General features: G+C 72.1%; 100 protein-coding genes and 3 pseudogenes (1 of these 103 running past the window's edge). 56 read left to right on the top strand and 47 right to left on the bottom strand.

Translation table 11 applies throughout. The annotated features are described in order from the left end of the window. From ACIRG9_RS17050 to ACIRG9_RS17030, 5 genes are all read right to left on the bottom strand, one after another. Positions 1 to 1,007 carry the 5' portion of a sugar ABC transporter permease gene (locus tag ACIRG9_RS17050; RefSeq protein ID WP_402856365.1) on the bottom strand. 253 nt of this gene lie to the left of the window's left edge, so only the first 1,007 of its 1,260 coding nucleotides appear in the window; the start codon lies at positions 1,005 to 1,007; its stop codon lies off the left edge, out of view. Continuing rightward, positions 1,004 to 1,828: an ATP-binding cassette domain-containing protein gene (locus ACIRG9_RS17045; RefSeq protein WP_402856362.1), complete on the bottom strand. Its 825-nt coding sequence runs from the start codon at positions 1,826 to 1,828 to the stop codon at positions 1,004 to 1,006. The genes ACIRG9_RS17050 and ACIRG9_RS17045 overlap by 4 nt, the downstream gene beginning before the upstream one ends. Before the next feature lie 108 nt (positions 1,829 to 1,936). Next, a complete protein-coding gene (locus tag ACIRG9_RS17040; RefSeq protein ID WP_402856359.1) occupies positions 1,937 to 3,037 on the bottom strand; it encodes a sugar ABC transporter substrate-binding protein in 1,101 nt (366 codons plus the stop codon). Positions 3,038 to 3,255: 218 nt separating this feature from the next. Next, a complete protein-coding gene (gene ybaK / locus ACIRG9_RS17035; protein WP_402856356.1) occupies positions 3,256 to 3,735 on the bottom strand; it encodes a Cys-tRNA(Pro) deacylase in 480 nt (159 codons plus the stop codon). Positions 3,736 to 3,825: 90 nt separating this feature from the next. Beyond that, positions 3,826 to 5,049, bottom strand: coding sequence for a methyltransferase domain-containing protein (locus ACIRG9_RS17030; protein ID WP_402856353.1), 1,224 nt, complete (start codon positions 5,047 to 5,049; stop codon positions 3,826 to 3,828). Positions 5,050 to 5,372: 323 nt separating this feature from the next. On the opposite strand from ACIRG9_RS17030, the gene groES reads away from it, so the two are divergent. The 3 genes from groES to ACIRG9_RS17015 all read left to right on the top strand — a co-directional run bounded on the left by groES (position 5,373) and on the right by ACIRG9_RS17015 (position 9,094). Beyond that, a complete protein-coding gene (gene groES, locus ACIRG9_RS17025) occupies positions 5,373 to 5,687 on the top strand; it encodes a co-chaperone GroES (RefSeq protein WP_089005269.1) in 315 nt (104 codons plus the stop codon). Positions 5,688 to 5,757: 70 nt separating this feature from the next. Further along, the gene (groL, locus tag ACIRG9_RS17020; RefSeq protein ID WP_402856349.1) at positions 5,758 to 7,398 is read left to right on the top strand and encodes a chaperonin GroEL; all 1,641 of its coding nucleotides are present in this window, start codon (positions 5,758 to 5,760) and stop codon (positions 7,396 to 7,398) included. A gap of 127 nt (positions 7,399 to 7,525) precedes the next feature. After that, the gene (locus tag ACIRG9_RS17015) at positions 7,526 to 9,094 is read left to right on the top strand and encodes a sulfite oxidase (RefSeq protein ID WP_402856346.1); all 1,569 of its coding nucleotides are present in this window, start codon (positions 7,526 to 7,528) and stop codon (positions 9,092 to 9,094) included. Positions 9,095 to 9,180: 86 nt separating this feature from the next. On the opposite strand, the gene ACIRG9_RS17010 is transcribed toward ACIRG9_RS17015, so the two are convergent. Next, positions 9,181 to 9,564: a WhiB family transcriptional regulator gene (locus ACIRG9_RS17010; RefSeq protein WP_402856343.1), complete on the bottom strand. Its 384-nt coding sequence runs from the start codon at positions 9,562 to 9,564 to the stop codon at positions 9,181 to 9,183. A gap of 215 nt (positions 9,565 to 9,779) precedes the next feature. Here ACIRG9_RS17010 and ACIRG9_RS17005 point away from each other — a divergent pair, with 215 nt between their 5' ends. Further along, positions 9,780 to 10,586 carry a LuxR C-terminal-related transcriptional regulator gene (locus ACIRG9_RS17005; RefSeq protein ID WP_402856340.1) on the top strand — a complete coding sequence of 269 codons (807 nt, stop codon included), beginning with the start codon at positions 9,780 to 9,782 and terminating at the stop codon, positions 10,584 to 10,586. Positions 10,587 to 10,595: 9 nt separating this feature from the next. On the opposite strand, the gene ACIRG9_RS17000 is transcribed toward ACIRG9_RS17005, so the two are convergent. Next, entirely contained in the window at positions 10,596 to 11,006 is a 411-nt protein-coding gene (locus ACIRG9_RS17000; RefSeq protein WP_402856337.1) for a DUF5319 domain-containing protein, read from the bottom strand. 199 nt (positions 11,007 to 11,205) lie between these two features. Here ACIRG9_RS17000 and guaB point away from each other — a divergent pair, with 199 nt between their 5' ends. From guaB to ACIRG9_RS16980, 4 genes are all read left to right on the top strand, one after another. Then, the gene (gene guaB, locus ACIRG9_RS16995; RefSeq protein ID WP_402856334.1) at positions 11,206 to 12,768 is read left to right on the top strand and encodes an IMP dehydrogenase; all 1,563 of its coding nucleotides are present in this window, start codon (positions 11,206 to 11,208) and stop codon (positions 12,766 to 12,768) included. Positions 12,769 to 12,796: 28 nt separating this feature from the next. Next, positions 12,797 to 13,915, top strand: a complete 1,119-nt coding sequence (locus ACIRG9_RS16990; protein WP_402856331.1) for a GuaB3 family IMP dehydrogenase-related protein — start codon at positions 12,797 to 12,799, stop codon at positions 13,913 to 13,915. Between the two features lie 210 nt (positions 13,916 to 14,125). Beyond that, entirely contained in the window at positions 14,126 to 15,490 is a 1,365-nt protein-coding gene (locus tag ACIRG9_RS16985) for a M1 family metallopeptidase (RefSeq protein ID WP_402856329.1), read from the top strand. A gap of 88 nt (positions 15,491 to 15,578) precedes the next feature. After that, positions 15,579 to 17,033 carry a M1 family metallopeptidase gene (locus ACIRG9_RS16980; protein ID WP_402856326.1) on the top strand — a complete coding sequence of 485 codons (1,455 nt, stop codon included), beginning with the start codon at positions 15,579 to 15,581 and terminating at the stop codon, positions 17,031 to 17,033. A 1-nt stretch (position 17,034) separates the two neighbouring features. On the opposite strand, the gene ACIRG9_RS16975 is transcribed toward ACIRG9_RS16980, so the two are convergent. Next, entirely contained in the window at positions 17,035 to 18,153 is a 1,119-nt protein-coding gene (locus ACIRG9_RS16975; protein WP_402856323.1) for an LCP family protein, read from the bottom strand. A gap of 147 nt (positions 18,154 to 18,300) precedes the next feature. Here ACIRG9_RS16975 and ACIRG9_RS16970 point away from each other — a divergent pair, with 147 nt between their 5' ends. Then, positions 18,301 to 19,995 carry an FAD-dependent oxidoreductase gene (locus ACIRG9_RS16970; protein WP_402856321.1) on the top strand — a complete coding sequence of 565 codons (1,695 nt, stop codon included), beginning with the start codon at positions 18,301 to 18,303 and terminating at the stop codon, positions 19,993 to 19,995. Between the two features lie 116 nt (positions 19,996 to 20,111). Beyond that, positions 20,112 to 21,665, top strand: coding sequence for a glutamine-hydrolyzing GMP synthase (guaA, locus tag ACIRG9_RS16965; RefSeq protein WP_402856318.1), 1,554 nt, complete (start codon positions 20,112 to 20,114; stop codon positions 21,663 to 21,665). A 166-nt stretch (positions 21,666 to 21,831) separates the two neighbouring features. Here guaA and ACIRG9_RS16960 read toward each other — a convergent pair. Beyond that, positions 21,832 to 22,182 (bottom strand): annotated as a pseudogene (locus ACIRG9_RS16960) (PspC domain-containing protein); the annotation flags it as partial. 144 nt (positions 22,183 to 22,326) lie between these two features. Here ACIRG9_RS16960 and ACIRG9_RS16955 point away from each other — a divergent pair. The 3 genes from ACIRG9_RS16955 (at position 22,327) to ACIRG9_RS16945 (ending at position 25,545) form a co-directional block, all read left to right on the top strand. Further along, positions 22,327 to 23,274 carry an NUDIX domain-containing protein gene (locus ACIRG9_RS16955; RefSeq protein ID WP_402856315.1) on the top strand — a complete coding sequence of 316 codons (948 nt, stop codon included), beginning with the start codon at positions 22,327 to 22,329 and terminating at the stop codon, positions 23,272 to 23,274. A gap of 98 nt (positions 23,275 to 23,372) precedes the next feature. Beyond that, entirely contained in the window at positions 23,373 to 24,284 is a 912-nt protein-coding gene (locus ACIRG9_RS16950) for an NUDIX hydrolase (protein ID WP_402856313.1), read from the top strand. Positions 24,285 to 24,633: 349 nt separating this feature from the next. Beyond that, entirely contained in the window at positions 24,634 to 25,545 is a 912-nt protein-coding gene (locus ACIRG9_RS16945) for a CDP-alcohol phosphatidyltransferase family protein (RefSeq protein WP_402856310.1), read from the top strand. Positions 25,546 to 25,603: 58 nt separating this feature from the next. Here the strand turns inward: ACIRG9_RS16945 and ACIRG9_RS16940 are convergent, their stop codons facing one another. The 3 genes and pseudogenes from ACIRG9_RS16940 to ACIRG9_RS16930 all read right to left on the bottom strand — a co-directional run bounded on the left by ACIRG9_RS16940 (position 25,604) and on the right by ACIRG9_RS16930 (position 29,602). Beyond that, positions 25,604 to 26,848, bottom strand: coding sequence for a phosphatidylserine decarboxylase (locus ACIRG9_RS16940; protein ID WP_402856307.1), 1,245 nt, complete (start codon positions 26,846 to 26,848; stop codon positions 25,604 to 25,606). Positions 26,849 to 27,434: 586 nt separating this feature from the next. Continuing rightward, positions 27,435 to 27,725, bottom strand: a pseudogene (locus tag ACIRG9_RS16935) (hypothetical protein); the annotation flags it as partial. Further along, on the bottom strand, positions 27,722 to 29,602 hold the full coding sequence (locus ACIRG9_RS16930; protein ID WP_402856304.1) for a PspC domain-containing protein: 1,881 nt from the start codon (positions 29,600 to 29,602) through the stop codon (positions 27,722 to 27,724). The gene ACIRG9_RS16930 and the pseudogene ACIRG9_RS16935, both read right to left, overlap by 4 nt. A gap of 203 nt (positions 29,603 to 29,805) precedes the next feature. Between ACIRG9_RS16930 and ACIRG9_RS16925 the strand changes: the two genes are divergently transcribed. After that, the gene (locus ACIRG9_RS16925) at positions 29,806 to 31,047 is read left to right on the top strand and encodes a PspC domain-containing protein (RefSeq protein WP_402856301.1); all 1,242 of its coding nucleotides are present in this window, start codon (positions 29,806 to 29,808) and stop codon (positions 31,045 to 31,047) included. 2 nt (positions 31,048 to 31,049) lie between these two features. Beyond that, a complete protein-coding gene (locus ACIRG9_RS16920; RefSeq protein ID WP_402856298.1) occupies positions 31,050 to 31,730 on the top strand; it encodes a response regulator in 681 nt (226 codons plus the stop codon). Between the two features lie 41 nt (positions 31,731 to 31,771). Here the strand turns inward: ACIRG9_RS16920 and ACIRG9_RS16915 are convergent, their stop codons facing one another. After that, positions 31,772 to 32,506 (bottom strand): PIG-L deacetylase family protein, encoded by a 735-nt coding sequence (locus ACIRG9_RS16915; protein ID WP_402856295.1) that lies wholly within the window; start codon positions 32,504 to 32,506, stop codon positions 31,772 to 31,774. A gap of 431 nt (positions 32,507 to 32,937) precedes the next feature. On the opposite strand from ACIRG9_RS16915, the gene ACIRG9_RS16910 reads away from it, so the two are divergent. The 5 genes from ACIRG9_RS16910 (at position 32,938) to ACIRG9_RS16890 (ending at position 38,659) form a co-directional block, all read left to right on the top strand. Further along, positions 32,938 to 34,572: an ABC transporter substrate-binding protein gene (locus tag ACIRG9_RS16910; protein WP_402856292.1), complete on the top strand. Its 1,635-nt coding sequence runs from the start codon at positions 32,938 to 32,940 to the stop codon at positions 34,570 to 34,572. Positions 34,573 to 34,726: 154 nt separating this feature from the next. Further along, positions 34,727 to 35,653 (top strand): ABC transporter permease, encoded by a 927-nt coding sequence (locus ACIRG9_RS16905; RefSeq protein WP_402856290.1) that lies wholly within the window; start codon positions 34,727 to 34,729, stop codon positions 35,651 to 35,653. Beyond that, entirely contained in the window at positions 35,646 to 36,605 is a 960-nt protein-coding gene (locus ACIRG9_RS16900) for an ABC transporter permease (protein WP_402856287.1), read from the top strand. The genes ACIRG9_RS16905 and ACIRG9_RS16900 overlap by 8 nt, the downstream gene beginning before the upstream one ends. 10 nt (positions 36,606 to 36,615) lie before the next feature. Continuing rightward, entirely contained in the window at positions 36,616 to 37,653 is a 1,038-nt protein-coding gene (locus ACIRG9_RS16895; protein ID WP_402856284.1) for an ABC transporter ATP-binding protein, read from the top strand. Then, a complete protein-coding gene (locus tag ACIRG9_RS16890; protein ID WP_402856281.1) occupies positions 37,646 to 38,659 on the top strand; it encodes an ABC transporter ATP-binding protein in 1,014 nt (337 codons plus the stop codon). Before ACIRG9_RS16895 ends, ACIRG9_RS16890 begins: the two co-directional genes overlap by 8 nt. Positions 38,660 to 38,766: 107 nt before the next feature. On the opposite strand, the gene ACIRG9_RS16885 is transcribed toward ACIRG9_RS16890, so the two are convergent. Next, positions 38,767 to 39,120, bottom strand: a complete 354-nt coding sequence (locus ACIRG9_RS16885) for a chorismate mutase (protein ID WP_402856279.1) — start codon at positions 39,118 to 39,120, stop codon at positions 38,767 to 38,769. Positions 39,121 to 39,422: 302 nt separating this feature from the next. Here ACIRG9_RS16885 and pcrA point away from each other — a divergent pair, with 302 nt between their 5' ends. Then, a complete protein-coding gene (gene pcrA, locus ACIRG9_RS16880; protein ID WP_402856276.1) occupies positions 39,423 to 41,912 on the top strand; it encodes a DNA helicase PcrA in 2,490 nt (829 codons plus the stop codon). Positions 41,913 to 41,982: 70 nt separating this feature from the next. On the opposite strand, the gene ACIRG9_RS16875 is transcribed toward pcrA, so the two are convergent. Further along, a complete protein-coding gene (locus ACIRG9_RS16875; RefSeq protein WP_402856273.1) occupies positions 41,983 to 42,822 on the bottom strand; it encodes a M23 family metallopeptidase in 840 nt (279 codons plus the stop codon). 249 nt (positions 42,823 to 43,071) lie between these two features. Beyond that, a complete protein-coding gene (locus ACIRG9_RS16870; protein WP_402856270.1) occupies positions 43,072 to 43,785 on the bottom strand; it encodes a M23 family metallopeptidase in 714 nt (237 codons plus the stop codon). 437 nt (positions 43,786 to 44,222) lie between these two features. On the opposite strand from ACIRG9_RS16870, the gene ACIRG9_RS16865 reads away from it, so the two are divergent. From ACIRG9_RS16865 to sucD, 4 genes are all read left to right on the top strand, one after another. Then, complete coding sequence (locus ACIRG9_RS16865) at positions 44,223 to 44,627, top strand: cobalamin B12-binding domain-containing protein (RefSeq protein ID WP_402856267.1); 405 nt, start codon at positions 44,223 to 44,225, stop codon at positions 44,625 to 44,627. Positions 44,628 to 45,128: 501 nt separating this feature from the next. Continuing rightward, entirely contained in the window at positions 45,129 to 46,004 is an 876-nt protein-coding gene (locus ACIRG9_RS16860; protein ID WP_402856264.1) for a hypothetical protein, read from the top strand. 180 nt (positions 46,005 to 46,184) lie between these two features. Further along, positions 46,185 to 47,363: an ADP-forming succinate--CoA ligase subunit beta gene (gene sucC, locus ACIRG9_RS16855; protein ID WP_402856261.1), complete on the top strand. Its 1,179-nt coding sequence runs from the start codon at positions 46,185 to 46,187 to the stop codon at positions 47,361 to 47,363. A gap of 2 nt (positions 47,364 to 47,365) precedes the next feature. Next, positions 47,366 to 48,253 (top strand): succinate--CoA ligase subunit alpha, encoded by an 888-nt coding sequence (gene sucD / locus ACIRG9_RS16850; protein ID WP_091124868.1) that lies wholly within the window; start codon positions 47,366 to 47,368, stop codon positions 48,251 to 48,253. Positions 48,254 to 48,310: 57 nt separating this feature from the next. Here sucD and ACIRG9_RS16845 read toward each other — a convergent pair whose 3' ends face one another. Further along, complete coding sequence (locus tag ACIRG9_RS16845; RefSeq protein WP_402856258.1) at positions 48,311 to 48,577, bottom strand: DUF4190 domain-containing protein; 267 nt, start codon at positions 48,575 to 48,577, stop codon at positions 48,311 to 48,313. Positions 48,578 to 48,734: 157 nt separating this feature from the next. On the opposite strand from ACIRG9_RS16845, the gene ACIRG9_RS16840 reads away from it, so the two are divergent. After that, complete coding sequence (locus ACIRG9_RS16840; protein WP_402856257.1) at positions 48,735 to 50,081, top strand: DUF6350 family protein; 1,347 nt, start codon at positions 48,735 to 48,737, stop codon at positions 50,079 to 50,081. A 13-nt stretch (positions 50,082 to 50,094) separates the two neighbouring features. Here the strand turns inward: ACIRG9_RS16840 and ACIRG9_RS16835 are convergent, their stop codons facing one another. Then, entirely contained in the window at positions 50,095 to 50,649 is a 555-nt protein-coding gene (locus ACIRG9_RS16835) for a hypothetical protein (protein WP_402856254.1), read from the bottom strand. Between the two features lie 234 nt (positions 50,650 to 50,883). On the opposite strand from ACIRG9_RS16835, the gene purN reads away from it, so the two are divergent. From purN to ACIRG9_RS16815, 4 genes are all read left to right on the top strand, one after another. After that, a complete protein-coding gene (purN, locus tag ACIRG9_RS16830; RefSeq protein ID WP_402856251.1) occupies positions 50,884 to 51,504 on the top strand; it encodes a phosphoribosylglycinamide formyltransferase in 621 nt (206 codons plus the stop codon). Beyond that, positions 51,501 to 53,072 (top strand): bifunctional phosphoribosylaminoimidazolecarboxamide formyltransferase/IMP cyclohydrolase, encoded by a 1,572-nt coding sequence (gene purH / locus ACIRG9_RS16825; protein ID WP_402856249.1) that lies wholly within the window; start codon positions 51,501 to 51,503, stop codon positions 53,070 to 53,072. Before purN ends, purH begins: the two co-directional genes overlap by 4 nt. A 251-nt stretch (positions 53,073 to 53,323) precedes the next feature. Next, entirely contained in the window at positions 53,324 to 53,761 is a 438-nt protein-coding gene (locus ACIRG9_RS16820) for a hypothetical protein (RefSeq protein ID WP_402856246.1), read from the top strand. 414 nt (positions 53,762 to 54,175) lie between these two features. Further along, positions 54,176 to 54,883: a hypothetical protein gene (locus ACIRG9_RS16815; RefSeq protein ID WP_402856243.1), complete on the top strand. Its 708-nt coding sequence runs from the start codon at positions 54,176 to 54,178 to the stop codon at positions 54,881 to 54,883. Positions 54,884 to 54,939: 56 nt separating this feature from the next. Here the strand turns inward: ACIRG9_RS16815 and ACIRG9_RS16810 are convergent, their stop codons facing one another. From ACIRG9_RS16810 to ACIRG9_RS16790, 5 genes are all read right to left on the bottom strand, one after another. Continuing rightward, positions 54,940 to 55,968 (bottom strand): ABC transporter ATP-binding protein, encoded by a 1,029-nt coding sequence (locus ACIRG9_RS16810; protein ID WP_402856240.1) that lies wholly within the window; start codon positions 55,966 to 55,968, stop codon positions 54,940 to 54,942. Beyond that, positions 55,952 to 56,989 carry an ABC transporter ATP-binding protein gene (locus ACIRG9_RS16805; RefSeq protein ID WP_402856237.1) on the bottom strand — a complete coding sequence of 346 codons (1,038 nt, stop codon included), beginning with the start codon at positions 56,987 to 56,989 and terminating at the stop codon, positions 55,952 to 55,954. Before ACIRG9_RS16805 ends, ACIRG9_RS16810 begins: the two co-directional genes overlap by 17 nt. Positions 56,990 to 56,993: 4 nt before the next feature. Beyond that, on the bottom strand, positions 56,994 to 57,887 hold the full coding sequence (locus ACIRG9_RS16800) for an ABC transporter permease (protein WP_402856234.1): 894 nt from the start codon (positions 57,885 to 57,887) through the stop codon (positions 56,994 to 56,996). Beyond that, positions 57,880 to 58,818 (bottom strand): ABC transporter permease, encoded by a 939-nt coding sequence (locus tag ACIRG9_RS16795; protein WP_402856231.1) that lies wholly within the window; start codon positions 58,816 to 58,818, stop codon positions 57,880 to 57,882. The genes ACIRG9_RS16800 and ACIRG9_RS16795 overlap by 8 nt, the downstream gene beginning before the upstream one ends. Positions 58,819 to 58,905: 87 nt before the next feature. Then, positions 58,906 to 60,507, bottom strand: a complete 1,602-nt coding sequence (locus ACIRG9_RS16790) for an ABC transporter substrate-binding protein (protein WP_402856228.1) — start codon at positions 60,505 to 60,507, stop codon at positions 58,906 to 58,908. A 417-nt stretch (positions 60,508 to 60,924) separates the two neighbouring features. Between ACIRG9_RS16790 and ACIRG9_RS16785 the strand changes: the two genes are divergently transcribed. Next, complete coding sequence (locus tag ACIRG9_RS16785) at positions 60,925 to 61,788, top strand: bifunctional methylenetetrahydrofolate dehydrogenase/methenyltetrahydrofolate cyclohydrolase (protein WP_402856225.1); 864 nt, start codon at positions 60,925 to 60,927, stop codon at positions 61,786 to 61,788. A gap of 103 nt (positions 61,789 to 61,891) precedes the next feature. Further along, the gene (gene mdh / locus ACIRG9_RS16780) at positions 61,892 to 62,842 is read left to right on the top strand and encodes a malate dehydrogenase (protein WP_402856222.1); all 951 of its coding nucleotides are present in this window, start codon (positions 61,892 to 61,894) and stop codon (positions 62,840 to 62,842) included. Positions 62,843 to 62,906: 64 nt separating this feature from the next. Here mdh and ACIRG9_RS16775 read toward each other — a convergent pair whose 3' ends face one another. Next, complete coding sequence (locus ACIRG9_RS16775) at positions 62,907 to 63,704, bottom strand: TetR/AcrR family transcriptional regulator (RefSeq protein ID WP_402856219.1); 798 nt, start codon at positions 63,702 to 63,704, stop codon at positions 62,907 to 62,909. 83 nt (positions 63,705 to 63,787) lie between these two features. Here ACIRG9_RS16775 and ACIRG9_RS16770 point away from each other — a divergent pair, with 83 nt between their 5' ends. Further along, the gene (locus tag ACIRG9_RS16770; protein ID WP_402856216.1) at positions 63,788 to 64,186 is read left to right on the top strand and encodes a VOC family protein; all 399 of its coding nucleotides are present in this window, start codon (positions 63,788 to 63,790) and stop codon (positions 64,184 to 64,186) included. Between the two features lie 140 nt (positions 64,187 to 64,326). After that, positions 64,327 to 65,544, top strand: coding sequence for an NADP-dependent isocitrate dehydrogenase (locus tag ACIRG9_RS16765; protein ID WP_402856214.1), 1,218 nt, complete (start codon positions 64,327 to 64,329; stop codon positions 65,542 to 65,544). A gap of 311 nt (positions 65,545 to 65,855) precedes the next feature. Here ACIRG9_RS16765 and galT read toward each other — a convergent pair whose 3' ends face one another. The 3 genes from galT to cysC form a co-directional block, all read right to left on the bottom strand. Further along, positions 65,856 to 66,929: a galactose-1-phosphate uridylyltransferase gene (galT, locus tag ACIRG9_RS16760; RefSeq protein WP_402856212.1), complete on the bottom strand. Its 1,074-nt coding sequence runs from the start codon at positions 66,927 to 66,929 to the stop codon at positions 65,856 to 65,858. After that, positions 66,926 to 67,714 carry a DeoR/GlpR family DNA-binding transcription regulator gene (locus ACIRG9_RS16755; protein WP_402856210.1) on the bottom strand — a complete coding sequence of 263 codons (789 nt, stop codon included), beginning with the start codon at positions 67,712 to 67,714 and terminating at the stop codon, positions 66,926 to 66,928. The genes galT and ACIRG9_RS16755 overlap by 4 nt, the downstream gene beginning before the upstream one ends. Before the next feature lie 183 nt (positions 67,715 to 67,897). Then, positions 67,898 to 69,427 (bottom strand): adenylyl-sulfate kinase, encoded by a 1,530-nt coding sequence (gene cysC, locus ACIRG9_RS16750; protein WP_402856208.1) that lies wholly within the window; start codon positions 69,425 to 69,427, stop codon positions 67,898 to 67,900. Between the two features lie 446 nt (positions 69,428 to 69,873). Between cysC and ACIRG9_RS16745 the strand changes: the two genes are divergently transcribed. The 5 genes from ACIRG9_RS16745 (at position 69,874) to ACIRG9_RS16725 (ending at position 73,944) form a co-directional block, all read left to right on the top strand. Further along, complete coding sequence (locus ACIRG9_RS16745; protein WP_402856206.1) at positions 69,874 to 70,788, top strand: ABC transporter ATP-binding protein; 915 nt, start codon at positions 69,874 to 69,876, stop codon at positions 70,786 to 70,788. Beyond that, on the top strand, positions 70,781 to 71,656 hold the full coding sequence (locus ACIRG9_RS16740) for an ABC transporter permease (RefSeq protein WP_402856203.1): 876 nt from the start codon (positions 70,781 to 70,783) through the stop codon (positions 71,654 to 71,656). The genes ACIRG9_RS16745 and ACIRG9_RS16740 overlap by 8 nt, the downstream gene beginning before the upstream one ends. Beyond that, on the top strand, positions 71,653 to 72,612 hold the full coding sequence (locus ACIRG9_RS16735; protein WP_402856200.1) for an ABC transporter ATP-binding protein: 960 nt from the start codon (positions 71,653 to 71,655) through the stop codon (positions 72,610 to 72,612). Before ACIRG9_RS16740 ends, ACIRG9_RS16735 begins: the two co-directional genes overlap by 4 nt. 1 nt (position 72,613) lies before the next feature. Further along, positions 72,614 to 73,324 (top strand): ABC transporter permease, encoded by a 711-nt coding sequence (locus ACIRG9_RS16730; RefSeq protein ID WP_402856197.1) that lies wholly within the window; start codon positions 72,614 to 72,616, stop codon positions 73,322 to 73,324. Positions 73,325 to 73,461: 137 nt separating this feature from the next. Next, positions 73,462 to 73,944 carry a hypothetical protein gene (locus tag ACIRG9_RS16725; protein WP_402856194.1) on the top strand — a complete coding sequence of 161 codons (483 nt, stop codon included), beginning with the start codon at positions 73,462 to 73,464 and terminating at the stop codon, positions 73,942 to 73,944. Between the two features lie 83 nt (positions 73,945 to 74,027). Here ACIRG9_RS16725 and valS read toward each other — a convergent pair whose 3' ends face one another. The 5 genes from valS to ACIRG9_RS16700 form a co-directional block, all read right to left on the bottom strand. Then, positions 74,028 to 76,592: a valine--tRNA ligase gene (gene valS, locus ACIRG9_RS16720; RefSeq protein WP_402856191.1), complete on the bottom strand. Its 2,565-nt coding sequence runs from the start codon at positions 76,590 to 76,592 to the stop codon at positions 74,028 to 74,030. A 92-nt stretch (positions 76,593 to 76,684) separates the two neighbouring features. Then, positions 76,685 to 78,793, bottom strand: coding sequence for an ABC transporter ATP-binding protein (locus tag ACIRG9_RS16715; protein WP_402856188.1), 2,109 nt, complete (start codon positions 78,791 to 78,793; stop codon positions 76,685 to 76,687). Beyond that, complete coding sequence (locus ACIRG9_RS16710; protein ID WP_402856185.1) at positions 78,790 to 80,637, bottom strand: ABC transporter ATP-binding protein; 1,848 nt, start codon at positions 80,635 to 80,637, stop codon at positions 78,790 to 78,792. The genes ACIRG9_RS16715 and ACIRG9_RS16710 overlap by 4 nt, the downstream gene beginning before the upstream one ends. 37 nt (positions 80,638 to 80,674) lie before the next feature. After that, positions 80,675 to 81,187, bottom strand: coding sequence for a methylated-DNA--[protein]-cysteine S-methyltransferase (locus ACIRG9_RS16705; protein ID WP_402856182.1), 513 nt, complete (start codon positions 81,185 to 81,187; stop codon positions 80,675 to 80,677). Further along, positions 81,184 to 82,689 (bottom strand): DNA-3-methyladenine glycosylase 2 family protein, encoded by a 1,506-nt coding sequence (locus tag ACIRG9_RS16700; RefSeq protein WP_402856179.1) that lies wholly within the window; start codon positions 82,687 to 82,689, stop codon positions 81,184 to 81,186. The genes ACIRG9_RS16705 and ACIRG9_RS16700 overlap by 4 nt, the downstream gene beginning before the upstream one ends. A 363-nt stretch (positions 82,690 to 83,052) precedes the next feature. Here ACIRG9_RS16700 and ACIRG9_RS16695 point away from each other — a divergent pair, with 363 nt between their 5' ends. After that, on the top strand, positions 83,053 to 83,508 hold the full coding sequence (locus ACIRG9_RS16695; RefSeq protein ID WP_402856176.1) for a hypothetical protein: 456 nt from the start codon (positions 83,053 to 83,055) through the stop codon (positions 83,506 to 83,508). On the opposite strand, the gene ACIRG9_RS16690 is transcribed toward ACIRG9_RS16695, so the two are convergent. Continuing rightward, on the bottom strand, positions 83,411 to 84,532 hold the full coding sequence (locus tag ACIRG9_RS16690) for an EamA family transporter (protein ID WP_402856173.1): 1,122 nt from the start codon (positions 84,530 to 84,532) through the stop codon (positions 83,411 to 83,413). The genes ACIRG9_RS16695 and ACIRG9_RS16690 overlap by 98 nt on opposite strands. Positions 84,533 to 84,624: 92 nt before the next feature. Here ACIRG9_RS16690 and ACIRG9_RS16685 point away from each other — a divergent pair, with 92 nt between their 5' ends. Both ACIRG9_RS16685 and ACIRG9_RS16680 read left to right on the top strand, forming a co-directional pair. Continuing rightward, on the top strand, positions 84,625 to 85,137 hold the full coding sequence (locus ACIRG9_RS16685; RefSeq protein WP_402856170.1) for a MarR family winged helix-turn-helix transcriptional regulator: 513 nt from the start codon (positions 84,625 to 84,627) through the stop codon (positions 85,135 to 85,137). A 28-nt stretch (positions 85,138 to 85,165) separates the two neighbouring features. Next, positions 85,166 to 85,912, top strand: coding sequence for a Type 1 glutamine amidotransferase-like domain-containing protein (locus tag ACIRG9_RS16680; protein ID WP_402856167.1), 747 nt, complete (start codon positions 85,166 to 85,168; stop codon positions 85,910 to 85,912). On the opposite strand, the gene ACIRG9_RS16675 is transcribed toward ACIRG9_RS16680, so the two are convergent. Then, positions 85,900 to 86,460: an exonuclease gene (locus ACIRG9_RS16675; protein WP_402856164.1), complete on the bottom strand. Its 561-nt coding sequence runs from the start codon at positions 86,458 to 86,460 to the stop codon at positions 85,900 to 85,902. The two genes, ACIRG9_RS16680 and ACIRG9_RS16675, sit on opposite strands and share 13 nt — an antisense overlap. Before the next feature lie 105 nt (positions 86,461 to 86,565). On the opposite strand from ACIRG9_RS16675, the gene ychF reads away from it, so the two are divergent. From ychF to ACIRG9_RS16660, 3 genes are all read left to right on the top strand, one after another. Next, complete coding sequence (gene ychF / locus ACIRG9_RS16670; RefSeq protein WP_402856161.1) at positions 86,566 to 87,651, top strand: redox-regulated ATPase YchF; 1,086 nt, start codon at positions 86,566 to 86,568, stop codon at positions 87,649 to 87,651. A 92-nt stretch (positions 87,652 to 87,743) separates the two neighbouring features. Beyond that, positions 87,744 to 88,427: an HAD family hydrolase gene (locus ACIRG9_RS16665; RefSeq protein WP_402856158.1), complete on the top strand. Its 684-nt coding sequence runs from the start codon at positions 87,744 to 87,746 to the stop codon at positions 88,425 to 88,427. Between the two features lie 169 nt (positions 88,428 to 88,596). Next, entirely contained in the window at positions 88,597 to 89,091 is a 495-nt protein-coding gene (locus tag ACIRG9_RS16660; protein WP_402856155.1) for a GNAT family N-acetyltransferase, read from the top strand. Positions 89,092 to 89,326: 235 nt separating this feature from the next. Here ACIRG9_RS16660 and ACIRG9_RS16655 read toward each other — a convergent pair whose 3' ends face one another. The 6 genes and pseudogenes from ACIRG9_RS16655 to ACIRG9_RS16630 all read right to left on the bottom strand — a co-directional run bounded on the left by ACIRG9_RS16655 (position 89,327) and on the right by ACIRG9_RS16630 (position 92,124). After that, a complete protein-coding gene (locus ACIRG9_RS16655) occupies positions 89,327 to 89,833 on the bottom strand; it encodes a hypothetical protein (protein WP_402856152.1) in 507 nt (168 codons plus the stop codon). Between the two features lie 12 nt (positions 89,834 to 89,845). Next, positions 89,846 to 90,148: a hypothetical protein gene (locus ACIRG9_RS16650; RefSeq protein ID WP_402857140.1), complete on the bottom strand. Its 303-nt coding sequence runs from the start codon at positions 90,146 to 90,148 to the stop codon at positions 89,846 to 89,848. A gap of 93 nt (positions 90,149 to 90,241) precedes the next feature. Continuing rightward, positions 90,242 to 90,319 (bottom strand): annotated as a pseudogene (locus ACIRG9_RS16645) (heat-shock protein HtpX); the annotation flags it as partial. Between the two features lie 98 nt (positions 90,320 to 90,417). After that, positions 90,418 to 91,116, bottom strand: coding sequence for a vancomycin high temperature exclusion protein (locus ACIRG9_RS16640; protein WP_402856149.1), 699 nt, complete (start codon positions 91,114 to 91,116; stop codon positions 90,418 to 90,420). Between the two features lie 301 nt (positions 91,117 to 91,417). Continuing rightward, positions 91,418 to 91,780, bottom strand: a complete 363-nt coding sequence (locus ACIRG9_RS16635) for a PH domain-containing protein (protein WP_402856146.1) — start codon at positions 91,778 to 91,780, stop codon at positions 91,418 to 91,420. Positions 91,781 to 91,812: 32 nt separating this feature from the next. Continuing rightward, entirely contained in the window at positions 91,813 to 92,124 is a 312-nt protein-coding gene (locus ACIRG9_RS16630) for a 4a-hydroxytetrahydrobiopterin dehydratase (protein WP_402856143.1), read from the bottom strand. Between the two features lie 181 nt (positions 92,125 to 92,305). On the opposite strand from ACIRG9_RS16630, the gene ACIRG9_RS16625 reads away from it, so the two are divergent. Next, entirely contained in the window at positions 92,306 to 92,746 is a 441-nt protein-coding gene (locus ACIRG9_RS16625) for a (deoxy)nucleoside triphosphate pyrophosphohydrolase (protein WP_402856141.1), read from the top strand. A 107-nt stretch (positions 92,747 to 92,853) separates the two neighbouring features. Here the strand turns inward: ACIRG9_RS16625 and ACIRG9_RS16620 are convergent, their stop codons facing one another. From ACIRG9_RS16620 to ACIRG9_RS16600, 5 genes are all read right to left on the bottom strand, one after another. Beyond that, positions 92,854 to 93,921 (bottom strand): succinate dehydrogenase/fumarate reductase iron-sulfur subunit, encoded by a 1,068-nt coding sequence (locus ACIRG9_RS16620; RefSeq protein WP_402856138.1) that lies wholly within the window; start codon positions 93,919 to 93,921, stop codon positions 92,854 to 92,856. Further along, positions 93,921 to 95,834 carry a fumarate reductase/succinate dehydrogenase flavoprotein subunit gene (locus ACIRG9_RS16615; protein WP_402856135.1) on the bottom strand — a complete coding sequence of 638 codons (1,914 nt, stop codon included), beginning with the start codon at positions 95,832 to 95,834 and terminating at the stop codon, positions 93,921 to 93,923. The genes ACIRG9_RS16620 and ACIRG9_RS16615 overlap by 1 nt, the downstream gene beginning before the upstream one ends. 11 nt (positions 95,835 to 95,845) lie before the next feature. After that, entirely contained in the window at positions 95,846 to 96,652 is an 807-nt protein-coding gene (locus ACIRG9_RS16610; RefSeq protein WP_402856132.1) for a hypothetical protein, read from the bottom strand. Between the two features lie 260 nt (positions 96,653 to 96,912). Next, on the bottom strand, positions 96,913 to 98,406 hold the full coding sequence (locus ACIRG9_RS16605) for a TldD/PmbA family protein (protein WP_402856129.1): 1,494 nt from the start codon (positions 98,404 to 98,406) through the stop codon (positions 96,913 to 96,915). Further along, complete coding sequence (locus tag ACIRG9_RS16600) at positions 98,403 to 99,833, bottom strand: TldD/PmbA family protein (RefSeq protein ID WP_402856126.1); 1,431 nt, start codon at positions 99,831 to 99,833, stop codon at positions 98,403 to 98,405. The genes ACIRG9_RS16605 and ACIRG9_RS16600 overlap by 4 nt, the downstream gene beginning before the upstream one ends. A gap of 281 nt (positions 99,834 to 100,114) precedes the next feature. On the opposite strand from ACIRG9_RS16600, the gene ACIRG9_RS16595 reads away from it, so the two are divergent. The 5 genes from ACIRG9_RS16595 (at position 100,115) to ACIRG9_RS16575 (ending at position 106,099) form a co-directional block, all read left to right on the top strand. Then, positions 100,115 to 101,218 (top strand): ABC transporter ATP-binding protein, encoded by a 1,104-nt coding sequence (locus ACIRG9_RS16595; RefSeq protein ID WP_402856123.1) that lies wholly within the window; start codon positions 100,115 to 100,117, stop codon positions 101,216 to 101,218. After that, positions 101,215 to 102,228: an ABC transporter ATP-binding protein gene (locus ACIRG9_RS16590; protein WP_402856120.1), complete on the top strand. Its 1,014-nt coding sequence runs from the start codon at positions 101,215 to 101,217 to the stop codon at positions 102,226 to 102,228. Before ACIRG9_RS16595 ends, ACIRG9_RS16590 begins: the two co-directional genes overlap by 4 nt. Beyond that, entirely contained in the window at positions 102,225 to 103,232 is a 1,008-nt protein-coding gene (locus ACIRG9_RS16585) for an ABC transporter permease (RefSeq protein WP_402856117.1), read from the top strand. The genes ACIRG9_RS16590 and ACIRG9_RS16585 overlap by 4 nt, the downstream gene beginning before the upstream one ends. Positions 103,233 to 103,241: 9 nt before the next feature. Next, entirely contained in the window at positions 103,242 to 104,228 is a 987-nt protein-coding gene (locus tag ACIRG9_RS16580) for an ABC transporter permease (RefSeq protein WP_402856114.1), read from the top strand. 134 nt (positions 104,229 to 104,362) lie between these two features. Further along, a complete protein-coding gene (locus tag ACIRG9_RS16575) occupies positions 104,363 to 106,099 on the top strand; it encodes an ABC transporter substrate-binding protein (protein WP_402856111.1) in 1,737 nt (578 codons plus the stop codon). A gap of 82 nt (positions 106,100 to 106,181) precedes the next feature. On the opposite strand, the gene ACIRG9_RS16570 is transcribed toward ACIRG9_RS16575, so the two are convergent. After that, positions 106,182 to 108,326, bottom strand: coding sequence for a prolyl oligopeptidase family serine peptidase (locus ACIRG9_RS16570; RefSeq protein WP_402856108.1), 2,145 nt, complete (start codon positions 108,324 to 108,326; stop codon positions 106,182 to 106,184). An 87-nt stretch (positions 108,327 to 108,413) separates the two neighbouring features. Here ACIRG9_RS16570 and mshB point away from each other — a divergent pair, with 87 nt between their 5' ends. From mshB to ACIRG9_RS16555, 3 genes are all read left to right on the top strand, one after another. Next, positions 108,414 to 109,337 (top strand): N-acetyl-1-D-myo-inositol-2-amino-2-deoxy-alpha-D-glucopyranoside deacetylase, encoded by a 924-nt coding sequence (gene mshB / locus ACIRG9_RS16565; RefSeq protein ID WP_402856105.1) that lies wholly within the window; start codon positions 108,414 to 108,416, stop codon positions 109,335 to 109,337. Between the two features lie 17 nt (positions 109,338 to 109,354). Further along, complete coding sequence (locus ACIRG9_RS16560; RefSeq protein ID WP_402857103.1) at positions 109,355 to 109,825, top strand: hypothetical protein; 471 nt, start codon at positions 109,355 to 109,357, stop codon at positions 109,823 to 109,825. Between the two features lie 86 nt (positions 109,826 to 109,911). Then, positions 109,912 to 110,376, top strand: a complete 465-nt coding sequence (locus ACIRG9_RS16555) for a hypothetical protein (RefSeq protein ID WP_402856102.1) — start codon at positions 109,912 to 109,914, stop codon at positions 110,374 to 110,376. 7 nt (positions 110,377 to 110,383) lie between these two features. Here ACIRG9_RS16555 and ACIRG9_RS16550 read toward each other — a convergent pair whose 3' ends face one another. Next, a complete protein-coding gene (locus ACIRG9_RS16550; RefSeq protein ID WP_402856099.1) occupies positions 110,384 to 111,343 on the bottom strand; it encodes a GNAT family N-acetyltransferase in 960 nt (319 codons plus the stop codon). A gap of 79 nt (positions 111,344 to 111,422) precedes the next feature. Between ACIRG9_RS16550 and fdxA the strand changes: the two genes are divergently transcribed. Further along, positions 111,423 to 111,749, top strand: coding sequence for a ferredoxin (fdxA, locus tag ACIRG9_RS16545; RefSeq protein WP_089005361.1), 327 nt, complete (start codon positions 111,423 to 111,425; stop codon positions 111,747 to 111,749). Beyond that, entirely contained in the window at positions 111,746 to 112,855 is a 1,110-nt protein-coding gene (gene dapC, locus ACIRG9_RS16540; protein ID WP_402857101.1) for a succinyldiaminopimelate transaminase, read from the top strand. The genes fdxA and dapC overlap by 4 nt, the downstream gene beginning before the upstream one ends. Positions 112,856 to 113,045 lie beyond the last annotated feature (190 nt).

Below are 113,045 nucleotides of genomic sequence, written 5' to 3'. Positions count from 1 at the left end.
TTGGGGTCGACCGAGTTGGCCCGGCTGGCCGCCACGATGCCGCCGATGGCTGCCATGCCGGAGCAGATCACGAAGACCGAGATCCGGATCCGGTCGACGTTGATGCCGGCGCGGCGGGCCGCCTCCCGGTTGCCGCCGACGGCGTAGATGTGCCGGCCGTAGCTGGTGCGCTGGAGCACGAAGGTCCAGACGATCAGCAGCACCGCGATGATCGGCACCACGATCGGCACGCCCTTGAGCGAGGTGATCAGGACGTTACGGCTGCGCTCCAGGTTGAGGATGAGGACCGCGACACCCAGGATCAGCGCCAGCGCGCCGATCCGGGTGAGGACCACCGCGATCGGGTCGGTCAGCAGGCCGCGGGCGGAGCGCTGCCAGTGCCGGCGCAGCTGCGTCGCCGCGTAGCCGGCGACCGCCACCGCGGCCAGCACCCAGCCGAGGGCGGGGGGAAGGTTCCGGTTGGCGATGGCCAGCAGCACGTCGTCCCGCACCGAGATGTTCGCGCCCTCCTTCATGAGCATCAGCGCGATGCCCTGGAAGGCGAGGAAGCCGGCGAGGGTCACCACGAAGGAGGGGATGCCGATCTTCGCCACCAGGAAGCCGAGGAGCGTGCCGATGACCAGGCCGGTGGCGACCGCGGCGAGCACCGCGACGTACCAGGGGTAGCCGAACACGGTCACCACGTTGGCCAGCACGGCGGCGCAGACCCCGCTGGCGAAGCCGGCGGAGAGGTCGATCTCGCCGAGCAGCAGGACGAAGACCAGCCCCATCGCGATCAGGGTGATCGCCGCGCCCTGGGTGAAGAGGTTGGCGAAGTTGCCGGCGGTGAGGAAGGACGGGCGCGCGATCGCGAAGCCGACGCAGAGCACGGCGAGCATGCCGACGGCGGGGAGCGCGCCGATGTCGCCACCGCGTACCCGGGCCCAGTAGTTGTGGAGGTGGCTGCCGACGGTGGGCGCCGGTGCGACCGCGGCGGGCCCTTCCTTCTTGACGGCGGTGGTGGTCATCGGACGGCTCCTGGGGTGGGGTCGGCGGGCTCGGCGCCGTTGCCGTTGCTGCCCGGGGCCGGGTCGGCGGGGAGGCCGAGGCTGCCGGAGCGGCCGGCGGTGATCAGCTCGACCACCTGCGAGTGGGTGATGTCGGTGGTCTTCACCTGGGCGACCATCTGGCCGAGGTAGAGCGCGGCGATCCGGTCGGAGACGGCGAAGACGTCGTTCATGTTGTGCGAGATCAGCACCACCGCCAGGCCGTTGTCGGCCAGCCGGCGGACCAGCTCCAGCACCTGGGCGGTCTGCGCGACGCCGAGCGCGGCGGTCGGCTCGTCCAGGATGACCAGCTTGCTGTTCCAGAGCACCGCCTTGGCGATGGCCACGGTCTGGCGCTGGCCGCCGGAGAGGCTGGAGACGTGCTGGCGCAGCGACTTCACCGTACGCACGCTGAGCCCGGCGAGCGTCTCCGCGGCCAGCTGCTCCATGGTCGGCTCGTCGAGCACGATCCCGGTGCGCTTCTCCCGGCCGAGGAACATGTTCTGCACGATGTCGAGGTTGTCGCAGAGCGCGAGGTCCTGGTAGACGACCTCGATGCCGAGCCCGGCGGCGTCGCGGGGGCCGTGGATGCTCACCGGCCGGCCGTCGAAGAGGAACTCACCGGCATCCGTGGGGTAGATGCCGCTGATGCACTTGACCAGGGTCGACTTGCCGGCACCGTTGTCGCCGACCAGCGCGGTCACCTCGCCCGCGTGGGCGGTGAAGGCGACGTCGCGCAGCACCTGGACGGGACCGAAGCTCTTGTCGATCCCGCGTAGTTCCAGCAGGGGGGTTGCGGACACGGGGGTCTCCTTCGGACGGAGGGGAGATCTCGGATCCCGTCCGGCGACGCGCCGCCCGGCACGGATGTCCCGTGCCGGGCGGCGCCGCCTGATGCGGGTACGGAAGGGTCAGCTGATGCCGGCGTCGGTGCAGAGCTTGGCGAACGCGTCCTTGCAGAGCTCGTCCTTGGTCACGTAGCCGTCGTCGACGACGTCCTTGACGTTCTCCTTGTAGATCGCCTTCGGCTCCAGCAGCACGGCCGGCACGTCCCGGCCGCCCTCCGGGTCCTTGACCGTCTGGCCGGTGTCCTTCTTCTCCCCCTTGGCGAGCCCGATGGCCAGCTCGGCGGCGGCGTCCGCCTCCTTCTTGACCGCCTTGTAGACGGTCATGCACTGGTCGCCGGCGAGGATGTTCTGCAGGCCCTCGGCGGTGGCGTCCTGGCCGGTCACCGGGACCTTGCCGTTGAGCTTGTTCTTCTTCAGCACCGAGATGGCCGCGTTGCCGAGGCCGTCGTTGGCGGAGAGCACCCCGTCGATCTTGCCGCCGGCCTTGGTGAGCTGCTGCTCGAAGATCGTGGCGGCCTGGGCGTTGTCCCAGTCCGGCACGGAGTCGTCGGCGGCCTTGGTGTACTCCTTCGAGTCGAACTTCGGCTTGAGCACCGAGTCGTACCCGTTCTTGAACAGGGTGGCGTTGTTGTCGGTCGGCGAGCCGTTGAGGTAGGCGATCGCCGGGTTCTTGACGCCCTTGTCGGTCAGGCACTTGACCAGGCCCTCGCCCTGGAGCTTGCCGACCGCCTCGTTGTCGAAGCTGACGTAGTACTGGGCGGAGCCGCCCAGCGTCAGCCGGTCGTAGTCGATGGTGGCCACACCCTGGGACTTCGCCTTGTCCAGCACGGCCTTGCCGGTGCCGGAGTCCAGGTTGACGATCATCAGAACGGTCACGCCGTTGGTGATCATCTGATCGGCGATGGTCTGGAACGCGTTCTTGTCGTTCTGGGCGTTCTGGATGTCGTAGTCGACGCTGGCGGCCTTGAACGCCTCCTCCAGGTACTTGCGGTCCGCGGTCTCCCAGCGGGCCGAGGACTTGCTGTCCGGGAGGATCACGCCGATCTTCGGCTTCTTGTCGGTCGAGCCACCGGCCTGGTCGGAGCCGCCGTTGTCACCACAGGCGGCCATGCTGCCGGTGGCCAGGAGGCCGACGGCGGCGAAGGTGAGGAAGCCCTTGCGCATCTGCACGGGTCCTTTCCGAGGGTGGGAGTAGTGGTCGGTGCTTTTGTTGTGTCCGGCAACGTATTCCTCCTCTTGTCGGACACGCAAGAGTGCCGAGGTCGGAAGTTTGTTGGTGGCAGTAACAATTCAGCAACGCCACTGTCACCCGGCGCGCACCTCACGGCGTGCGCTCCCGCCGTGAGGTGCGGGAACGCCGGACGGCGATGGTCTGAAGTGGATCAGTCGGCCGCGATCGGCGCGGTGACGGCGTCGGTCAGGGCGACCAGATCCGTCGGGGCGAGCTGCAGCTGCAGGCCGCGGCGGCCCGCCGAGACGTAGACGGTCGGGTGGTCCAGCGCCGACGCGTCGACCACCGTGGGCAGCCGTTTGCGCTGGCCGAGCGGGCTGATCCCGCCACGGACGTAGCCGGTGGCCCGTTCGGCCACGCTCCGGTCCGCCATGGTGGCCCGCTTGCCGCCGACCGCGGCGGCGAGCGCCTTGAGGTCCAGTTCCCCGGTGACCGGGACGACCGCCACGGTGAGCCCGCCGTCGACCTCGGTGACCAGCGACTTGAATACCCGGTCCGGCGGCACGCCAAGGGCCGCCGCGACCAGCGCGCCGTAGTTCGGCGCGTCCGGCGAGACGTCGTACGGGTGGGTGCTGTGCATGATCTTGCGCTTCGCCAGCAGCGCCGTCGCCGGAGTGCCCTGTCCCGCCATGCCCGACAAGCTAGTCCGGCACGGCGTGACGGGCGAGCGGAAAACCGTCGGGAGCCCGGCGCGGGAGGCCGCTCCGTCGCCGGAAACCGGTCAGCCGGCGGGCAGCGGCCGGCAGAGCAGCACGGTCGGCGCGCCGGCCACCCGGGTCAGCACCAGGCTGGCCGCCTCGTCGCCGGCCAGTCTCAGGTCCCGGCGCAGCCGTTCCGGCTCCAGCGCCGAGCCGCGCTTGAGGATCTCCACCCGGCCCACCCGGCGTTCCCGGAGCAGGGCGCGCAGCCGCTTCAGCGAGAACGGCAGCACGTCGGTGACCTCCAGGCAGCGGGCGTACGGCGTGGCCACGGGGGTGTCGGCGTAGAGGTACGCGATGCTCGGGTCGGCCAGGGTCGCGCCCAGTTCCACGGCCAGTTCGGCGATCAGGTGCGCGCGGACCACGGCCGGGTCCGGGTCGTACACGTACCGCCGGACCGGCCCCACCGGTGCCTCGACCTCGCCGCTGCCGGTGAGTTGATTGCAGGGGGCCCCTGCTCTACCGGAGGCGTTGACAGGGGGCCCTTCCTTCAGCACGGTGGCGCGGCGGGGGACCTCGGCCAACTCGCCGCACCAGAGGGCGGCCTCGACCAGGTCGCCGGACACGCTGACCCACTCCGCCTCGGCACCGGCCGGGATCAGCGCGTGGTCCAGCCCGGGGGCCACCTTGACCACCGTGCGCGGCACCCGTTCGGCCAGCCCGGTGACGAAGTCCCAGGGCGGCGAGTAGGCGTTCGGGTCGAAGATCCGCCGGCCGGTGCCGGCCACCCGGCGGGCCGGGTCGCAGAAGACCGCCTCCACCCGGGTGACGTCGAACGCCGTCGCGTCCCCGCACTCCACGGTGAACATCTCGGCCAGCCCGGCCGCCTCGGCGTTCGCGGCGGCCATCGCGGCGGTCGCCGGGTCGGCCTCCACCCCATACACCCGGATGCCGGCGCGGGCGGCGGCGAGCGCGTCCGCGCCGAGGCCGCAGCCCAGGTCGGCCAGGGTGCGCACCCCGGCGGCGCGCAGCCGTGCGGCCCGGCGGTCGGCGACCACCCGGCGGGTGGCCTGCTCCAGCCCGGGGCGGGTGAGGAACATGCCGGCGGCCTCCGGCCCGAACTTGCCGGCGGCCCGGCGGCGCAGCTCGGCCTGGGTGAGCGCGGCGGCGGCCAGCCCGGCCGGGTATCCCGCCGAGCGGAGCCGGGCCGCCGCGGTCAGCGGATCGCCGCCGGCGACCTCGGCGGCCGCCGCGAGCGCGGCCGACCCCTCGGGGGTACGCAGGGCGGCGAGCTGGTCCAGATCCACCCGGCCATTGTCCCGGCCGCTTGATCGAGTCGGTTTGCGGCATCCGGCGGTCTTCACGGCTGGAGGAGGCCACAGCTGCCGCACCCGGAGTGGATCATCGTGTCCGGCGCGACACGTTGGCACTCTCCTTGACGGAGTGCTAGCCGAGGCATAACCTGCGATTAGCACTCTCACCCTGAGGGTGCCAACGCCCGGGCCCAGGTGTCCGGGGGTTGAACGCCAGGCGGACCGGCACCCGCGACGACGGCCCCGCCCGGTGGCATGTGGCAGATTGACGCTGGTCGGCATGTCGACCAGCAACGAAACCAGTACCCCAGGAGGGTATGCCCGTGACTACCGCGACCAAGGTTGCGATCAAGCCGCTCGAGGACCGGATCGTGGTCCAGGCGAACGAGGCTGAGACCACCACGGCGTCGGGCATCGTGATCCCCGACACCGCCAAGGAGAAGCCGCAGGAGGGCACCGTCCTCGCTGTCGGCCCGGGCCGGATCGATGACAAGGGTAACCGCGTGCCGCTCGACGTGAAGGTCGGCGACACCGTTCTGTACTCGAAGTACGGCGGCACCGAGGTCAAGTACGCCGGCGAGGAGTACCTGGTGCTCTCCGCCCGCGACGTCCTCGCGGTCATCGAGAAGTAAGCAACCGATCAGTGTCGTTGCCCCGGTCCGGCTCGCCGGGCCGGGGCAACGTCGCTTCGAAGGGATACTGATGGCGAAGATCCTCAGCTTCTCGGACGACGCCCGGCACCTGCTGGAGCACGGCGTCAACGCCCTCGCCGACGCGGTCAAGGTCACCCTCGGCCCGCGCGGGCGCAACGTCGTCCTGGACAAGAAGTTCGGTGCGCCCACGATCACCAACGACGGCGTGACCATCGCCAAGGAGATCGAGCTCACCAACCCGTACGAGAACCTCGGCGCGCAGCTGGTCAAGGAGGTGGCGACCAAGACCAACGACGTCGCCGGCGACGGGACCACCACCGCGACCGTGCTGGCCCAGGCGATGGTCCGCGAGGGCCTGCGCAACGTGGCCGCCGGGGCCAACCCGACCGGCCTCAAGCGGGGCGTTGACGCGGCGGCCCGCAAGGTCTCCGAGGCGCTGCTCGACAAGGCTGTCGAGGTGGCCAGCAAGGAGTCGATCGCGCACGTCGCGACGATCTCCGCGCAGGACGCCACCATCGGCGAGCTGATCGCCGAGGCGATGGAGAAGGTCGGCCGCGACGGCGTCATCACCGTCGAGGAGGGCTCCGCGCTCGTCACCGAGCTGGACGTGACCGAGGGCCTCCAGTTCGACAAGGGCTTCATCTCGCCGAACTTCGTCACCGACGTGGAGGGGCAGGAGGCGGTCCTGGAGGACCCGTACATCCTGATCACCACGCAGAAGATCTCGGCGATCGAGGAGCTGCTGCCGCTGCTGGAGAAGGTCCTCCAGAACAACAAGCCGCTGCTGATCATCGCCGAGGACGTCGAGGGCCAGGCGCTCTCGACGCTGGTGGTCAACGCACTCCGCAAGACCCTCAAGGTCTGCGCGGTCAAGGCCCCCGGCTTCGGTGACCGCCGCAAGGCGATGCTCCAGGACATCGCGATCCTGACCGGCGCCGAGCTGGTCGCCCCGGAGCTGGGCTACAAGCTCGACCAGGTCGGCCTGGAGGTGCTCGGCACCGCCCGCCGGGTGGTGGTCGACAAGGAGAACACCACCGTCGTCGACGGCGCCGGCCAGGCCAGCGAGGTCGCCGACCGGGTCGCCCAGATCCGCAAGGAGATCGAGGCCTCGGACTCCGAGTGGGACCGGGAGAAGCTGGCCGAGCGGCTGGCGAAGCTCTCCGGCGGCATCGCCGTGATCAAGGTCGGCGCGGCCACCGAGGTCGAGATGAAGGAGCGCAAGCACCGCATCGAGGACGCCATCGCCGCGACCAAGGCCGCGGTCGAGGAGGGTACGGTCCCGGGTGGCGGCGCCGCCCTGGCCCAGATCCTGCCGGTGCTCGACGACGACCTGGGCCTGACCGGTGACGAGAAGGTCGGCGTCTCGATCGTGCGCAAGGCGCTGGTCGAGCCGCTGCGCTGGATCGCCCAGAACGCCGGCCACGACGGCTACGTGGTGGTGCAGAAGGTCGCCGCCCAGGAGTGGGGCAACGGCCTCGACGCCGCCGTCGGCGAGTACGTCGACCTGGTCAAGTCCGGCATCCTCGACCCGGTGAAGGTGACCCGCAACGCGGTCACCAACGCCGCATCGATCGCCGGCCTGCTGCTCACCACCGAGAGCCTGGTGGTGGAGAAGCCGGAGAAGGCCGAGCCGGCCGCCGCCGGTGGTCACGGCCACGGGCACGGCCACCAGCACGGCCCGGGCTTCTGATCCCAGGGGCGTAACGGCAGTCGATCAGGGCACACCGCCTCCCGGGGCGGTGTGCCCTGATCCGTATTGCTTACGGAACGCTGACGTGGATGGCGGAAGGCCCGTCCGATCGACAACACTGGTCGGCGTGAGCAGCCCCTCCCGTGGCCAGGCCGCGCTGGCCGGGATCACCGCCGCGGCCGTGGCGATCGGTGCCGCCGAACCGGTGGCCGTCCTCACCGGTCCCCGCTCGGCACCGCTGATCGCGGTCGGCGGGCTCGTCGTCGACCTGGTGCCCGAGCCGCTCAAGCAGTTCGCCATCGCGCTCTTCGGCACGTACGACAAGATCGCCCTGCTGGTCGGGACGGCGGTGCTGCTGGCCGCGTTCGCCGCGCTGGTCGGCGTGCTGGCGGCCCGGCGCCTGGCGATCGGCCTGGCCGGCATCGCCGTGTTCGCCGCCCTCGGGGTGGCCGCCGCGCTGACCCGGGCCGGCGCGGGCGCCTTCGCCGCGCTGCCCTCGCTGGTCGGGGCCGGGCTGGGCGCGCTGACACTCTGGCTGCTGCTGGCCGGCCCGCTCTCGCCTGACCTGTGGGCCTGGGCGTCGCCCTCCGCACACGACCGGGGCGACGGTGCCGAGCCGGAGGTCGACCCGGACGGCCGGCGGCGGTTCCTGCGCGGCGTGGGGGCGCTGGCCGGTGCGGCGGCGGTGGCCGGGGTGGGCGGGCACTGGCTGGCCAGCCGGCGGGGCGTGTCGGAGGCCCGCCGGGCGGTCGTCCTGCCCGCGCCGTCCGCCCCCGCCCCGGCGGTGCCGGCCGGCGCGGACCTGTCGCTGGCCCAGCTCGCCCGCTACGTCACCCCGAACAGCGGCTTCTACCGGATCGACACCGCCCTGGTGGTGCCTCAGGTGGACCCGGCGACCTGGCGGCTGCGCATCCACGGCCGGGTGCGGCACCCGATCGAGCTGAGCTTCGCCGACCTGCTCGCCCGGCCGATGGTCGAGCGGTACGTCACCCTGGCCTGCGTCTCCAACGAGGTGGGCGGGGACCTGATCGGCAACGCGCGCTGGCTGGGCGTACCGATCAAGGAACTGCTGGACGAGGCGGGCCCGGAGGAGGGCGCGGACCAGGTGGTCGGGCGCTCGGTCGACGGCTGGACCTGTGGCACCCCGACGGCGGTGCTGCGCGACGGGCGGGACGCGTTGCTCGCGGTCGGGATGAACGGCGAGCCGCTCCCCGTCGAGCACGGCTTCCCGGTACGGATGGTCGTCCCCGGGCTCTACGGCTACGTCTCGGCGTGCAAGTGGGTGACCGAGCTGGAGCTGACCAGCTTTGCCGACTTCGACGCGTACTGGGTGCCGCGCGGGTGGGCGGCACAGGGGCCGATCAAGACCCAGTCCCGGATCGACACGCCCCGCCCACGGAACCGGCTCACCGCCGGGCCGGTCGTGGTCGCCGGGGTGGCCTGGGCCCAGCACCGGGGCATCCAGAAGGTCGAGGTACGCGTCGACGGCGGCCCCTGGCAGGAGGCGACGCTCGCCCCGACGGTCTCGGTGGACACCTGGGTGCAGTGGTCGTGGCGGTGGGACGCCGGCCCGGGCGAGCACACCCTCCAGGTGCGGGCCACCGACGCCGACGGCGCGACGCAGCCGGAGGAGCCCCGCCCGGTCGCGCCGGACGGGGCCACCGGCTGGCACACGGTCCGGGTCACGGTGGGCTGAGCCGGGCGGGCGGGAATCGGCCACCACCGCCGGCGCGGGGCCGAGGAGGGCGGACCGCCGGCCGCCGGTGGCCGATGACCCCCCGGTCAGGCGATCCGGCGCTGCTGCGGCACGGTGGACCTGTGCGGCGCGCCGAGGCGGGCCTCCAGCCGGGCCACGTCGACCCGGGTCTGCCGGCGGTCGGCCAGGTCCTCCCAGCCGAGGGCGAGCACCCGGAGCCGCTCCGACTCGCTGAAGCCGCCCCACACGCCGTACGGCTCGCGGACCGAGAGGGCGTGCGCGGCGCACTCGGCCCGCACCGGGCAGGCCCGGCAGACGGCTTTGGCGCCGGACTCGCGGCGCAGGCGCGACGAGCCGCGTTCACCCTCCGGGTGGAAGAACTGCGCGCTGTCCCGTCCGCGGCAGGCGCCGAGGCGCTGCCAGTCCCAGAGGTCGATGATGGGTCCAGGCAGTCTGCGTACGTTCGACATCAGCACCCCTCCTCCCGCGCGTCGGTCCGCGCGGGCCACCGTTCCGGCCTGGCCCCCTCGGTACCCGGAGGGTCCCGCGCTCACACCTCTGTGATCGAAACCTCGGGCAACTCGCGTCATATGCCCCATCTGCCGGAAAAGTTCGGATGATTGCCCGGAACCTCCTCCCTGGCCGACCCCGTCGTGGTCTGCTCTGAGGCGGAGAGGAGACCACAGTGCGTAGCGTTCTCGTGTGCGTTCGGACACCACTCGCGGCCCAGCACCTGACCTCCGCGGCGGCGCGGCTCGGGCTGGCCGGTGCCGTCCGGACGGCGGTCTCCGATCCCGAGGTGATGCTGCGGCTCGCCGAGCGCCCGGTCGACGTGGTGCTCGCCGACACCGCCCTCACCCGGCCGGACAGCGCGGGCTTCGTCCGCCGGGTGCTCGCCCGCGCGCCGCAGGCCGCGGTGCTGCTGCTCGGCGCCGAGGAGTCGGAGGCGGCGGCGGCCACCATCAGCGCCGGCGCGCGAGGGCTCATCCAGGGTGCCGACCACGATCTGACCAGCGCGGTCGCGAAGGCGTTGCTGCTGCTCGCCGCCCCGGGGCGACCGGCCCGGCACCGGGTGACCGACCCGGCCCGGGACGCCGCCGCGGTCGGTGGGGCGGCCCGACCGGCCACACCGGGGCGTACCCAGGGCGGGCCGGCGCCGGCCTGGTCGGCGGGCCCCGCGGAGGGGGCGCCCACGATGGTCCCGGCGCAGCGCGGCGACGACCCGGCCGACCCGGCCGGTGGCGAGCCGGAGACGGCCCCGGCAAACGGCGCGCAGCGCGCCGGCGCACGTAACGCCGTCGGGCTGACCGAGCGGGAACTCCAGGTGCTGCTCGGCATGGCCGAGGGCAAGAGCAACGCGGAGATCGGGCGGGAGCTGTTCGTCTCCGAGGACACCGTCAAGACGCACGCGCGCCGGCTCTTCCGCAAGCTGGGCGCCCGCGACCGGGCGCACGCCGTGGCGGCGGGCTTCCGTGCCGGCCTGGTCGCCTGAGCCGGCTGGTCACTCCTCGGCGGAGGCCTCGTCCTCGGTGCCCTCGGTCAGGGTGTCGTGCACGCCGTCCGCGTAACCCCGGGCATAGTCCCAGCTCACGTAGTGGTCCGGGTCCGGGTCGTAGGCCGGCTCATGGACCCGGGGGCGGCCGGAGTCGAGCAGGTGGCGCAGGTTGCCCCGGAGCAGGTCCCAGTCGAAGTAGTGCGGCTCGCGGCAGTCCTCGCACTCGATGACCAGCCCGCGTACCCCGATCGGCTGGAGCAGGGCCTGATAGATCTCCAGGTCGGCCAGATCCTCCAGGACGTCCTGTCGCTCGACCTCGGTCAGCGGGTCGAGCGGGTCGTCCTCGCGCGGGTCGTGCAGGCCGGCAGCCGGATCGGCCGGGTCGCCGTTGAACGGGTCGATGGGCTCGTCGTGCACCCCCTCACCGTAGACCCCGGCACACCGGAAAGTCCGCCCCTGGGGCACCTGTGGCGGGGCCTACGCCCCGGCCCGCCGCTGCCCAGGCCGGCACAGCACAGTGGGTACGATGAAGCGACGCGCCGTCACGCGGCGTCCGCCGGTGCCCGCGCGCGCCGCCTCGCGCCGAAACCCGTCCGACCAGCTCAGGGGAGCAATCGTGGAGAATTCGCCCAGCACCGACCTTCCCGCCGGCGTCGACGGCGGCGAGCTGGCCGGTCACCTGCCCGAGCTGCCGGCCGGCTCGGCACGGGTGGTGCCACTCGGGCTGACCTTCGACGACGTGCTGCTCCAGCCCGGCGAGTCGGACGTCGTGCCCAGCCGGGTCAACACCCGCACCAGACTCAGCCGCAACATCGAGCTGAACGTCCCGCTGCTGTCCAGCGCGATGGACACCGTCACCGAGGGGCGGATGGCGATCGCCATGGCCCGCCAGGGCGGCATCGGCGTGCTGCACCGCAACCTCTCGGCGGAGGACCAGGCCCTCCAGGTCGACCTGGTGAAGCGCTCCGAGTCGGGCATGATCACCAACCCGGTGACCGCCAGCCCGGACGACACCCTCCGCGACGTCGACGCGCTCTGCGGGCGCTACCGCATCTCCGGCGTGCCGGTGGTCGACGGCCAGGGGCAGCTCGTCGGCATCGTGACCAACCGCGACATGCGCTTCGTCTCCGACCCGGCCACCCCGGTCCGCGAGATCATGACCCGGACCCCGCTGGTCACCGCCCCGGTCGGGGTGAGCAAGGACGACGCGCTCGACCTGCTGCGCCAGCACAAGGTGGAGAAGCTGCCGATCGTCGACGACGCGGGCAAGCTGCGCGGGCTGATCACCGTCAAGGACTTCACCAAGAGCGAGCAGTACCCGAACGCCACCAAGGACTCCGCCGGCCGGCTCCGGGTCGCCGCCGCGATCGGCGTGGGCGAGGACTCGTACAAGCGGGCCCGCACCCTCGTCGACGCGGGCGTCGACGTGCTGATCGTGGACACCGCCCACGGCCACCAGCGCGCCGTGCTGGAGATGGTCGCCCGGCTCAAGAAGGACGTGGCGATCGACATCGTCGGCGGCAACATCGCCACGTACGCCGGCGCGAAGGCGCTCGTGGACGCGGGCGCGGACGGCGTCAAGGTGGGGGTCGGCCCGGGGGCCATCTGCACCACCCGGATCGTGGCCGGGGTGGGCGTGCCGCAGGTCACGGCGATCATGGAGGCCGCGCGGGCGGCCCGCCCGGCCGGCGTGCCGGTGATCGGCGACGGTGGCATCCAGTACTCCGGCGACATCGCCAAGGCCCTGGTGGCCGGCGCCGACACGGTGATGCTCGGCAGCCTGCTGGCCGGCTGCGAGGAGAGCCCCGGCGAGCTGATCTTCATCAACGGCAAGCAGTACAAGGCGTACCGGGGGATGGGCTCGCTCGGTGCGATGCAGTCCCGTGGCCAGGCCAAGTCGTACTCCAAGGACCGCTACTTCCAGCAGGACGTGACCAGCGACGAGAAGCTGGTCCCGGAGGGCGTCGAGGGGCAGGTGCCCTACCGGGGCCCGCTGGCCCAGGTGGCCCACCAGCTCGTCGGCGGGCTGCGGCTCGCGATGGGGTACGCCGGTGCCGAGAGCATCCCCGAGCTGCACCGGCGTGGCCAGCTCATCCGGATCACCGCGGCCGGGCTCAAGGAGAGCCACCCGCACGACATCCAGATGACCGTCGAGGCGCCCAACTACCACACTCGCTGACCAACACCCCCAACCACCTGGAGTCTCCATGCGTGACGTGGTCGAGATCGGGCTGGGCAAGACCGCGCAGCGCGGCTACCACCTGGACGACATCGCCATCGTGCCGAGCCGCCGTACCCGCGACGTCGACGACGTCTCCACCGCGTGGCAGCTCGACGCGTACCAGTTCGGCATCCCCTGCGTCGGGCACCCGTCCGACGCGACGATGAGTCCCGCCTCGGCGGTGCGGCTCGGCCAGCTCGGCGGCCTCGGCGTGCTCAACGTCGAGGGCCTCTGGACCCGGTACGAGAACCCGACCAAGGTGCTGGAGGAGCTGGCCGGCCTGGACGAGGACGCCCGGGCCACCCGGCGGCTCCAGGAGGTCTACGCCGAGGCGATCCGCCCCGACCTGATCGCCGAGCGGGTCCGCGAGCTGCGGGCCGGCGGCGGCACGGTGGCCGTGCGGGTCTCCCCGCAGCACACCCTCGCGCTCGCCCCGGTGATCCTCGACGCGGGTGTGGACATCCTGGTCATCCAGGGCACCATCGTCTCCGCCGAGCACGTCTCCACCACCGACGAGCCGCTGAACCTCAAGGAGTTCATCGCCGACCTCGACCTGCCGGTCATCGTCGGCGGCTGCACCGACTACAAGACCGCGCTGCACCTGATGCGCACCGGCGCGGCCGGCGTGATCGTCGGCATCGGCGGCGACGGCTGGTCGACGACCGAGTCGGTGCTCGGCATCCGGGTGCCGATGGCCACCGCCATCGCCGACGCCGCCGCGGCCCGCCGCGACTACCTGGACGAGACCGGCGGCCGGTACGTGCACCTGATCGCCGACGGCGACATCCAGACCTCCGGGGACATCGCCAAGGCCCTCGGCTGCGGCGCCGACGCGGTGATGCTCGGCGAGCCGCTCTCGCTTTGCGAGGAGGCCCCGGCCGGCGGCGCCTGGTGGCACTCGGCGGCCAGCCACCCGTCCCTGCCCCGGGGCGCGTTCGAGGTGGCCGGCCAGCCGCTCGGCTCGATGGAGAAGCTGCTCTTCGGCCCGGCCGACGAGCCGGACGGCCAGCTCAACCTCTTCGGCGGCCTGCGCCGGGCGATGGCCAAGTGCGGCTACCGCGACCTGAAGGAATTCCAAAAAGTAAACCTCCTCCTAGACCGCTAACCCCACCCCCACCCCCCACCCCCCCACCCCCACCCCCCGCCCCCCCCCCCCCCACCCTGTTGCCGATCATGGAGTTGTGGTTCCTGGGATGTCCCGGATCTCCGGTTCGTCATCTGCCACAACTCCATGATCGACGGGGCGGGGTCGGCTTAGGCTCGGCCCGTGAGGCGGGGATGGCGGGGGTGGCGGGGATGGCGGGGGTATGCGGCGGTGGTGGGGGTTGTCGCGGCGTTGGGGGGCGGGTGCAGCGGGGACGACGGTGGGGCGTTTCGGGGCGGGGCGGCTGACGTCGGGGATCCGTACGTGCCGGGGGCCGGCAACGGCGGCTACGACGTCGACCACTACACGCTGAAGGTCCGCTACGACCCGGCCGGCAAGCGGCTCACCGGCCAGGCCACCGTCACCGCCACCGCCATCACCGGCCTGTCCCGGTTCCACCTCGACCTCGCCGGCCTCACCGTCGACCGGGTACGCGTCGACGACGCCCCGGCGAAACACCGGCGCGACGGCAACGAGCTGGTGGTGACCCCGGCGCACGGCCTGCCGGCGGGGAAACGGTTCACCGTCGAGGTGGCGTACGGCGGCGTGCCGCGACCGCTTTCCAGCGAACTCGGCGACGGCGGCTTCCAGGCCACCGGGGACGGGGCGATCGCGCTCGGCCAGCCCGAGTCGGCGAGCACCTGGTTCCCGGTCAACGACCACCCCTCCGACAAGGCCACCTACGACCTCGCCGTGACCGTCCCGGACGGGCTCGCCGCGCTCAGCAACGGGGTGCCCGGGGGACAGTCCAGCCAGGACGGCTGGACCACCTGGCACTGGTCCGAGGGCTCCCCGATGGCCAGCTACCTGGCCACCCTGGTGATCGGCGACTACCGGGTGTCGACCGGCACGCACGCCGGGAAGCCGCTGGTCACCGCGGTGGCCGCCGGGCTGCCGGCGGACGGGCCGGCCGCCGCCGCGCTGGCGCGTACCGGCGAGATCGCCGACTTCCTGGCCGACCGCTTCGGGCCGTACCCGTTCGACGCGTACGGCGGGATCGCGGTCGCCGACCCGCGCATCTCGTACGCGCTGGAGACCCAGACCCGACCCGTCTACGGGCCGGGCTTCTTCCGGGGCGGCCGGCCGAACACCGAGGTGGTCGCGCACGAGCTGGCCCACCAGTGGTTCGGCGACAGCGTCTCGCTGTCCCGGTGGAGCGACATCTGGCTCAACGAGGGCTTCGCGACGTACGCGGAATGGCTCTGGAACGAGCACGACGGCGTCCGCAGCGTGGCGCGGGCCTTCGCCGACCGGTACGCGGTGACCGACTGGACCAAGCCGTCGGTGGACCCGGGTCGGGCGGCGATGTTCGGCGACGCGGTATACCAGCGCGGCGCGCTGACTGTGCACGCGCTGCGCCGCGCGGTCGGTGACGAGACCTTCTTCCGTATCCTGCGCGGTTGGCTGGCCGAACGGCGGGACGGCACCGCCACCACCGCGGACTTCGTCGGGTACGCCGAGCGGGTCGCCGGCCGCCCGTTGCGCCCGCTCTTCGACGCCTGGCTGGTCGGCGCCACCGCACCCGCCCTGCCGTGACGCGCGCGTGATCGTTGCTGGGTAGGCTGCCGCGGGCGGAGCGGCCGGCCGGGGCCGCGACGGTCGTGCCCGAGGAGGGGTCGAGGCGATGGCGCTGCGTGGTGGACGACGACGGCTGGGCTTGCTGGTTTCCGGCACGCTGCTGCTCGCCGGCTGCGGCTCGACCGGCGCGGACCGGGCGGAGCCGGCGGCGCGGCCCGCGCAGAGCGGCCCGCGGAGCTTCGCGCCCGGCGCGGCCGGGGCCGGCGACCCCTACTTCCCGAGCTACGGCAACGGCGGCTACGACGTCGCCCACTACACCGTCCGGGTCCGCTACGACCCGGCGAAGAACCGGCTCACCGGCACCACCACGCTGCGGGCCACCGCGACCGGGGACCTCTCCGCGTTCAACCTCGACCTGGCCGGGCTGACCGTGCGGTCGGTCACCGTGAACGGGGACAAGGCCGGCCACGCGCGCACCGACGACGAACTGGTCGTCACCCCGGCCACCGGCCTCACCGCCGGCAACGGCTTCGTCGCCGAGATCCGGTACGACGGCGAGCCGGCGGCGCTGGCCAACGAGGCGCTCGGCGGGGGCGGCTGGCTGCACACCTCGGACGGCGCGATCGCGGTCGGCCAGCCCGAGTCGGCGAGCACCTGGTTCCCGGTCAACGACCACCCCTCCGACAAGGCCACCTACGACTTCGAGATCACCGTGCCGAAGGGGCTCACCGCGATCAGCAACGGAGTCCCGAAGGGCCGGACCACCAAGGGCGACTGGACCACCTGGACCTGGTCGGAGGACGCGCCGATGGCCAGCTATCTGACCGCCGTGGCGATCGGCAAGTTCCGGGTGACCACCGGGGAGCACAACGGACGGCCGGTGTACAGCGCGGTCAGCACGAAGGTGGCCGAGGGCGCCCCGGACCGGTCGATCGCCCGGACCACAGAGGTCGCCGACTACCTGGAGAGCGTCTTCGGGCCGTACCCGTTCGACGCGTACGGCGGCGTGGTGGTCGCCGACGACCGGATCCGGTACGCGCTGGAGGCGCAGACCCGTCCGGTCTACGCGGCCAGCTTCTTCAAGCAGGGCGACAACACCGGGGTGGTCGCGCACGAGCTGGCCCACCAGTGGTTCGGCAACAGCGTGTCGCTGCAGAAATGGCAGGACATCTGGCTCAACGAGGGCCTGGCCACGTACGCCGAGTGGCTGTGGGCCGAGCACAGCGGGCAGTCCACCGTCCAGCACACCTTCGAGCAGCGGTACGCCACCGCGCCGGGGCAGGTCTGGCGTACGCCGCCGGGGAAGCCGGGGGTGGCGAACCTGTTCGGCCGGTCGGTGTACGACCGGGGCGGGATGACCGTGCATGCGCTGCGGGTGGCCGTCGGGGACAGCGACTTCTTCACCATCCTGCGCACCTGGGCGGCGGAGAAGAAGAACGGCAACGCCACCACCGCGGAGTTCGTGGCCCTCGCCGAGCGGGTCTCACACAAGAAGCTCGGCAAGCTCTTCGACGCCTGGCTCTACGGCACCGACCGCCCACCCGCCCCGAAGCCGCTGTGACTCAGGTCTTGACCCGCAGGGTGGGGTGCGCCTCCAGGAAACGGTCGGTGGTGCCGTCGCGTAGGGCGGCGAGGAACTGCCGGCCCACCGGCAGGAGTTGCTCGCCCCGGTAGGAGCCGCCGCTGCTGACCGCGTCGCCCGGGAGCCCGACCAGGACGAAGGCGTCCGCGGAGAGCCCACCCAGGGCGTACGCGAAATCGATCAGCCGGCGCCCGCCACCGACGTACACCAGGGTGTCGCCGAGGGCGTCCGCCACCTGTTCGACCTGGTCCGGGTTCCGGGCCAGCCCCTGGTCGAGGATCTTCCGGGCCAGCGCCCGGATCAGTTGCTGCTGGTGGCGCTGCCGGGTGTAGTCGCCGCCGGCCGTGTAGCGCTGCCGGGCGTAGTCCAGCGCCTGCCAGCCGGTCAGGTGCTGGTTGCCCTTCTCGTAGACCATCTGCGGCCCGGTGTAGGTGCTGCCGCTCAGGTTCCGCAGCCGCCCGTCGGGCCGGCGGTGGATCGACGTGACCCGCTGGTCGACGTAGAGGTCCACGCCGCCGAGGGTGTCGACCAGCTTGTCGAACCCGCCGAAGGTGATCACCGCGCCCGCGTCGATGCGCAGGCCGGTGTACTTGCTGACCGTGGTGCGCAGCAGTTCGTACCCCTGGGCGGCGCTGGGGTGGCCCTTGTCGCCGGGCACCCGGCTGCCGTAGCTCATCGCGTGAGTCAGCTTGGTGCGACCGCCCGGGTAGCCGGACTTCGGGTAGGCCGGGATGTCCACCACCAGGTCGCGGGGCAGGGAGAAGAGGTACGCGCGGTTCAGCCCGGCCGGCACGTGCAGCACCAGCACCGCGTCGCCGTGCGGCTCCCACCCCGGCACGGTGACCCGGGTGTCCACCCCGACCAGCAGCAGGTTCAGCGGGCCGGTGAGGTCGGCGCCCGGCGGCGGGGTGGGGCTGGCCGGGGTCGGCGTGGGTGAAACGCTGGGCGAGGTGGGGGCGGCGACCGGACCCGGCGATCCGCCGGGGGACGGGCGGGAGGCCAGCCGGGTGACCACCGCCGCGCCGGCGGCGACCAGCAGTACGGCCACCAGGGCGGCCAGCCCCAGCAGCCACCGTCGTCTCGGCTTCGCGCCGGTCATCGTGAACCCCTTCCCCCGTTTGTCGCTCGGCCACGTCACGGGGGTGCCGGCGGTCGTACGCCCGGCTCCCCGCATCGTCGAGCGCCCTGCATGATCCGTGAAAATCTCTTGCTGGCGCTATGGCTACTCGTCGGTAATGATGCGTTCATGCGGTACGACGTGATCGTCGTCGGGTCCGGTTTCGGTGGCAGCGTCACCGCGCTCCGCCTGGCCGAGAAGGGCTACACCGTCGGCGTCCTGGAGGCCGGCCGGCGCTTCGCCGACGACGAGTTCCCGGAGACGTCCTGGCGGGTCCGGCGCTTCCTGTGGGCCCCGAGGCTCGGCTGCTACGGCCTCCAGCGGATCGACCTGCTGCGCCCGGCCGACCGGAAGGCGGGCGGTGGGGTCCTGGTGCTCTCCGGGGCGGGGGTGGGCGGCGGCTCCCTGGTCTACGCGAACACCCTCTACGAGCCCCTCGACGCGTTCTACGCCGATCCGCAGTGGCGGGACATCACCGACTGGCGCGACGAACTGGCCCGCCACTACGACCAGGCGAAGCGGATGCTCGGCGTCACCACGTATCCGATCGTCACCGGCGCGGACCGGGCGATGCGGGCGGTGGCCGGGCGGATGGGGGTGGGGCACACCTTCCACGCCACCCCGGTGGGCGTGCACATCGGCCGGCCCGGCGAGCGGGTGACCGACCCGTACTTCGGCGGGGCCGGGCCGGACCGCGCCGGGTGCACCCACTGCGGCGCGTGCCTGACCGGCTGCCGGCACGGCGCGAAGAACACCCTGGTCAAGAACTACCTCTGGCTGGCCGAGCGGCTGGGAGTCCAGGTGCATCCGCTGACCACGGTGACCGCGGTCCGGCCGGCCACCGGCGGCGGGTACGCGGTGCACACCGAGCGCACCGGCGCCCGGCTGCGCCGGGGCCGCGAGGTGATCCACGCCGACCAGGTGGTCTTCGCGGCCGGCGCGCTCGGCACCCAGCGGCTGCTGCACGAGATGCGGGCCACCGGGGCACTGCCCGGGCTGTCGCCCCGGCTCGGCGAGCTGACCCGGACCAACTCGGAGGCGATCCTCGGCGCCTCGGTCGACCTCCGCCAGGCGCGGCGGCGCGGGCTCGACCTCACCGAGGGGGTGGCGATCACCAGTTCCTTCCACCCGGATCCGCAGACCCACATCGAGCCGGTCCGCTACGGCAAGGGCTCGAACGCGATGGGCCTGCTCCAGTCGATGCTGGTCGACGGCGGCCCGCACCGGGTCCGGCGGTGGCTGGGCGGCATGCTCCGGCGGCCCGGGCTCGCGGCCCGGATGCTCTCCGTCCGCGGCTGGTCCGAGCGGACCGTGATCGCGCTGGTCATGCAGTCGGTGGACAACTCGCTCACCACCCGGTTCCGGCGGGACCTGTTCGGTCGGCGGCTGGTCTCCGGACCCGGACACGGCGTGCCCAACCCGACCTGGATCCCGGCCGGCAACCAGGCCGCCCGGCTGCTCGCCGAGGAGATCGGCGGTACCCCCGGTGGCGCTCTCACCGAGCCGTTCGACATCCCGATGACCGCGCACATCCTCGGCGGGGCGGTGATCGGGTCCACCCCCGAGCGCGGGGTGATCGACCCGTACCACCGGGTCTACGGGCACCCGGGGCTGCACGTGGTGGACGGCGCGGCGGTGTCGGCCAACCTCGGGGTCAACCCGTCGCTGACCATCACCGCGCAGGCCGAGCGGGCCATGTCGTGCTGGCCCAACCGGGGCGAGCAGGACCCGCGCCCGCCGCTCGGGTCGGCGTACCGGCGCCTCGCCCCGGTCGCCCCACACCACCCCGCCGTCCCCGCGCACGCCCCCGCCGCCCTGCGGTAAGGAAGGCCCCCTGTTAACGCCTGCGGTATAGCACGGGCCCCTTGTTAACGACCTCACGGCGCGACCCGGCCGGGGCGTGCCCGGAGCGGCGGTGACTGTCGGTAGGCTTGCTGCGCATGAGCACCCCTCGCCCCGTCCTCGTGGTGGACTTCGGAGCCCAGTACGCCCAGCTCATCGCGCGTCGCGTACGTGAGGCGAGGGTCTACTCGGAAATCGTCCCGCATTCCATGCCGGTGTCCGAGATGCTGGCGAAGAACCCGGCCGCGATCATCCTCTCCGGCGGCCCGGCCAGCGTCTACGCGCCGGACGCGCCGCAGTTCGACGCCGGCATGTTCGACGCCGGTGTCCCGGTCTTCGGCATCTGCTACGGCTTCCAGGCGATGGCCCGGGCGCTGGGCGGCACGGTGGCCAGGACCGGCAACCGGGAGTACGGCGGCACCCCGCTGCACGCCCGCCCGGAGGCCGGCGTGCTGCTCCGCGACCTTCCGGACGACCTGCCGGTCTGGATGAGCCACGGCGACTGCGTCACCGAGGCGCCGGCCGGCTTCACGGTCACCGCCGAGTCGGCCGGCGCGCCGGTCGCCGCGTTCGAGGACCTGGCGGGCCGGCGGGCCGGCGTGCAGTTCCACCCGGAGGTCGGGCACACCGCCCACGGCCAGGAGATGCTCACCCGCTTCCTCTACGACATCGCCGGCATCGAGCCCACCTGGACGCCGGAGAACATCATCGACGAGCAGGTGGCCCGGATCCGGGAGCAGGTCGGCGACAAGGAGGTCATCTGCGCGCTGAGCGGTGGTGTCGACTCCTCGGTCGCCGCGGCGCTGGTCCACAAGGCGGTCGGTGATCAGCTCACCTGCGTCTTCGTCGACCACGGCCTGCTCCGCGCGGGTGAGGCCGAGCAGGTGGAGAAGGACTATGTCGCGGCCACCGGCATCAGGCTCAAGGTGGTCGACGCCCGGGAGCGCTTCCTCGGCGCGCTGGCCGGGGTGATCGACCCCGAGCAGAAGCGCAAGATCATCGGGCGGGAGTTCATCCGGGTCTTCGAGGCCGCCGCCCGGGAGATCGTCTCGCACGGCGACGTCGAGTTCCTGGTGCAGGGCACCCTCTACCCGGACGTGGTCGAGTCCGGCGGCGGCACCGGCACCGCCAACATCAAGAGCCACCACAACGTCGGCGGCCTGCCGGAGGACCTGAAGTTTGCCCTGGTCGAGCCGCTGCGCGCGCTCTTCAAGGACGAGGTCCGCGCGCTCGGCCTGCAGCTCGGGCTGCCCGAGGCGATGGTCTGGCGGCACCCGTTCCCCGGCCCGGGGCTGGCCATCCGGATCGTCGGCGCGGTCGACGAGGAGCGGCTCGCGGTGCTCCGCAAGGCCGACCTCATCGCCCGGCAGGAGCTGTCCGCCGCGGGCCTGGACCGGGATGTCTGGCAGTTCCCGGTGGTGCTCCTTGCCGACGTGCGCAGCGTCGGCGTGCAGGGCGACGGGCGCAGCTACGGGCATCCCGTGGTGCTGCGCCCGGTCTCCAGCGAGGACGCGATGACCGCCGACTGGTCCCGGCTGCCCTATGACGTGATCGCCCGGATCTCCACCCGGATCACCAACGAGGTGGCCGAGGTCAACCGGGTGGTCCTGGATGTGACCAGCAAGCCGCCGGGCACCATCGAGTGGGAGTGACCCCGGCTCAGGCCGCCGGCGGCGTCGGCGGCTGAGCCGCCGGCTCGTCCTCCGCCGCGGGCGTTGCCTGCGGCGCCGGCCCGGGCTGCGGGGTCGTCGCCACGTCCTGCGGCACGGGTCCGGCCTGGGGCGTGGCCTGCGGGGCCGGTCCGGCCTGGAACGTCGGTCCGGCCTGGGGCATCGGTCCGGCCTGGGGCGCGGGGCCCGGGTGCGTGGGGGCACCGGCCGCCGGCGGCCCGGCCGGCGGGACCGGGGGCCAGCCCGGGCTGGTGCCCGCCGGGTGCGGCCAGGCGGGTGCGCCGGTCGGCTCCTCGGGCATCAGGAACCACATGACCAGGTACGCCAGCGCGGCGACCCCGCCGGTGAAAATGGTGGCGACGGCGAAGCCGACCCGGACCAGGGTGGGATCGACCGCGAAGTAGCGGCCGAGGCCGCTGGACACACCGGCGACCATACGATCGGTGACGGGCCGGCGGAGTTGCTTGTACGGGGCCTGAGGGGTGCTCTGGTAGGTCATACCCCAACGGTCCCGCCTCGGGCGTTCGGGGGCCTCGGTGACCGCCCGGACTCCTACCCTGACCGATCCCTGAGACGCCAGCCGAGAGTCAGGAATCCGACTATTTTCGATGGTGGTAACCCCACCGGGGGAGAATTTCCTCCCGTGACTACCATGCTGGAGCCGCTGCGCAGGATCGCGGCATACGCAGTTTGTGCCGATTCAGACGACCGAGTGTTGCTGGTCCGTGCATCGCGGCGCTCCGGCACACCTGGCACCTGGTCCCTGCCCGGCGGGGCGGTCGACCACGGTGAGGACCCGAACCACACCGTGGTCCGGGAGACCGCGGCGGAGACCGGCCTCTCGGTCGCGGTCTCCGGTCTCCGGGACGTGATCGCCGACATGCGGGCGCTGCCCGAGCGCGGCATCACCATCCACACCGACCGCCTGCTCTACACGGTCTCGGTGCGCGGCGGGACGCTCGCCGACCGGGTCGGCCACCCGACCGACCTGGCCCGCTGGGTCAGCCCCGACGAGGCCCGGGTGCTGCCGCTGCGGTCGTTCACCGCACGGGCCCTGGGCCTGCCCTCCGCCACCGCCGACGTCGTGCCGGAGGAGACCCCGGAGTTCCCCTCGTTCTACGCGGTTCCCGGCCCGGACGGGCTGCACCGGGCGCAGCGCTTCGCCGCGTACGCGGTGGTGACCGACCCGGAGGAGCGGGTGCTGCTCACCCGGGTCTCCGACGGGTATCCGGGTGCCGGCTGCTGGCATCTGCCCGGCGGCGGCACCGACTACGGCGAGCAGCCGGGCGCCGCGTTGATCCGTGAGCTGGTCGAGGAGACCGGGCAGACCGGCCGCCTGGTCGAGCTGCTCGGCGTGGCCAGCCACCGGGACGCCGCCTCGCTCGGCCCGGAGGGCTACCCGATCGACTGGCACGGCGTGCGTGCCTTCTACCGGGTGGTCGTCGACCAGCCGGCCCCGCCCACGGTGACCGACGTCGGGGGATCCACCTGTGAGGCCCGCTGGTTCCGTCGGGAGGAGCTCGGCGCCCTCCCCACCGACCGCCTGACCGAGGTGACCGCCGAAGCCGTCCAAGCCGCTCACCTTCTCTGACCCGCCTTGCCGATCATGAGGTTGACGGCACGGTGAATCCGTGGCGGTGCCGCTAACCTCATGATCGACGGGGTGGGCGAGCGGGGAGATGGTGCGGGGTGGCGGAGCGGCGGCGGATCGGGGCGTACGGGGTGCTGCGGGACGACCGCGGACGGGTGCTGCTGGCCCGCGGGTCGACCGGATCCCCGTATCCGGGGGTGTGGCAGCTGCCCGGTGGCGGCATCGAGCACGCGGAGCACCCGGAGCGTGCCGTGGTGCGCGCGTTCGCCGAGGAGACCGGGCTCGCCGTCGCGGTGGGCTCGATCCGGGCCGCCGTCGCGGACGTGGCCGTCTTTCGGGAAGTAGGCGTCGCGGTGCACACCGACCGGCTGGTCTTCGACCTCGAGGCGCGCGGCGGCGCGCTCCGCCCCGAGCCGGCCGGCGGCAGCGACGAACTGGGCTGGTTCACGCCGGACGATGCGGCGAGGCTGCCGCTGATGCCGTTCACCGCCGAGCTGCTCGGGATTCCCGTCCTTCCCCTGCCGGCCGAACTGCCCCGGGCCCTGCCGCCTGCCCCGGCTGCCCCCGCCGTCGATCGCCGCCAGCGCTTCGCCGCGTACGGGCTGGTCACCGACCCGGCCGGGCGGGTGCTGCTCACCATGATCGCTGACGGGTATCCGGGGGCCGGGCTGTGGCACCTGCCCGGCGGCGGCACCGATCACGGCGAACAGCCGGCGGCCGGGCTGCTGCGCGAGCTGGTGGAGGAGGCCGGCCAGCTCGGCCGGGTGGTCGACCTGCTGGGCGTGGACAACCTGCACAATCCCGCCGCGCTCGGCCCGGAGGGGCGACCGCTGGACTGGCACGGCGTCCGGGTGATCTATCGGGTACGCGTCGACGCCCCGACCGAGGCGGTGGTGACCGAACTCGCGGGCGGCTCCACCGCCCGGGCCGCGTGGTTCGCTCCCGAGCAGGTCAGCGATCTGCCGATGACCGACGTGGCGGCCCTGGCAACCGGCTGCCGGGGCAGGTGACGGGCGCTCGCCCGGTCGAGGTGGGATGCCTCCGGTAGAGTCGGAAAGTCAGGGGTTGGCCGATGGAAACGGGCGATGACGTCCGCGATGGGAAGGCCTGAGCGGTTCGCGCGGTTAAGGGAGTTATAAGTGCCGCCGGCAGCTATCGCCAAGCCCCTGTCCCCTGTGCAATGGTGTACTCCGCAAATGGGCTGCCGGGCCAGAAAGGCCCGGCACGAGACAGCCGGACCACCCGCCCCGCTGGCGGCCAGCCGATCCGGTGATGGAGGAAAACGTGCCGAGAGCCCCATGGCGCCGGCGTCGTACGACTGACAGTCCGCGCCCCGCAGGGCGTCGCTGGGCGGGCGGGTTGCGCCGCAGCAGCACGTTCGCCCGCCAGGTGCTGCTGGTCCGGGTGGGCCGCCGCGATGCCGGTGCGGCACCCGCGGCCGACCTGGTCGCCCCCGACCACCGCCGGACCGATCGCCAGCGCCTTCGCTACGGTCGCCTCGACCCGGAGGTCGAGGCGGTGATGCCGGTCAGCCCGGCCCTCGCCCCCGCGGCGGTGGTCGACGAGCCGCCGGCGATGGTGATCCCGCTGCTGCCGGGTGCCCGCACCGCCGCCCGTCGGGCCAAGTTCGCCCTGGTCAACGCCTGCACCCTGAGCAGCCTGATGCTCGGCATGCTGGCGATCTTCCTGGCCATGCGGGGCGAGGTCCGGACCGCGGCGCTCTGCCTGATCGCCTGCGTCGTGTTCGACGGGCTGGACGGCGCGCTCGCCCGCAGGCTCGGCGTGGCCAGCCCGTTCGGTGCCCAGATGGACTCGCTGGCCGACATGTGCTCGTTCGGCATCGCCGCCCCGGTGGTGGTCTACGCCTCGCTGGCCGGTTCGGTCCGGCCGGCCGCCGCCGCGGTCGCCTGCGCCCTGGTCGCGGCCTGCGCCGCGATCCGGCTCGCCCGGTTCAACGTCTCGCCGAAGGACGGCCGGTTCTTCTGCGGCGTACCGACCACCATGGCGGCGGCCGTGCTGGCCCTGACCGTGGCGATCGGGGTGCCGGTCTCCGGCCGGGTGCTGGTCGGCGGGGTGGCGCTGCTCGCCTTCGCCATGGTCTCCAGCTTCCCGTACGCGAAGCTCGCCCGGCTGGTGAAGCTGCCGCCGTGGCTCTGGCTGGCCCCGGTGCTCGGCGCGCTGGTCGACATCCGGCTCACCTTCGCCCTCGTGGTGGTGGGCTACCTGGTCAGCGGCCCGGTGCTGTGGCTGCACCAGCGCCGCACCGCCTGACTCCTGCCGACGAGGAAGGGGCGCCGCGACGAGCGGTGCCCCTTCCTCGGTTCCGGGATCAGTTCCAGCGGGCGATCACGCTCGAGCCGCCGACCACCTTGTCGCCGGGCCCCACCAGCGGCTCGGCCGCGTCTGCCGGCAGGTAGACGTCGGTGCGCGAGCCGAACCGGATCAGACCGAAGCGCTCGCCCCTGGCCAGCAGCGCGCCGACCGGTGCCCGCTGCACGATCCGTCGGGCGATCAGGCCGGTACGCTGCGCGACCACCACCGTGCCGTGCTCGGTGTCGAGCACCGTGTACGCCGCGACGTTGTGCTCGGCGTCCGGCTTCATCGCGTTGACGAAGCCACCGTCCGCGACGAAGTAGTCGACCACCTTGCCGGCCACCGGGGAGCGGTTGACGTGTACGTCCAGCACGGAGAGGAAGACCGCGATCCGCAGCCACTCGTCGTCGCCGAAGCGCTCGTCGTGCAGCCGCTGCACCGAGAGGACCTGGCCGTCCGCCGCGGCGACCACGGCCGCCGGATCCTCCGGGACGTCCCGCTCCGGGTCCCGGAAGAACGCGGCCACCGGCGCGGCGGCCAGCGCCGGCAGCAACCAGAGCTTCGACTTCGGCCGGGTCACCCGGGCGAGCGCGGCCAGGCCGAGGCTGATCCCGGCCGCCGCCACGCCGTTGGAGTCGATGTGCATGCTCCGGGTGATCGGCACGCTCGATGGCCGGTACGCCGGTGAGAGCTGGGCGGCGAGCGCGACGGCCGCCGGGGTGAAGCGGAGATGGTGCACCCGGACCGGCGGGGAGTTGCGCAGCACCAGGTCGGTGCGGACACCGTTCAGCAGGCCCTGGCGGTCCAGTTCGGCCCCGGCACCCTCGGTGCGGAAGAGCGGCGCGGCCACGCTCAGCACGGCGCCCTCGGCGAGGTACTTGGACAACCCGTCGACGGCCGCCCGGGTCTCGGCGGCGGTGCCGGTGAACGGCTCGGCGGCGATGACCACCTCGGCGGCGTCCGCGCCGGCGAGGGTGTCGGCGACCCGTACCCGGTCGGCGACCCAGGGGCCCTGGGCCGCCACGTGCTCGCGGAGCGCGGCCGCGGAACCCTCCGCCGGCACGACGGTGAGCCGGTCGCCGGGGAGCAGCGCGTCGATCGCCGCGGCCAGCACCGCGGACTCCGGGGTCGCGCCGACCAGCAGGCCGGCCTTCGGGTCGTTGCGGCGGGCCAACTCGGCGACGAGGGTACGGGCGGCGCGCTCGCCGACGCGCACCGGGCCGGGCGGGCCGGGGGTACGCACGGCGGGGGACTGGGTCATGTCTGGCGGACTCCTGACGAGGTAGAGGCGGGAAGCGGCGGGACCGCCACGGCGACCTGGCCGGGCTGGGGCCGCGGACGGGCCCCGGCGACCGGGAATGCCGGCTGCGGCCACGGCCGTCCGGGCTCGACGCGGCTGACGTCGCGCCGCGACCCCGGACAGCCGATCGCCACGGGGCGGGCCGGCCGACGGAGGCGGGATCTCCGCCAGCCAGCATATGCGTCGCCGCCAGCGCCCCGCACCGTCGCGGTCAGCCCGTCGAGCGCTCGTCGCGGCCCGGCTCCTCCCCGTCGGTACGCGGGCCGCCGGCCGGCCACTGCGGAGGGTCGGCGGCGGGCAGCTCGCGGGTCACCGGTTCGGAGCCTAGGTCCGGAGTGTCCCCGAGCGGGGCCGGCGAAGGTGCCGGCGAGCTTGGGCCGGCCGGTCCGCTCGGCGGCACCCCCAGTTCGCGGGTGGGGTCCTCCGAGCCGCCGGTCGAGGTCGGGCCGGCGGCCGACAGCGCCTCGACCGACGACCCGTACGCCACCTCGGCGGGGCGGTCCTGGCGTGCCTCGACGGGGGCGTCGGTCACCACGTCGGTGGCCCGCTCGTCCGCCCCGGGGGCGGTGGTCGCGCCACTGGTCGGGGCGCTGTCCAGGTAGGGCGCGGCGACGGTGGAGTCCGGCGCCTGGTGGGTGGCCCCGGCGTCGGCGTGCCGTCCTGACCGGAGCGCGCCGAGCAGGCTCAGCAGCCCGACCAGGATGAGCGCGCCGGCCAGGAACCAGCCCACCGGGGGCAGGGTGAGTCCGAGGATCCGGGCGAGCAGCCACCATACGGAGAGGGCCAGGAAGACCAGCCCGAACGCGAACGACACGATGTCGGTGCGGTGGGCCTTCACCGGGTCACCTCCAGGTCTCCGGCGTTCATGTGGATGACCAGTCGCAGGGTGCCTCCGCCCCGGCCGTCCGGCCCGAGGTCGGTGGTCTCCCACGTCGGGCCGTTGAACCCGCTGGTGTGCTTGCCGAAGACGGTGGCGTCCCCGGCGTTCACGTCGGCCACCGTGGTGACGTCGACCTTCGCCGGCACGATCACGGTCAGCCTGCCGAAGTTGACATCCACGGTGACCTCCGTGTTCTTCTCGGCGAAGTCCACCGAGCGCAGGTCGAGCACCGCGTCTCCGAAGTTGCTCCGATAGCGGACGGCCAGGTCCTGGTAGTCGACCGGCGCCCAGGTGACGGTGCCGTCGATCCCGCGTCCCCGGTCGTAGGACTCGGCGACGGTGGCGATGCCGAGCGCGGTCGCGGTGACCAGGCCGAGCGCGATCAGCCAGCGGGCCCGGCCGAACCAGGTGCCCACCAGCAGGCCGAGCCCGATGGTGGCCAGCGCCGCGGCGAAGTACCCGGCCGCGCCGATCGGGAAGACGTGGAGCAGGTCGAGCACGGCGACCACGCCGAGCGCCAGGAAGATCAGTGAGAAGGTGATCGCGCCGAGTGCCGAGCGCTCCTTCGGCCGCTTCGGCGCCCTCGCTGGCCGTGGCGGGGCCGGTGGCGGCGGTGGGTACGCCCCGGCGTACGGGCCGCGCGGCGCGAAGGGCGGGCGGTATCCGCCGGGCGTCGGCGCGCCCGCCGGCGACGGGGGCGGCACGGACCCGGGCGGCCCGAGCGGGGCACCGCCGGTCGTGGGCGTGCCCGGCCAGGTCGGCGCCTCTCTCCGCCATGTCTCGGTGGTCCGGTCACCCGGGCTCGTGGTCGAACCCGCGGCGTAACCGGTCGCCGGCCAGGGCTGCCCGGCGGCGGCCTCCGCGGCCGTCGGCTCGGCGGGCACCTGGACGGTCGGCTCCGCGCCCGCTTCGGGGCGGTACCCGGCGGCTGTGCGCTCGGGATCCGACCAGGCGGCGCGCTCGCCACCCACCTGACCCGGGGCGCCGGCCCCGGGCTGCACCGGTGACACGGTGGATCCGGCACCGGGCCAGGCCGGTTGGGCGGTGCCGCCCGGCGTCGGCCAGGCCGGTTGGGCGCTGGCCGCGGGCCGGGCCGCCGGCCCCGCGGGCTCGGCCCAGGGCGGTTGGGCAGCGCTGCCCGGGGTCGGCCAGGCCGGACCGGCGGGACCGGCGGCGCGCGGCCCGGCCCAGCCCGTCGGTCCGGCCGGGCCCCAGGACGGCCCGGCGCCGGGCGCGCTGGGACCGGACGCCGGCCAGCCCGCCTGCGGCGCCGGACCAGCGGGCGGCCGCTGCGCCGTGTCGCGCGGCTGGCGGTTGAGCAGCAGCGCGCCCCCGATGAGAATCAACGCGCCGAGCAGCACCGCCCGCGTGGCATTGGTGACGATGTAGCCGAAGCCGACCGCCACCACGATGCTGAGCACGATCACGGTGACCGGGGACATGCTCGACCGGCCCCGGCCGAGCATCGACTCCACCGGGGAGGCGGTGTCCCCCTCGCTGGGAATGAGCAGCCAGGCGGTGACGTAGACCAGGATGCCGATGCCCCCGAAGAAGCCCAGCACGGCGAGGATCACCCGCCACAGCACCGGGTCGGTGTTGGTGGCCCGACCGATGGCGGCGCAGACGCCGGCCAGGTAGCGGCCGTCGCGCGGCCGGACCAGCCCGTACCGGGAGGTGAAACCGCCAAGCGGTGGGGCGTACCCGGGGGGTGGCGGCCCGAACGGCGCGGAGCCGGCGGCCGGCCCGCCCGGTGGCGGCCCGGCCGGTGGGGGTGGCGGTGGCCCGTCCGGTGGCATCGCCCCGGGCTGGGGCGGACGGGCAGCTTCCTCGGTCATACCTCTGATCCTGCTGCGCGCTCCACCCGAGCGTCCTCCGGCCCCGACCCTGACGCCACCCTGAGATCTCGGGGCTCCGAATGTCGGGGGCGTCCCGATGGTCGCCGGCGGCCCGGCCGTGTGACGATCGAAGCGGCGCCGGCGCCGGCCGGCCACCGCCACGACCGCCCGCCCGACCCCGGGAGTCTCCGATCAGCAGCACCGTGACCCCACACCCCCCGCGGCTCTACCGGGCCACCGAGCACCGGCTGGCCGCCGGGGTGGCCGCCGGCATCGCCGAGCACCTCGGCATCTCGGTGCTCCGCGTCCGGATCGCCTTCATGGTGCTGCTCGGGCTGAACGGTCTCGGGCTGCTGCTGTACGCCGCCTTCTGGGCGGTCGTCCCGCCCCGCCCGGGCGACACCGCCGTCCCGCCCCGCCGCGACCTCGCCCAGCTCCTGCCCTTCGTGGCGATCGGGCTGGGCGTGCTGCTGGTCCAGATGATGGCCTTCCACTCGGTCGGCGCCGCCGGCACCGCCGGCTGGCTGGTAGCGATCATCGCGGTCGGCGCCGGCGTGATCTGGCACCAGTCCGCGCCCGAACGCCGCCAGCAGTGGAGCGGGTCGATGGCGGTGCCCTGGCTGGGCGCGGTGGTGGAGGAGAGCGACCGGCGTGCGTTCGTGCTCCGCTTCGTCGGTGGCGGGGTGCTCGTCGCGGTCGGCATCATCGGCGTGGCCGCGGTCTACTCGCCGGTGCAGAACTTCGACGCGGTGCTCAACGGTGTGATCTTCGCGCTGGTCGGGCTGGCCGGCGTCGGCGTCGTGACGGGGCCGGTGCTCTGGCGTACCTGGAACCAGCTGCGGTCGGAGCGCGAGGGGCGGATCCGCGAGCAGGAACGCGCCGAGCTGGCCGCGATGGTGCACGACCAGGTGCTGCACACCCTCGCCCTGATCCAGCGCAACGCCAGCGACGTCAAGACCGTGCAGCGGCTGGCCAGGGGCCAGGAACGGTCGCTGCGGAACTGGCTCTACAAGCCGACCGCCTCGCCGACGGAGCGCTTCGCCGCGGCGCTGGAGCAGGCCGCCGCCGAGGTGGAGGACACCTTCGCCATCACCGTGGAGGCGGTGGTGGTGGGCGACCGGGAGACCGACGAGCGGGTTGGCGCGCTGGTCGCCGCGGCCCGGGAGGCACTGGTCAACGCGGCCCGGCACGCCGGGGTCAGCACGGTGTCGCTCTATGCCGAGGTGGAGCCGGATCAGGTCAGCGTCTTCGTACGGGACCGGGGCAAGGGCTTCGACCCGGATACGGTGGAGGATCACCGGCACGGCGTCCGGGGCTCGATCATCGGGCGGATGAAGCGGCACGGCGGCCGGGCGGAGATCCGGTCCGGGCCGGGGGAGGGGACCGAGGTCCGGCTGATCCTGCCGATCAGCGGCTCCGGCTCCACGGCGGAAAGGGACAGGTGACCATGATCGAGCAGGGACCGGTTGAGGCGGCGGCGCCCCGGGACGGGCGGCTGCGGGTGTTTCTCGTCGACGACCACGCCATGTTCCGGGCCGGCGTACGCGCCGAGCTCGGCGGGCACGTCGAGGTGGTCGGCGAGGCCAGCACGGTGGCCGAGGCGGTCAGCCGGATCACGGTGACCCAGCCGGACGTGGTGCTGCTCGACGTGCACATGCCGGACGGCGGCGGCCGGGCGGTGCTGGAGGCGATGCGGCGTACCCACCCGCAGGTGCGGTTCCTGGCGTTGAGCGTCTCCGACGCGGCCGAGGACGTGATCGGGCTGATCCGGGCCGGGGCCCGGGGCTACGTCACCAAGACCATCTCGCCGGACGAGCTGACCGACGCCATCCGCCGGGTGGCCGAGGGGGACGCGGTGTTCAGTCCCCGGCTGGCCGGGTTCGTGCTGGACGCGTTCGCGGCCCGGCCGGACGCGCCGGTCGCCGATCCGGAGCTGGACCAGCTCACCAACCGCGAGCGTGAGGTGCTCCGGCTGCTGGCCCGGGGGTACGCGTACAAGGAGATCGCCAAGGAGTTGTACATCTCGATCAAGACGGTCGAGACGCACGTCTCCAACGTGCTGCGCAAGCTCCAGATGTCCAACCGGTACGAGCTGTCGCGCTGGGCGGCCGACCGCCGGCTGGTCTGACCACTCCGCCTCACCACCCGGTGCGTGCCGACCGGTTCCGATCACTCGGTGCGCAGCACGGTGAACGCCTCGGCCAGCCGGCCGGCGGGGAGCCCGGCGTCGCCGGCGATCGTGCCGAGCAGGTCCTGCACCCACGCCGCCACGTCCAGGTGCGCGGTCTGTGAGTGGTGTGCCCGCATCGCGGCGATCTTCCGGTCGACCTGGTCGGTCACGTCGACGGCGTGGTCCGGCGCCGGGCCGCCCGCGTACCAGATCTCCCGGACCACCCAGGGTTCGAGCCCTTCGGCGAGTAGCTCCGGGAAGGCGAAGCGGTTGCGTGAGTCGGGGTAGACCGCGCAGGTGGTGGCCTCGCCGACGGCCAGGTGGTCGGGGTGGCTCGGGCCGGTGAGGAGCTCCCAGCGGCGCAGCGGGGAACTGGTGACCACCCGGTCGGGCCGGAACCGGCGGATCGCGGCGGTGATCTCGCGGCGCAGCTCCGGGCCGGAGGCGAGCAGGCCGTCGGGGTACCCGTCGAGGAAGTCGACCTGGTGTACGCCGACCACGGCGGCCGCCGCCCGCTGCTCCGCCTCGCGCAGGGCGGGCATCTCGTCACGCGGAGTGTTGTCGAACCCGCCGGAGTCTCCCCGGGTCACGACCACGTACGCCACCTCGATACCCTCATCCACCCAGCCAGCGATGGTGCCCGCACAGCCGAAGTCGACATCGTCCGGATGGGCAAATACGGCCAGCGCCCGGCGGATGTCGGGGAGCGCCGGAGCGGAGGCAGGGAAGCTCACAGCCACCGAGCCTACGTGGGGGTAGCGCCCGGTGTGACCGTGTCTTACCTGTTCAGAGCGGTACGACCGGCGCGTTTCATGATCTTTTCTCAAGTATCGGCAACGTGGCGGCCAACTAACGGCTTGATAACGGCACCTTCACGGAACGGGCCGGTGGGTGTCACAGTGGCAGCACCTCGCCTCCGGTGTGGGGCACCTCGTCGGGTCCGCCGATCACACGACGTCGCAACCAGGTGACGTTGAGTGTTCGTCGGCCCTGGGTGATGTTCTCGCCGGGGTGTGGTGCCCGGCGGATCGGTACCCCTGGGGGCGTCCCGATTTCCTCTGCGGTAAGCCGGCGACCTGCGGTTCGGGTCGGCGGTTGGTGTCACCCCCCAAGACGTGCGTGAAGTTCACGACGGAACCAGGTTAGAAAGAGGAGGCCCCTCGGAATGAGAGTCTCGAAGCGGGCGAGCGGCGCGCTCGCCGTGGGCGCGGCGTTCGCGCTCGTCGCGTCCGGCTGCTCCAGCGGGAGCGACGAAGGCGGCGACAACAGCGCGGACGGCAGCATCGTCATCAACAACGTTCAGCCGCAGAACCCCCTGGTGCCGGCGAACACCACCGAGACCGGTGGTGGCAGGTTCATCGACTGGCTGTGGACCGGCCTGGTCGAGTACCCGAACAACGGCGGTGCGCCGCAGAACGCGGTGGCGGACTCCATCGAGACCACGGACTCGAAGGTCTTCACCATCAAGCTGAAGCAGAACACCAAGTTCCACGACGGCACCCCGGTCAAGGCCGAGAACTTCGTCAAGGCTTGGAACTGGGCTGCCTACTCGCCGAACGGCGCCTCCAACGGCACCTTCTTCGCCGACATCCAGGGCTACGACGACGTCCACACCGACGACCCGGACGGCGACGGCCCGAAGGAGGCCCCGAAGCCGAACAAGGAGGAGATGTCCGGCCTCAAGGTCCTCGACGACTGGAGCTTCGAGGTCACCCTCGGCGCGCCGACCGCGGTCTTCCCGACCAAGCTGGGCTACAGCGCCTTCATGCCGCTGCCGGACGCCTTCTTCACCCAGAAGCCGGAGGACTTCGGCAAGAAGCCGATCGGTAACGGCCCGGTCAAGTTCGTGTCGTGGCAGGACAACGTCGAGGTCAAGCTCACCCGCTTCGACGACTACACGCTGCGCGACAAGGTGAAGATCAAGGACATCAACGTCAAGCTGTACCAGGACGAGAACGCCGCCTACACCGACCTGCTGGCGGGCAACCTGGACTTCCTGGAGACGATCCCCACCTCGGCGCTCGCCGGCGAGAAGTACAAGAGCGACCTGGGCGACCGCTGGCTGAACACGGTCACCCCGTCGACCGCGTTCATCGCCTTCCCGCTCTACGACAAGCGCTTCCAGGACGTGAAGCTGCGCCAGGCGGTCTCGCTGGCCGTCAACCGGCAGGAGATCTCTGAGAAGATCTTCTTCGGTACCCGCAAGCCCGCCGACAGCTGGGCGAACCCGCTGACCCCGGGTGCTCCGGAGAAGAACTGCACCGTCTGCGAGTTCAACCCGGAGAAGGCCAAGCAGCTGCTCGCCGAGGCCGGCGGTTTCCAGGGCGAGATGGTGTTCTTCTACAACGCCGACTCCAGCCACAAGGACTGGATGGAGGCCGTTGCTCAGCAGGTGAAGACCAACCTGGGCATCAACGCGCGGGCCGAGGGCGTGCCGACCTTCGCGGTCTTCCGGTCCAACATTGACGGCCACAAGATGACCGGCCCGTACCGTGCCGCTTGGCAGCAGGACTACCCGGACATCGAGAACTGGGTGAACCCGCTCTTCGTCACCGGCGGCTCCTCCAACGACGGCCTCTACAGCAACAAGGAGGTCGACGCTCTGGCCAAGGAGGCCAGCGCCGCCCCCAGCCTTGAGGCTTCGCACGCGAAGTTCGCCGAGCTGCTCAAGATCGTCGACCAGGAAGTTCCGAGCATCCCGGTCTACTACTACGGTCAGCAGTCCGGCCACTCGGAGAAGATCAAGAAGCTGGAACTGACCAACGTCGGTGAGCTGGACCTCTCCTCGGTCGTGCTCTGATCCGAACGGTCTAGACCCCCGGGTCGGGCTCGCCACATCCGGTGGGCCCGACCCGGGGTCGTTCCGCGAACGGGTGTTACAACATCCGCCTTCGCATCTGACCGCCGAACGTCGGCATCCCTCGTCCGACGCCCCCTGTCTGGAGGACCACCCCATGGGCCGTTATTTAGTCAGACGGCTACTCCAACTCGTGCCGGTTTTCATCGGCACCACGTTCATGATCTATGCCCTGGTCTGGGCCGTGCCGGGTGACCCGTTCGCCGGCAAGTGCGGCGAACGCCGCTGCCCGCAGACCTACATCGACTTCATGACGGCGAAGTATCACCTGGATGAGAACGTCTTCACCCAGTACGCGATCTATATGCAGAACCTCCTGCGGGGCGACTTCGGCGAGACGTTCGGCGGGCGGTCGATCAACGACGTCATCGCGACCGCTTATCCGAACACCCTCAAGCTGGCCCTGGTGGCCCTGGCCATCGAGGCGGTCATCGGCCTCACCGCGGGCGTACTGAGCGGCCTGCGGCGTAACGGGTTCCTCGACAACCTGGTGCTCGTCTCCACCCTGTTCCTGATCGCGCTGCCGGTCTTCGTGGTGGGCTTCGTGCTCCAGTGGCTCTTCGGCGTGCAGTGGAAGATCGTCAGCCCGACGGTCTCGAGTGCGATGCCGTTCTCGGAGTTGATCATCCCGGGCTTCGTGCTGGGCAGCGCCTCCATGGCGTATGTTGCCCGGATGGCGCGGACCAGCATCGCGGAGAACCGCCGTGCGGACTACGTCCGCACCGCCATCGCCAAGGGTCTGCCGATGCGCCGGGTGGTGGGCGTGCACCTGCTGCGCAACTCGCTGATCCCGGTGGTCACGCTGCTCGGCACCGACCTCGGTGCCCTGATGGGTGGCGCGATCGTCACCGAGGGCATCTTCGCGATCAACGGCATCGGCCGCGAGGTCTACCGGTCGATCGTCACCAAGGAGAGCGCTACCGTTGTCTCCATCGTGGTCGTGCTGGTAGTGGTCTATCTGCTGATGAACCTGCTGGTCGATCTGCTCTACGCCGCCCTGGACCCGAGGATCCGCTATGAGTGACCCTTCCGTCGCATCGATCGTCAGCACCCCCCCGATGCCAGGCGAGACCGCTACGGCGAACGCCGGGCCGGCGAATCAGGACAAGCCGCGCGGCCTGCTGGGCGACGCCTGGTATGACCTGCGCCGTAAGCCGCTGTTCTGGATCTCCGCCGCGTTCATTCTGCTCCTGGTCGTGATGGCCGCCTTCCCGTCGCTGTTCACCTCGGGCGACCCGGTCAACGGCGCGCTCTCCCGCAGCCTGGACAAGCCCTCCGGGCACGCCTGGTTCGGCTACGACGTGCAGGGCCGGGACGTGTACGCGCGGGTGATCTACGGCGCTCGGGCGTCGATCCTGGTCGCCCTGCTCTCCGTGGCCGGCACCATGCTGATCGGTGGCTCGATGGGCATGCTCGCCGGCTACCGTGGTGGCTGGGTCGACGCGCTGTTGTCGCGGGTCGCGGACGTCTTCTTCGGTCTGCCCTTCGTGCTCGGTGCCATCGTCATCCTGACCACCTTCAACGGCTCGGGCACCAACAACAGCAAGCCGAAGATCATGTTCCTTGTGATCATCTCGCTCACGGTGCTGAGCTGGCCGGTGCTGATGCGGCTGATGCGATCCTCGGTCCTCTCCACCAAGCAGGCCGACTACATCGTCGCGGCTCGCGCCCTCGGCGCCGGCACCGGCCGGATCGTGCTGAAACACCTGCTGCCGAACTGTCTCGCCCCGCTGCTCGTCTACGGGACGATCATGGTGGGCTCGTTCATCGGCGCCGAGGCGACGCTCTCCTTCCTGGGCGTCGGCCTGAAGAGCCCGGTCGTGTCGTGGGGCATCATGATCAGCGAGTCGCAGAACTACATCCGGGTCGCGCCGAACCTGCTGTTCTTCCCCGCCGCGTTCCTCGTCGCCGCCGTGCTGAGCTTCGTCACGCTCGGCGAGACGGTCCGCGAGGCCCTCGACCCGAAGCTTCGATAGGGGAACTGAGTTGTCCGACATTCTCGTGTCCGAGCAATCCGCGGCGAACGCCGCCGGCCGCCCCTCGGGTCGCCTGCTCGAGGTCGACGACCTGCGGGTGGAGTTCCGCACCCGGGACGGCGTCGCCAAGGTCATCAACGGGGTGACGTACCACGTCGACGCGGGGGAGACCCTCGCCGTGCTCGGCGAGTCCGGCTCCGGCAAGAGCGTCACCGCGCAGACCATCATGGGCATCCTCGACACCCCGCCGGGTTTCGTCACCGGTGGCCAGGTCCGCTTCCACGGCAAGGACATGCTCACGATGTCCTCCGAGCAGCGGCGGCGGATCCGGGGCGAAGGCATCGCCATGATCTTCCAGGACTCGCTCTCCGCCCTCAACCCGGTTTTCACCGTCGGTTTCCAGATCGCTGAGCAGTTCCGCGTCCGTCGTGGCATGGGCCGCGCGGACGCCAAGAAGCGCGCGATCGAGATGCTCGACCAGGTGAAGATCCCGAACGCCAAGGGCCGGTACAACAACTACCCGCACCAGTTCTCCGGCGGTATGCGGCAGCGCGCCATGATCGCGATGTCGCTGGCGCTGGACCCCGAGGTGCTGATCGCCGACGAGCCGACGACCGCGTTGGACGTTACCGTGCAGGCCCAGATCATGGACCTGCTCGGCGAGCTCCAGCGGGAGCGGCGGATGGGCATGATCCTGATCACCCACGACCTCGGCGTGGTCGCCGACGTCGCGGACCGGATCGCGGTCATGTACGCCGGCCGGATCGTCGAGGAAGCCGACGTGTACGACCTGTACGCCAAGCCGGCGCACCCGTACACCCTCGGCCTGCTCAACTCGATCCCGCGGATGGACGAGAAGGGGCAGGAGCTCCGGACCATCAAGGGCCTTCCGCCGAACCTGACGAACATCCCGCGGGGCTGTGCGTTCAACCCGCGCTGCCCCATGGCGCAGCCGGTGTGCCGGGAAAAGCTGCCCACGCTGCTGCGGCTCGGCAGCGGCCGAGCCAGCGCCTGCCACTTCGCCGAGGAGCTGGTGAGCCGTGACTGAGAACATCATCGAGGTCCGCGACCTGGTCAAGCACTACCCGGTCACCCGGGGCATCGTGTTCAAGAAGACCATCGGTCACGTCAAGGCTGTCGACGGCGTTTCCTTCGACCTGCGGGCCGGCGAGACGCTGGGCGTGGTGGGCGAGTCGGGCTGCGGCAAGTCCACGCTCGCCCGGGTCCTGATGAACCTGGAGCGGCCGACCTCCGGCCAGGTGTTCTACAAGGGCCAGGACATCTCCAAGTTCTCCGGGGCGGCGCTGCGGCGCCTGCGCCGGCAGATCCAGCTGGTGATGCAGGACCCGTACACCTCGCTCAACCCCCGGATGACGGTCGGTGACCTGATCGGCGAGCCGTTCGAGATCCACCCCGAGGTGGCTCCCAAGGGGTCGCGCCGCGGCAAGGTCAAGGAGCTGCTCGACCTGGTCGGCCTGAACCCGGAGCACATCAACCGCTATCCGCACCAGTTCTCCGGCGGCCAGCGGCAGCGCATCGGCATCGCCCGGGCGCTCGCCCTGCGGCCCGAGATCATCGTCTGCGACGAGCCGGTGTCGGCCCTGGACGTGTCGATCCAGGCGCAGGTGATGAACCTGCTGGAGAAGCTCCAGGCCGAGTTCGGTCTCTCCTACGTCTTCATCGCCCACGACCTGTCGGTCGTGCGTCATCTCTCCGACCGGGTCGCCGTGATGTACCTGGGCAAGATCGCGGAGATCGGCACCGAGGACGAGATCTACGAGCGGCCGACGCACCCGTACACCCAGGCACTGCTCTCGGCGGTGCCGGTGCCGGACCCGAGGGTGCGGGAGAGCAAAGCGATCATCCGGCTCACCGGTGACGTTCCCTCCCCGATCAGCCCGCCGTCGGGCTGCCGGTTCCGCACCCGTTGCTGGAAGGCGCAGGACGTGTGCGCCCAGGAGGCGCCGCTGCTCCAGATCCGCCGGGGCTCGGACCACCCGAGCGCCTGCCACTTCGCCGAGCGGCGGGAGATCGTGGCCACCCACGAGGCGTGATCCCTCCGGACCGCCTGCCGACGTCAGCCCGACGCCGGCAGGCGGTTCGTCGTATCCGGGTCCGGCCGGGCCGCCCGACCGCAGCCCGGTCATCCCGGCGGCCCGCTTCACAGGGGTCCGCGGCCGGCACGCAGCAGTAGCAGCGCGAGTTGGGTGCCGTCCGCGCCGAGCGCCTGACGGAACCGCTCCAGGATCTCCCGCTCCCGGGAGAGCACGAGCCGGGTCCCGCCGGCGGCCATCCGGGTGGCTCCGACCTCCTGGGACAGGGCGGCGCGCTCCTGCCAGAGCGCGACGATGGTGCGGTCGATCTCGTCGATGCGCTCCCGGATGGCCACGATCCGCTCGGCAGCGGCCGAGTCGTCGGTGCCGGTCCGGGCTGTCGCGGCCCCGGTCGGGTCTGTCTCGTTCGGCCGGTCGTGCCGCGCCAGGCTACCGCTGGACTCCACCACGTCAGTCATCATCGTCGTACCCTCCGGGTCTCGGGCCCCGTGCCCGGATCCCGGGACGAAAAAGCCCCGGGCTCCAGGAGCCCGGGGCTTTCGCAGGTCTGTTGATCAGGCGCGACCTACGGCTGCCGGACTCCCGGTGCCGTAGTAAAAGTAGAAGCGCTGACCGAACACGTCGTCGAGTATGCCGACCGGTGGGCGCGACGCGCAAGGAATCCCGCCAACTGGTGCGAGGTGGGTGCCTCGGTGACGGCTTCGTCCCGCCCCGCTCGGCGCGGGCCGGAAGTGTCCGGCCGACGGCATAGACTCGCCATGCGATGCATCCTCTCTTCGACATTCCCACATCCCCGCCCACGCCGGACTCCCGGCCGACCCCGCCGCACCGGCCCGGGGGCGACGATCCCGGCTCGGCGGGCGGCCATGATCCGGCCACCGAGCCGCCGGGCAGCGCCCCGGACCGGACGGAGGCCGGTCCCTCGCCGCGCGGCAACCTGGCGCGCTCGGCCCCGCGGGACCTCCTCGCCGGGCTGAACGGTCCGCAGCGGGATGCGGTCACCCACGCCGGTTCCCCCCTGCTGATCGTGGCCGGCGCCGGCTCCGGCAAGACCCGGGTGCTGACCAACCGGATCGCGTACCTGCTCGGCGCGCGGGACGTGCACCCGGGCGAGATCATCGCGATCACGTTCACCAACAAGGCCGCCGGCGAGATGAAGGACCGGGTGGCCGCGCTGGTCGGCCCGCGCGCCCGGCTGATGTGGGTGTCGACCTTCCACTCGGCCTGCGTCCGCATCCTGCGCGCCGAGCATGAGCACGCCGGCCTGAAGTCCACCTTCTCGATCTACGACGCCGACGACTCCCGGCGGCTGATGCAACTGGTCGCCCGGGAACTGGACCTCGATCCCAAGCGCTACCCGGCGCGAGGTCTGGCGGCCCAGGTGTCCAACCTGAAGAACGAGCTGGTCGATCCCGAGGAGTTCGCGACCCGGGCCAAGGGACCCAACGAGCGGGCCCTGTCCGAGGCCTACACGCTCTACCAGCGGCGGCTGCGCGAGGCGCACGCCCTGGACTTCGACGACCTGATCATGACGACGGTGCACCTGCTCCAGTCGCACCCGCACGTCGCGGAGAGCTACCGGCGCCGGTTCCGGCACGTCCTCGTCGACGAGTACCAGGACACCAACCACGCCCAGTACGTGCTGATCAAGGAGCTGGTCTCCGGCACCGAGGGAGTCGATCCGGCGGAGCTGTGCGTGGTCGGCGACGCCGACCAGTCGATCTACGCGTTCCGGGGTGCGACCATCCGCAACATCCTGGAGTTCGAGCGCGACTTCACCGACGCCCGGACGATCCTGCTGGAGCAGAACTACCGCTCCACCCAGACCATCCTCAACGCCGCCAACGCGGTGATCGACCGGAACACCTCCCGCAAGCCCAAGCGGCTCTGGAGCGACGCCGGGGCCGGCGAGCAGATCGTCGGCTACGTGGCCGACACCGAGCACGCCGAGGCGGACTGGGTGGCCCGGGAGATCGACCGGCTGGTCGACGCCGGTGACACCCGCCCGGGCGACGTGGCCGTCTTCTACCGCACCAACGCCATGTCCCGCGTCTTCGAGGAGGTGTTCATCCGGGTCGGCCTGCCGTACAAGGTGGTCGGCGGGGTGCGCTTCTACGAGCGCAAGGAGGTCCGCGACGCGCTGGCCTACCTGCGCGCGGTGGTCAACGACGACGACACGGTCAGCCTGCGCCGGGTTCTCAACACCCCACGCCGGGGCATCGGCGAGCGGGCCGAGGCGTGCGTGGAGGCGCTCTCCAGCCGGGACCGGATCTCCTTCGGCGCAGCGCTGCGGCGGGCCAAGGACGCGCCCGGCATCTCCACCCGGGCCGCCAACGGGATCGCCGAGTTCGTCGCGCTCCTCGACTCCGCCCGCGAGCTCGCCGAGACCGGCACCCCGGAGGACGTGCTGGAGGCGCTGCTGACCCGCTCGGGCTATCTCACCGAGCTGGAGGAGAGCCTGGACCCGCAGGACGCCGGCCGGGTGGACAACCTCCAGGAGTTGGTCAGCGTCGCCCGCGAGTACACCGAGCGGATCGAGGCACTGGGCGAGGAGGGGGAGCGGGCCACCCTGGCCGGCTTCCTGGAGCAGGTGGCGCTGGTCGCCGACGCCGATCAGATTCCCCCCGACGACCCCGACCACCAGGGCGTGGTCACCCTGATGACGCTGCACACGGCCAAGGGCCTGGAGTTCCCGGTGGTCTTCCTGAGCGGCCTGGAGGACGGCGTGTTCCCGCACCTGCGCTCGCTGGGCGACAACCGTGAGCTGGAGGAGGAGCGGCGGCTGGCGTACGTGGGGATCACCCGGGCCCGGCAGCGCCTCTACCTGTCCCGGGCGGTCACCCGGTCGGCCTGGGGGCAGCCGGCGTACAACCCGCCGTCGCGGTTCCTGGAGGAGTTGCCGCCGGCGCTGGTCCGCTGGGAGCGCACCGAGGGCTCGTACACCTCGTGGGCCGGTGGCGGCGGGGGCGTCGGCGGCCGCGCGGACCGCGCGACCGGCGGCTTCACCGGGGGTACGCCCAAGGCGACCCAGCTGGCGAAGCGACTCGGGGTGGATGCCAGCCGGCTCTCCACGGCCAGCGAGCTGAAGCAGGCACCGAAGGTGTCGGTCGGGGACCGGGTGAACCACCAGCGCTACGGCCTCGGCCGGGTGCTGGCGGTGGAGGGGCATGGCCCCGGTGCCCGGGCGCAGATCGACTTCGGTGACCAGACCCTGTGGCTGGTGCTCCGGCACGCCCCGATCGACAAGCTCTGAACGACTCCGGCCGGCGAGGTCCGGCCCGACAACACGTCGGGCCGGGCCTCGCCTCGCGCCGTGGCGGCGGTCAGCAGGCCACGTCGATGCCGCGGGCGCGCAGGAAGGGCGCCGGGTCGATCTGGTGCCACATCGCGCCCTGGTGCACCTCGAAGTGCAGGTGCGGGCCGGTGGCGTCGCCGGTGGCGCCCTCGTAGCCGATGACCTGACCGGCGGTCACCTTGTCGCCGACGCTGACGATCAGGCGGCTCTGGTGCGCGTAGTGGGTCAGGTAGCCGTTGTGGTGGTCGATGAAGACCGAGTTGCCGTACCCGTCGCCGGCGTCACCGGCCTTGACCACGGTGCCCGCCGCGGCGGCGCGGATCGGCGTGCCGTTGGGCATCGCGAAGTCGATGCCGGCGTGCAGGGTGCCCCACCGCGGCCCGTAGCAGGAGGTGATCTCGGCACCGGCCATCGGGATGACCCACGCGGGCTTCGGCGCGGCGGTCTTCTTGGGCGTCGGCTTGGTGGTGGCGGTCTTCGTCGGCTTCGGCTTGGGGCTCGCCGTGGTCGGGCTCGGCGAGGGGCTGGCCGGGGCGACCGACGGACTGGCCGGGATGGCGGACGGGGTGACCGGGGCGGTCGATTCGCGGGCGGAGCGGTCGGCCCGGGCGGCGGCCTCGGCGCGGCCCCGGGCGTCGAAGTCGACGGCCGCCGGGGTCGGTGCCGGGACGCCGCGTTCGGTGGTGGCGAGGGCGACGCCGCCGACGCCGAGGCCGGCCAGCGCGACCGCGCCGATGACGAGGTAGGTGCCACGCCGAGCCGTGCGCGTACGCAGCCGGTGCCGGCCGGGGGTGTCCCGGACGTTCTCGTTCTGGACGGAGCCGTCTTCCTGCTGGGTGGAGCTGTCTTCCTGCACGGGGACCTTCATCAGTTCGAGGGGCACGTGACCTCGAAATACTGGTGTCAGCCCGGACTGTGACCGGTGCCGGCTCCGGGGTGACGGGCCATGATGGCGCGGCGACCTGCCCGGCCCATCCCGCTCTGCGCCGTTTGGGGGCAGAAAGGATCATGCGTGACCGTGGCGCCGCTCACAGTTGCAGGTGTGATCCGGCAGACTTTGCCGAAAGAAAACCGCCCGGATCGACTGATCCGGGCGGCCAACGGGCGATACGCAGCGTCAGGACGCGGCTACGTCGCTGTAGATCTCCTCGATCTGCAGCTGAATGTTCACGCCGCGTTCGTCGAGCCACGGCACCGGGTCCAACGGCTGCCCCTTGACATGGATCTCCAGGTGCAGGTGTGAGCCGTAGGAGTGGCCGGTGTTGCCGACCAGGCCGAGCTGGTCGCCGGCCTTGACCTGCTGGCCCTCGGTGACGCTGATCGCCGAGGAGTGGCCGTAGATGGCCTCGCTGCCGTCCGCGTGCTGGACGATCACCGTGTAGCCGTAGCCGCCGAACCAGCCGGCCTTGGTGACCGTGCCGTCGTGGATCGCGAGGTAGGGGGTGCCTTCCGGGGCCACCAGGTCGATGCCGGTGTGCAGCTTGCCCCAGTTCATCCCGTAGGGCGTCTTGAAGTCGTAGTTGTGCAGCGGGAGCAGCCAGACGTCCCGCTCGTCGGTCGCCTTGCTGTCCGTCCGTCCGGCCCGGGTGGCGCGGTCGGCGCTGTCGGCGCGGGCCGCCGCGTCCTGACTGGTGACCGAGGCCTGCTTGAGCTCGTCCAGGACCGACGGGTTGACGCTCTTGGCGTCGGGGAGGGCGTTCGCGCCGAGCGCGACGATGCCGGCTCCCACGAAGGCGGTGGTGACGACTGCCGCGTAGCGGCTGCGGGGTGGGGTGGGTACGCGGCGACGGCCGCGATATCTATCGGGCTCAGACGACAGGCGCTGGCGCACGCACACCCTCCGTTGTCGGGATTCCGATGCGACCGCCGACCGTTCGGTGAACCTCCGTCGAACGTCCGGCGACCGCGTCGTCACCCGTCCGTGGACCTGATGACAACCGTGGACACGGTAGCCAACCGCCACTCCAGTCACAAGCCAAAGCGCCGAATTGGCGTTTTGTTATGTCCGTTTACATCCGCTCTTGTCATGGCTCGTGCCGCCGATCGGATGGCCCCTTGACTGGCCGTTCGTAGCGTACAGTGACCGTTCGGCGGAGGTGTCCGACTTCCGGTGTGTGCGGCTGGCCGCTACGGCGTCGCTGCCCGGTTCTCGTCGAGCCGAGAGCCGGGACACAGGCCTAGGGGTGCCGCCCGGGTTTCCGGCCCCAGACCGGCCGGGTTACCGTTCGTTCAGGTGACAGTGCCGGAGCCGGTGAAAGGTGTGCGCTGATGAGCTCTCGTATTCGGGTCGTCGTCGCGAAGCCCGGCCTGGACGGCCACGACCGCGGTGCGAAGGTCGTCGCGCGTGCGCTGCGCGACGCCGGCATGGAGGTCATCTACACGGGCCTGCACCAGACGCCGGAGCAGATCGTGGAGACCGCGATCCAGGAGGACGCCGACGCGGTCGGCCTCTCCGTGCTGTCCGGCGCGCACATGACCCTCTTCAAGCGGGTGCTCGAACTGCTCGGCGAGCGCGACGCGGCCGACATCGTGGTCTTCGGCGGCGGCATCATCCCGGACGCCGACATCCCCGAGCTGGAGCAGCTCGGCGTCGCGAAGATCTTCACCCCGGGTGCCACCACCCAGTCCATCGTCGAGTGGGTCCGGGGGAACGTCGCCCAGCCGGTCGGCTGACCGGCGCACCCGCACACCTGATCGGCGCCAGCCGGCGCGAGTGGCGGTGTCCCGACGCGGGGACACCGCCCTTTGTCGTATGCGGAGCAGAATGCGGACAGGGGGGAGGGGCCGGACGCACCCCTCACACGCCCGGCCCCTCTATGCACGATGCCCCGCCGCCACCCCTCGACCGACAGGGCATCGGCCGTCTCCCGTCATCGCGCCTGACCAGCGCTCCGACATCAGACTCAACGACGCCCCCACAAGGGGGTTACGCCCGTCTTCCAACATCCCCCGGACGGCTGACGTGCGGCGTCCGGACGCGGGTACGTGCGGTCTCGCGGGGCTGGCCGCAGGCCGCCGTTCCTTCCCTGGACAGGCGCGGACCGGGGTGCCCGGGTGCGGGTGCCACGAGGTCCCGGGCGGGCGGTTCGCGGGGCCGCGCGGCCGGAACCGAGGTCGTATCGTGTGCCTGCCCACTACCGCGTCCCGCGGTCGACTATCCCGCCGGAGGCCGCCGTGACCCAGCCGCCCCACCCGCAGCCGAACCCCGCCGGCGGATGGACGCCGCCGCCGGGCCAGCCCGCCTGGCCCGTACCGCCCCAGCAGCCGGGTCCGGGCTGGTCGGGGCAGCCGCAGCCGCAGCCCGGAGCGGGCTGGCCGGCACCGGGACCGCAGCAGCCGGGTCCGGGTTGGCCGGGGCAGCCGCAGCCGCAGCCCGGAGCGGGCTGGCCGGTACCGCCCCAGCAGCCAGGCCCGGGCTGGCCGGCGCCGCCGCAGCAGCCGGCGTACCCGGGTTGGCCGGCGCATCCGGGTGGGGTTCCGGCGCAGCCGCCGCCGTGGCAGGCGCCGGCGACGCGGACGGCGAAGCGGATCCCGGAGGACCTGCCGTTCGTGGCCCGGCCGAGCCTGCGCAAGCGGGGGCTGGCCCTCGGCGGCATCACGCTGCTCGTCGGCCTGGTGATGGCCTGCCCGTTGGGCCTGGCCGGAGACGCCTCGGTGCTGCTCATCATCCCGGTGATCATGCTGTTCTTCGCGCTGGTGGTGGGCCTGCAACTCTGGCTCGTCTCCTCCGGCGGCCCGGTGCTGGCGGTCGGCCCGGACGGGCTGTGGATCAAGACGCGGCCGACCCGGGGGCAGGCGATCTGGCTGCCCTGGGCGGCGATCGAACGGATCTACCTGCGGCGCTGGGCGCTGGAGAAGATGGTCTGCGTCAAGCCGCGGGATCCGCGTACCGCCTCCGGCCTGGGGGTCTTCACCGACCTGGACTCCGGGCTGCAACAGGCGTTCTTCGGCACCGGCTTCACCGCCACGGCCAACTTCGCCGACCGCTCCGAGGACGAGATCATGCGAGCCGTCGTCGGGTACGCGGCCGGTCGGTGCCGGGTGGGCTGACCCGACGCATGGGTGGTTGTGCATTACCACACACCGCGCACCCGCTCGATTGCCGCCGGTTCCCACCTCGTTAGGCTGCGGCAAATGGCCTGTCTCATCTGAAGACAGGCGTCAAACTGATTTTCCGAAGCTGGTGGCGGCGCGACGGCGCGCCGCGGAGACGGGACGGGACGCGCAATCGTGGACCTGTACGAGTACCAGGGGCGGGACCTGTTCGAGCGGCACGGATTGCCCGTGCTCGCCGGCGGCGTCGCCACTACCCCGGAGGAGGCCCGCGCGATCGCCGAACGCCTCGGCGGCCGGGTGGTCGTCAAGGCGCAGGTGAAGGTCGGCGGCCGTGGCAAGGCCGGCGGCGTGAAGCTGGCCGAGGGCGCGGAGGAGACGGTGGCCCGCGCCACCGACATCCTCGGGATGGACATCAAGGGTCACACGGTCCACAAGGTCATGATCACCGTGACCGCGGACGTGGCCGAGGAGTACTACTTCTCGTACCTGCTCGACCGGGCGAACCGCACCTTCCTCTGCATCGCCAGCGTGGCCGGTGGCATGGACATCGAGCAGGTCGCCGCCGAGACCCCGGAGAAGGTGGTCAAGGCCCCGATCGACGCGAACGTCGGCGTGGACGAGGCGAAGGCGCGCGAGATCGTGACCGCCGCCGGCTTCCCGGCCGAGGTGGCCGACCAGGTCGTCGACGTCGCGGTGAAGCTGTGGCAGGCGTTCGTCGCCGAGGACGCCACGCTGGTCGAGGTGAACCCGCTGGCCACGACCAAGGACGGCAAGCTGCTGCTGCTGGACGCCAAGGTCAGCCTCGACGAGAACGCCGCGTTCCGGCACCCGGACCACGAGGCCCTGGTCGACCAGGCCTCGGTCGACCCGCTGGAGCAGGCCGCCAAGGAGAAGGACCTCAACTACGTCAAGCTCGACGGTGAGGTCGGCATCATCGGCAACGGCGCGGGCCTGGTCATGTCCACCCTCGACGTGGTGGCGTACGCGGGCGAGCGGCACGGCGGCGTCAAGCCGGCCAACTTCCTCGACATCGGCGGTGGCGCGAGCGCCGCGGTGATGGCGAACGGTCTGGAGATCGTTCTCTCCGACCCCGCGGTCCGGAGCGTCTTCGTCAACGTCTTCGGTGGCATCACCGCCTGTGACGAGGTCGCCAACGGCATCGTGCAGGCGCTGGCGCTGCTGGAGCAGCGGGGCGAGCAGGTCACCAAGCCGCTCGTCGTCCGCCTCGACGGCAACAACGCCGAGGCCGGTCGGGCGATCCTCGACGGCGCGAACAACCCGCTGGTCCAGCGGGTCGACACCATGGACGGCGCGGCCGAGCGGGCCGCCGAGCTGGCGGCTGCGGGGGTCTGATCATGGCTATCTGGCTGACCAAGGACTCCAAGGTCATCGTGCAGGGGATGACCGGTTCCGAGGGTTCCAAGCACACCCGGCGGATGCTGGCCGCCGGCACCAACGTCGTCGGCGGCACCAACCCGCGCAAGGCGGGCCAGACCGTCGACTTCGACGGCACCGCGCTGCCCGTCTTCGCCACCGTCGCGGACGCGATGAAGGAGACCGGCGCCGACGTCACGGTCATCTTCGTGCCGCCGCAGTTCACCAAGGCCGCGGTGATCGAGGCGATCGACGCCGGCATCGAGCTGGCCGTGGTGATCACCGAGGGCGTGCCGGTGCACGACACCGCCGCGTTCTGGGCGTACAACGTGGCCAAGGGCGAGCGGACCCGGATCATCGGCCCGAACTGCCCGGGTATCGCCTCCCCGGGTGCCTCCAACGCCGGCATCATCCCGGCCGACATTACCGGCAGCGGTCGGATCGGCCTGGTCAGCAAGAGCGGCACGCTGACCTACCAGATGATGTACGAGCTGCGTGACATCGGGTTCTCGACCTGCGTCGGCATCGGCGGTGACCCGATCATCGGCACCACCCACATCGACGCCCTGGCCGCGTTCGAGGCGGACCCGGACACCGACGCCATCGTGATGATCGGCGAGATCGGCGGCGACGCCGAGGAGCGGGCGGCCGAGTTCATCAAGGCCAACGTCACCAAGCCGGTGGTCGGCTACATCGCCGGCTTCACCGCCCCGCCCGGCAAGACGATGGGCCACGCCGGTGCGATCATCTCCGGCTCGGCGGGCACCGCCGAGGCGAAGAAGACGGCGCTGGAGGCGGTCGGCGTCAAGGTCGGCAAGACCCCGACCGAGACCGCCAAGCTGATGCGGGAGATCATGTCCGGCCGCTGAGCGGCCGCGTGACGTGTCGAGGGGGTCGACCGGGATCCGGTCGGCCCCCTCGCTGTCTCAGCGGTACCAGTACGGGTATTGGTGGCCGCCCCGGGTCCGGATGACCGCGCTGGCGATGATGTTGATGATTCCCAACGCGATCGCCAGCCAGCCGAGGAGCCGGGACCGCCCGAAGCGCCGCGCGTCCCGCAGCGACAGGTAGCCGAAGAGGATGCCGAAGATACCGCAGCACAGCAGGCTGAGAACGATCCCCACCACGCCCCAGAGGGTGGTCAGATCCCGGCCGGCGGTCGACCGCGGTGGCGGCGGATACGGAGCGTTCACGGCTTCCTCCGAGCCCTCGGCGCCGCGACAAACAGGTCGCGCCCTGGGCCGAGGCTAACCGGATCGGCGCCGCCAACCGGGTGGATCACGGAACTCGCCGTGGCACCGGGGCGGTATCGGACTGCCGCCGCCCGCGCGGCATGCCAGAGTAGAGACAATGTCATCCGTCACCCCTGACCAGCCTCGCCGTACCGGCGCCGGTGTCGCCGCCGACGCCCGGCCGGCCGGTCGTGCCCGGCCCCGGGTGCCCGCGCCCCGGTCGGGGGAAGCACCGCGCGGCCGGGCCCCACTGCCCGTCGCCGCCGGGGTGGCGGCCGGCTGGGCCGCCTTGACGTCGTGGCTGCCGGTGACCCTGGTGCTCGGTCTGGCCCAGCTCAGCGAGGACGCCGGCTCGCTGCCCGGCGCGCTCCGGGCCGGTCTCGCCGGTTGGCTGCTCGGCCACGGGGTGCCGCTGGAGACCCCCGCCGGGCCGCTCGGCCTGGCACCGCTCGCCCTGACCGCGCTCGCCGTCTGGCGGCTCACCCGCGCCGGCGTGCACGTCACCCGGGCCGTCGGTGCCCGCGGCGGTCGCTCGCCCCGACAGGCGCTCACCGTCGCGGTCGCCGTCGGCATCGGGTACGCGTTGCTCGGCGCCCTCGCCGCGATCGCGGTCAGCGCCGGCGGTCCGCGGGTGTCCCCGATCCGGGCCGGGCTGGCCTTCGCGCTCCTCGGCACGCTCGCCGCCCTGGTCGGCGCGGTGCGTACCACCGGTGTTTCGGTGCTGCTGGCCCGGCGGTCGGCGCCGCCGCTCCGGGACGGGGTGCGTACCGGCCTGGTCGCCGGGCTGCTGCTGCTCGGCGCGGGCGCCGGAGCGGCCGGGCTCGCCGTGGCGACCGGAGGCGGCGACGCGGCCGACATGATCGGGGCGTACCGGACCGGGGTGGCCGGTCAGGCAGGGATCACCCTGGTCAGCCTCGCCTACGCCCCGAACGCCACCGTCTGGTCGGCCAGTTACCTGCTCGGGCCCGGGTTCGCCGTCGGCACCGGCACGGCCGTACGCACCAGCGAGGTGGCCCTCGGCGCGCTGCCGGCCGTACCGCTGCTGGCCGGGCTGCCGCGAGGACCGGTGGACGGGCTCGGCGTGGGACTGCTCGCGGTGCCGGTGCTGGCGGGGATGGCCGCCGGCTGGCTGCTGGCCCGGCGGCTGGCGCGGGTCGCGGCCGAGGAGCGGGTGACCATCGGCTGGCCGGAACTGCTGGTGCCGGCGGCGCTCGCCGGCCCGGTCGCCGGGGTGCTGCTCGGCGTGGCCGCGGCGATCTCCGGTGGTCCGCTCGGCGGCGGCCGGCTGGCCGAGGTCGGTCCGGTGTGGTGGCAGGTGGCCGGGGTCGCCACGGCGGTCGTCGGCGTCGGCGCGCTGCTCGGTGCCGTCGCCACCAGGATCCTGACCCGCGAGGCCACCCCGCGGCGGAAACGGACGGGGGCGGAAACGGCGAGGGGCGCCCCGGACGCTCCGGGACGCCCCTGAGGGCCGGGTTGAATTACTGACCGGGCAGGCTGAAGTTGGCCACCACGGCCAGGATGAGCAGCAGGACGCCCAGGCCGGCACCGATGGCGCCGCAGATCAGGCCGGTCTTGGCCTGGCCGTCGTTGCTGGCCAGCCCCTGCGCGGCCTTCTGCCGGCCCAGGTAGCCGGTGACCGCGCCGGCGATGCCGACCGGGATGCCGAGGTAGACGCAGCAGACCAGCGGGATCGACGCGATACCGAGGATCATCGACACCAGGCCCAGCGTGTTCTGCTGGCCCTGCGGCTGCTGCTGGGGGTAGCCGGAGCCGTACGACGGCGCGGCACCGTACGGCTGCTGCTGCTGCTGCTGCGCGTACGGGTCCTGGTAGGGCTGCTGCCCGTATGGCTGGCCCGAGGTGGGCTGCTGCCCGTACGGCTGGCCCGAGGTGGGCTGCTGTCCGTAGGGCTGGCCGGGGGCGGGCTGCTGCCCGTACTGCGGCGCCGCGTACGGGTCGTGGGGCTGCTGCGGGGCGGTCGGATCCTGCGGCTGCTGGCCGTACGGGTCCTGACCGGGGTAACCGGGCTGCATTTGCGGGGTGCTCCAAACTGGGTTCGACTGTCTGGTCGGTTGTTGCCGATCATCTTGCGGCCCAGCACCGGGGACGTCACAGGCCCGGAACCAAGGTCACGATGCCGACGCCGGGCCGGGCGTACGCCCGGCACCGGGAGACGGCAGCGTATCGTGCCGGCGCCACCCGGAGATCAGCCGCGCGCGCCGCCGCCCGGCAATTGGACGCTCCGACCTGCCCGATAGGGTGGCTGGGTGACCGAGCCCGCGTCCGTCGCCCGCCTCGTCGTCCTCGTCTCCGGCTCCGGCAGCAACCTCCAGGCGTTGCTGGACGCCACCGCCGACCCGGGATACGGAGCGCGGGTGGTGGCGGTGGGCGCCGACCGCGACGGGATCGCCGGCCTGGACCGGGCCGCCGCCGTCGGGGTGCCGACCTTCGTCGAGCGCCTGAAGGACCATGTGTCCCGCGAGGACTGGGACGCCGCGCTCACCGCGCGCGTCGCGGAGCACCGGCCTGACCTGGTGATCAGCGCCGGTTTCCTGAAGCTGGTCGGCCCGCGCTTCCTGGCCGCGTTCGGTGACCGCTACCTGAACACCCATAACACCCTGCTGCCGGCGTTTCCCGGCATCCACGGCCCCCGGGACGCCCTCGCCTACGGCGTGAAGGTCACCGGCGCCACCCTGTTCTTCGTCGATGCCGGCATGGACACCGGCCCGATCGTCGCCCAGGTCGCCGTTCCGGTGCGGGAAGACGACGACGAGGAGGCGCTCACCGAGCGCATCAAGGAGGCCGAGCGGCGCCAGCTCGTGGAGCAGGTCGGTCGGCTGGTCCGCGAAGGTTGGACGATCACCGGCAGAAAGGTCAGGATCCCGTGAGTTCCACTCAGGACATGCGCCGCCCGATCCGGCGGGCGCTGGTCAGCGTCTACGACAAGACCGGTCTGGTCGAGTTGGCCCGGGCCCTGCACGAGGCCGGGGTGGAGATCGTCTCGACCGGCAGCACGGCGGCGACGATCTCCGGCGCGGGCGTGCCGGTGACCCCGGTCGAGCAGGTGACCGGCTTCCCGGAGATCCTCGACGGGCGGGTGAAGACCCTGCACCCGAAGATCCACGGTGGCCTCCTCGCCGACCTGCGCAAGGACGCGCACGCCGCCCAGCTCGCCGAGCACGGCATCGCCGGCATCGACCTGCTGGTCTCCAACCTCTACCCGTTCCAGGCGACGGTCGCCTCCGGCGCCAGCCAGGACGAGTGCGTCGAGCAGATCGACATCGGCGGTCCGGCGATGGTCCGGGCCGCGGCCAAGAACCACGCCTCGGTCGCTGTGGTGACCGATCCGGCCGCGTACCCGGCGCTGCTGACCGCGCTCGCCGAGGGTGGCTTCACCCTGGCCCAGCGTCGGGCGCTCGCCGCCCGGGCGTTCGCCGACATCGCCGAGTACGACGTGGCCGTCGCCGAGTGGTTCGCGGCCGGCCTGGCACCGGCGGCGGACGGGTGGCCGGAGTTCGCGGGCCTGGCGCTGCGCCGGCAGGCGGTGCTGCGCTACGGCGAGAACCCGCACCAGGCGGCCGCCCTCTACGCCGATCCGGCCAGCCCGGCCGGCCTGGCCCAGGGGGAGCAGCTGCACGGCAAGGAGATGTCGTACAACAACTACGTCGACGCGGACGCCGCGTGGCGGGCCGCGAACGACTTCCCCGGAGAGCCGGCGGTGGCGATCATCAAGCACGCCAACCCGTGCGGCATCGCGGTCGGGGCGGACGTGGCCGAGGCACACCGCCGGGCGCACGACTGCGATCCGGTCTCCGCGTACGGCGGGGTGATCGCGGTCAACCGGCCGGTCTCCGTCGAGCTGGCCCGGCAGGTCGTGGAGATCTTCACCGAGGTGCTGGTGGCCCCGGGCTTCGAGCCCGGCGCCGTCGAGATCCTGCAGGGCAAGAAGAACCTCCGGCTGCTGCACGCCCCGGAGTTCGCCCCGCTGCCGGCCGAGTGGCGGCAGGTCACCGGCGGCGTGCTGGTGCAGCTGCGGGACCGGGTCGACGCCGAGGGCGACGACCCGGCCAACTGGCGGCTGGCCGCCGGCGAGGCCGCCGACGAGGCGACCCTGCGTGACCTCGCGTTCGCCTGGCGGGCGGTGCGTGCGGTGAAGAGCAACGCGATCCTGCTGGCGAGGGACGGTGCCACCGTCGGCGTCGGGATGGGCCAGGTGAACCGGGTCGACTCGGCGCGCCTGGCGGTGAGCCGGGCCGGCGCCGACCGGGCCAGCGGGTCGGTCTGCGCCTCGGACGCCTTCTTCCCGTTCGCCGACGGCCCGAGGATCCTCATCGAGGCCGGGGTCCGGGCGATCGTCCAGCCGGGCGGGTCGATCCGCGACGACGAGACCATCGCAGCCTGCAAGGAGGCCGGCGTGACGATGTACCTCACCGGCACCCGGCACTTCTTCCACTGATTCCCGGCGGCGACGGGGGCGCGGCCGACGGCGGCGCCCCCGTCGCACGTGCTGTCACCCTCAGCCGGGGCCCTGTCAGGTCGGGGGCGCTGACCAGCCGTAGGGACAGCGTCTCGCCATTGCCCGGCCGTGAGCGTTGTTGCTAGCGTGGTTTGAGCGATCGATCCTTCCCGTTCCCTCTCGGTCGGTTCCCGCCCGCGGCCCTCGCGCCGCCCGCGGGAGCGGCTCCCCTCCTACCGACAGGTCCGCCCATGCGCGTGCTCGACCGGTTGACCGCCGTCGTCGCGCTGGCGCTCGTCCTGGTCGGCCTGGGTGTGCCCACCCGCGCGGAGACCCCTGAGCCCGGCGCGGTGGTCACCGCCGCGCATCGGCCGGTCGTCGTAGACGCGCCGGCCGCGACGCCGGACCGTCCCGCCCCTCCCCCCGGCGACCCCCGAGTCGTCGTGGCGCGCCCCGCGCACCTCGACGCTCCGTCGGATGCGCGGACGGCAGTCTCCGGCGGAAACCGCGGTGACCACCGCGCTGGCGTCGTACTCACCGACGGACCGGACGATCTCCTCCTGGCCGTGCCCGTGCGCGTCGCTGGCCCGTCCGACCAGGCCGTGGTTCCGATCCGCTACCGGTCGCCGGCCGTACCGCTGCCGCCGCGCGGCGCCCTGCCCACCCGGGCCCCGCCGCCCGCTGCCTGACCCTCCCCGCGTCTGGTGCTGATCACCTTCTGTCGCGCGCTCGGCGCCCTCTCCAGATAGCGGCCCGGCGCGCCATCGATCGTCGGCGTGGACGCCGAGACGGCGCGGTCGGCACGCCTACGTCGCGACCCGTGGCTGCGGGGTCTGGGCGTCCGACCTGTCCCAACACTGACCGCCGAAGGCCGGCCGGCCTTCGGGCGCGGCCGCGGGCCCCGTCCCCTCTTCCTCCGGGGGCGGGGCCCGCCTCGTGTCCACCCCGCGGGCCGGGAGGCCGTTCGCCGGATCGCATCGGTCGTTCACCGCGACGAGAGCAGCCGGGCCAGGAACCGTGTGCCGGGGCGCCGCGTCTGAGGGGCTGGGCCGGCGGCGCCGGTTTCGGTCCGGGCGGCGAACGGAGGCAGGACGATGAGGACGATGGCGGCTGCGGTGGCGGTGGGCGGGCTGCTGCTTGTGGCGGGGTGCGCGCCGGCCCGGGCGGAACGGACGGCCGCGCCGGCTGAGGCGGCACTTACGGCCGCGCCGGCCGGGGCCTCCGCCGGACCCGAGGCGGAGCCGGTCGACGTGCGGTGCGGTCCGGACGGCGTGACGGTCTCCGGGACGACGGTCCGCACGGGCCGGGCCGGCGTACCGATCCGGGTTGGCGGCACCGTCCCGGCGGGCACCTACCTGCGCATCGGGTGGACCCACGGCGGCGAGGGAAACCCCGTGCCCGCGTCACCCACGGTCTGGACGCTGACCGCGCCGCCCGGGCAGCTGCGGCTGAGCTGCTCGAACATGGAGAAGCGGGAAGAGGCGGTGACGGTGGTCGACTCGTCCGGCTTCTGGCGGCCGGGCACGGCTGCCGACTATTCCTGCGACTTCGGCGGGATCGCGTCCTGGGCCATCGGTCCCGGACGGGGGCCCAGCGTGGACGCCGCCCTGGCGGACCTGACCCGCCAACTGTCGGACATTCACGGCCGGTCGACGAACTGGCGGCAGCTGCCGATCGGCTACGTCGACGCCGCGGTCTCGACGTGGCTGCTGTCGGTCGAGGGCGAGCCGCGGATCACCGCACTGGTCAGCCGTACCGGATCGGACTTCCAGGCCAGCCCCGACTCGGGTTGCGGGCCGCCGCGGCGCTGACCGGGACGACCCGCGGCGGCCGCCCCGGTCGGGAACGACCGCCGCGGGTTCCCAGCTCAGGCGGCGGGGCGCACCTCGGCGAAGTGGCAGGCCGAGGGGTGCGGGTCCGCCGCGCGCAGCACCGCGAACGGCTCCTTGGTCGCGCAGATGTCCTGCGCCTTCCAACAGCGGGTGCGGAAGCGGCAGCCCGACGGCGGGTCGGCCGGGCTCGGCACGTCGCCGGTCAGCCGGATGATCTTCCGATCGGCCCGGGCGTCCGGGTCGGGCACCGGCACCGCCGAGAGCAGCGCCTGGGTGTACGGGTGGGTGGCCCGTTCGTAGATCTCCTGCTCGGTGCCGACCTCCACGATCTTGCCGAGGTACATCACCGCGACCCGGTCGGAGATGTGCCGGACCACCGACAGGTCGTGCGCGATGAAGATGTACGACAGCCCGAACTCGTCCTGAAGCTGCTCCAGCAGGTTTATCACCTGGGCCTGGATGGACACGTCCAGGGCCGACACCGGCTCGTCGCAGACGATGATCTCGGGCCGCAGGGCGAGCGCCCGGGCGATGCCGATGCGCTGCCGCTGGCCGCCGGAGAACTGGTGCGGATAGCGGTTGATGTGCTCGGGGTTGAGGCCGACCACGTCCAGCAGTTCCTGCACCCGCCCGCGCTTACTGCCCTTCGGCGCCGCCTCCGGGTGGATGTCGAACGGCTCGCCGATGATGTCGCCGACCGTCATCCGCGGGTTCAGCGAGGTGTACGGGTCCTGCATCACCATCTGCATGTTGCGGCGCAGCCGGCGTAGCTCCGCACCGGAGGACTTGAACAGGTCCTTCCCCTCCAGGGTGGCCCGGCCGGCGGTCGGTTTCTCCAGCCGCATCAGCAGCCGGGCCAGGGTGGACTTGCCGCAGCCGGATTCGCCGACCACGCCGAGCGTCTCGCCGCGGCGCAGCTCGAAGCTGACCCCGTCGACCGCCTTGACCGCGCCGACCTGCTTCTTGAAGACCACGCCCTGAGTGATCGGGAAATGCTTGACCAGGTTGTCGACGGCGAGGATCGTCTCGCCGCGGACCTTGGTCGGGCTAGCGGTCGGTGTCATCACGGACCTCCTGGGCGAAGTGGCACGCGCTGGTCCGGCCCTCGCCGAGGGCCAGGTCGTGCGGCACCTCGTCCACGCAGACCTGCTGCGCGTACGGGCACCGGGGGTGGAACGGGCAACCGGAGGGGATGCGCATCAGGTTCGGCGGCAACCCCCTGATCGTCGACAGCGACTGGCCGCGTACGTCCAGCCGCGGGATCGACGCCAGCAGTCCCTTGGTGTACGGGTGGGCCGGCGTCCGGTACAGCGAGCGCACGTCGGCGTGCTCGACGATCCGGCCGGCGTACATGACGGCGATCCGGTCCGCGACCCCGGCGACCACGCCGAGGTCGTGGGTGATCAGGATCATCGCCATGTTCAGGTCGCGACGCAGGTCGGCCAGCAGGTCCATGATCTGGGCCTGCACGGTGACGTCCAGCGCGGTGGTCGGCTCGTCGGCGATGAGCACCTTCGGGTTCAGGGCGAGCGCCATGGCGATCATGACGCGCTGCCGCATACCGCCGGAGAACTGGTGCGGGTAGTCGCCGAGCCGCTTCGCCGCGCCCGGGATCTTGACCAGATCCATCAGCTCGACGGCCCGCCGGCGGGCGTCGGCGCGGGACATCCCCTCGCGCTGGCGCAGCGTCTCGCCGATCTGCCAGCCGACCGGGAAGACCGGGTTCAGCGCGGAGAGGGCGTCCTGGAAGATCATCGCGATCTCCTTGCCGCGCACCTGCCGGCGCTGCTCCTCCGACTGGGTCAGCAGGTCCCGGCCTTGGTAGAGGATCTGGCCGGAGCGGATGTGCGCTGGCGGGGTGTCGAGGATGCCCATGATCGCCTGGGCGGTCACGGACTTCCCGGAGCCGGACTCACCGAGCACGGCCAGGGTCTCGCCCGGGTCGAGGTGGTACGACACCCCGTTGATCACCTTGGCCACGCCCTCGTGGGTGCGGAACTCGATGTGCAGGTCCCGTACCTCGAGCAGGTGGCCACCCGGCGGGGTGGGGGTGGCCGGCACCGGCCGGACAGCGGACTGGGTCATGAGGTCACCGCAGCTTCGGGTCGAAGGCGTCGCGGATCGCGTCGCCGAGCATGATGAAGGCGAGGACGGTCAGCGCGAGGAAGGCGGAGGGTACGACCAGCGGGGTCGCCGCCTCGCGCATGTGCACCCGGCCGGCATCGATGTCGATGCCCCAGGAGATGGTCGGAGCCTTGAGGCCGATGCCGAGGAAGCTCAGCGTCGCCTCGGCGGCGATGAACGAGCCGAGCGCGATGGTGAGCACCACGATCGCCGGCGCGAGTGCGTTCGGCAGGATGTGCCGGAACATGATCCGACCGTTGCCGGCTCCGAGCATCCGGGCCGCTGCGACGTAGTCCTGCTCCTTGGCGGTGATCACCGAGGAGCGGACCACCCGGGCCGCGGTGGTCCAGCCCAGCGCCGCCAGCACGAAGATCACCGCGGCGATCCGGACCGTGGAGCCGTCGCTGTGCACCCGCTTGAGCATCACGATCGCGGCGAGCAGCAGCGGGATGCCGAGCACGATGTCGGTCACCCGGGAGAGCACCGCGTCGACCCAGCCGCCGAAGTAGCCGGCGAACATCCCGACGGTCAGCGCGATCACGCCGGTGAACAGCGCGGAGAGCGCGCCGACCAGCAGGGAGGCACGGGCGCCGTAGACCGCCCGGGAGTACGTGTCGCAGCCCTGGAAGTCGTACCCGAGGATGGCCCCGCCGGACGGCCCGGCGTGCTGCCGGGAGAGCAGGCAGTCGCGCGGGTCGTTGGCGGTGAACAACGACGGGACGGCGGCCATCGCGGTGACCAGCACGACCAGGGTCAGGCTGATCCAGAAGATCGGGTTGCGACGCAGGTCGCGCCAGGCGTCACCGGCCAGGCTGCGCGCTTTCTGCGGCGCGCCCACCTGCTGCAGCGTGTCACTCATAGCGGATCCTCGGGTCGAGTACGGCGTACAGGACGTCCACCACCAGGTTGGAGACGAGGTAGACCACGACCAGCACGCTGACGATGCCCACCACCAGGGGGCCGTCCTCGGTGCGGATGCCGCGGAACAGGTTGAAACCGACACCGGGGATGTTGAACACGCCCTCGGTGATGATCGCGCCGCTCATCAGGTTGCCCAGCTCGACGCCGAGGAAGGTGACCACCGGGATGAGCGAGTTGCGCAGCACGTGCACGCTGACGATCCGGCGCTTGACCAGACCCTTCGACCGGGCGGTGCGCACGTAGTCGGCGCGCAGATTCTCCGCGACCGAGGTCCGGGTCAGCCGCAGCGCGGTGGCCAGCGAGAGCGAGCCGAGCACGATGCCGGGCAGCAGCAGGGCGTACAGGCTCGGTTCGGCGCCGGCGGTCGGCGGGAAGAGCGGCCACTTGACGCCGAGCAGGAACTGGGCCAGTGGGGCGAGCACGATGGTCGGGATGCCGAGCACCAGCAGGGTGAGCACCAGCGTCGCGTTGTCGAAGATGCTGGCCCGCCGGATGCCGGCGATCACGCCTGCGGTGACGCCGATGACGATGGTGACGACCATGGCGATCAGCGCCAGCCTGATGGTGACCGGCCAGGCGGTGGCGAGGATGTCGCCGATCTGCCGTCCGGTCAGCGACTGCCCGAGGTCGCCCTGGAGCAGGTTCTTGAGGTAGTCGAAGTAGCGGTAGAAGAAGCCACCCACGCCGGTGGCGTCGAGGTGGTATTTCTCGGTCAGGTATGCCCGCTGGGCCGCGGTGACGGGTCGTTCCCCAGCGAGCGCCTGGATGGGGTCGCCCTGGCCGGCGAACATCAGCGCGTAGACGATCAGCGTGGTCCCGAAGAACGCGAGAACCATCTGGAGCAGTCGCCGCAGAATGAAGCGGAACATCCTGAAGTCTCTCTGGAAGGGGCGGAAGGTACGCCGCTCGCGCGGGTCGGGCCACCCGGTGTGGCGGCCCGACCCGGCGTACGGGTGTTACTTGGCGGCCTCGATCTTCAGCAGGTTGACCCGGTCGAACAGGTCCACCTCGACGTTCTTGACCTTGGTCGAGTGGCCGAAGTTGTTCTGGCCGTACCGGAGCGGGATCACCGGCATGTCCTTGGCCAGGAGGTCCTCCGCCGCCTGGTACTTCTTGATCGCCTCGTCCTCGCTCGGGGCGCTGGAGCCCTCGGCGAGCAGCTTGTCGAACTCGGGGTTGCTGTAGCCGTAGTAGTTCGACGAGCCGTTGGTGCTGTACAGCGGGCCGAGGTAGTTCTCCATGGACGGGTAGTCCATGACCCAGCCCATCCGGAACAGGCCGACCGGCTGCTTCTGCTTGAGCTTGGTCAGCAGGTCCGCGAACTTCGGCTCGGCGGTGCCGACGCACTCCACGCCCAGGTTGGCCTTGAGCTGGTTGCAGGTGGCGTCGATCCAGTCCTTGTGGCCACCGTCGCCGTTGTACGACAGCTCGATCTTCTTCGGGCCGCCCGCGGCCTCGTACAGGGCCTTGGCCTTGGCCGGGTCGAACTCACCGGACGCGCCGATGGTGTTGTCCCGGTAGCCGGCGACCACCGGCGAGACGAACGAGCGGGCCGACTGCTGCGAGCCCTTGAAGATCGACTTGGTGATCTCCTCCCGGTCGATCGCCATCGAGATGGCCTTGCGCACGTCGGGGTTGCTGAACTCCTTCTGGAAGGTCGGGAAGGCCAGCACCTGGAGCGAGGAGGCCGGGCTCTGCTGGAACCGGTCGCCGAGGTCGGTGGGGGCGGTCGACAGGTTCTCGGTCGGGATCGTCTTGATCACGTCGAGGTTGTCCGACAGCACGTCCGCGTACGCGGCGGTCAGCTGCTGGTAGATCCGGAACTCGACGCCGCCCACCTTCGGCTTCTCGCCGGGGAAGGCGTCGTACTTCTCGACCTCGACCTTGGCGTCGTGCTGCCAGGTGCCCTTCATCTTGAACGGGCCCTGACCGATCGGCGCCTGCTCGTAGCCCTCGGCGAGTACGCCCGGGGCGGAGAAGGCCGCCTTGGGCAGCGGGTAGAAGGCCGTGTAGCCGAGCATGCTCTTGAAGTCGACGTACGGCTGGGAGAGCGTCACGGTGAAGGTCAGGTCGTCGACCTTCTTCAGGCCGCTCAGCGCGGTGGCCTTCGGCTGCTCGCCCTGCAGGTCGTCGTAGCCGGCGATCTTCTCGAAGAAGTAGCTGGAGTTCTGGCCGTTTGGGCCGTACGCGCCGTAGTTCCAGGCGTCGATGTAGTTGTCGGCCGTGACCGGCTCGCCGTTGTGGAACGTGTAGCCGGGCTTCAGCTTGATCGTCCAGACCTTGTTGTCCGACGACGTCACCGAGTCGGCCGCCACCTCGTACGGCTTGTTCGCCTGGTCGTAGTCGACCAGCGGGCTGAACAGTGCGGACAGCACCTGTGAGCCGCTCGTCTCGTTGGTGTTGGTCGGCAGCAGGTGCTGCGGCTCGGCGATCTCGATCCGCACAGCCGCGTTGGGGTCGCTCTTGCCGCCGCTGCCCCCGCCCGAGCCGCAGGCCACCAGGCCCAGGGTCACCGCGAGCGGGAGGGCGGTCCAGGCGGCGAGCCTACGAACACGCATTGGAGTCTCCTCATCTCCTCACGCTGCGCAGTCAGGCCCGGCGTTGGGTAACGCTGCGCAACGATCGGCAACGGTAGGTCGTCGCGGGCCGTTTCGGCAACGAGAGCGTTGCGATGTGGTAACGGAGTGCCCGCCCCGGTCTTGGCCCAGCGGTGGACCTCTGGTATGGGAGTGGAGATGAAATAGCTGGTCAGTGCCGCGTTTTGCGGCCGATGGAGCGGGTTCGAGGCACCCTCTCGACGCCTTCACGTGCTTGCTGGTCGGCCGTCCGCCGCGTCCCGGTTGATCATCTGGTGTCCGTCTCGCAATGTGGCGCGAGGCACACTTCTGTGACGGTGGGTGACGAAAAACACGTCACGGAGGGTCACCATTTGCCGTCATCGTTCGGGTGGCCGTGGGACGTGAGACGATCCAGGCGTGACGGCGATGATCCTGGACGGCAAGGCGACGGCGGCGGAGATCAAGGACGAGCTGCGGACGCGGGTCAAGGCGCTGGCGGAGCGCGGAACCATCCCCGGGCTCGGCACGGTCCTGGTCGGCGCCGACCCCGGCTCCCAGGCGTACGTCAACGGCAAGCACCGCGACTGCGCCGAGGTGGGCGTCGCCTCGATCCGCCGCGAGCTGCCCGCAGAGGCCACCCAGGAGCAACTGGAGGCCGTCCTCGCCGAGCTGAACGCCGACCCGGCCTGCCACGGCTACATCGTCCAGCTGCCGCTGCCGGCCCACCTGGACACCCAGCGGGCGCTGGAGATGATCGACCCCGAGAAGGACGCCGACGGCCTGCACCCGGTCAACCTGGGCCGGCTGGTGCTCGGCTACGACGCCCCGCTGCCCTGCACCCCGCGCGGCATCGTGGAACTGCTCCGCCGGCACGACGTCGCGCTGCGCGGCGCCAAGGTGGCCCTGATCGGCCGCGGCAACACCGTCGGTCGCCCGCTCGGCCTGCTGCTCACCCGGCGCAGCGAGAACGCCACCGTGACCCTGTGCCACACCGGCACGCTGGACCTGGCCGAGCAGACCCGCGCGGCCGACATCGTCATCGTCGCGGCCGGCGTGCCGGGCCTGCTCACCGCCGACATGATCAATCCCGGTGCGACGGTCGTCGACGTCGGCATCACCCGGGTGATCGGCGCGGACGGCAAGGGCCGCTACACCGGCGACGTCGACCCCGAGGTGGCCGAGGTGGCCGGCAAGCTGGTGCCAATGCCGGGCGGTGTCGGGCCGATGACCCGGGCCATGCTCCTGACCAATGTGGTGGAGCGCGCCGAGCGGCAGATGTGACCGACCACCCAACCGCGTCATAACCGTCCGCCCCTGGCCCGATCGGTGCCAGGATGGCTGATACGGTCCGGAAAACCGACTGGTAGCAGGGAGTGGGACGACCATGGGTAAGAAGGTCACTGTCGTCGGGGCCGGCTTCTACGGCTCCACCACCGTGCAGCGCCTGGCCGAGTACGACGTCTTCGACACCGTCGTGATCACCGACATCGTCGAGGGCAAGCCGGCGGGCCTGGCGCTGGACCTCAACCAGTCGCGCCCGGTCGAGGGCTTCGAGACCAAGGTCGTCGGCGTCACCACCGGCCCGAACGGCGAGGGCTACGAGGCCATCGAGGGCTCGGACGTCGTCGTCATCACCGCCGGCCTGCCCCGCAAGCCGGGGATGAGCCGGATGGACCTGCTGGAGACCAACGCCAAGATCGTCCGCCAGGTCTCCGAGAACGTCGCCAAGTACGCCCCGAACGCCGTCGTCATCGTTGTCTCCAACCCGCTGGACGAGATGACCGCGCTGGCCCAGATCGCCACCCAGTTCCCGCGCAACCGGGTGCTCGGCCAGGCCGGCATGCTGGACACCGCCCGGTTCACCAACTTCGTCGCCGAGGCGCTGAACGTGCCGGTGAGGTCGGTGAAGACGCTGACCCTGGGCTCGCACGGCGACACCATGGTCCCGGTCCCGTCGAAGAGCACCGTCGACGGCAAGCCGCTGCGCGAGGTCATGCCGGCCGAGCAGATCGAGGAGCTGGTCGTCAAGACCCGCAACGGGGGCGCCGAGGTCGTCGCGCTGCTGAAGACCGGCTCCGCGTATTACGCCCCGTCGGCCGCCGCCGCCCGGATGGCCAAGGCCGTGGCCGAGGACTCGGGCGACGTCATGCCGGTCTGCGCCTGGGTCGACGGGGAATACGGCATCTCCGGCGTCTACCTGGGTGTCGAGGCCGCGATCGGCGCCGAGGGCGTCAAGCGGGTCGTCGAGACCGACCTGGACGCCGACGAGCTGGCCAGCCTCAAGGAGGCCGCCGAGGCGGTCCGCGCCAAGCAGTCCGACATCGCCAACATGTAACCCCAGCTGCCCGGAGCGCCCCGCGACCGATGGTCGCGGGGCGTTTTCGCGTCCGGACCGGGGATCAGTCGGCCGGGTCCGCGCCGGAGCGGCGCGGGCCGTCGCCGCCGTCGATCAGGACGCCCAGGCCGTCGAGGACCCGGGCCAGACCGAACTGGTACGCGCGGTCCGGGCTGTACGCGGCGTTCTGCGCGGCCCCCGCCGCGGCGCCCACCCGTACGGCTGTGGGGTACCGCCGCTCGTCGAGCACCCGGGCGAGCAGCGGGCCGTTCGCCGCCCACCACTGTTCATCGCTCCACGCGGTCTCCCGACGGGTGAGTCGTGCCTCGGCTGCCGAGCGGGCCGCAGCCCGGACGAAGTCGAGGACGTAGGTCAACGCGGCGTCCCGTTGCACGTCGTCCAGGCCGGTGCCGTCGAAGGCGCGCAGTTCGTACTCGTACTTGGCCATCATGCCCGGGCCCAGCGGCGGCCGGCCGGTGGCGACCTCGGTGGCCCAGGGGTGGGCGGTGTACAGCTCCCGGTTGTCCCCGGCGAGCGCCGCCACCCGTGCCCGCCAGGGCTCGCCGGACCGGTCGGGTCGGGGCATCCGGGTGTAGCCGGCGTCCAGCATCAGGTCGAGCAGCTCGGCCTTGCCCGGAACGTACGTGTAGAGGCTCATCGGCGCCACGCCGACCGCCTGGGCGACCGCCCGCATGGTCAACGCGTCGAGCCCGTCGGCGTCCGCCAGCTCGATGGCGGCCGTGACGATGTCGTCCAGCGAGCGGCCCGGGCGCGGACCCCGACGCGGGCTCTCGTCGGGCTGCCGCCAGAGCAGGCGCAGGGTACGGGCCGGGTCGCCGGCTCCGCTGCGGTGGTTGGACACCTCCCGATCCTCTCAGGCAAAAATGTCGTACGCGGTACGATGTACAATGTACGGAGTATTTCCCCCGACTCCAGGGAGTCCACGTGCAGATCACCGCCTCCGCCGTCTCGCTCAACGTCGCCGACGTCGCGGCCTCGGCCACGTTCGTCCAGCAGCACTTCGGTTTCCGCCAGGAGATGGAGGCCGACGGGTTCGTCTCGCTGGCCCGCGAGGGCGTCGGCTTCAACCTGGTCTTCCTGCGTACCGGGTTGGCCCTCCTCCAGCCCGAGGAATTGCGCGGGCAGCGGGCCGAGGGACTGATCGTCGCCTTCGTGGTGGACGACGTCGACGCCGAGTGCGCCCGGCTCCAGGCCGCCGGCGTGCCGATCACGACGCCGCCCCAGACCGAGCCCTGGGGGGAGCGCTTCTTCCAGGTGACCGACCCGAATGGGGTGATCTTCCAGCTGGTGCAGTGGGTGCACGCCCCGGCCGAGGCCAGCTGATCCAGGCCCGCACCCTTCCCCCGTGCGGAGGTGTGGTGGCACCGGCAGGCGGGAAGGGTGAGGGCGGCTGGGGTGCCCCGGCGAGTTTCCAGTACGCTCGTACTGCTTGAGCACGTGTCCCCCGAGAGGAGCGCCGGCCGATGGCGAAGATCAAGGTAAACAACCCGGTCGTGGAACTCGACGGCGACGAGATGACCCGGATCATCTGGAAGCAGATCCGCGAGCAGCTGATCCTGCCGTACCTCGACGTCGACCTGCACTACTACGACCTGTCGATCCAGCACCGCGACGCCACCGACGACCAGGTCACCATCGACGCCGCCAACGCCATCAAGGAGCACGGCGTCGGCGTCAAGTGCGCCACCATCACCCCGGACGAGGCCCGGGTGGAGGAGTTCGGGCTGAAGAAGATGTGGCGGTCGCCGAACGGCACCATCCGCAACATCCTCGGCGGCGTCGTCTTCCGCGAGCCGATCATCATGTCGAACGTGCCGCGGCTGGTCCCCGGCTGGACCAAGCCGATCATCATCGGCCGGCACGCGCACGGCGACCAGTACAAGGCCACCGACTTCGTCGTCCCCGGCCCGGGCACGGTGACCATCACCTACACCCCGGCTGACGGCAGTGCCCCGATGGAGATGGAGGTCGCCAACTTCCCGGGCGGCGGCGTCACCATGGGCATGTACAACTTCGACGACTCGATCCGGGATTTCGCCCGCGCCTCGATGCGCTACGGCCTGGACCGTGGATACCCGGTCTACCTGTCGACCAAGAACACCATCCTCAAGGCGTACGACGGCCGCTTCAAGGACATCTTCGCCGAGGTGTTCGAGAACGAGTTCAAGTCGGAGTTCGAGGCCGCCGGCATCACCTACGAGCACCGGCTGATCGACGACATGGTCGCCGCCGCGCTCAAGTGGGAGGGTGGCTTCGTCTGGGCCTGCAAGAACTACGACGGTGACGTGCAGTCCGACACCGTCGCCCAGGGCTTCGGCTCGCTCGGCCTGATGACCTCGGTGCTGATGACCCCGGACGGCCGCACCGTCGAGGCCGAGGCCGCGCACGGCACGGTCACCCGGCACTACCGGCAGTACCAGAAGGGCGAGAAGACCTCGACCAACCCGATCGCGTCGATCTACGCCTGGACCCGGGGCCTGGCCCACCGGGGCAAGCTGGACGGCACCCCGGCGGTCACCGAGTTCGCCAACACGCTGGAGCAGGTCATCATCTCCACGGTCGAGGGCGGCCAGATGACCAAGGACCTCGCGCTGCTGATCTCGCGCGACGCCCCGTGGCTGACCACCGACGAGTTCATGAACGCGCTCGACGAGAACCTGGCCCGCAAGCTCGCCGCCTGATTCCGTCCACGCGTCACGAAGGAGCCCGCCGGCCCGGCGGGCTCCTTCGTCTCCACCCGCCGCGTCACCGCAGGTGGCGTGCCTCGTTGAACAGGGTGGACGGGGCCGCGAGTCCCGCCCAGGAAGGTTGACCGCGTCGCCTCGCGGCATGAGTGCCGATCAGCCAGCCTTCCCGGCTGTCGCGCACAGCCAGCCGTCCCTTCCCTTGCGGGGGGCCCTGTCCCGGGCCCCCCGCGCCCTGTTGTCCGGCCCGTCGTGTGTAAACAGGGGTCCCTTGCTCTACCTCAGGCGTTAAGCAGAGGCCCTTCCTTTCACCCGGTGCGGAGCAGTTCGGCGGCGCGTTCCGGGGCGATGTCGTTGATGAAGACGCCCATGGCCGACTCGGAGCCGGCCAGGTACTTCAGCTTGTCCCGGTCCCGCCGGACGCTGAACAGCTGCAGGTGCAGGTGTCCCAACTCGCGGTCGACCCGCACCGGTGCCTGGTGCCAGGCCGCGATGTACGGCATCGGCTGGCCGAACAGCCCGTCGAAGCGGCGCAGCACGTCCAGGTAGAGCGGCCCGAAGGCGTCCAGCTCGGCGTCGTCCAGCGCCGGGATGTCCGGCACCGGCCGGTGCGGGGCCACGTGCACCTCGAACGGCCACCGGGCCGCCGCCGGCACGTACGCCGTCCAGTGTTCGTTGCTCGCCACCACCCGGACCCCGGCGGCGCGCTCGGCGGCGAGCACGTCCGCGTACAGGTTGCCGCCGGTGCGCCCGGCGTGCCGGCGGGCGGCGGCGAGCATCGCGCGGGTCCGGGGCGTCACGAACGGGTACGCGTAGATCTGGCCGTGCGGGTGGTGCAGTGTCACCCCGATCTCCACGCCCCGGTTCTCGAACGGGAAGACCTGCTCCACCCCGGGCAGCTCGTTGAGCGTGCCGGTCCGGTCGGCCAGCGCGTCCAGCACGGTCCGTACCCGCCGTGGCGAGAGGCTGGCGAACGAGGCGTGGTGGTCGTCGGTGAAGCAGACCACCTCGCATCGGCCGTGTCCCGGGCGTACCGGGGTGAACGGGGTGATCTCGGCCGGCTCGTCGGCGACCCGTTGGCTCAGCGACGGGAAACGGTTCTCGAAGACGGCCACGTCGTAGTCGGGGGCGGGGATCTCGCTGAGCCGGCCGTCCCGGGACGGGCAGAGCGGGCACTGGTCGGCCGGGGGCAGGAAGGTGCGGGTCTGCCGGTGCACCGCCACCGCCACCCACTCGTCGGTCAGCGGGTCGTACCGGAGTTGGGAGGCCGCCGGAGGCGGGGGCAACTCGCGGCGGTCCGGCTCGTCACGGACCGCGTCGTCCCGCTCGTCGAAGTAGATCAACTCGCGGCCGTCGGCCAGCTCGATCCGCGTACGCCTCACCGGGCCCCCTCGGTGCCCGGCACGACCACCAGTTCGCCCACCCGGTCGGCCAGTGCCCGTCGAGCGTCCGGCGCCAGCCGGTCGTCGGTGACCAGCACGTCCGCGGCGTCCAGCCCCACGATCGAGGAGATGCCGACCGTGCCCCACTTGGTGTGGTCGGCGAGCACCACCAGCCGGTCGGCCGCGGCCACCAGGGCCCGGTTCGTGTCGGCCTCCATGAGGTTCGGGGTGGTGAACCCGGCGCGTTCGCTGATCCCGTGCACGCCGAGGAAGAGCAGGTCGAGATGGAGGGCCCCGAGCGCCGCCACGGCCAGCGGGCCGACGAGCGCGTCCGAGGGGGTTCGCACGCCACCGGTGAGCACCACGGTCTGGTCCGGCCGGCCGCCGACGTGCAGGATCTCGGCCACCGGCAGCGAGTTCGTCACCACGGTCAGCCCCGGCACGTCGACCAGCCGGCGGGCCAGCTCGGCGGTGGTCGTGCCGGCGGAGAGGGCGATCGCGGCACCGGGGCGGACGAGCCGCGCGGCGTGGTCGGCGATGGCCGCCTTCTCGGCGGACTGCCGGACCGACTTGACGCGGAACCCGGGCTCGTCCGTCGAGCCGGGGCCGGTGACGGTCGCCCCGCCGTGCACCTTGGCCAGCACGCCCCGCTCGTGCAGGGTCTCCAGGTCACGCCGGATGGTCATGTCGGAGACGCCGAACTCGGCGGCCAACTCGGTGACCCGCACGCCCCCGGCGGCACGGACCCGTTCCAGGATGGCCGCCTGCCGCTGCCGCGCCAGCACCCGTCGTCACCCCCGGCTCTCGCGACCACGTCCCAACGTGGTCGAACGTGTTCCAACAAAGCCGAACACTAGCGGGCAGGTGGGGGAGAGGAAAGGGAAGGGGGCGCGGCACACAGCGCCCGGCTGCTCCGCCGACCCCGCCGCCACCGGGGCCGCGAACGGCCGGCGGTCGGCGGGGACGGATCAGGCGGACTGGAGGCGGGGCTCCACCCAGCCGCTCTCGGTCAGGTGTTCCATCACCTGCTGGACCGCCTCCTCGACGGTCAGGTCCGTGGTGTCCACCACCAGATCGGCGTCGATCGGCTCCTCGTACGGGTCGTCGATGCCCGTCATACCGGTGATCAGGCCCGCGCGGGCCCGCGCGTACAGGCCCTTGCGGTCGCGCTGCTCGCACACCTCCAGCGGGGTCGCGACGTGGACCAGCAGGAAGCCCGACCCGGCGGCGTGCGCCATCTCCCGGGCGGCGGCCCGGGCCGCCGCGTACGGGGCGATCGGGCAGCAGATGCCGACCCCCCGGTGCCGGGCGATCTCGGCGGCCACCCAACCGATCCGGCGCACGTTGGCGTCCCGGTCGGCCTTGCTGAAGCCCAGCCCGGCGGAGAGTTCCCGGCGCACCACGTCGCCGTCGAGCAGGGTGACGCTGCGTTCGCCGCCCTCACGCAGCAGGTCGGCAAGGCCCCGGGCGATGGTCGACTTGCCGGACCCGGACAGCCCGGTCAGGAAGACCACCAGGCCCCGGTGCCGGCGCGGCGGGCGAGCCCGGGCCAGCTCCTTGGCCACCGCCGGCGGGGTGTGCCACTCGGGCAACGGGAAGCCCCGGTCGAGCAGGTCGTCGATCTCCTCCTGGCGCAGCGCCAGCCGCCGGTTGCGCGGCGGGATGTCCTCCCGCCAGCGCCACTGCCCGTCCCGGTTGTCGTACGCCAGCTCCCGGGGCACCAGCACCCGCAGGCCGGCCCCGGAGAGCATCCCCTCGGTGGAGAGCAGGTGGGTCACCCCGTACGCGGCCGCGACCCGGGCCCGGAGCAGGGCATCGCTGATCTCGTCGGGCCGCCTGGCCAGCGGCACCGCCACCAGGGTCGCCGGGGGCATCCGGTCGCGGGCGGCGAACACGGTGCGGACGAGCGCCTCGGACGGCAGCCCGCCGACCCCCTCGTCGCCCACCGGGACCATCACCAGCAGGTGTGCGCCCAACGTGCGCGCGGAGTGCGCGATCTGCGCGAGCTGCGGCCGGTGCAGCGGCCGGTCGGCGAAGACACCGAGCACCCGGCCCGGCGGCAGCAGCGCCTTGACCTCCTCGGGGCTGCGTCGCAGCCGCTGGAACGGCCCGCGGCCGCCGTCGCCGAGCCGGCGTACCGCGCCGCCGACGCCCATCATCCCCTCGCGGAGCGGCCAGACGTCGGTCACGTCCATCGCGGCCACCGGGGCGCCCTCGCCGTCGGTGAGCACCAGCGCCCGGCGCAGTGGCTCGTCCAACTCCAGCCCACCGGCGAGTGCCGCCGGCACCTGCAGGGTCACCGGCACCGGCCACGGCGTGCCGTCGGCCAGCCGGCCGCGCCGGCTCAGCGCGGCCAGGTCGGCCCGGGTCATGAAGCCGGCCAGCGGGGCGTACGCCCCGGTCAGCAGTAACTCGAGATCGGCCAGCTCACCGGTGCGAGGCGCGTACGCCGGCGCGTCCCGCAGCACGTCCTCGGGCAGCACCCACCCGTTGCTCATCTATCCCCCAACTCACCGGCCGGCACACAGTTTCGCAGCCGGTCGGGCTCCGGTCGAGAGTGCCACCCCACCTCATGACCACCGTCCGTTGACGCGACCGTCGCCGGTCGCGACCGGTCGGCGGCGGCCGGCGAAGCGGCGCCGAACGACCCCGCCCAGCGTAAGCACCCGGTGGAGGCGCTGGTCAACCCGCTTCCGTCGATCCCGGCCAGGACCTGGTGCGTCCGCTCTCCCCGGTCGGCGCGGGAGCGTATCGAGCGTGCCCGGGGCGGGTGCGGGCCACCCGGACGGCCGGTTCGAACCGGCTGGTCGGCCAGCCGGACCTGAAGATCCGGACCATTCGCGGTGCGCCCCGGCCGACCTGGGCGCCGGTCGGGGCGGAATCAGGGGTAACCCCGAGCGTTTCCTGATACCCAGAGGGGCATGCACTTTCTACGCTGGGCGTCGTGACACTGCTCGCGACCGAGTCGCTGACCAAGACGTACGGAGGTCGGGTCACCGCGTTGGCCGACCTCACGGTGTCGGTCGAGCCGGGGATCATCGGGCTGGTCGGCGCGAACGGCGCCGGCAAGTCGACCCTGATCAAGATCCTGCTGGGCCTGCTCGCCCCGACCAGCGGCCGGGTCTCCGTGCTCGGCCTCGACCCCACCACCGACCCGGCGGCGGTCCGCGCCCGGGTCGGCTACATGCCCGAACACGACGCCCTCCCGCCCGACCTGTCCGCCGCCGAACTGGTCACCCACCTCGGCCGGATCAGCGGCCTGCCGCGGACGGTCGCCCGGGAGCGGGCCTCCGAGGCGCTGCGCCACGTCGGCCTGCACGAGGAGCGCCACCGGGCCGTCGGCGGCTACTCCACCGGCATGAAGCAGCGGGTGAAGCTCGCCCAGGCCCTGGTGCACGACCCGGACCTGCTGCTGCTCGACGAGCCCACCAACGGCCTCGACCCGGCCGGCCGGGACGCCATGCTCGCCCTGATCCATCGGATCGGCACCGAGTTCGGCATCTCCGTGGTGGTCTGCTCGCACCTGCTCGGCGAGGTGGAGCGGATCTGCGACACGCTGGTCGCCATCGACGGCGGGCGGCTGCTGCGCGCCGACCGGGTCGCCGCGATGACCTCCGCCACCGACGTGCTCGCTGTCGAGGTGAGCGAGGGTACGGAGGAGTTGGCCGCCCGGCTCGCCGCGTTCGACCTGCCGGTGTCCCGGGAGGGGCGGCTGCTGCTCGTCCCGCTCGCCGACGACGCCACGTACGACCTGATCCTCGGCGCGGTCGCCGAGCTGGACCTGCCGCTGCACCGGCTCGACCAGCGGCGGCACCGGGTGGCCGAACTCTTCGCCACGAGGGAGCCCAGCCATGCCTGAGCCGACCGGCGTCATCCACGACATCGGGTACCAGCGCTACACCGGCACCCGGCTGGGCCGCCGGCACGTCTTCGGCGCGCTCTACCTGCACGGCCTGCGGACGGCGTTCGGCCTCGGCCGGTCCGCCAAGGCGAAGATCTTCCCCTGGCTGGTGGTCAGCATCGTGGTGGTGGTCGCCGCCGGGCTGACCGCGGTACGCACCCAGACCGGCCAGGTCGTCATGACGTACGCCCAGTTCGCCGACGCGATGAGCTGGCTGGTCATCTTCTTCGTCGCGGTGGTCGGGCCGGAGCTGGTCTCGCGCGACCTGGGCAGCGGCGTGCTGCCGCTCTACTTCTCCCGACCGCTGCCCCGCGGCGACTACGCGCTGGCCAAGCTCGGCGCGCTCGGCACCGCGCTCTGGCTGCTGCTCGGCGCGCCGCAGCTGGTGATGTTCCTCGGCGCCGCGTTCACCACCAAGACCGGGATCCGCGGGGTCTGGGACGAGCTGCTCGACCTGTTGCCCGGCCTGCTCTACGCGGCCCTGTGGGCGGTGGTCTTCGCCTCGGTCGGGCTGCTCATCGCCTCGCTCACCAGCAAGCGAGCCTTCGCGGCCGGCGGCATCGTGGCGGCGTTCCTGATGACCGCCCCGATCGTCGCCACCCTGTCGATCATGCCCTCCCGGGCGGTCAACGAGCTGGCCATGCTCGCCTCGCCGTCCAGCCTCGTGGAGGGCGTCGGCATCTACACCCTGGGCGACCGGCTGCATCCCGGTGGGTTGGGGTTGATCGGCGACTTCGGGCCGGTCTACCTGGCCGCGGCCATCCTGCTGGTGGCCGGCTGCGTCGCCCTGCTGCTGCTGCGATACCGGAAGGTGGCCGCCCGATGACCACGATCAGTGCCGGCCCACAGGCGGCGGCGCCGACCACCCCCGCGTCCACCCTCGACCTCGCCGGGGTCTCCCGGTGGTACGGCAACGTGGTGGCCGTCAACGACATCACCATGCGGCTCGGGCCCGGGGTGACCGGCCTGCTCGGGCCGAACGGCGCGGGGAAGACCACCCTGCTGCACATGATGGCCGGCTTCCTCGCCCCGTCCCGGGGCGCGGTCACCCTCGACGGGGAGCCGACCTGGCGCAACCCGGACGTCTACCGGCGGCTCGGCCTGGTCAGCGAGCGGGAGGCGGTGCACACCTTCCTCTCCGCGTACGAGTTCGTGCTGGCCAGCGCGAAGCTGCACCGGCTGCCCGACCCCGAGGCGGCGGCCCGCCGGGCGATCGACCTGGTGGAGATGGCGGACGCGCAGGACCGGCGGATCGGCACCTACTCCAAGGGCATGCGGCAGCGCACCCGGGTGGCCGCCGCGCTGGTCCACGACCCGCAGGTGCTGCTGCTCGACGAGCCGTTCAACGGGATGGACCCGCGGCAGCGGCTGCACATGATGGCCCTGCTGCACCGCCTCGGCGACGCCGGCCGGACCATCCTGTTCAGCTCGCACATCCTGGAGGAGGTTGAGCAGGTCTCCGGCACCGTGCAGGTGATGGTCGCCGGCCGGCTGGCCGCCTCCGGCGACTACCGGACCATCCGCCGGCTGATGACCAACCGGCCGCACGTCTTCGCGGTGCGCTCCACCGACGACCGGGCGCTCGCGGTCGCGCTGATCGCCGAGCCGTCGGTGACCGGGGTGGAGCTGGGCCGGGCCGGGCTCACCGTCCGGGCTGGCGACTACGGTGCCTTCACCCGGGCGCTGCCGAAGATCGCGCTGGCCCGGGGCGTCCGGGTCCGGTCGCTGACGCCCGAGGACGAATCGCTGGAGAGCGTCTTCTCCTACCTGGTGGGGAGCTGACATGTCGACCGTTACCTGGATCACCGCGCGCGGGCTCTTCGGCCGGCGCCGGTTCCTGCTGCTGCTCCCGCTGCCCGCGTTGCTGCTGGTGCTCGCGATCGTCTCCCGCAGCGTGGGCGTCCACCCGAGCCAGTGGGGGACGCCGGTGCTGGTCGGGCTCGGGCTGGCCGTGGTGCTGCCGGTGGTCTCGCTGATCGTCGGCACCGGCGTGCTCGGTGCCGAGATCGACGACGGCACGGTGGTGCACATCCTCACCAAGCCGTTGCCGCGTTGGCAGATCGTGCTGCCGAAGCTGGCCGTGGCGACCGGGGTCAGCGCGGCCACCGTAGCCGTCCCGCTCTACGTCGCGGGCGTGCTCGCCGACTCGGTACGCCTCGGGCTGGCGCTCGCCGCCGCGTCGGCGGTGGGCGCGCTGGCGTACTCGGCGTTGTTCCTGGCGCTCAGCCTGGTGACCCGGCGGCCCGTGCTGCTCGGCCTGGTCTATGTGCTGATCTGGGAGGGCCTGCTCGGCCGGTTCGTGGACGGCAGCAAGGTGCTCTCCATCCAGCAGTGGGTGATCGCCTTCGCCGACCGGATGGCCCCCACCGAACTGCTCGGCACCACCGTCTCGGTCCCGGTCGCGGGGGTGCTGACCGCCCTCGTCGCGGTCGGCTTCACGGTGCTGGCGGTCGACCGCCTGCGCTCGTTCAGCGTCGCCGGCGAAACCAGCTGAGACGAGCGGAAGGGGCCCTGTCGACACCCGTCGGGGCCCCTTTCTGACCACCTCCTCAGTGGACAAATATTCACAACGGGGGCGATCCCGGGTCTGGTAGCTTGCGGCGGCAAATGTACGAGACACGGGGAGAATCAATGCGCTCAACTCGGCTCGCGCTCCTGGCTCCGGCCATGGTGGCGATGCTCGTCATGTCCGGCTGCAACGACGGCAAGAGCCCGGAGGCTTCCGGCGCGGCGCCCAGCACGGCAGTTGCGACGCCGTCAGCTGCACCGACGGCGACTGAGACCGCTGCTCCGGCCATGGACGCCGCCACCAGGTCCGCCTGCGCCTCGCTCAACAAGGATGTCGAGAGCACCCTGAAGGAGGTCGCCGACGCGGAGAAGATCGGGCCGCCGGCCGGTCACTCCGCGGTCAGCGCCCAGTACTCCGCCGGGGCCGCGGCGCTCTACCTGCACGCCCTGGAAGCCAACGAAGCGGTCAGCGCCGCGGTGGAGCAGGTCGCGACGGCGATGTCGGACCTCGCCGACACCTGGGCGAAGGCGCCGAAGAAGAAGCCGAGCCGCGAGCCCCTGACCGCCGCCGTGAAGCACCTCGACGCCGCCTGCTCGGCCACCTGACCGACCGGCCGAGTCCGGACCCGTCAGCCCGCCGAGAGGGAGGAACCACTCCTTCTCGGCGGGCTGCACGCTTGGTGGAGCCGTCAGAAGGCGCAGGCGATGACCAGCTCCGGGGTGCGATCCGGGAGCAGGTCGAGCTTGCTGATCCGGCCCGCCGCCCGGAGGTCGTCGGCGACCAGGGTGAGCCGGTCGAGCAGGGCCGCCGGGCCGAGCGCCTCGGCGAGCGGCACCTCCGCCTTCATCGACAGTTTCCGCTCCGACTTGGCCCGGCGCACCTGACCCAGCGCGTCGGCGGCCAGCCGCAGCAGCTCCGGGTCGCCGGAGCCCTGCACCGCCCGGCCCACCTCGTACGTGGTGGGCCAGGGCGCGCGGTGCACCGAGCCGTACCGCCACCAGGACCAGACCTCCTCGGTGACGAAGGGCAGCACCGGGGCGAAGAGCCGCAACTGCACCGAGAGCGCGGTGGCCAGGGCCGCACGGGCCGAGTCGGCACCCCGCCCGGAGCCGTAGGCGCGTTCCTTGACCAGCTCGATGTAGTCGTCGCAGAACCGCCAGAAGAACGCCTCCGTCGTCATCAGGGCGGCGGTGTGGTCGTACCCGTCGAACGCGGACGTCGCCGCCCCGACCACGCCGGAGAGCTCGGCGAGCATGGCGGTGTCCAGCGGCTCGGTCGCCGGGGCGCGCAACGCGTCGGCGGCGCCCAGCCCGAGCGCGAACTTCGAGGCGTTGAGCAGTTTGGTGGCGAGCCGCCGACCCACCTTGATCTGCGCCGGGTCGAACGCCAGGTCCATCCCGGGCTTGCCGCTGGCGGCCCAGTAGCGGACCGCGTCCGAGCCGTGCTGCACCAGCAGGTCCATCGGGGTGACCACGTTCCCCTTGGACTTGGACATCTTTTTCCGGTCGGGGTCGAGGATCCAGCCGGAGAGCACCGTGTCCCGCCAGGGCAGCACCCCGTGCTCCAGGTGGGACCGGACCACCGTGGCGAAGAGCCAGGTCCGGATGATCTCCTGCCCCTGCGGGCGCAGGTCCATCGGGAACACCAGGCGGAACAGCTCCGGGTCGGTCTCCCAGCCGCCGACGATCTGCGGGGTCAGCGACGAGGTGGCCCAGGTGTCCAGCACGTCCGGGTCGCCGACGAAGCCGCCCGGCAGCCCGCGCTGCGACTCCTGGTAGCCCGGCGGCGGCTCGGCGGACGGGTCGATCGGGAGCGCCGACTCGTCCGGCGTGAGAGGGTCGGTCCAGTCCGGCTCGCCAGCGTCGTCGAGCCGGTACCACACCGGCACGGGCACGCCGAAGAAGCGCTGCCGGCTGACCAGCCAGTCGCCACTCAGGCCGCCCACCCAGTGCTCGTAGCGGTGTCGCATGTGCTCCGGCACCCAGTGCAGCTCGCGGCCCCGGGCCAGCAGCTCCGCCCGCAGCCCGGCGTCCCGGCCGCCGTTGCGCAGATACCACTGCCGGGTCGAGACGATCTCCAGCGGGCGGTCGCCGCGTTCGTAGAACTTCACCGGATGGGTGATCGGTCGCGGCTCGCCGACCAGGTCGCCCGCGTCGGCCAGCAGCTCGACCACGGTCCGCCGGGCACCGTTCACGGTCTGCCCGGCCAGCGCGGCGTAGGGCTCCGCCGGCACGCCGGTGGGCGGCTCGGGCAGCAGCCGCCCGTCGCGGCCGATCACCACGCGGGTGTCGAGTTGCAGCTCCCGCCACCAGGTCACGTCGGCCAGGTCACCGAAGGTGCAGACCATCGCGATGCCGGTGCCCTTGGCCGGGTCCGCCAGCGGGTGCGCGCGCACCGGCACCTCGACCCCGAAGACGGGGGTACGCACCGAAGCGCCGACCAGGTCCGCGTACCGCTCGTCGTCCGGGTGGCAGACCAGCGCCACGCAGGCCGGCAGCAACTCCGGCCGGGTGGTGTCGATCAGCACCTCGCGCCCGCCCGGCCCGTGGAACCGCAGCCGGTGGTACGCGCCGGGCCGTTCCCGGTCCTCCAGCTCGGCCTGCGCCACCGCGGTGGCGAACCCGACGTCCCAGAGCGTCGGCGCCTCCGCCTGGTACGCCTCGCCCCGGGCCAGGTTGCGCAGAAACGCCCGCTGGCTGGTCGCCCGGGCCACCCGCCCGATCGTGGTGTACGTCAGCGACCAGTCCACCGAGAGCCCGAGCCGCCGCCACAGCGTCTCGAAGACCTGCTCGTCCTCCGCCGTCAGGCGCTCGCACAGCTCGATGAAGTTGAGCCGGGAGATCCGGACCGGGTCCTTCCGGGCCGCCTCGCTCACCGGCGTGGCCGGCGGCTGCCAGTCCGGGTCGTACGGCAGGGCCGGGTCAGGGCGCACCCCGTACACGTTCTGCACCCGACGCTCGGTGGGCAGGCCGTTGTCGTCCCAGCCCATCGGATAGAACACCGTCCGGCCGCGCATCCGCTGGAACCGGGCCACGGTGTCGGTGTGGGTGTACGAGAAGACGTGCCCCATGTGCAGCTCGCCGGATACGGTCGGCGGCGGGGTGTCGATCGCGTACACGTGCTCCCGCTGTTGGGTGCGGTCGAACGCGTACGTCCCGTCCTCCTGCCAGCGGCGCGCCCAGGTCTCCTCGATGCCGTCCAGGTTCGGACGCTCGGGGACACCGGCGCGGGCCGTCCTCGCCGTATCGGTCATCAGCCGATCGTAGGCATCGGGTCACGCACCGGCCACGCGTTATGCGATCACCTGCCGCGTGTCGACAGCCCGACCAGGCCGCCGGCCCGCCGTCAGATCAGCGAATCGCGCCACTGGCGGTGCAGGGCGGCATACCGGCCCCCGGCCTCGGCCAGCTCGGCCGGCGGGCCGTCCTCGACGATCCGCCCGCCGTCGAGCACCAGCACCCGGTCGGCGATCTCCACGGTGGAGAGCCGGTGCGCGATCACCAGCGCGGTGCGGTCCCGCAGGATGCTGCCGAGCGCCCGCTGCACCAGGCGCTCGGTCGGCACGTCCAGCGACGAGGTCGCCTCGTCCAGGATCAGCACCCGCGGGTCGGCGAGGCACGCCCGGGCGAACGCGACGAGCTGCCGCTGCCCGGCGGAGAGCCGGCCGCCGCGCCGGTGCACGTCGGTGGCGTACCCGTCGGGAAGCGCGGCGATGAACTCGTGCGCGCCGATGGCCCGGGCGGCGGCCTCCACGGCCGCGTCGTCGGCGTCCGGGCGGCCGAACCGGATGTTCTCCGCCACCGAGCCGCTGAACAGGTGGTTCTCCTGGGTGACCAGCACGACCGCCCGGCGCAGTTCGGCGTCGGCGAGGTCCCGCAGGTCGATCCCGTCCAGGCGGACCGTGCCACCGGCCGGGTCGTGGAACCGGGCGAGCAGTTTGGCGATGGTGGACTTGCCCGCCCCGGTCGGCCCGATCAGCGCCACGGTCTGCCCGGCCGGGACGGTCAGCTCCAGGTCCACCAGGATCGGCGCCTCCGGCCGATAGCCGAAGCGCACCGACCGGAAGGCGACCTGCCCCCGCCCCGGGCCGGCGGGCAGCGGCACCGGCCGCTCCGGCTCGGCCACCGCCGGCCGCTCGTCGAGCACCCCGGCCAGCTTCTCCAGCGCGGCGGTGGCCGACTGCAGCGAGTTGTAGAACTGGCTCAGCTCCTCCATCGGTTCGAAGAACCGGCGCAGGTAGAGCAGGAACGCGGCGAGCACCCCGACCTCGGTGAGGCCGCCCAGCACCCGCCAGCCCCCGTAGGCGAGCACCAGGGCGGCGGTCAGGTTGCCGATCAGCCGGATGCCCGGCGAGTAGACCGCGATCAGCCGGAAGGCGTCCAGACTGGCCTGCCGGTAGTCGTCGTTCACCGCGTCGAAGATGCGCTGGTTGCGCGGCTCCCGCCGGTACGCCTGCACCGCCCGGATGCCGCGCAGCGACTCGACGAAGTGGACGATGACCAGCGCGACCGCCTCCCGGGTGCGCCGGTAGGCCGCGGCGGAGGCGCGGGCGAACCACCGGGACAGCCAGAACAGGAACGGGAAGGCGAGCAGGGTGGCCGCGGCCAGCGGCGGATCCAGCCAGAGCAGGATGCCGGCCACCGACAGCACCGACAGCGCGGCGAGCACCAGCTTGTCGATGCCGCCGTCGACCAGTTCGGCGATCGAGTCCAGGTCGCTGGTCAGCCGGGACACCATCCGGCCCGAGGTGTAGCGCTGGTGGAAGCCGACATCGAGGCGGAGGAAGTGGCCGTACACCCGCCGGCGGAGGTCGAGCAGGACGGCCTGGCCGATCCGGGCGGCGAGGACGAGGAAGGCACGCCGGGCCGCGTACCCGGTGCCGGTGGCGACGACGAAGGCGGCGGCGACGGCGACCAGCGGGCCGGGGTCGCCGGCCCGCAGCGGCGCGATACCCCGGTCGATGCCGAGCATCACCAGGTACGGCCCGGCCATCGCGGCGGCGTTCTGGGCCAGCAGCAGCGCCACCGCGAGCGCGAGCCGGCTCCGGTGCGGGCGCAGCAGCTCGCCGAGCAGCACGCGACTGCGGGCCCGGAGCCGGGCGACCGCCTCCGGCGTGACGTCCTCGGCCCGGCTGCGGTCGGCGTCCGGGTCGCTGGCCCGCCCGCGCCACCGGACGAGGTCGAGCTCCTCGCCGGAGCCGTGCGGGCCGGTCTCGTCACCGCCGGCCCGGTCGGGACCGCCGTCGCCGCGCCTGGGCCGGCTCGGGTCGAGCCCGCCGTCGCGGAGCCGGGCCGAGCGTCCGGGCCGCGGTGGAGGCGGACCGGGCGCGTTCCGGTCGAGGCCGTCGTCGCGGGGGCGGCTCGGGTCGAGGCCGCCCTCGCGGGGAGGGCTCGGGTCGAGGCGGCCGGCGCGGCGCGGCCGGGGCACGCGGGGCGGGCCGTCCGGCCGGCTCACGAACGCATCAGGCCGACGCCGTCCGGCCACTGCCCGGCCGGGACGGAGTCGGGCCCGCCGCCCCGCTCCGGCTCCGCGGAGAGCACCGCCCGGTACGCCGGCATCCCGGCCAGCAGCTCGCGGTGGGTGCCGACGGCGACGATCCGGCCGCCGTCGAGCAGGGCCACCCGGTCGGCCAGCGCCACGGTCGACGGGCGGTGCACCACCAGCAGCGCGGTGGTGTCCCGCAGCACCCGCCGCAGCGCCGCCTCGACCAGCGCCTCGGTGTGCACGTCCAACGCGGAGAGCGGGTCGTCGAGCACGAGCAGGGCGGGCCGGCCGAGCACCGCCCGGGCCAGCGCCAGCCGTTGCCGCTGCCCGCCGGAGAGGGAGAGGCCCTGCTCGCCGACCCGGGTGGCCAGCCCCCACGGCAGGTCGTACGCGAACTCGGCCTGGGTCAGCGCGAGCGCCGCCCGTACCTCGTCCTCGCCGGCGTCCGGCCGGCCCAGGGTCAGGTTCTCCCAGACCGACATGGAGAACAGGGTCGGCTCCTCGAAGGCCACCCCGACCAGCCGGCGCAGCGAGCCGAGCCGCAGGTCCCGCAGGTCGTGCCCGTCCAGGGTGATCCGGCCGCCGGTCACCTCGTGCAGCCGGGGAACCAGCGAGAGCAGGGTGCTCTTGCCGCAGCCGGTGGCACCGACCAGGGCCAGCGTCTCACCCGGCTCGACGGTCAGCTCGACCTCGCGCAGCACCGGCGCGGCCGTCCCGGGGTAACGGAACGTGACCCGTTCGAAGCGCAGCCGGCCGCGTACGTCGGCGCGGTCCAGTGACCGGGCGTGCGGGGCGTCCACGATGGTCGGCGGGGTGTCCAGCACCTCCTGGATCCGGTCAGCGGCGGTCGCCGCCTCCTGCGCGTTGGCGATGATCCAGCCGAGCGACTGCACCGGCCAGATCAGCATGAGCTGGAGACTGACGAAGGCGACCAGCCCGCCGATGGTGAGCCCGCCCCGGGCGGCGGACGCCGCCCCCGCCACCAGCACCACCCCGAGGGTCAGGTTGGGGATCAGGTCGAACGACGCCGAGGTACGCGCCAGCAGCCGTGCCTTGCCGATGCCGGTGTCGTGCAGCCGGCGGGCGCCGTCGGTGAACCGGGCGGCCAGTTCCGGCCCCCGCCCGTACGCCCGCATGGTGCGCAGCCCCTGCGCGGTCTCCTCGACCAGCGTGGCCACGTCCCCCTGCTGGTCCTGCATCCGCCGGGACGCCGCATGGTAGTGGCGGGCGAACTGGCGGCTGATCAGGAACAGTGGCACCGCGCTGGCCGCCACCAGCAGCCCGAGCCACGGGTGCAGCCGGATCAGCAGCACCACCACGGCGGCGTAGGTGACCAGGTTGAGCACCAGGAAGAGCAGGCCGAAGGAGAGGAACCGGCGGATCACCGACAGGTCGCTGGTGATCCGGGAGAGGAGTTGGCCGGACTGCCAGCGGTCGTGGCAGCCGGCCGGGAGGCGCTGCAGGTGGGCGTAGAGGTCGGCGCGGATGGCCGCCTCCATGCCGACCGACGAGGAGGACTGGGTCCACCGGCGGATGAAGATCAGCACCGCCTCGGCCACGCCGAGCAGCAGCGCCAGGGCGCCGAGCCGGGCCAGCCCGGCCACGTCGTGCCGGGCCACCGGACCGTCCACCACCCGCTGCACCACCAGGGGTACGGCCAGGCTCGCCGCCGTGGCGGCCAGCGCGGCGATCAGCAGCCAGGCGAACTCGACCGCGTACGGGCGCAGGTAGGGGCGCAGCCGCCAGAGGTTGCGTAGCGGGTGGGGGCGGGCGTCGTGACGCGCCGGGATGTTGCCGTTACTGTGCGCGGGCACGATCCGACGGTAGCGGGAAACGCGAACGGCGTTTCTGTCAACTTGTTGTCACCCGCCCCTCGTGGCCGAGCAGCCACTTCTTCACATTCAGGCCCCAGCGGTAACCGCCGAGCGTGCCGTCGGTGCGCAGCACCCGGTGACACGGGACGAAGAGGGCGGCGGCGTTGCGGGCGCAGGCCGCCGCGGCGGCGCGTACCGCGGCCGGTCGCCCGGCCAGCTCGGCGTATCCGGTGTACGTCACCGGCTCGCCCGGCTTCACGTCGCGCAGCACCTGCCAGGCGTGCGCCATGAAGACGCCCCCGGTGTGCTGCTCGACCGGAACCGGGTCGATCGCCGTCAGGTCACCGTCCAGGTAGGCGCGCACGGCGGCGGTCACCGGGCCGAGGTCGGCCCGGTCCCGCAGTTCACCGCGCAGACTCGGGTGCATCAGCGGAACCAGGCCGGCCGGCTCGGCGGTGAAGCCGGCGGCGCGTACCGCCCCGTCGGGTCCGGCGAGCACACTCAGCGGGCCGGCGGGAGTGTCGATGATCGTGCTGTCCAGGATGGTCATGCCGCTCTCCAGAGTCGGATCACCGCGTACGACCGCCAGGGGCGCCAGCGGTCCGCGTACGCGTCAAGGGTCTTCGGGTCGTCGGGCCCGCCGAGCGCGGCGGCGCCCCGGCGTACGCCCAGGTCGGTGGGGAGGAAGACGTCGGGGTCGCCGAGGGCCCGGATGGCCACGTAGCCGGCGGTCCACGGCCCGATCCCGGGCAGCGCGGTCAGCCGTCGTACCGCCTCCTCCCGATCTCCACCCGGATCGAGATCGAGCGACCCGTCCGCGATGGCCCGCGCCACCGCCCGGATCGTCTCCCGCCGCGCCCCCGGCATCCGGAACCCGTCGTCCCCAACCCCCAACACCTCCTCCGCCGTCGGAAACGCCCCCAGCCCCTGCGCCGGTTGACCATGAAGTTGTTGTCGCGACACGCCGGGCGGGTCGGCGACGACCTCATGATCAACGGGGTGGGTGGGGGTGGGCCGGGTGACCGCCGACAGGAGGTGGGTGAGAGTGGTGCGGGCGGAGCGGAGGGAGATCTGCTGGGTGGTGATGGCGCGGACGGCCATTTCGAAGCCGTCCACGGCGTGGGGGAGGCGGATGCCTGGTTCCGCTGCGACCGCCGGGGCGAGAGCGGGGTCCCGGGCCAGGGTGGTGTCGGTGGCGACCGGGTCGGCGTCCAGATCGAGCAGGCGCCGGCAGCGGGCCACCGCGGGCGCAAGATCGCGCATGTCGGCCAAGCGCAGCGTCGCGACCACGTACCCGTCGGCCGGCGTCAGGGCGGCCGTGCCGGCGCCGTGCGGCAGGCGCAACCCCCGGCGGTACGTTTCGTCGCGTACCTCCTCCACGCCGGGCAGGGCCCGCAGGGCGAGGAAGTCCAGCAGTGCCGCCGCGTGCAACGGCGGCCGGTACGCCAGCCGCAACGTGATCGTGCCCGCCCCGCCGGCTGCGGGCTGCCGCCCCCGAGCGATCCGCAGGTCGGACGGCGTTGCCCCGTACACCTCGCGGACCGTGTCGTTGAACTGCCGGACGCTGCCGAAGCCGGCGGCGAACGCGACCTCGGCCAGGCCGAGTCCGGTGGTCTCGATGAGGGTCCGGGCGGTCTGGGCGCGCTGGGCCCGGGCCAGCGCGAGCGGCCCGGCACCCAGTTCGGCGCGGAGCATCCGGTGCAGGTGCCGTTCGGTGTAGCCGAGCCGGGCCGCCAACCCCGGCACGCCGTCCCGGTCCACGACCCCGTCCGCGATCAGCCGCATCGCCCGCCCGACCACGTCCGCCCGGACATCCCACTGGGGTGAGCCCGGCGCGGCGTCGGGGCGGCAGCGGCGGCAGGCCCGCAGACCGGCACCCTGCGCGGCGGCGGCGGACGGGAAGAAGCGGACGTTCTGCCGCTTCGGTGTCATCGCCGGGCAGGACGGCCGGCAGTAGATCCCGGTCGACGTCACGCCGGTGTAGAACCAGCCGTCGAAGCGCTGGTCTCGGCTGTCGACGGCCCGGTAGCACCGCTCGAAGTCCAACTCCATGCCACCGATCCTGCCTCGCTGGTCCAGCCCTCGGCTGGCGGAATTCAGACCTGACCGTACGCCCGCCCCCACCCCCTCCCCACCCCTCGTCCCCTCGCCCACCTCCCCACCCCCCCAAGATCGGCACTGATTCACGGAAAGAGTGCTTATGGCGGGTCCGGAGGGGCCTCTTTCCGTGAAAGAGCCCCCGGTGTGGGTGGGGGGAGGGGAGGTGTTGATGTTCGAGGTCGGGGCCGGTATCCCTTGGGCGGCAACGAATCCCGGCGCGGAAAGTGTCGGTAGTGGCCGGTACCGTCCGGCCACTGAACACAGGAGAAGGTGCGGGGGAATGGCGAGCGTGGCCGGGCGAAGAGGTGCCCGCTGATGCGGTCGGGGCGGGTGCGGCTGGACCGCGCGGTGGTGCAGGGCTTCTACGACCGGATGCGGGTGGTGGCGCCGGCCGCGTACGGCGCGATCGAGCGGGACCGGGCCGACGACCCGGGGCGGGCCTTCCCGGAGACCGCCTGCGGCCGGCTCGCCGGCTCGCTCGACGCGGCCGGGTTGCGGGCGCTCGGCATGTGGGCGCACCACTGGTGCATGCGCTTCTACGACGATGACACCCGGGTCGGCCTGCGGCTGGTCCGGCAGATCGCCGGCCGGGGCGGGTTGGGCTGGACGGCCGACGAGGTGCGCTGGCTGCTCGACCAGTCGTACGCGGCCGGCCCCGCCGCCGCGCACCGGTTCACCCTGCCGCTCGCGGCGGCGGCGGAGCTGCCACCCGGCGCGTTGCCCGAGTGGCGCGACGAGGCGCCGGAGTGGCCACGACTGCTGGCCGGCTGACCGGCGCGCCGTCGTCCGTTCCGACCGTGCCGGCGAGCCGGCCATCACGGCGGGCCTGAGCCGCTTCGCGAAGGCGTCCCGGGACGCGGCACTTCGCAGCCGGCCGGTGGGATCGACCGCCGCCCCGGCCGTGCCGAGTGTCGCGGCTCCGTCGGCCCGCCGGCCTCGGTCGCCGTGCCGGCAGTTGGCCGGACACCATCGCGGTGACCGCCACGGCGAAGCCGAGGAGCTGGATCGGGCTGAGAGCCTGCCCCAGCACCAGCCAGCCGAGCGCGGCGGCGGTCAACGGGCTGAGCGCGCCGAGCACCGACACCTGGGTGACCGGTAGCCGTGCCGCGCCACGGAACCACAGCGCGTACGCCAGTGCGGTGCCGACGAGACCGAGCCAGGCGTACCCGAGCAGGGCCGGCCGGTCCGGCACGGGCGGCGTGCCCTCGACGACGACGGCGACCGGCACGATCATCAGGCCGCCGGCGATCAGCTGCCAGCTCGTCGCGGCGAGCGTGCCGATGCCGGCCGGCCGCCCCCAGCGGCGGGTGAGCACCAGCCCGGCCGCCATCGCGGTGGTGCCGGCCAGCCCGGCGGCGACGCCCAGTAGGTCGAGGCCGGCGCCGGGCCGCAACACCACCAGGGCGACGCCCAGCGGGGCGGCGAGCGCGGCGACCAGCGCCGGCCGGCCGGGCCGTGCGCCGAGGACGGCCACAGTGAGCGCGGCGACCAGCAGCGGCTGGGCCGCGCCGAGCACGGCCGCGGTGCCGCCGGGCAGCCGGTACGCGGCCACGAAGAGCAGCGGGAAGAACGCCCCGATGTTGAGTGCGCCGAGGACGGCGGACCGCCACCACCAGTCGCCGCGTGGTCGGTCCCGGGTGAGGGCGAGCAGCAGTAGCCCGGCCGGCAGGGCCCGGATCGCGCCGGACCAGAGCGGCCGGTCGGCCGGGAGCAGTTCGGCGGTGACCAGGTACGTGGTGCCCCAGGTGGTCGGGGCTGCTGCGGTGAGCGCGACGTCGGCCCAGCGGCGGTCCATGGCGACCCTCTTCCCTCGCTGCTAAGTAGCTTAGTGCTAAGCTAATTGGTGTCGAGTTAAATGGGAAGTGCGAGGTGCGGCACAATCCCTGCGTGGCAGCGGACGACGTCGACGTGATCGTCGAGCAGTGGCGCCGGGAGCGGGCCGAGATGCGGCTCGAGCCGATGGCCGTCTTCGGTCGCATCTACCGGCTGGCCCGCCTGGTCGGCGACCGCCAGGAGCGGGCGTACGCCGGCTGGGGGATCAGCCGGGGTGAGTTCGACGTGCTTGCCGCGCTGCGCCGCGCCGGCGAGCCGTACACCCTGCCGCCGAAGGCGCTCGCCGCGGCGCTCATGCTCACCTCCGGCGGGATGACCGGCCGGCTCGACCGGCTGGAACGGGCCGGGCTGGTCCGGCGCGCACCCGATCCCGCCGACCGGCGAGCGCTGCGGGTGAGCCTCACGAACGAGGGCCGGCGGGTGGTCGAGGAGTCGGTCGAGGCGGGGCTGGCCGTGCAGCGCCAGGTCCTCGACGCGCTGCCCCCGGACGACCAGCAACGCCTGGCCGACCTGCTGCGTACGCTGCTCGCCGCCGCCGAGGCGGACGAACCCGCCGTCGGCGGATGATCCCAGCGCACCCGCCGGAAGGACGACCATGCCCGCCAGTGAACCGACCATCCTCGCCACCAGCACCGGCTTCGCCAGCCGGCGCCGCGGCCCGTACGATGCGCAGCCCGGGCCGGTCTTCGACCTGATGGCCGAGCTGGCGGAGGCCGGCGACGCCCCGAAGATCTGCTACCTGAACCAGGCCGTCGGTGACCAGCCCACCGCCTACACCGTGTTCTACGGCGCGTTCGCCGGCACCCGGTTCCGCCCCTCCCATCTGGCCCTGTTCCCGATGCCCAACGTCGAGGACATCCGGACCCACCTGCTCGCCCAGGACGTCATCTGGGTCGGCGGCGGCAGCGTCGCCAACCTCTGCGCGGTCTGGCGGGTGCACGGCCTCCAGGACGTCCTGCACGAGTGCTGGCAGGCCGGCGTGGTGCTGGGTGGGGTCTCAGCCGGCTCGATCTGCTGGCACCTGGGCGGCGCCACCGACAGCTACGGACCCACCCTGCGGCCGTTCACCGAAGGGCTCGGCTGGCTCCCGTACGGCAACGGCGTGCACTACGACGGCGAGGAGCAGCGCCGGCCGCTGATGCACAAACTGGTGGGCGACGGCACGCTGCCGACCAGCTACTGCACCGACGACGGAGTGGGGCTCGTCTACCGGGGCACCCGGCTCGCCGAGGTGGTGGCCGACCGGGAGGGCGTCGCCGCGTACGAGGTGACCCGGGAAGCGGACGGCGGCGTGCGGGAGACCCGGATCGAACCGCGGCTGCTGACCGTTCAGTCCCGCTGAGCGCGGCGGCGTACGGCGTCGAAGACCTGGGCCAGCTCGGCCGCGTCCTCCCCGGCATGGTGGGTGTGCGGCACGTCCGTCAGGCCGAGCTGGTCCTTGATGGTGCCCTTGCGGGTGTCCCGCCACTCCACCCCGGTCAGCCCCATCCAGTAGCTGCGCAGGTCGACGCCGGAGCCGGTGGCGCCGAACGGGCTGTGCCCGACGAACCGGACGAAGTACCAGTGCACGAACATGCCGTCCCAGACCGCCGGGGCGGCCAGGAACACCGGACGGCCGATCCGGCGCAGCCCGTTCACCCACGCCGCCGCGGCCCGCATCGCCTCCTCGGCGGTGGGGGCCGCGCGGAGCAGTCGGTCCCGGTCCAAACCGGAGACGGCCAGCGCGGCCGGTAGGAAGTCGTCCGAGATCGGGCGTAGCTCGGTGTAGAAGGACAGCTCGGGGCGGCCGGCCACGGCCATGCCCAGCGAGATCATGCTGTACGGCCCAGGGATCGGCCCGTCCGCCTCGACGTCGACGGCGACGTACAGCTCGGGCAGTCGCTCGGTCACCGGCGCAGGCTAACAACGTTTCCGAGGTGACCGCCGTCCCTTTTCGGTGCCGGCTGCGGGCCTGCCTGTCCGGGGCCCGCGGTGAACCGCGTAAGCTGGCTCGTCGTGAGTCTCACCATCGGCATCGTGGGCCTGCCCAACGTCGGCAAGAGCACCCTGTTCAACGCGCTGACCAAGAACGACGTGCTCGCCGCGAACTATCCGTTCGCCACCATCGAGCCGAACGTCGGAGTGGTCGGGCTCCCCGACGAGCGGCTGGACAAGCTCGCCGAGATCTTCTCCTCGCAGAAGGTGCTGCCGGCACCGGTCTCGTTCGTCGACATCGCCGGCCTGGTGCGGGGTGCTTCCAAGGGGCAGGGCCGGGGCAACGCGTTCCTGGCGAACATCCGCGACGCCACGGCGATCTGCCAGGTGGTCCGCGCCTTCTCCGACCCGAACGTGGTGCACGTCGACGGCAAGGTCTCCCCGGCCGACGACATCGAGACGATCAACACCGAGCTGATCCTGGCCGACCTCCAGACCCTGGAGAAGGCGCTGCCCCGGCTGGAGAAGGAGGCCAAGCTCCGCAAGGACCGGGCCGCCGCCGTCGAGGCCGCCAAGAAGGCCGTCGACGTCCTGGACAGCGGCACCACCCTGTACGCGGGCGCCGCCGCCGCCAAGATCGAGCTGGAGCACCTGCGCGAGCTGCACCTGCTCACCACCAAGCCCTTCCTCTACGTCTTCAACGTCGACGAGGCCGAACTGGGCAACGCTGACTTCCTCGACGAGCTGCGTGCCCTGGTCGCCCCCGCCGAGGCGGTCTTCATGGACGCCAAGATCGAGTCCGAGCTGGTGGACCTGCCCGAGGAGGAGGCCCGCGAGCTGCTCGAGTCGATCGGGCAGCCCGAGCCGGGGCTGGACCAGCTCGTCCGGGTCGGCTTCCGTACCCTCGGGCTCCAGACGTACCTGACGGCCGGCCCCAAGGAGGCGCGGGCCTGGACCGTCCCGGTCGGCGCGACCGCGCCGGAGGCCGCGGGGGTCATCCACAGCGACTTCCAGCGCGGCTTCATCAAGGCCGAGGTGGTCTCCTTCGCCGACCTGGTCGAGGCCGGATCGATGGCGGCGGCGAAGGCCGCCGGCAAGGTCCGGATCGAGGGCAAGGAGTACGTCATGCAGGACGGCGACGTCGTGGAGTTCCGCTTCAACGTCTGAATCCGGCCTGTTTCGGCAGGTCAGGAGGGTGTGCCCTCGCTCTGGGCGGCGGGCAAGGCGTCAGCGGTGGACGATCTCAGTAGGATCCTCACATGTCCCGGCCAGTGATCTTTGACCTCTTCCATACCCTGGTCGAGGGCGCCGATGACGAGCGTGACCGGGTGGTCGGGGAGATGGCGCTCATGGTCGGGGTGGCTCCGGCCGCGCTGGTCGCCGTGTACCACGCCACCTGGCGGGACCGGCTGGTCCGGTGGGATGTGGAGGAGACCGTTCGCATCCTCGCCGGACGCCTCGGCGGCACGCCAACCAACGAAGAGGTGACACGGGCCGCCGGACATCGGCGAGCCCTCGCCCGCCGGGTGCTGGACAGTGTCTCGACCGCCACCCTGGAGGTGCTCGACGCGCTGCGCGACGACGGGCATCCGCTGGCCCTCATCAGCAACGCCACCTCGGAGACCGCCGAGGCATGGCCGCAGAGCGCGCTCGCCCACCGCTTCGACGTCGCGATCTTTTCGTGCGACGTCGGGCTGGCCAAGCCCGACCCGGAGATCTACCACACGGCAGCTGAGCGACTGGGCGTCGTGCCGGCAGCGTGTGCCTACGTAGGCGACGGCGCGGACGGCGAACTGGCCGGCGCGGCAGCGGTCGGCATGACCGTGCTTCGGACCACGGAGCACAACGACAGCGACCCGAGCTGGGGCGGACCTGCGATCGCTACCCTTGGCGATCTGCCCGCCCTGCTGCGTGAGTCGGCCGGTCGCCAGGTTCCGCTTTGACGTCTGACGATCGGGGATCCCGCTCGCGGTCGGCGAGCTCGCTGCTGCATGATCCAGACAGGCGGCGGTTCCGTTACGACACGCATGACTTCCCAGCCCAGCGGTCGCCGTCCGAGAGATAAACAGATACCGGTTGCCCGCTCGCCGCGCCTGCGGAACCCTCCTCCACATGATCGATACGCGGGTGCTCGGCGAGGGCGATTGGAAGATGTGGCGGGAGCTGCGGCTCACTGCGCTGGCGGAGGCCGGGTACGCCTTCGGTTCCCAACTGGCGGACTGGCAGGGCGACGGCGACCGCGAGGAGCGCTGGCGCGGACGACTGGCCGTCCCCGGCTCGTACAACATTGTGGCCGTGCTCGACGGGGAACCCGTCGGGATGGCCAGCGGGGTGCCGACCGACCACGACGAGGTCGTCGAGCTGATCTCGATGTACGTGGCGCCCGCTGGACGGGGTCAAGGCGTGGGCGACCACCTCGTGCGGGCGGTCGAGCAGTGGGCCCGGCTGCTGGGCGCACAGACGCTGCGGCTGGCCGTGGTAGAGGGCAACAAGAACGCCTGGGCCCTCTACCAGCGGAACGGCTTCCGTGACATGGGTGAACTCGGCGACCTCATGCCCGACGGCGTACGCCGCGAGCACATCTTGACCAAGAGCCTCGCGGGTTAGCGTCGAGCCCTCGGCCGAGGGCCTGCCGGCGGGCACCGTGCCGCTGGTCCAGTTCGGGATGCCGCTCGTGTGGTCCCTGTAGTTCGCGTGGTGGCGATTCCAAAGGTGTTGCAGGAGTCATTGCACGAACCGCTGTTCTGGGCGCGGTACACCTTCGCCCACGAGGAGTGGCCCGGGGCGGATCGGCTCGGTGACGATGTGTGTGCTGGCCACGTTGCTGTCGGCCGAGCGATCTCTACTGCGGTGACCTGGGCGGCGTCCTCCCGGGGAATGGCTGGTTCTCGATCCGCCACTGCTGCGCTGCTGTGCGGAGGTCAGCCGTGCTGACGTCAAAGGGGACAAAGAATGCGTGGTAGTCGGGCCAGTCGTGATGCGGATTCCACGGTGGCATGCTCTCGTGGGAGAAGTGGACGCGTACCCGGGCTCGGGCGGGGGTGGCCTCTTCGAGGCTGAAGGCCAGATTGGGCTCGATGAAGTAGAGCTTGGCCTGGCTGGTTGTCAGAGCCACCTCGCCCGCACCGACGTCAGCCAGCCAAACAGCGAGGCTTTCGGCCTCATCGGTGGTCAAGCAGGGATCGGTGAAGCTCCACTCGCGGCCGTCGGCGATGCGGACACGGCCGCTGATGACGAGCCACTCATCGTAATCGTCCTCCTCGCCTTCTTGAGCGGGTGGCGCTGCGTCGAACTCGTATCCTTCGGGCCGAAGTTCGAGATATCCGCCGTCGCGGGAGATCAGCTCCACGGGAGCAGAGTCTCACGAAGACTCGCCGGGGGTGCGGCGGGCTCGCCGCTCCAGGCGTAGCGCGGACCGGTGGCTTCTGACTGCGCTGCCCGTCCACGCCGCGCCGACGACAAAGAGCAGCGCAGAGGCGATGGCCAAGCCCCATGCGGCGTACGCGATGCCGAGGCCGGTCCCGGTGAGCCCTATCAACCCGACGATCACGCTCGCCCAGACCGACCAGCCAAGGCCCCGGCGCGAATTCTCGAACAGCGTGCTGCCGCCTGGAATGCCCCAGCTCGTGATGGGACCCGCATCGTCGTGGGGACGCTTCGACATCCCGGCAGCGTGACACCGCAAGGCACCTGGGTTCGTTAACGTCCATCGACGACTGGCCGTCATTCCGATGCCGGTTCGCTGCGGATCCCGTCGCTCGTACCGTTTTCCGGGGAACACGGGGCAGGCGTCGCCGCAGCCCATGGTGACGATGACGTCGCTCGCCTCGGCGGCGTCCCAGGTGGGTCGGGCCGGGGCCGTGGCGGCGGAGCTCGATCTCGTCGGCCACCAGCCGCGGGCCGTGCAGCCGCCGGTTGACCCGCTGAGCGTCGTCAGCCGGCGCGGAGGGCGTCGTCGACGCCGGTCTCGTGGCGGCCGAGGTGGACCGGGTCGTGGCCGGAGATCACGTCCACCGCCGCCTTCACCGAGGCGCCGTACTCGCGGGTCGAGCCGATCCGCCACTTGGCGTACCGCTGGACGGTGTCGTCGCCCACGCCGTTGGCGTCGATGCCGAAGTGCCGGCACAGCGCCACGGCGCGGGGCAGATGGAAGGACTGGGTCACCACCGTCAGGCGTTCCACCCCGAAGATCCGTTTGGCCCGCGCGCACGAGTCGTAGGTGTCGAAACCGGCGTAGTCCGGCACCACCTTGTTGCTCGGCACGCCCCGGTCGACCAGCCAGCGCCGCATCGCCCCGGGCTCGTTGTAGTCGGCGTGCATGTTGTCGCCGGACACCAGGATCGCGCGGACCTTGCCGGCGGTGAAGAGCCGCTGGGCGAGCTCCAGCCGGGCGGTGAGGAACGGCGACGGGGTGCCGTCCGCCTCCACCTTGGTGCCCAGGACCAGGGCGACGGGCGCCTCGGGCACCTCGGCCTCGGTGAAGATGTGGCCCTCGGCGCCGCTGCGGAGCCACGCCACGCTGGCCACGCTGCCGCCGGTGGCCAGCACCGCGCCGGCGGCGACCGCGACCAGTGCCCAGCGGACCCGGCGAATGTTCCACCACCGTTTGGCGACCCCGAACCACCCCCGCATGCGGACGAGTATCCCAGGCGGTGCGTCCGCCGGCCGCCCCGTCGCCCGGCGGATGTCGGAGCCCGGGCTTAGCGTGAGCCCCGGAGGTCGGCAGGAGGAGGTAGGGAGATGAGGGAGCGGCATCCCGCGCTCGCGCGGCTGGACGCCCGGCTTCCACCAGCGGTTCACGGGGATGCTGAGCGCCGACGGCGACACCGTTGACGCGCGGTGGGAGAGGTCGGCGGACGGCGTCGACTGGACGCTCGACTTCGAGCTGACCTACCGCCGCTGAGGCCGGTCCGGCAGCCGGTCCGGGCCGCGGTCAGGAGATGTGGTGGAGGATCACGTTGTGCACGTGGTGGCTCTTCTCCGAGCCCCGGAACTCGACCTCGTAGGTCTGCGAGCCGACGTTGATCGCGATCGCCCCGGTGGAGAAGAACGAGCCGCCCCACGACTTGTTGCTGACCACGCTGACGCTGGTGATCTTCGAGTACGGGATGCTGGTGATGGCGTACCGCTTGCCGATGAAGGAGCGGTCCTGGATGATCACGCGACGGTCGGTCAGGCCGATGAATCCGGTGCCTGTCCCGACCGCGTCGTAGACGGCGATGATCTGCTCACCGGCCAGGAGTCCGCTCTGGATCTGCTGGAACTGTTCCTTGCGGTCGTACGTGGGGGTGGTCATGACGACGACGGTAGGCGGGGGGCGCCAGCCGCTCAGGGCTGGGTGACGGCGCGGACCGCGTCCTCGATGCGGGCGGCCAGCAGGACCTCACCCTCGGTGAGCGGCTCGCCGTCGCCGTGGCCCACCCGGATCTGCGTATGGTCGGCGCGGCGGCTGATCTCGGGGCGCAGGCGCAGCGCGTCGGCGACCACCTTGACCCGCTCGGTCAACGCGGCGTGCTGGGTGTCGTCGAGGACGAGTGTGCGGCGGATCTCCTCACCTTGGCGGGTCCATCCGGACAGCAGGGTGAGGGCGTCGCTGAGGTAGTCGTGCTTGGCCCGGCCGCTGAACAGCACGCGCTTCACCGCACCTCCCAGGCGTCGTTGCCGGCTTGTGGCCAAATCGTCGCCGCCCCGTGTCCTAGTCGACGGTCTCTAGTCTGTCGCCGCGCAGATGGTGTGTCCACGCCCACATTTCCGGGTTCTGCTGTCCTGACGGCGCGCTCAGGTACCCAAACCGCCGATTGATCTGGCACCCTGGACGCCCGTGCGGACCGAACGGGCTAGCGGCAGCGGGCAGGACGACCGGCGTGAGCCGAAGGTGGTCGTCGGCGCGGCCATCATCGTGGACAACCGGGTGCTGGCCTGCGCCCGCTCCGCGCCGCCCGAGGTGGCGGGCCGCTGGGAGTTTCCGGGCGGCAAGGTGGAGCCGGGGGAGACCGACACCGTCGCGCTGGTCCGTGAGTGCGCCGAGGAGCTCGGCGTACGCGTGGAGATCGGCGCGCGGGTCGGCCGCGACGTACGAATGGCGCACGGCCGTTCCGTCCTCCGGGTGTACGTGGCCCGCCTCCTCCACGGTGACCAGCCGAAGGCCTTGGAGCACTCCGAGCTGCGTTGGCTTTCCGCCGCCGAGCTGGACAGCGTGCCCTGGCTGCCGGCCGACGTGCCGATCGTCGCCGCCCTGCGTCCCCTGCTCGCCAGCTCCTGACCGGGCCGTCGCGCCGGCCCTCTGAGTAGGGAGAACGGACACTGAGGCGAAAACGGGACGGGGGCCGCCGGCATCTGCCGCGGCCCCCGTCGTCGTCTGTGTCCTGCTCAGTGCTTCGGCTCGTCCTGCTGCGGGTGAGCGAAGTTGAGGTGCTGCGGCGGCAGCGGGAACCTGACGTCGTCACCGAACGGCGACGGCGCCGCGGCCCGGTCGAAGGTCAACTCGGTCAACGGCAGCTTGCCGTTGGCGTCGACGGCGGGAGCCGTCGGGTGCGGCACCTCGCGGTGCCAGTTGACGCCCTGCTGCGCCTGCGTCTCGGACCGCTCGTCGTGCGAGCCGCCGGCGTGCGAGTGCACCTCCAGCGGGTCGCCGGCCGTCGCGGCGCTGCTGTGATGCCCGCTGGTCACGCTGGTCTGAGGCACCTGACCCCTCCGGAAGATCTTGCTACCAAGCCACACGAGGGGATCGTACCTGCGGTCCACGACCCGTTCCTTCATGGGGATGATCCCGTTGTCGGTGATCTTGATGTGCTCGGGGCAGACCTCGGTGCAGCACTTGGTGATGTTGCAGAAGCCGAGTCCCATCTCGGCCTGCGCGTACTCCTTGCGGTCGGTCTTCGCGTCGAGCGGGTGCATGTCCAGCTCGGCCGCCCGGATGAAGAACCGGGGACCGGAGAACGCCTGCTTGTTCTCCTCGTGGTCGCGGATCACGTGGCAGACGTTCTGGCACAGGAAGCACTCGATGCACTTGCGGAACTCCTGCGAGCGCTCGACGTCCACCTGCTGCATCCGGTAGTCGCCGGGGGTCACGCCGGGCGGCGGCGCGAACGCCGGCGTCTCCCGGGCCTTCTCGTAGTTGAACGAGACGTCGGTGACCAGGTCCCGGATGATCGGGAACGTCCGCAGCGGGGTGACCGTGACGGTCTCGTTCTCCTCGAACGTCGACATCCGGGTCATGCAGCTCAGGCGCGGCTTGCCGTTGATCTCCATGGAGCAGGAGCCGCACTTGCCGGCCTTGCAGTTCCACCGGCAGGCCAGGTCCGGCGCCTCCGTGTTCTGCAGCCGGTGGATGACGTCCAGGACGACCTCGCCCTCGTTGACCTCGACGGTGTAGTCCTGCAGGTCGCCGCCGGTCTCGTCGCCCCGCCAGATGCGGAACTGCCTCTTGGTCCCCATTACTTGCTCGCCTCCTCAGCGAGGGCGTCGAACTCGGCGAGCTCCTCGTCGGTCAGGTACTTGGCCAGCTCCGCCCGGTCGAAGAGGTTGATCAGCTCCGGGCGCATCTTCGGCAGCGGCTGGTGCTCCAGTCGGACCGTGTCGCCGTCGAGCGAGCAGACCAGGTTCACCCGTCGCCACGCCGGGTCCATCTTCGGGTAGTCCTCCCGGGTGTGTCCGCCGCGCGACTCCTGCCGCTCCAGCGCGGCCATCGCCGTGCACTCCGAGACCACCAGCATGTTGCGCAGGTCCAGCGCCAGGTGCCAGCCCGGGTTGTAGCGCCGGCCGCCGGCCGCGCTCACCTTGGCCACCCGCTCCCGCAGCTCGGCCAGCTTGCCCCGCGCGTCCGCGAGCTCGCCCTCCCGGCGGATGATGCCGACCAGCTCCCCCATCACCGTCTGGAGGTCCCGCTGCAGGGCGTACGGGCTCTCGCCGGTGTCCCGGTGCAGCGGCGCGAGGGCCGTCTCCACCGCGGCCTCCACCGCCGCCACCGGCACCGCCGGACGCGAGGCGAGCTGTTCGGCGTACGTGGCGGCGTGACCGCCCGCCCGCTTGCCGAAGACCAGCAGGTCGGAGAGCGAGTTGCCGCCGAGCCGGTTGGAGCCGTGCATACCGCCGGAGACCTCACCGGCGGCGAAGAGCCCGCGTACGGTGCCCGCCGCCGCGCCGGAGTCCGGGTCCACCTCGATGCCGCCCATCACGTAGTGGCAGGTCGGGCCGACCTCCATCGGCTCCTTGGTGATGTCGACGTCGGCCAGCTCCTTGAACTGGTGGTACATCGACGGCAGGCGGCGGCGGATCTCGTCGGCCGGCAGCCGCGAGGCGATGTCCAGGTAGACGCCGCCGGCCGGCGTACCCCGACCGGCCTTGACCTCGCTGTTGATCGCGCGGGCGACCTCGTCGCGGGGGAGCAGCTCGGGCGGACGCCGGTTGTTGTCCGCGTCGGTGTACCAGCGGTCCGCCTCGGCCTCGTTGTCCGCGTACTGCTTGCGGAACACGTCCGGTACGTAGTCGAACATGAACCGCTTGCCCTCGGAGTTCTTCAGCACCCCGCCGTCGCCGCGGACCGACTCGGTGACCAGGATGCCCTTCACCGAGGGCGGCCAGACCATGCCGGTCGGGTGGAACTGGAGGAACTCCATGTTGATCAGCGTCGCCCCGGCGCGCAGCGCCAGCGCGTGACCGTCCCCGGTGTACTCCCACGAGTTCGAGGTGACCTTGTAGGAGCGGCCCACGCCGCCGGTGGCCAGCACCACGGCCGGCGCCTCGAAGAGGATGAACTCCCCGGACTCCCGGTAGTAGCCGAAGGCGCCGGCGATCCGGTCGCCGTCGAGCAGCAGCTCGGTGATGGTGGTCTCGGCGAAGACCTTGATCCGCGCCTCGTAGTTGCCGAACTCCTGCTTGTCCTCCTGCTGGAGGGAGACGATCTTCTGCTGGAGGGTGCGGATCAGCTCCAGCCCGGTCCGGTCGCCGACGTGCGCCAGCCGCGGGTACTCGTGCCCGCCGAAGTTGCGCTGGGAGATCTTCCCGTCCTTCGTACGGTCGAACAGCGCGCCGTACGTCTCCAGCTCCCAGATCCGCTGCGGCGACTCCTTCGCGTGCAGTTCGGCCATCCGGAAGTTGTTGAGGAACTTGCCGCCACGCATGGTGTCGCGGAAGTGCACCTGCCAGTTGTCCCGCGAGTTCACGTTCCCCATCGCGGCGGCGGCGCCGCCCTCGGCCATCACGGTGTGCGCCTTGCCGAACAGCGACTTCGAGATGATCGCGGTCTTCTTGCCCGCCAGCCGGGCCTCGATCGCCGCGCGCAGGCCGGCGCCGCCGGCTCCGATCACGACGACGTCGTAGTGGTGTCGTTCGATTCGCGTCTCAGTCATGTCCAGGGCCTCTAGTTGATGAACCGCAGGTCGTTGAACCAGCCGGCCGCGACCGCCATGACGTAGAAGTCGGTCAGCGCCAGGGTGCCGAGGGTGATCCAGGCGAGCTGCATGTGCCGGACGTTCAGCCAGGAGATGAGGGTCCAGGCCTTGTACCGCACCGGGTGCTTGGAGAAGTGCTTGAGCCGCCCACCGATGATGTGCCGGCATGAGTGGCAGGAGATGGTGTACGCCCAGAGCATCACCACGTTCCCCAGCAGGACCAGGTTGCCGAGCCCGAAGCCGAAGCCCTTGGGGGAGTGGAAGGCGTAGAACGCGTCGTACGTGTTGATCGCCGAGATGATCGCGGCGGCGTAGAAGAAGTAACGGTGCAGGTTCTGCCCGAGCAGCGGGAACCGGGTCTCCCCGCCGTACGACTTGTGCCCGTCCGGGACCGCGCAGGCCGGCGGCGAGAGCCAGAACGACCGGTAGTAGGCCTTGCGGTAGTAGTAGCAGGTCAGCCGGAACAGCAGCAGGAACGGCAGGGTGAACGCCGCGTCCGGGATGAACCACCAACCGGGCAGATAGGTGCCCACGTGCGCGGAGCCCTCGACGCAGCGGTCGGTCACGCACGGGGAGTAGAACGGCGTCAGGTAGTGGAAGTCCCCGACCCAGTACCACCTGTGCATGAAGACCCGGACCGTCGCATAGATGATCCAGGCGCTGAGGCCGACGACGGTGATCAGTGGCGCGAACCACCAGCGGTCGGTCCGCAACGTCTTCGCCGCGATCGCGGCGCGTGCTCGCACCCCACGCGGCCTCGTTGCCGTTGATGTCATTCCAGTCGTCTCCCTGACGGCGCCCTCGCGGGGGCGGCGGATCACCTTCCGTACCGGCCAGTGGACCGGCGAGACCGCGTCCACTGCCACGTCTTGCGCACACCAACGACCACGCCGGCGAACCGGCGCAGCTAAATGACACACGTTACGCCGATCTTCGCGGCGTGGCCGCGCAACGCAGTGTCCCGTGTGTCCAGCAGGTTGGAAAGACCCGGAGCAAGATCAATATCTTGAAGCGCGTCCGGAAACGGCAGGCTGCGTCAGCCAGACGCGCCGCCGGTGAAGTTCCACGACGCCAGCCGCACCGGCGGCGCCTCCCACCAGGAGCCGTCCACCCGGTCCGGCTGGCGGACCGACTGCCGGCCCAGGCCGAGCACCTGACCCGGCCCCAGCGCCCGCGGATACGACTCGGTGAAGCGGAAGTCGCGGACCGCCCGGGTCGGCACCCCGTCCTCGACCAACCAGACCCCGTTGCGGGTCAGCCCGGTGATGACCAGGCGTTTCGGATCCAGCACCCGGGTGTACCAGAAGTCGCTGACCAGCAGCCCGCGCCGTACCCCGGCGACCAGCGCGGCGGTGTCCGCGTCGGCCACCGCCCCGGCCGTCGGGGCGGCATCGCCCGGGGCCGCCCCCGCGTCGGGCGCCGGGCGGTCGCCGTTGGCAGTCCCGTTGACGGCCGCCAAGCTGTCGCCGCCGGCCGTCGCGCCGCTGGAGGCCGGGCTGTCGCCGTTGACCACGCGGGCGGCGGCCGGGAGCAGGCGGAGGTTGTGCGGGATCGGGCCGAAGGTGGACGCGCCGGGCATCGCGTGACCGGTGGACGCGACCCCCGCCCCGGCGCCGCTGCGCCGGTCGTGCGCCACCGCCGTGGTGGTGCCGGCGTCAACCAGGGTCAGCGCGCCCCGGGACGTGCCCTCCATGTCGTAAGGCAGGGCCGAGGCGTGCAGCGGGTCGTCGACCAGGGTCACCGACGGGTCGAACTGGGCGGTGCCGAGTTCGACGAAGGACTGCCGTTCGGCGTGCCGCTTGCCGTTGAAGCCGAACCAGGCGAGGTTCTGCAGCAGGTCGGCGACGGCGGCCGGTTCGAGTACCACGTCGTACCGCCCCGGGGGCAGCTCGACCGGATCCGCCGCGGCCCGCGCCTTCGCCGCCGCCCGTGCGCCGAGCGCCCCGCCGTCCAACTCGCCGAGCCGGTCGGCGCCGCGCCGCGCCACCCCGTCGGCCCCGCCGGTGCGCGCGATGCCGTCCATCGCCGCCTCGGCCGTACGCCCCACCGTCGAGTGCCCGGCCGAGTTCGCGAACGCCCCCGACCGGTACGCCGTCCGGCAGTAGCCGGCCGTCTCCAGCCCGCCGGCCGCGTCGACGAAGGCGCGTACCCGGGCGGCCCGTTCGTCGGGGGAGGCGTACGCGGTGGCGTCGTCGAAGACCGCGCCCGGCGGGACCGGCGACGGCGGGGCCAGCCCCGGCCAGGCCGGATCGGGCGGGGCGAGCCGGACCGCCGCCAGGGTCCGCTCGACCAGGGCGGCCAGCCCGTCGGGGTCGACCAGGCTGCCGCTGCCGGCCGCCGTGCGCCCGCCGGCGTGCAGCCGCAGCCGTACCGCCGTGCCCGACTCGGCGACGTTCTGGTGGATGAACGAGTTCGCGAACCGGGTCAACGCCAGCTCGGCCCGGGTCACCGTGACCTCGGCCTGCGCGTCCGGCCCGGCGAGCCGGCGGACCAGCTCGACGACCTGACCAGCGACATCCAGCTCGGTCATGCGTTTACCCCCACGCGGACGTTGCGGAAGCGGGCCGGTGCGGCCGGGTGGCCGGTGTGCCCGACCTGGCCGGGCTGGCCCTTGCCACAGTTCGGCGTGCCCCACGGCACGATCTCCGAGGAGAGCATGTCCATCGAGCGCCAGAAGACCGGGCCGATCCCGGTGTAGGTGGGGTTGCGCAGCATCCGCCCCCGCCGGCCCTTCTTCACCTCCCAGCCGACCTCGCAACCGAACTGGAAGTTGAGCCGCTTGTCGTCGATCGACCAGGAGCGGTTGATGTCCATCAGCACCCCGTCGTCGGTGGCCTCGATGATCTCGTCGAGGGTGTGCGGGCCCGGTTCCAGGCCGACGTTGGTCATCCGCACCATCGGCAGCCGGGCCCAGCCGTCCGCGCGTACGCTGCCGCCGTAGCCGAGACCCGCGACGGCGGCCGAGTCCCGGCCGGCGAGCACGCCCACCCAACGCCCCCGGCGGACCGCGTCGCGCTTGACCGCCGGGGAGCCCTCGTCGTCGAAGCCGAAGCTGCCCAAGGCGCCCGGGATGGTGGGGTCGACGGTGATGTTCATCAGCTCGGAGCCGTAACGCAGCGCGCCGAGCCGGGTCAGATCCAACCAGGACGTGCCGGCGAAGGCGGCCTCCCAGCCGAGGATCCGGTCCAGCTCGATGGCGTGCCCGACCGACTCGTGGATCTGCAGGGCGAGCTGTTCGCCGCCGAGGATCAGGTCGGTCTCGCCCGCCGGGCACTCCGGCGCGGTGAGCAGCTCCCGGGACTCCTCCGCGATCCGGGCGGCATGCGCGGCCAGGTCGAGCGAGGTGACCAGCTCCCAGCCGGTGGTGCCGTACTGCCCCCGGTAGCTCGGGTAGGACCGCCGCTGGGTCTCACCGTCGCCGATCGAGGTGGCCGAGATGCCGCCACCGCACTCGCGGATGCGCTGGTCGATCCGGTGCCCCTCGCTGGAGACGAACCACTTCGCGGTGTCCCAGATCTGGTAGAGGCCCTCGGCCAGGTCGGCGCCGTGCTCGCGCATCGTCTCGGTGGCGCGGACCAGCAGGTCGCCCTTGTCGGAGAGCGGGACGCCGAGCGGGTCCACCTCGCACCCCGAGGCCCAGCTCGCGACGGTCGCCTCGACGGCGACCAGGTCGATCGGCGGGCCGGGGACCCGCGCACTGGCGGTGGCGGTCGCCGCGGCGCGCCGGCCGGCGTCGCGGGCGTCCGACAGATCGGGTACGGCGTGGAAGCCCCAGCTCGACCCGACCAGCGCCCGGACGCCCAGCCCGATGCTCTCGTCCTGGGTCAGCTCCTCGATGTCGCCGTTGCGGGCCGACATCGACTCGTAGCGGCGGTGCATCACCCGGACGTCCGCGTACCGGGCTCCCGCGTCGAGGGCGGCCTGGACGGCGTCGCTCGCCGCATCGAACTCGCTCATGACGGCACTCCGCTGCGCTGCGTGCCGTCATGAGGCACCATCGCACTGCATTGACGATTCGCTCGCTGACGCTCGCTCATGCCGCCGACCCTAGGCGAGCGGGCCGACACCTGTCAGGAGATGCGGAAGACATCGAGTTGTGGACGTGAATCTCCTGCTGAGGGCTGGTCAAGCTCGAAACCCAGTCGTTACCCTCAGGCCGCTGACATCCCACGTTTTGTAGCTTATTTTCGCCTCCAGAACTTTGCTGTAAGTTCTCTTCGTCACTGAGGGAGGCGGTCGTGGGCAGGTCGGAGTCGGCGCCGTCCGGGGAACCGGACCGCCCCGTGGTCCCGGAGCAACGCTCCGATGAGGGTCCCTACCTGCGGGTCAAGGACCTGCGGGTGCGGTTCGACACCGAGGACGGTGCGGTCCGGGCGGTGGACGGAGTGTCGTTCTCCGTGGAGCGGGGCCGCACGCTGGGCATCGTCGGCGAGTCGGGCTCGGGTAAGAGCGTCACCTCGCTGGCCATCCTCGGTCTGCACAACGCCAAGCGCACCGGCATCACCGGTGAGATCTCCGTCGGCGGCCGGCAACTGGTCGGGCTGCCCGAGGAGGAGGTACGCCGGTTGCGGGGCCGGGACATGGCGATGATCTTCCAGGATCCGCTGTCCGCGCTGCACCCGTACTTCACGGTCGGCAAGCAGATCGCTGAGGCGTACCGGGTGCACCATCCGAGGGCGGGGAAGCGGGAGGCCCGGCAGCGGGCGGTGGACATGCTGGGCCGGGTGGGGATTCCGCAGCCGGCGAAGCGGTTCGACCAGTATCCGCACGAGTTCTCGGGTGGGATGCGGCAGCGGGCGATGATCGCGATGGCGCTGGTGAACGATCCGGACCTGCTGATCGCCGACGAGCCGACGACCGCGCTGGACGTGACGGTGCAGGCGCAGATCCTGGACCTGTTGGCGGATCTGCAGTCGGAGTTCCGATCGGCGATCATCCTGATCACGCATGACCTGGGTGTGGTGTCCCAGGTGGCGGATGACGTGCTGGTGATGTACGGGGGCCGGGCGGTCGAGCACGGCAGTGTGGAGCAGGTGTTGCGGCGGCCGCAGCATCCGTACACGTGGGGGTTGTTGTCGAGCGTGCCGTCGTTGCACGGTGACGCGGACGCGGACCTGGTGCCGATCAAGGGCAACCCGCCGTCGTTGATCAACCTGCCGTCGGGGTGCGCGTTCCACCCGCGCTGCCGCTACGCCGGCCGTAACGGCGACCGCTCCCGCACCGTGGTGCCGGAGCTGCGCCCGACCGGGGAGGCGGGGCACCTGGTCGCCTGCCACCTGCCGGCCGAGGAACGCATCCGGCTCTACCAGCAGGACATCGCCCAGGTGGGAGTCGCGCAATGACCGAACCACTGCTCAAGGTGCGCGGGTTGACCAAGCACTTCCCGGTGCGTGAGGGCTTCCGGGCCGGGGCCGCCGTGCGGGCGGTCGACGGCCTGGACTTCGATGTGCGCCCTGGTGAGACGTTGGGCCTGGTCGGGGAGTCCGGGTGCGGCAAGACCACGACCGGGCGGATGCTGGTGCGGCTGCTGGACACCACCGCCGGGTCGATCGAGTTCGCCGGGCGGGACATCACCCACGCCGGCCGCCGGGAGCTGCGGTCGCTGCGGCAGGACCTGCAGATCATCTTCCAGGACCCGTACGCCTCGCTGAACCCGCGCCACACCGTCGGCCGGATCGTGGCCATGCCGTTGCAGGTCAACGGCATCAACCCGCCCGGCGGCATCAGGAAGCGCGTGCAGGAGCTGCTCGAACTGGTCGGGCTGAACCCGGAGCACTACAACCGGTACCCGCACGAGTTCTCCGGCGGGCAACGCCAACGGATCGGCATCGCCCGCGCCCTCGCGCTGCGTCCGAAACTCATCGTCGCCGACGAACCCGTCTCCGCGCTGGACGTCTCCATCCAGGCCCAGGTCATCAACCTGCTGCGCGACCTGCAGCGCGACCTCGACCTGGCCTTCGTCTTCATCGCCCACGACCTGGCGGTGGTCCGCCACTTCTGCCACCGCGTCGCCGTCATGTACCTCGGCAAGATCGTCGAGATTGGCGACCGCGACGACATCTACCAGCGACCCCAGCATCCGTACACCCGGGCGCTGCTGTCCGCCATCCCGGACGTGACCACGCTCGGTCCGGCCGGACGCATCCGCCTCACCGGCGACGTGCCCACCCCGCTCAACCCGCCCTCGGGCTGCCGCTTCCGTACCCGCTGCTGGAAGGCCCAGGAGCGCTGCGCCGCGGAGGAGCCGGCACTGGTGGCCCGCGACAGCGGCAACCAGGCCACCGCCTGCCACTTTCCGGAGCAGGGGTCGCTCAGCGCCGGGACCAGCGAATCCGTGGAGGTGTCGCAGTGAGCCTGTCCCCGATCGAGGGCGCGGCGCGGGCCGAGATCGAGCCGGCCGTCGACACCGTCAAGCCCGACGAGCGGGCGATCGTCGGGCGGTCACCCGGCCAGCTTGCCTGGGCCCGGCTCCGCCGGGACCGTACGGCCATGGTCAGCGGCGTGGTGCTGCTGTTCTTCATTGTGCTGGCCCTCGCCGCGCCGCTGGTCTCCAAGCTGTACGGCGTCGGCTCGAACGAACAGTTCCAGCAGCTTCTGGACGGTAACGGCATGCCGCTGGGGTACGTCGGTGGCATCACCGGCGACCACTGGTTCGGGCTGGAACCCCGGCTGGGCCGGGACATCTTCATCCGCATGGTGTACGGCATGCGCACCTCGCTGTTCATCGCGTTCGCCGCCGCCCTGGTCACCACCGGCATCGGGGTGGTCGCCGGCATCCTCGCCGGTTTCCTCGGTGGGATCGTCGACACGGTGATCAGCTGGATCACCGACGTGGCGCTGGCCCTGCCGTTCCTCATCTTCGCCCTGGCCGTGGTGCCGACCGTGGCGCTGCGCTTCTACGGCCCCCGCGAGGAGGTGCCGCCGGCGTTCCAGGTGGCCGTCCTCATCGGCGTCTTCGCCGCGTTCGGCTGGACGAGTACCGCACGGCTGGTCCGCGGTCAGGTGATATCGCTGCGCGAACGGGAGTTCGTGGAGGCGGCCCGGGCCAGCGGGGCCGGACTGGGGCACATGCTCTTCCGGCAGCTCCTGCCGAACCTCTGGGCGCCGATCCTGGTCGCGTTCTCGCTGGCGGTGCCGCAGTACATCACCGGCGAGGCGGCGCTGTCCTTCCTCGGCATCGGCATCCTCGAACCCACCGCCGACTTCGGTCGGATGATCTTCCAGAGCATCCCGTACCTGCAGACCGATCCGGCGTACGTCTTCTTCCCTGGCATCACGATCTTCATCCTCGTGCTCGCCTTCAACCTGCTCGGCGACGCGCTGCGTGACGCGCTCGACCCGAAGTCGTCCCGGTAGGGGTGTGTCATGACCAGATTCCTGGTACGCCGGCTGCTCACCGCCGTGCTCACCCTCTTCGCGGTGAGCGTGCTCAGCTTCCTGATGTTCTTCGGGCTGCCCCGCGACCCGGTCAGCGGCATGTGCCCGAAGAACTGCAACGCCGAACGGCTGGAGCGGGTCCGGCAGGAGCTGGGCCTGCGCGATCCGCTGCCCGAGCAGTACGCCAACTACATGAAGGGCATTGTCACCGGGCGCGACCTGGGCAGTTCCCAGGGTGGCCGGTGTGACGCGCCCTGCCTCGGCTACTCGTACGTCAACAGCGAAGCCGTCACGGACACGCTCACCCGGGTGCTCCCGGTGACGCTGAGCATCGTCCTCCCGGCGGCCGTCCTCTGGTTGGTGGTCGGCGTCGGGCTCGGCATGATCTCCGCGCTGAGACGGGGCACGTTGCTGGACCGGCTGGCGATCGGCTTCTCGCTGGCGGGTGCGTCGATGCAGCTCTACTTCGTCGGCGCGGTGCTGCTGCTGGTCTTCACCTACAACCTGCGGATCACCCCGACCCCGGGCTACACCTCGATCTTCGAGAATCCGGTGAAGTGGGCCAGCGGTCTCGTTCTCGCCTGGATATGTCTGGCCTTCCTCTTCTCCGCGATCTACGCCCGGCTGTCCCGGGCCCAGATGCTGGAGACGCTGTCGGAGGACTTCGTCCGGACCGCGCGGGCCAAGGGCCTGGCCAAACCCAAGGTGTACGGGCGGCACGCGCTACGCGCGGCGATCACCCCGATCGTCACCATCGCCGGCCTGGACGTTGGCGGCGCGCTCGGCGGCACGGTGATCACCGAGACCACCTTCGGCATCCAGGGCCTGGGCCGGACCGCCGTGGACGCGGTCCGCTCGGGTGATCTGCCGACCATCATGGCCACCGTGCTGATCTCGGCGGTCTTCATCGTGGTCGCCAACATCGTGGTGGACATGCTCTACGCCGCCATCGATCCGCGGGTCCGGTTGCGATAGCGCAACGGCACCCGACGAGGCATGGAGAAATCCACCGGGCTCTGTTACACACACCGTAGTTTTCTTACATCTGCTGACGAAGCTCCGGGACGAGGAGCCTGACGAGGCACCAGATAAGGGGAGGAGGGCGCCAGATGCGCCTGAAGAAGGCAGCCGCCGTGGGCGGCGCGCTCGCACTGCTCGTGGGCATGGGGGCGTGCAGCGAGAACAAGGGCACCAGTGGCGACACCGGCACCGACCGGGTGCAGAGCGGTTCGATCGCCACCGACCCGAAGGATTCGATGGGGCCCGCTCCCGAGGTCCCCGGCGCGAGCAAGGGCGGCACCTTCCGGGTGATCCGGGAGACCAAGATCTCGCACATGGACCCGCAGCGGATCTACTCGTTCGCCGGCCTGATGAACGCCCCGCTCTACAGCCGCTTCCTGACGACCTTCAAGGATGACGGCTCGGGCAAGGTGACCCTGGTCGGTGACCTCGCCGAGACCCCGGGCACGGACGTCAACAAGGACTGCAAGGTCTGGGAATTCAAGATCAAGGACGGGGTGAAGTTCGAGGACGGCAGCCCGATCACCGCCAAGGAGATCGCGTACGGCATCGCCCGCTCCTTCGACCCCGACCTCACCGGCGGCCCGACCTACCTGCAGGAGTGGCTCGCCGACACCCCGCAGTACGACACCAAGTGGGACTTCAAGGCCAACAAGACCGCGCTGCCGCCCGGACTGACCACGCCGGACGAGAAGACGCTGAAGTTCGAGTTCGCCAAGCCGCACTGCGACCTGCCGTTCGCCGCGTCGCTGCCGTACACCGCCCCGCTGAAGCCGGAGAAGGACACCGGGGTCAACCTGGACAACCAGCCGTTCTCCTCCGGGCCTTACAAGATCACCAAGAACACCGCCGGTGTCGAACTGGTGATGGAGCGGAACGAGAACTGGGACCCGAACACCGACCCGGTGCGGCACGCGTACCCGGACAAGGTCGTCTGGACCTTCGGCCCGGACGAGGAGGCGGGCGCCAACCGGGTGATCGCCGACAACGGTGACGACCAGACGGCGCTGGGCTGGAACGGCGTGCCCTCCTCGCTGATCGCGCGGGTGACCGGTGACGCGGCGCTGAAGGACCGCTCGGTGCGGGGCCAGACCCCGAGCCTGTGGCGGCTCACCATCAACACCAGCCGGGTGACCGACCTGTCGGTCCGGCAGGCGTTGAACTACGCCATCGACCGGGACGGCTTCATCAAGGCGTACGGCGGTGAGGCGACGGCCAAGGCGGTCACCACCCTGATGCCGCCGTCGACCATCGGCTGGCAGAACTACGACGCCTACCCGGCCGGCCCGACCGGCAACGTCGACAAGGCCAAGGAACTGCTCGCCGGCAAGACCCCGGAGCTGGTGCTCGGCATCGGCGACGACCACCCGGAGTACGGCACCCAGCTCAAGGGCAACCTGGAGAAGGCCGGCTTCAAGATCACCTTGAAGAGCATTCCGGCCGACGCCAAGCTCGACGAGACCAAGAAGCAGAACAACCCCTGGGACCTCTACCTCGACCAGTGGGCCGCCGACTGGCCCAGCGGCGCGGCGATCCTGCCGGTGCTCTTCGACGGCCGCGGTATCAAGCCCGAGGGCAACAGCAACACCTCCTTCGTCAACAACGACGAGATCAACAAGGAGTTCGACCGGGTGCTCGCCATGCCCGCCGGTGAGCAGGGCCAGGAGTGGGCCAAGCTCGACAAGCGGGTCATGACCGAGCTGGCCCCGGCCGTGCCGCTCTTCGTCGAGCAGGGCTACTACCTGCACGGCTCCAAGGTGGGCGGGATCTTCCTGTCCAGCATCTTCGGCTACCCGGGCCTCACCAACGCATACGTGAAGCAGTGACGGCCTGAAAGCACGGGCCCCTTCTTGACGCCGGCGTCAAGAAGGGGCCCCTGCTCTACCGCGGGCGTTAAGGTGCCCTTCCTTACAAATGCCGGCGGAGGAAGTCGAGTTCCAGCTTGAGCAGGCGTTCGGCGGTGCCGCCGGCGGCCATGTGGCTGGCCCCGGTGAGCGGCAGCACCGCGTGCGGCCGGCCGGCGGCCACCAGCGCCGCCGAGAGCCGCAGCGTGTGCGCGGCCAGCACGTTGTCGTCGACCAGGCCGTGCACCAGCAGCATCGGCCGGGCCTGCGCCGGATCGCCGACCGGCTCGGCGGCCAGTTCGACCAGCGAATGGTGGGCGTAGACGTCCATGCCGTCCTCCGGCAGGCCCAGGTAGCGCTCGCTGTACGCGGTGTCGTACAGCGTCCAGTCGGTGACCGGGGCGCCGACGACCGCGCAGCGGAACAGCTCCGGGTGGCGCAGCACCGCCAGCCCGGCCAGCCAGCCGCCGAACGACCAGCCCCGCACCGCCACCCGCGCCAGGTCCAGGTCCGGATGTTTGTCGGCGAGCGCGGTCAGCGCGTCCACCTGGTCGGACAGGATCACGTCGGCCACCCGGCGGTGGATGGCCTTCTCGAACGACGGGGCGACGCCCGGGGTGCCCCGGTTGTCGATGGTCACCACCGCGAAGCCCTGGTCGGCCCACCACTGCCGCTCCAGCCAGGCCGCCCGCGCGGCGACCACCTCCTGGTGCCCCGGCCCGCCGTAGACGTCCAGCAGCACCGGCAGTTTCGTGCCCTTGACGTGCTCGGACGGATAGAGCACCGCGCTGGGCAGCCGCCGGTCGGTGACCCGCACCATGGTCGGGCGCGGCGCGTACGGCGGGGTCGCGGCCAGCGAGCGCAGCTCGCCCACCTGCTGGTCGCCGTGCCACACCGACCAGCGGGTGCCCGGGTGCTCCAGCGACGCGATGCCGACCACCAGGGTGCTGCCGCCGATCGCGCCGGTGTGCCAGCCCGGGTCGCTGCCCATCCGGCGGGCGTCCACCCCGCCGCCGATCACCGTCCGGATCCGGTAGAGGTGGCGCTGGCTCGGCTCGCCCTCGCTCGCCTCCACCAACAGGTCCGCCGGAGTGCTGCCGCCGCCGGGGAGCCGCCCCACCACCCGGCGCACGTACAGCGAGGGCGGGGTGAGCAGGGTGCCGTCGGCGAACAGGCAGCGGGCGTCGTAGCCGTCGTGGGCCAGCTCCCCGCCGACCAGCACCCGGCCGTCGGGCAGGTGCGCCGGGGTGCCGGGGATCGGTTCCACCCAGCGCGGGTCGGCCAGCTCGGCGTGCACCTGTGTCTCCCCGGTACGCGGGTCCACCGCGAGCACCAGGCCGTGCTGCTGCGACCGGCGTAGCACGGTGATCAGTGGTCCGCCCTCCGCCCAGCCGACCGAGGTCAGGTACGGGTAGGTCTCACGGTCCCAGTGCACGTCGACCCAGCCGCCGTCGAGGTCGAGCAGGTGCAGGCTGACCTCTGCGTTCGGCCCGCCCGCCCGGGGGTACGCGATGGTCGTCGGCGGGCTGGCCGGGTCGGCCGGATCGTGCAGGTGCCAGTGCGGCAGCCGGGACTCGTCCACCCGGGCGGCCAGCACCGTGCGCCCGTCCGGAGCCCACCAGTAGCCGCGGTACCGGCTGAACTCCTCCGCCGCGATGTGCTCGGCGAGCCCCCAGGTCACGCCGCTGTCCTCGCCGGCGAGGAGGTTGTCGGCGCCGTCCGGCTCGACCACCCGTAGCTGGCCCCGGCGGATCCCCTCGGCGGTGTCGGTGACGTAGGCCAGCCGTTCGCCGGTGGGGTCGGGGCGCGGGTCGATCACCGGGCCGATCGTGGCCACCTCGACCACGTCGCCGTGCACCAGGTCGGCCCGGAACAGCCGGCCGGCCAGCGCGAACGCGGCGACCCGGCCGGCCCCGTCCAGGGCGTACGAGCCGATGCCGGAGGTGCTGAGCCGCAGCCGCTCGCGCAGCGCCCGTTCGCCCGGCGCGAGCGCGGCCGGCTCGCCGTCCGACCCGAGCAGCACCGCCGGGTCCGCGACCAGCCGTTCCTCGCCCGATGCGACGTCGAGCAGCCAGAGCGCGTCGGCCGGGTCCTGCGGTCCCGCCGAGCGCAGGAAGATTACCCGGGAGCCGTCGTCCGCGACGGAGACGGCGCGCGGCGCCCCGTGGCTGAACCGACGGGTACGGGCGGCCAGCTCGGGAAAGTCCACGCCTGTAGATCGTAGAGGCGGGCCGGGCGTGATGTGGCCGACCTGGGCGGACGCGTAAGCATCGCCGGGGGAGGACCGCCGGTTAGAGTGACGGTCGTGACGACGCTGCCCGACCGACGCCTTCTGCTGGTCCATGCGCACCCCGACGACGAGTCCATCGGCACCGGCTCGACGATGGCGCACTACGCCGCCACCGGCGCCCACGTCACCCTGGTTACCTGCACGTTGGGTGAGGAGGGTGAGATCCACGTGCCGGAGCTGGCCCAGCTCGCCGCGGTCGAGGCCGACCAGCTCGGCGGTTACCGGCTCGGGGAACTGGCCGCCGCCTGCGCCGCGCTCGGCGTCACCGACCACCGTTTCCTCGGTGGCGCGGGCCGCTACCGGGACTCCGGAATGATGGGCCTGGCCACGAACGAGCACCCCCGGGCGTTCTGGCAGGCCGACCTCGACGAGGCCGCCGGGCAGCTGCTCGAGGTCATGCGCGAGGTCCGCCCGCAGGTCATGATCACGTACGACGCCAACGGCTTCTACGGCCACCCCGACCACATCCAGGCGCACCGGGTGGCGATGCGCGCCGCCGAGCTGGCCGCCGCCGAGGGGATCGCCCCGGCGAAGGTCTACTGGACGGCGATGCCGTGCAGCGTGCTGGAGGCCGGCCTGAGCGCCTTCACCGAGGCCTCCGACAACCCCTTCGCCGGCATCGACAGCGTCGACGACCTGCCGTTCGGCACGCCCGACCCGGAGATCGCCGCGCGGATCGACGCCACCGACCAGCACGCCGCCAAGGAGGCGGCGATGCGGGCCCACGCCACCCAGATCCCGGCCACCTCCTGGCTCTACTCGATCGCCGGCAACTTCGGCGCCGAGTTCATGGGCGTGGAATATTTCACCCTCGCGGTCGGCGACAAGGGGCCGGGCCACGGCCCGTACGGCTGGGAGGACGACCTCTTCGCTGGGCTGTCGCTGGACGGGCCGGAGCGGTCCCCGGTCGCGGCGGCCGGCCTCCGGTGACGCTGCCGGCCGTACCGATGTCGGTCGCCCCCGAGTCGCCGCCCCCCGAGCCGCCCGCGCGCTCGGGGCCGGCCGATGCCGCCCTGCGGATCGGCGGCGTCGTCGTCGCGGTCTGGACGGGCCTGCTCGCCGCGGTGCTGGAGCTGATCTTCGCCACCTGGGCCTGGGACGTGGTCAAGGGCCGGCCCGGCGGCGTCTCCAAGACGGTGATCGGCATCCTGCTCGCGGTCGGCGGGATCGCCGCGGTGGTGGTACTGACGGTCCTGGTGGCCTGGTTCGCCCGCGCCGCGGTCGGTACGCGCTGGGCGGTGGTGCTGCCCGCCCTGCCCTGGTTCGTGGTGATCGCCGCGGGCAGCGTCAGGACCACCGAGGGTGACCTCGTGCTCACCGGTGACAACCTGCTCGGCCTCGGCGTGATCCTGGCGGGCGCGCTCACCTTCGCGGTGCTGGGCTTCCGGCAGGTCCTGCTGCGACCGAACGCCTCCTGAGGTACTGACGCCGCACAGGTCGCGGTGGTACATATTCCTGCCAGGAGTCCGTCGTCGGGGCGGACATCGATGGCGGGAGGCGTGCGATGAGGGAGCGGTGGGGCGCGGTCGGGGCGCTGGCGGTGGCGCTGTTCGTGGTGAACGTGGTGGCCCGGCTGGTCATCAAGTTCGGCTTCCCCGACGACGACACTGCCGCCGACCGGGTCACGCTGGCGATGTTCCTGGTCATCGGGCTGATCCTCGCCGTGCTGGCATTCCGCTGGGGCAGCGACCGGCCGGTGGGCCGCCTGGCCGGCGATCTGGCCGCCGCGGTCGGGGTGGCGCTGGCGCTGACCCTGTTCGTCGGTCCGCTGCTGGTCGGTAAGAGCCCGTTCACCGACGGTGCCGGGACGTTCTTCGCCCAGATCTGGCTCTACGCGGCGGCCACCGCGGCCGGCGTGCTGGTGGGCTATCTCACACTGACGGCGCTCGGCCGGGACTTCCGCTCCCGGCAGCTCAAGCGGTACGCCGAGCAGAAGGCCGCCAAGCCGCGCAAGGTGGTCCGCGGCTGAGTTCGGCTCAGGCCGGGGCGACCCGGGTCAGGTAGGTGTGGTGGGTGGTGAAGCCGAGCCCCCGGTAGAGGTTCACCGCCGAGGTGTTGCGCTGCTCCACCTGCAGGAACGCGTGCGTGGCGCCCTCGGCGAGGCCCCAGTCAACCAGGGCGTGGACCACCCGGCCGGCCAGCCCCTGCCGGCGCGCCTCGGGCAGCACCTCGACCGAGGTCAGCCCCAGCCAGCGGCCGCCGCCGGTCACCGTACCCCGGCCGGCGGCGAGCAGCCGGCCGTCGGCGTACACGTGGGCGAAGCGGATCCGGTCCACGGCGGTGAGCACCTGCCGGGCGACGTCCGGCAGGCCGCCCTTGCGCGCGCCCGCGACGGCGAGCCAGGCCTCCGACGGCGAGTCGGCCAGCTCGACCGGCGGTAGGTCGACGCGGGCGGGCGGGGCGGGCGGCAGCGCGGCCAGCGCGGCGGTCTGCACCAGCGTCGGCGGCCGGGCGGCCCAGCCCCGGGCGTCCAGTTCCGCGCCGACCGGGGCGGCGAGCGGCAGCGGGGTGTTCACGAGGGCGGGCCGGCCGTGGTCGGCGTACCACCGTTCCACGGCGTCCAGCGCGGCCGGCAGCGGTCGGTCCGGGTCGCCGACCGGCAGCGCCGAGTTCGCCCGGCCGGTCCACCCCTCGGCGGCGCGCAGCAGCCAGTCGCCGAGCCGGGCGCGGACGGGCGCGGGCCAGGCCTCGTCGGCGGCCAGCTCCAGGGCGACCACGGCGGCGGCGGTCGGTCGGCGGGCCGGCGGCACCCGTTTGGCCCGGTGCACCTCGTCCACCGGGACCCGTAGCCGACCCCTATCGGTGGCCAGCGTGATATGGGTCTCGCTCAGCTCGACCAGCTCGCCGAGGGCGTCGGTGAACAGGGGCCGGCCTTCGCGAATCCCCACAATCCGGCGGACCACGATCCGGTGTCCCACATCCTGCTGTCGGAGCACGATCGACCTCCTCCCCGGCGAGATACTAGGCTCTAACCGTCGCAGGTGATCGCGACGAGTCTTGCGGAGGAGAAGACCGGTGACCTACATCATCGCCGAGCCGTGCGTGGACGTGCTCGACAAGGCATGCATCGAGGAGTGCCCGGTCGACTGCATCTACGAGGGCAATCGGATGCTCTACATCCACCCCGACGAGTGCGTCGACTGTGGTGCCTGTGAGCCGGTCTGCCCGGTCGAAGCGATCTTCTACGAGGACGACGTCCCGGAGCAGTGGAAGGACTACACCGGGGCGAACTACGAGTTCTTCGAGGACCTCGGCTCGCCGGGTGGCGCTTCCAAGATCGGCAAGGTGGAGAAGGACGCGTCGTTCGTCGCGGCCCAGCCGCCGCGCGGAGAGGGACACTGAGCCGGCCCGTGCCGGTCTCGTCGCGGCTGCCCGACTTCACCTGGGACACCCTGGACGCCGCGGCCGCGACGGCCGCGGCGCATCCGGACGGTCTCATCAACCTCTCGATGGGCACGCCGGTCGACCCGGTGCCCCAGGTGATCCGGCAGGCCCTCGCGGACGCGTCGAACGCCCCCGGCTACCCGCTGACCGCGGGCACCCCCGCACTGCGGGACGCCATCGCGGCCTGGGTGGCCCGGGCGTGCGGGGCGGGCATCGACGGGCTCGGTGTGCTGCCCACGATCGGGTCCAAGGAGCTGGTCGGCTGGCTGCCCACCCTGCTCGGCGTCGGCCCCGGCGACGTGGTCGTGGTGCCGTCGATCGCCTACCCGACGTACGAGGACGGGGTCCGGCTGGTCGGCGCCACCACGGTCCGTACCGACTCGCTGACCGCGGTCGGCCCCACCCCACGGGTGCGGCTGGTCTGGGTCAACTCGCCCGGCAACCCGACCGGTCGGGTGCTGCCCGCCGCCCACCTGCGCAAGGTGGTCGACTGGGCGCGTGAGCGCGGCGCGGTGGTCGCCAGCGACGAGTGCTACCTGCCGCTGGGCTGGGACGCCGAGCCGGTCTCGATCCTGTCACCAGAGGTCTGCGGCGGGTCGTACGAGGGCGTGCTGGCGGTCCACTCGCTCTCCAAGCGCTCCAACCTGGCCGGCTACCGGGCCGGGTTCGTGGCCGGTGACCCGGCGCTGGTGGCCGAGCTGCTCAAGATCCGTAAGCACGTCGGCATGATCGTGCCCGCCCCGGTGCAGGCGGCGATGGTGGCCGCGCTGGGCGACCAGGCGCACGCCGACGAGCAGCGGGAGCGTTACCGCGCCCGGCGCGAGCGGCTGCGCGCCGCGTTCACCGGCGCAGGCTTCACCGTCGAGCACTCCGAGGCCGGGCTCTACCTCTGGATGACCCGGGACGAGGACTGCTGGGAGACCGTCGACTGGCTGGCCCGGCGGGGCATCCTGGCCGCCGCCGGGATCTTCTACGGTCCGGCCGGTGCCCGGCACGTCCGGGTCGCGCTGACCGAGTCCGACGAGCACGTCGCAGCGGTCGCCGACCGGCTCGCCCAACCCTGACCGTCGGCCTCAGGACGGCCGGGCCCGGCGCGATCCGTGCGGGTCTTGGGGTGATCTTGTGGGCGGGGGGGGGGCCCCCCCCCCCCCCCCCCCCCCCCCCCCCCCCCCCGGTTTATATACCCCAAACACACCCCACCGGGGTCCCCCCCGGGTGAAACACGAAAACCCAGCCCCACAAACCCCCCCCCCC

It is taken from the genome of Micromonospora sp. NPDC093277 (assembly GCF_044765245.1).
Taxonomy (GTDB): domain Bacteria; phylum Actinomycetota; class Actinomycetes; order Mycobacteriales; family Micromonosporaceae; genus Micromonospora.
The sequence above is the reverse complement of the archived record's forward strand: the minus strand, read 5'-3'. Positions and strand labels throughout refer to the sequence as shown.

What these genes read in the sequence shown, in the direction of transcription:
- ACIRG9_RS17040 (WP_402856359.1), bottom strand. Translation starts at nt 3,037, where the DNA reads ATGCGCAAGGGCTTCCTCACCTTCGCCGCCGTCGGCCTCCTGGCCACC.
- ybaK (WP_402856356.1), bottom strand. Translation starts at nt 3,735, where the DNA reads ATGGCGGGACAGGGCACTCCGGCGACGGCGCTGCTGGCGAAGCGCAAG.
- groES (WP_089005269.1), top strand. Translation starts at nt 5,373, where the DNA reads ATGCCCGTGACTACCGCGACCAAGGTTGCGATCAAGCCGCTCGAGGAC.
- groL (WP_402856349.1), top strand. Translation starts at nt 5,758, where the DNA reads ATGGCGAAGATCCTCAGCTTCTCGGACGACGCCCGGCACCTGCTGGAG.
- ACIRG9_RS17010 (WP_402856343.1), bottom strand. Translation starts at nt 9,564, where the DNA reads ATGTCGAACGTACGCAGACTGCCTGGACCCATCATCGACCTCTGGGAC.
- ACIRG9_RS16990 (WP_402856331.1), top strand. Translation starts at nt 12,797, where the DNA reads ATGCGTGACGTGGTCGAGATCGGGCTGGGCAAGACCGCGCAGCGCGGC.
- ACIRG9_RS16980 (WP_402856326.1), top strand. Translation starts at nt 15,579, where the DNA reads ATGGCGCTGCGTGGTGGACGACGACGGCTGGGCTTGCTGGTTTCCGGC.
- ACIRG9_RS16975 (WP_402856323.1), bottom strand. Translation starts at nt 18,153, where the DNA reads ATGACCGGCGCGAAGCCGAGACGACGGTGGCTGCTGGGGCTGGCCGCC.
- ACIRG9_RS16970 (WP_402856321.1), top strand. Translation starts at nt 18,301, where the DNA reads ATGCGGTACGACGTGATCGTCGTCGGGTCCGGTTTCGGTGGCAGCGTC.
- guaA (WP_402856318.1), top strand. Translation starts at nt 20,112, where the DNA reads ATGAGCACCCCTCGCCCCGTCCTCGTGGTGGACTTCGGAGCCCAGTAC.
- ACIRG9_RS16940 (WP_402856307.1), bottom strand. Translation starts at nt 26,848, where the DNA reads ATGACCCAGTCCCCCGCCGTGCGTACCCCCGGCCCGCCCGGCCCGGTG.
- ACIRG9_RS16930 (WP_402856304.1), bottom strand. Translation starts at nt 29,602, where the DNA reads ATGACCGAGGAAGCTGCCCGTCCGCCCCAGCCCGGGGCGATGCCACCG.
- ACIRG9_RS16920 (WP_402856298.1), top strand. Translation starts at nt 31,050, where the DNA reads ATGATCGAGCAGGGACCGGTTGAGGCGGCGGCGCCCCGGGACGGGCGG.
- ACIRG9_RS16910 (WP_402856292.1), top strand. Translation starts at nt 32,938, where the DNA reads ATGAGAGTCTCGAAGCGGGCGAGCGGCGCGCTCGCCGTGGGCGCGGCG.
- ACIRG9_RS16905 (WP_402856290.1), top strand. Translation starts at nt 34,727, where the DNA reads ATGGGCCGTTATTTAGTCAGACGGCTACTCCAACTCGTGCCGGTTTTC.
- ACIRG9_RS16900 (WP_402856287.1), top strand. Translation starts at nt 35,646, where the DNA reads ATGAGTGACCCTTCCGTCGCATCGATCGTCAGCACCCCCCCGATGCCA.
- ACIRG9_RS16885 (WP_402856279.1), bottom strand. Translation starts at nt 39,120, where the DNA reads ATGATGACTGACGTGGTGGAGTCCAGCGGTAGCCTGGCGCGGCACGAC.
- pcrA (WP_402856276.1), top strand. Translation starts at nt 39,423, where the DNA reads ATGCATCCTCTCTTCGACATTCCCACATCCCCGCCCACGCCGGACTCC.
- ACIRG9_RS16875 (WP_402856273.1), bottom strand. Translation starts at nt 42,822, where the DNA reads ATGAAGGTCCCCGTGCAGGAAGACAGCTCCACCCAGCAGGAAGACGGC.
- ACIRG9_RS16865 (WP_402856267.1), top strand. Translation starts at nt 44,223, where the DNA reads ATGAGCTCTCGTATTCGGGTCGTCGTCGCGAAGCCCGGCCTGGACGGC.
- sucD (WP_091124868.1), top strand. Translation starts at nt 47,366, where the DNA reads ATGGCTATCTGGCTGACCAAGGACTCCAAGGTCATCGTGCAGGGGATG.
- ACIRG9_RS16840 (WP_402856257.1), top strand. Translation starts at nt 48,735, where the DNA reads ATGTCATCCGTCACCCCTGACCAGCCTCGCCGTACCGGCGCCGGTGTC.
- ACIRG9_RS16835 (WP_402856254.1), bottom strand. Translation starts at nt 50,649, where the DNA reads ATGCAGCCCGGTTACCCCGGTCAGGACCCGTACGGCCAGCAGCCGCAG.
- ACIRG9_RS16820 (WP_402856246.1), top strand. Translation starts at nt 53,324, where the DNA reads ATGCGCGTGCTCGACCGGTTGACCGCCGTCGTCGCGCTGGCGCTCGTC.
- ACIRG9_RS16815 (WP_402856243.1), top strand. Translation starts at nt 54,176, where the DNA reads ATGGCGGCTGCGGTGGCGGTGGGCGGGCTGCTGCTTGTGGCGGGGTGC.
- ACIRG9_RS16810 (WP_402856240.1), bottom strand. Translation starts at nt 55,968, where the DNA reads ATGACACCGACCGCTAGCCCGACCAAGGTCCGCGGCGAGACGATCCTC.
- ACIRG9_RS16805 (WP_402856237.1), bottom strand. Translation starts at nt 56,989, where the DNA reads ATGACCCAGTCCGCTGTCCGGCCGGTGCCGGCCACCCCCACCCCGCCG.
- ACIRG9_RS16800 (WP_402856234.1), bottom strand. Translation starts at nt 57,887, where the DNA reads ATGAGTGACACGCTGCAGCAGGTGGGCGCGCCGCAGAAAGCGCGCAGC.
- ACIRG9_RS16795 (WP_402856231.1), bottom strand. Translation starts at nt 58,818, where the DNA reads ATGTTCCGCTTCATTCTGCGGCGACTGCTCCAGATGGTTCTCGCGTTC.
- ACIRG9_RS16790 (WP_402856228.1), bottom strand. Translation starts at nt 60,507, where the DNA reads ATGCGTGTTCGTAGGCTCGCCGCCTGGACCGCCCTCCCGCTCGCGGTG.
- mdh (WP_402856222.1), top strand. Translation starts at nt 61,892, where the DNA reads ATGGGTAAGAAGGTCACTGTCGTCGGGGCCGGCTTCTACGGCTCCACC.
- ACIRG9_RS16765 (WP_402856214.1), top strand. Translation starts at nt 64,327, where the DNA reads ATGGCGAAGATCAAGGTAAACAACCCGGTCGTGGAACTCGACGGCGAC.
- cysC (WP_402856208.1), bottom strand. Translation starts at nt 69,427, where the DNA reads ATGAGCAACGGGTGGGTGCTGCCCGAGGACGTGCTGCGGGACGCGCCG.
- ACIRG9_RS16740 (WP_402856203.1), top strand. Translation starts at nt 70,781, where the DNA reads ATGCCTGAGCCGACCGGCGTCATCCACGACATCGGGTACCAGCGCTAC.
- ACIRG9_RS16735 (WP_402856200.1), top strand. Translation starts at nt 71,653, where the DNA reads ATGACCACGATCAGTGCCGGCCCACAGGCGGCGGCGCCGACCACCCCC.
- ACIRG9_RS16730 (WP_402856197.1), top strand. Translation starts at nt 72,614, where the DNA reads ATGTCGACCGTTACCTGGATCACCGCGCGCGGGCTCTTCGGCCGGCGC.
- ACIRG9_RS16725 (WP_402856194.1), top strand. Translation starts at nt 73,462, where the DNA reads ATGCGCTCAACTCGGCTCGCGCTCCTGGCTCCGGCCATGGTGGCGATG.
- valS (WP_402856191.1), bottom strand. Translation starts at nt 76,592, where the DNA reads ATGACCGATACGGCGAGGACGGCCCGCGCCGGTGTCCCCGAGCGTCCG.
- ACIRG9_RS16705 (WP_402856182.1), bottom strand. Translation starts at nt 81,187, where the DNA reads ATGACCATCCTGGACAGCACGATCATCGACACTCCCGCCGGCCCGCTG.
- ACIRG9_RS16700 (WP_402856179.1), bottom strand. Translation starts at nt 82,689, where the DNA reads ATGGAGTTGGACTTCGAGCGGTGCTACCGGGCCGTCGACAGCCGAGAC.
- ACIRG9_RS16695 (WP_402856176.1), top strand. Translation starts at nt 83,053, where the DNA reads ATGCGGTCGGGGCGGGTGCGGCTGGACCGCGCGGTGGTGCAGGGCTTC.
- ACIRG9_RS16690 (WP_402856173.1), bottom strand. Translation starts at nt 84,532, where the DNA reads ATGGACCGCCGCTGGGCCGACGTCGCGCTCACCGCAGCAGCCCCGACC.
- ACIRG9_RS16680 (WP_402856167.1), top strand. Translation starts at nt 85,166, where the DNA reads ATGCCCGCCAGTGAACCGACCATCCTCGCCACCAGCACCGGCTTCGCC.
- ACIRG9_RS16665 (WP_402856158.1), top strand. Translation starts at nt 87,744, where the DNA reads ATGTCCCGGCCAGTGATCTTTGACCTCTTCCATACCCTGGTCGAGGGC.
- ACIRG9_RS16660 (WP_402856155.1), top strand. Translation starts at nt 88,597, where the DNA reads ATGATCGATACGCGGGTGCTCGGCGAGGGCGATTGGAAGATGTGGCGG.
- ACIRG9_RS16650 (WP_402857140.1), bottom strand. Translation starts at nt 90,148, where the DNA reads ATGTCGAAGCGTCCCCACGACGATGCGGGTCCCATCACGAGCTGGGGC.
- ACIRG9_RS16640 (WP_402856149.1), bottom strand. Translation starts at nt 91,116, where the DNA reads ATGCGGGGGTGGTTCGGGGTCGCCAAACGGTGGTGGAACATTCGCCGG.
- ACIRG9_RS16635 (WP_402856146.1), bottom strand. Translation starts at nt 91,780, where the DNA reads ATGACCACCCCCACGTACGACCGCAAGGAACAGTTCCAGCAGATCCAG.
- ACIRG9_RS16620 (WP_402856138.1), bottom strand. Translation starts at nt 93,921, where the DNA reads ATGGGGACCAAGAGGCAGTTCCGCATCTGGCGGGGCGACGAGACCGGC.
- ACIRG9_RS16615 (WP_402856135.1), bottom strand. Translation starts at nt 95,834, where the DNA reads ATGACTGAGACGCGAATCGAACGACACCACTACGACGTCGTCGTGATC.
- ACIRG9_RS16610 (WP_402856132.1), bottom strand. Translation starts at nt 96,652, where the DNA reads ATGACATCAACGGCAACGAGGCCGCGTGGGGTGCGAGCACGCGCCGCG.
- ACIRG9_RS16605 (WP_402856129.1), bottom strand. Translation starts at nt 98,406, where the DNA reads ATGACCGAGCTGGATGTCGCTGGTCAGGTCGTCGAGCTGGTCCGCCGG.
- ACIRG9_RS16600 (WP_402856126.1), bottom strand. Translation starts at nt 99,833, where the DNA reads ATGAGCGAGTTCGATGCGGCGAGCGACGCCGTCCAGGCCGCCCTCGAC.
- ACIRG9_RS16590 (WP_402856120.1), top strand. Translation starts at nt 101,215, where the DNA reads ATGACCGAACCACTGCTCAAGGTGCGCGGGTTGACCAAGCACTTCCCG.
- ACIRG9_RS16580 (WP_402856114.1), top strand. Translation starts at nt 103,242, where the DNA reads ATGACCAGATTCCTGGTACGCCGGCTGCTCACCGCCGTGCTCACCCTC.
- ACIRG9_RS16575 (WP_402856111.1), top strand. Translation starts at nt 104,363, where the DNA reads ATGCGCCTGAAGAAGGCAGCCGCCGTGGGCGGCGCGCTCGCACTGCTC.
- ACIRG9_RS16560 (WP_402857103.1), top strand. Translation starts at nt 109,355, where the DNA reads ATGTCGGTCGCCCCCGAGTCGCCGCCCCCCGAGCCGCCCGCGCGCTCG.
- ACIRG9_RS16555 (WP_402856102.1), top strand. Translation starts at nt 109,912, where the DNA reads ATGAGGGAGCGGTGGGGCGCGGTCGGGGCGCTGGCGGTGGCGCTGTTC.